This window comes from Shewanella sp. ECSMB14102 (genome assembly GCF_000813075.1).
Taxonomy (GTDB): Bacteria; Pseudomonadota; Gammaproteobacteria; order Enterobacterales; family Shewanellaceae; genus Shewanella; species Shewanella indica.
The window spans coordinates 1-115,343 of sequence record NZ_JWGX01000015.1; the positions used below are offsets into that span (position 1 = coordinate 1).

Consider the following 115,343-nt stretch of genomic DNA (forward strand, 5'->3'; position numbering starts at 1 on the left):
TTTTTTTTTAAAAATCCCCGCCTCAATGAGCGGGTATTTTGTCTTAAGGGTGAACCTTTTGCTTTTTTGACCCTCTGTTGTCTATACGCTGCGGCCTAAGTCCGCGTAATTAAGGTCAGACTGTTTCTCTGACGAGGTAAATCATGAAATTTGAATTGGATACAACTGATGGCCGCGCACGCCGGGGCCGATTGATTTTTGACCGTGGCACAGTCGAGACCCCGGCTTTTATGCCGGTTGGAACTTACGGCACTGTGAAGGGGATGACTCCGGAAGAAGTGCGCGCCACCGGAGCCGATATTCTGCTGGGGAACACTTTCCACCTCTGGCTGCGCCCAGGTGAAGAGATCATGCGTAAGCATGGTGACCTGCACGATTTCATGAACTGGCAGCGGCCGATTCTCACCGACTCGGGTGGTTTCCAGGTTTTCAGTCTAGGTGATATTCGCAAGATCACCGAAGAAGGGGTGCATTTCCGCTCGCCCATTAATGGCGAAAAGATTTTCATGGATGCCGAGAAGTCGATGCTGATCCAATATTCGCTCGGCTCGGATGTGGTGATGATTTTCGATGAGTGCACGCCGTATCCTGCCACTCACGACGAAGCCCGCAAGTCGATGCAGATGTCACTGCGCTGGGCAAAACGTTCACGGGACGAGTTCGACCGCCTGGAAAATCCCAACTCACTGTTTGGGATTATTCAGGGCAGTGTCTATGAAGATCTGCGTGATGAAAGCCTCAAGGGCTTGTTGGAAATAGGTTTTGACGGCTATGCCGTCGGCGGCTTGGCTGTAGGGGAACCCAAGGCGGACATGCACAGAGTACTGGAGCATGTTTGCCCGCAGATCCCCACAGACAAGCCTCGTTATTTGATGGGGGTAGGCAAACCGGAGGATCTGGTTGAAGGCGTGCGTCGCGGTATCGACATGTTTGACTGTGTGATGCCAACCCGTAATGCCCGCAACGGTCACTTGTTTGTCACAGAAGGTGTTATCAAGATCCGCAACGCGCGGCATCGTGACGACACATCACCGCTGGATCCGGAATGTGACTGCTATACCTGTAAGAACTACTCACGGGCATATCTGTACCATCTGGACCGCTGTAATGAAATTCTCGGGGCCCGTCTCAATACCATACATAACCTGCGTTACTACCAAAGGTTAATGGAAGGTTTGCGCGGCGCCATTGAGACAGGTACATTAGACGCCTTTGTGAAGGACTTCTATGGTCGTCAAGGCCGTGAAGTACCTGAATTGGTGGATTGATTTTATTTGCTGATAAGAAGAGAAAAATATGTTTATTTCAAATGCTTACGCTAGTGCGGCCGGTGCTCCTCAGTCTGGCGGTACCATGGAATTGGTGTTCATGCTGGTGATCTTCGGTCTGATCTTCTATTTCATGATCTTCCGTCCTCAGTCCAAGCGTGTTAAAGAGCACAAAAATCTGATGGCGTCCCTGGGTAAGGGCGACGAAGTCCTGACCAGTGGTGGCATCATAGGCAAAATCGCCAAGATCAGCGATGAGAATGATTATGTTCTGCTGAGCCTGAACGACAGCACCCAGATCACCATCAAAAAAGATTATATCGCGGCGGTATTGCCAAAAGGCTCTATCCAGTCGCTATAAGCCAAGGGGGCTGAGGCGTGTTAAATAAGTATCCTTTATGGAAGAACCTGATGGTGATCATTATCATCGCCATCGGGGCTTTCTATGCCGTGCCTAACCTTTTTGGTGAGGATCACGCGGTACAAGTGGTGGGCACCCGCGGTGCGGATGTGACTGTCACGACCCAGACACAAGTGAACGACTTGCTGCAAAGCAAGGGGATAGGTGTCAAGCGTTCCGAGTTGGAAAACGGTCAGCTACTCGTCAGAGTCAACAATGCCGAACAGCAGTTGTTGGCCAAAGAAGCGATAGCCGAAGCCTTGGGTGACAAGTTCAGCGTAGCGTTGAACCTGGCACCGGCGACACCGGCCTGGCTCGAGTCACTCGGTGGTTCACCGATGAAATTGGGTCTTGACCTACGTGGTGGTGTGCACTTCCTGATGGAAGTGGACATGGGCGAAGCCATTCGCAAGATGGAAGAAGCCAAGATCGCCGATTTCCGCAGTCAACTGCGGGAAGAGGGGATCCGCTACTCGGGTGTCAAGGCTACGGCCAAAGGCATTGAGATCAAGTTCCGTGATGCCGAGAATCTGGCTAAAGCCGAGAGTTTCCTGAAGAGTCGCTCCAACGATATGGTGTTCAGTGACGCCAGCGAGGGCAATAACTTTGCCCTGATGGCCACCATGAGCGAAGTCTACCTCAAGCAGGTGAAAGAAGACGCTCTGTCGCAGAATATCACCACTATTCGTAACCGGGTGAACGAACTTGGGGTTGCTGAACCCGTAGTACAACGTCAAGGCGCCGAGCGCATTATCGTTGAACTGCCGGGGGTACAGGATACTGCTCGCGCCAAAGAGATCCTCGGGGCGACCGCTTCCATTGAATTCCATATGGTCGATGAGAAAGCCGACATGAATGCGGCGCAATCGGGCCGGGTGCCACCCGGCTCCGAGGTGTATCCACGTCGTGAAGGGGGTATTGCGGTATTGAAGAAAGAAGTGATGCTGACCGGTGATCATATTACCGGCGCTCAGCCAAGCTTCGATCAATACAGCCGGCCTCAGGTGAGTATCAGCCTGGACGCCAAGGGCGGGAATATCTTCTCCAACGTGACCAAAGACAACATCGGCAAGCCGATGGCGACCTTGTTTATCGAGTATAAGGACAGCGGTAAGCGTAACCCTGATGGCAGCGTGAAGATGGATAAGATCGAGGAAGTCATCTCTGTCGCGACCATTCAAGCCCGCCTCGGCCGAAACTTTGTTATCACGGGTCTGTCTCATGGCGAAGCCCAGAACCTGGCGTTGCTGCTGCGCGCCGGTGCGCTGATTGCACCTGTATCCATAGTGGAAGAACGTACCATAGGCCCAAGCCTGGGTGCCGAAAACATTGAAAACGGGATGCAGGCAATGCTCTGGGGTATGGCTGTGGTATTGATCTTTATGCTGATCTACTACCGTGCCTTTGGTGTTATTGCCAACCTGGCGCTGTGTGCCAACCTGATCATGGTGGTGGGTGTGATGTCGATGATCCCGGGCGCAGTACTGACGCTGCCGGGTATCGCCGGTATGGTGCTGACAGTGGGTATGGCGGTGGATGGTAACGTGCTTATCTACGAGCGTATCCGTGAAGAGCTTCGCGCTGGTCGCAGTGTTCAGCAGGCTATTCATGAAGGTTATGGCAACGCGTTCTCCACCATTGCCGATGCCAACATTACCACCTTCATCACCGCACTTATCCTGTTCGCAGTGGGCAGCGGCGCCATTAAAGGCTTCGCCGTGACCCTGATGATAGGTATCGCGACATCCATGTTTACCGCTATTGTCGGTACCCGGGCGGTTGTAAACGCCATGTGGGGCGGCAAGCGCGTGAAGAAACTGTCGATCTGAGGAAGCTGATTATGTTGCAGATTTTATCAATTAAAGGCTCTATCAACTTCCTGCGTCATGCTCTGCCTATCAGTATTATGTCGGCAGTGTTGGTCGTAGCTTCTCTGACTTCCCTGGCAACCAAGGGGATCAATTGGGGGCTGGATTTTACCGGTGGCACCTCTGTCATCATGGAATTTAGCAAACCCGCTAACCTGGACGAGCTGCGTCTTGCCCTCGATACCGAACCGACCTCGGGTGCCGTGGTGCAAAACTTCGGCTCCAGTCGTGATGTGGTAGTGCGCCTGCAGGTGCGCGAAGACATCAAGAGCGACCTTCAGGTTAAGGAAGTTTTTGCCGCTGCTGCCAAGCAAGACCCGGCAGTGCAGCAAAAGAGCGTAGAATTTGTCGGCCCTCAGGTCGGTAAGGAATTGGCAGAGCAGGGTGGCCTGGCGGTACTGGTTGCGCTGATCTGTATTCTTATCTACGTCTCTTTCCGGTTTGAATGGCGTCTGGCTATGGGTTCGGTCGCCGCATTGGCGCACGACGTGATAGTGACGCTGGGGGTGTTTTCCTTCCTGCAGTTGGAGTTCGACCTGACGGTACTGGCAGGTTTGCTGACCGTGGTGGGGTACTCGCTCAACGATACTATCGTGGTGTTTGACCGTATTCGTGAGAACTTCCTCAAGATGCGTAAGGCAACACCCGTGGAAGTGGTGAATACCTCAATCACCCAGACCATGAGCCGTACCATTATCACTACCGGAACCACGCTTATTACTGTGGTAGCGCTGTTTCTCAAGGGGGGCACCCTGATCCACGGCTTTGCCACGGCATTGCTGATGGGGATTTTGGTGGGTACTTACTCCTCCATCTATGTGGCGAGCTTCCTGGCCATTAAACTTGGGATCAACCGCGAACATATGATGCCGGTAGAAGTGGAGAAGGAAGGCGCCGATCAGCCTTCCATTATGCCCTGATAAACCGGGTAGAAAATAGCCACCTGCGGGTGGCTTTTTTGTGTCTGAGCATTACGGAGATAGCTCCGAGTTGGAATAAAACCTGAGTTTATGGCTCAAATATGCGCTTTTGTTATCAAAAGGTAAATTCACTTAATGCTGTCACTCGACAGTCCAGGCGTTTATCAGTAGCATGGGCTGCGGATCCTTCCACAGGATCCATTCCTTAATTTCTCTGCCGTGGCAGAGCCTAAAGTTGTAGGAAGAAACATGGAAGAACGAAAAGTCATGGTAGCCGGTGGTAATCTGCTGCAGGCCCATACCTGGAAGGGAATGCTGGAAACCTCAGGATTGAGGGTTGAGCTGCGCGGTGAAGCTCTGCTGGGCGGCGTGGGAGAGTTGCCGGTTGATATGCAAACCGTAGAGCTGTGGGTCCCGGAATCTCAGCGGGAGCAAGCACAATCACAATTGGCTAGTCTCGATGCCGATAGGCCTCAGTGGCAGTGCCTGCAATGTCATGAGTTCAACGACGCCAGTTTTGAACTTTGCTGGCAGTGTAGCGCCGAACGCAGCGAGTGCCATAATTAAGCTATCGATGGCAGGGCCCGGAGGTGACAAATGACAAATAGCCTTGATTTTACGGCCTTGGTTGAACAGGCCAGGGATCTGGTTCGAGAGTTAAGCATAGAAGAGTATCAGCATGATGATCGCTGGCAGCTCATTGATGTACGAGAAGATCATGAGTGGCTAAAAGATCGCCTGCCGCTGGCCAAGCATCTGTCCCGAGGCATACTGGAGCGGGATATTGGTAAGCGATTCCCGGACAAGTCAGCGGCGCTGCTACTCTACAGCGCCGGTGGGCAACGCGCTATACTGGCAGCATTGAGTTTGCAACGCTTGGGGTACCGGAATGTGGCTGCCCTTGACGGTGGTTATCGCGCCTGGTGTGCCCACGAACTGCCTTTGGTACAGGATTAATGCAGTATTTTCCTCTTTTTGTTGACACCTCACGCATAAGAGTGCTGTTGGTCGGTGGTGGTGAAGTGGCCAGCCGTAAACTGGATCTTTTGGCCAGAACTCAAGCTGAAATTCACCTTGTGGCGCCCAAGGTGAACGCCGAGGTGGAAGCCTATGCCGCCAGCGGCCGGATTTGGCTGTCTCGCCGGGGCGTGGAAGATCGGGATCTTGCCGAGCGAGAGCTGGTTTATCTGGCTACAGCTGATAGTAATCTGAACCAAACACTGGCGTCCAAGGCGCGCGAGCTTGGTGCATGGGTCAATGTGGTTGATACCCCATCCGAGTGTGATTTTATCACGCCCTCCATCGTTGATAGAGGACGGCTGGTAATGGCCATCAGTACCGCCGGTGCCGCGCCTGTGTTTGCGAGAGACTTGAGAGCTAAACTTGAAACTCTGCTGCCGCCAAGCCTCAGCTCTTTGCTGGATTTTATTGCCGATCACAGAGAGGAAGTGCAGCAGCGCTTGCCTTCGGTGGATGCCAGGCGGCGCTTCTGGGAGCATTTTTTTAAGCTCAATGGTGACAGGTTTGATGCCAGCACCCGGGAGAATTTTGAGCTGAGTTTTGTCTCAGGCGAGGCGCAGGGAGAGTTATTGCTGCTGGCAGATGATTGCCATCTGCAGTTGTTGCCGCTGGCCGCGATGCCGATGCTGCAGCGGATAGACAGCCTGATAACAGATGGCGCCCCAACGGCTGAGTTACTGGAGCTTATCCGCCGGGACGCGTCACGCACAGCCCCCATGGCCGACAGTGCCCTGTTGGCATCCTATCAAGCCGGCATGCGGATGCTGCGTCTGGCCGACGCAAACGAAGTCGCCAGGCTCAAAGCGGCGTTCCCATTCGCCAAACATTTGCGCCCCGGCGCTATTTAAACCCTTTATTTCCTTATTGAGGCTGCATCTGCCTCCTATCACAGAGAAATTATCATGGCCTTGAAGGCGAGTATTTTTAAAGTTCAGCTCAGTATTGCTGATATGGACCGGCATTATTATCAGGATCATCAGCTGACCATTGCCCAACATCCGTCGGAAACCGACGAGCGTATGATGGTGCGTCTGTTGGCTTTTGCGCTCAACGCTTCTGACAGTTTGGCCTTCAGCAAGGGTTTATGTGTTGATGATGAACCCGAACTTTGGGATCGCGAGCTTAACGGTGATATTCGTTTGTGGGTCGAGTTTGGCCAGAGCGATGAAAAATGGCTGCGCAAGGCTAGCGGCCGTGCCGACGAAGTGCAGCTGTTTGCTTATGGTGGCCGCAGCGTGCCGGTATGGTGGCAACAGAATCAACATGCCTTTAACCGTTATGCCAACCTTAAGGTGTGGGAGATACCCGAAGAGCAGGTGAAGGAGATGGCGCAGTTGGTCAGCCGTTCAATGAAACTGGGCTGCAATATCAGCGACGGGATTATTTATCTGAGCAGCGACAGTGCCAGCGTGATGGTAGAACCTAAAGTGTTGAAGCCCTTGGCATTGTGATTGGCTCGGTTGCTGCGAATCGTTTTACATAACAAGAGCCGCCTCAAAAGGGCGGCTCTTGGTTTATGCAACGTTTTACCTCCAGAGCTTAACCTTCTTCTGGGAGTATTTCATCGACCTCGTTGCGGCCCTTGGTCTTTATTATCACCAGGGCGGTTATCAGCAGAGTCACCACTATGCCGCTGATGGTGGATACTGTCATTGGCAGACCTGCGCCCAGGGTACTGGAGTTGAGCAGGAAGCTTATCACCACTGTGGTCATAAACATCGCCGGAATGGTACAGATCCAGTGCAGCTTGTTGTGGCGTAGCAGGTAGGCTGAAGCTGTCCATAGCATCATCACTGCAGTGGCTTGGTTGGCGACCCCGAAGTAGCGCCAAATGACACCGAAGTCCACTTGGGTCAGTATGGCCCCGATGATGAACAGCGGAATTGCCAACATCAGTCGCTTGGGCATCTCAGTCTGAGGCATATTGAAGTACTCAGATAAGATCAGCCGGGCGGAGCGGAAGGCGGTATCGCCGGAGGTGATAGGCAGAATGATTACCCCAAGCACCGCCATGAAGCCACCGACTGCACCGAGAAGGCCGGTTGAGGCGCTGTAAACCACGTTGGCAGGGTTGCCGTCCATGCCGGCTTTCAGTCCCTCGACACCGTCGAAGAAAGACAGAGCCACGGCACACCAGATAAGGGCAATGATACCTTCGCCTATCATGGCACCGTAGAACACGAAGCGGCCATTGGATTCATTTTCAACACAGCGTGCCATCAGTGGGGACTGCGTCGCATGGAAACCTGACACGGCACCACAGGCGATGGTGATGAAGAGCGCTGGCCACAACGGGGCATTGTCAGGGTTCAGGTTCTGCAGAAAGTCACCGGCTTCAAAGCCCGGCAACAGAGTATGTTCACTGGACAGGATTATGGCTATGGTCAAACCGATAGACATGAACAGCAGTAAGGCGCCGAAGAAGGGATAGAGGCGACCTATAATTTTGTCTACCGGCACTATGGTGGCAATCAGGTAGTAAACGAAGATAATGCCGACAAACAGACCGACGCTGCCGCCGGTAAGCTTACCGAGCAAGCCGGCAGGAGCCGAGATAAATACCACACCTACCAACAACAGCAGTATGATGGCGAAGATGTTCATAAAGTTCTTGGCGCCTTTACCAAGGTACTTACCCGCCAGGTTAGGCACTGACTGACCGCCGTTACGTACCGACAGCATGCCGGAGAAGTAGTCGTGCACCGCACCGGCAAAGATACAGCCGATAACAATCCACAACATGGCCGCCGGGCCGTATAGCGCCCCCAGAATAGGACCGAAAATAGGCCCCACGCCGGCAATATTTAACAATTGGATAAGGTAGACCTTGCCCTTGGACATGGGCACATAGTCAACACCGTCTGTTTGGGCGTAGGCGGGTGTTTGTCTTTTATTGTTGATCCCGAATATTTTTTCTACAAAAGTACCGTAGATGAAGTAGCCGCCAATCAATAGACCGACACACAGCAAAAACCACATCATAGTTGTAATCTCCCCGATTTGAGTTGACGCAATTGTAAACACTTTGGTTACAAGGCCCAGCGGGAACTGGGTCAGCGGTCAAAAGTCGGGGGTGAGCGGTTATCTAGGCCGCTGAGCGGTTGTTAGCTTGTGCTTTACTGATAACCAAACAGCTGCTTCAGTGGCTTGAGAAAGCGCCTAGATACCGGGATCTTGGCGCCGCTGCGAGTGGTGACTTCGGCGCCTGTTTCCAGCAGTTCTATTTCGGCAATGGCCTTGGGGGCCACCAGATACTGGCGATGACATCTGAGCAGCGGGGTTTTTTCTTCCAGCAGTTTCAGTGTTAACTGGGTATGAACCTTTTCTCTGGCGGTCGCAACATGCACTCCACCGAGATCGCTGAAGACAAACTCTACCTCAGTGACCGGGATCACCTTGAGACGGTTGCCGCTGAAACAAGGAAGGTGTTCCAGTTGTTGCGGTGCTATGGCTGACAGCGACTGAGGTCTGAGATCCCGGCGCAGCTTATCCAGGGTCTGACTGAGGCGCTTCTCATCCAAGGGTTTGAGCAGATAGTCGAAGGCATGGTTATCGAAGGCCTTGACGGCAAATTCATCGTAGGCAGTAACAAATACCACTCTGGGCATATTGTCGGGATCCAGCATGGCGATAAGCTCCATGCCACTGATCCTCGGCATTTGAATATCCAGGAACAGTAACTGAGGCTTGAGCTTGGCTATCGCCTGCATGGCCTCAATGGCGTTGCCACATTGACCGAGAATTTCAATGTCGCCGGCCTGAAGCAGCAGCTCGGCCAACTCTTCGCGGGCAAAAGGTTCGTCATCGACAATAAGACAAGTGATCACAGGGCTGTTTCCGTTATAGGTAGATGTATGCTGACTCTAGTGTAACTGTCACGTTGGTATTCGACACTGACGCCATAATCGGGGCCGAAGAGATTTTGTATTCTTTTATGCACCAGATTCATCCCCAGGCCATCGGATTCTTCGGCGGGTTGATAAAGCCCTGCATTGTCGGTGACTTCCAGTATGAGTCTGTCATCTGTGCGGCGGCCTTCTACCTGAATACGGCCAGTGTCTATCAGATGCGAAGTGCCATGTTTGACAGCATTTTCTATGATGGGCTGCAGGGTAAAGGCCGGTACTCTGATGGTCAGCAGAGATTCGGGTATGGCGATATCTACCTCGAGCTTATCAATGAAGCGGGCTTTTTCTATGGTGAGATAGGCTTCGATATGCTCGAGTTCATCTCCCAGGGTCACCAGGCCGGCAGTACGCTTGAGGTTAATCCGTAAAAACTGACTCAGCTGTTGTAGCAAGGTTCTGGCCATGGGCGGATCGCGACGTATGATGGCACCTATGGTATTGAGCGCGTTGAACAGAAAATGTGGGTTAACCTGAGCCTGCAACAGTTTGAGTTCCGCCTGGGTGAGCAGGTTTTGTTGCTGCTCGAAACGGCCGTAGAGAATCTGGTTCGACAGCAGGCGGGCGATCCCTTCTCCCAAGGTGCGGTTGATGTTGAGAAACAGCTTATTCTTGGGTTCATACAGTTTAATGGTGCCTATGACCTCGTTGTCACTGCGAAGTGGGATCACCAAACTGGAACCCAGTTTACAGTTGGGGGAAATGGAACAGGCATAGGGAACTTCCACCCCATCGGCAAACATAACCTTGTTCTGGTGTATGGCATCTAGGGTTATTTGGGACGATATCAAGGTGCCGGGCAAGTGGTGGTCGGCACCTATGCCGATAAAGGCCAGGAGTTTTTCCCTGTCCGTGATGGCCACTGCGCCGACATTGGTTTCCTCTATGACTATCTTGGCAACCTGAGTACTGGTTTCCTCGTTGAAGCCGGAGCTCAAGAGCCCCACACTGCGTTCGGCAATTTTCAGCGCCTTGGTGGAAAAGCTGGAGGAGAGCTTATCGAACATGGTTTTTTGATCCCGTACCATGCTCATAAACAGGGCCGCACCTATGGAGTTGACCAGCAACATGGGCGGAGCTATTTGACGCACCAGCCCCCAAGCTTCATCAAAGGGTTCAGCCAGCAGCAAGATAATGCTCATCTGCATCATCTCGGCATAAAAGGTGATAAGACACACCAGAATGGGATTGAATACCAACTCGGCCTTGCCTTGACGGCGCAGATAATAGCTGAACATCCCGGCCGATAAACCTTCCAAGGTAGTGGAAACCGCGCAGGCCAGATCGGTGAATCCACCGAGACTGTATCTGTGTAAGCCGCCGGTCAAGCCGACCAGCAAACCCGTCGTTGGGCCACCGAGCAGGCCACCGAGTACTGCACCCATGGCGCGGGTATTGGCGATAGCGCCATGGGTTTGCTCACCGAAATAGGTTGCCATGATGCAAAAGCCGGAAAACACCAGATAGAGAAAGATCTTATGGGGCAGGCGGGTCGATGCTTCGGTAAACAACTTGAACAAAGGGGTCTTGCTGACCAGATAAACGATCACCAAATACAGGCTCATCTGCTGTGTCAGCAATAGAATAAGGGACATGACAACTCCTCTTGCACAAGCAAACAACCGCCAAAACGACAAACAAGTTGCGTTAAATCAGGGAATACTGCAGCAAAATCCGTTAAAAATCGACTGCGACTCATAGTTTTGTGGAGGATACATGAATTCGTCGGTACATGGCCATCAGGTGTTGCAGTTGTTGCTGGAACAAACCGCTCCCATTAAACGGGACAATCTCAAGGCATTGATGCAGGAGCGTTTCGGTAGAGACGCCCGCTATCATACCTGCAGCGCCGAGGGAATGGACGCAGAGGCTTTGCTCAACTTTCTGGCCGCCAAGGGTAAATTTATCGAATCATCTCAGGGGCTGAGCACCCTTGAGAGCAAAATTTGTCGTCACTGAGTTTCATTCGCCTGATCTTTGGCAATCATTTCGGCTTGGGCTTTGTCGCTCAGACTGTGAAAGTTACGAATGAAGATACGCAGCAGTTTGGACTTGGCAATACCAGTCTTGCGGGCAATGTTGTCCAGTTGACTAATGCTGGCTTCAGTCAGGGTAAAAGTGGCATGGCGATAGAGACGGGTTGATTTTTTATCCAGTCCCGTTCGTGATTTGGCCAAAGAGCTCCCGCCTAAGCGACTGGGTTTTCCATGGGCGTAGTTATTGGCATCTTCGATGAAATCGTCGACAGAGACCTTTTTGGCCTTGGGTTTGATCTTGTGACGTTTGAGATCAGTTAAGCTCATAAGAGTTTTCCGGCGGGATGGATAACAGCTCGTCGGCAATATTGCGTATCTCCTCGGCGGCTTTTCCATCGGGCTCAATTTCGATGACCGAGGAGCCTTTTTCTTCACTGTCATCATAGATATTGCGGCTAAAAGTGACCGAGTCCAGCGCCCTCAGACCGAACGACTTTACTACATCTTTCGCTTCCAGAATGCGTTTGAACTGTGAAGGCAGCGCCGGACATTGAGTCAACACTATTGTTGCCACCATCTTGGGGTTGACCATCTTACAGGTGCTGAGCATATCTTCCATATGGGGCAAGGTTTTTAAATCACGCCGCTTGGGTCTCAAAGGGATCACCACATAACTGGCCACCGACATGGCGGCCCGCATTGCCAGGTTATCCTGGCCCCCGCAGTCGACTATCACATAGTCGAAGCGTTCATCCAGGCTCAGGAGATCGTTACGGATCTTGCCGTAGAGCTGGATACAGTTGATCGCAGGCAGGGAAGGGTCATTGTTGCGGGCCTGGATCCAGTCGGATGTGGTGCGCTGGGGGTCACAGTCGACCATTAACACGTTGGCCCGATATTTCTGGGTAATGTGTACAGCCAGATTTTGGGCCAGACAGCTCTTGCCACTACCCCCTTTCTCTCCGCCTACGAGCAGTATCATGGATTTTCTCCCCGTGTCCTTGGTACTTAAGTTGATGTAAAGTATAGAACACCCCGGATACTACGTCGGGGTCTAGATAAGTTGCATGGCGATGTGAAAACGCTTTGGGTTGATTTCGCTGCAACGGCACACCTGTCCCTTGATGGTATTTTGTGAATCGGTTCCTGCATGGAAGGTTACAGATACCAGTTCTCCCAAGGTAAAGGGCTGATGGTATTCAAACAGAACTCCCCGTCTGGACAGATCGATACAGATGCCATCGTCATTGAGTTCATCACCCGCTTTATTTATCCAATGAAGCCTGATCCGCTCCGCCTCCAGATCGACCCGCAATGATCTGCGTCTTTCGATAAAGTCATCCAGATTTTCATCCATGGCAGTCCCCTTAAGTTCAATGGATAGTAGGCCGTTATCCCATATTTACTAGGTTTGAGTCTCTCGAGGCTGTGGATGCGGAAACGGCTCTGGACATGTGTCCTGACAACTCTGATTTAGCGTATTTGCACCATACATTTTCATTATCGATGTGAGAATCAAACCCTATGTAAATGGGGTAAGTGTTTTAAAAATAGCATAGATTTGTCGATAGCTAGGGTCAGTTCTAAAGAGCAGATAAAAAAGAACCCGGCGTCTGCCGGGTTCCAGTTAGTTGTCATACTCTTGATTCTTGGGGTAGGGCATTTTTAACTGTCCCCAGCGGATCACTATCACGGTTGCGGCAAGTACTAAGGTTGAGATTGAAATGGCCACTATGCGCCAGTCTTCCATCGATTTCATGTCCAGGATGAGATAACGGGCCAAAGCTACTATTGCGATATAGAGTGGCATACGCACAGGTAACTTGCCGGATTCGGCATAATTGGCCACCATAGCCAGCACTTCCAGATAAATAAATAGCAGCAGTAGATCGGCAAGGGCCACAGCGCCCATTTTGAAGATATGCACTATCTCCTGGCCAATGGCGACGACTGTGGCAATGGCAATAACAAACAAGACCAGATGTTCGACGGCTTTAAGGCTCTTAGAGCCGTATTGGCGATACAGTTCCATGAAAACTCCCTGAAATCATTTCCTAAATAGTATCAGTAAATTTCCAGTTCGCCGCGAAATCTGTGTGATAGCTTTCACAGAACCTTTAACCGGGGCGGCCATCCAACCTCGCTCGGCAAAGAATTGGCGCGTAAAGCACTATAAAAGTGGTAAATGCCAATAGCCAGCAGAGAATCGCGCCCATTAGTAAGATTTGACTTAGCTGAGGCACAATGGCTGCCGCGACCCTCAAGGCTGCAGCCAGTAACATTAAGCCAAAGGCGGGGATCATAGGCCAGGCAATCTGCAATGGTCTGCCGGAATGCCCCAGAGATACCCTTGCCATCATAGCCAAGATCATTCCACCCATACCGCCAACGGTCAGAGCATGAAACCCCAACATCATCTGGCCGCTGACACCAATAATCAGCAGTCCTATCGGAATACACAGGTAACTTAAATGCAGTGACCATAGCAGTGGTACCTTGAGGCTGGCATGCCAGCCCCAGCGTGCCCAGCGCAACAACAGTACTGTGCCAGCCAGCAAGGCCAATGTTTGTGTCAACCAGGAATAGGGTAAAAACAAGCTGATCAGCATGAGAATCAAAGAAGCGAAGCTAAGTGCCTCGAGTACAGGGCTTGGCGCCCCGCGCTTGAAATCTGTGGCGCGTTCGGTAAAGAAGGGGATCACCCTGCCGCCGAGCAGGGCCACCAGAATAACGATCAACAAGGCTGCGGCCTGCAGTGCCTTTTGTGCCAACCCTGGCTGTTCAAGGCCGAGATAAGAGAGGACGTTGGCGCCGAAGAGCAACAGCAGCAGCGGCACAAACACCAGGTTACGCCACTGTTTGACTCGAATAACGGCTAAACCGAGTAGTAGCGCCGTGATCGGGAAGAAGGCCAGATCCAGCAGCATGACCCAGGTAAAAGGAATTGTGTCGGCATCGAGCAAGAGTAGTCTGGGAGCCAGCCATAGACACCAGAGCAGCAGTAAAGGCCAGCCTCTTATGCCGGGGATCCCTGTCCAGTTTTGAACTGCTGTTAACAAAAAGCCCGCGATAACAGCGCCGGTGAAACCGAATAACATTTCGTGACCATGCCACCACAGAGGATTGGCGTGGAACGTCAGTTGGGTTTGACCACTGAGCAAGGCTCCCCAAAGCAAGAGCGACAACAAGCCGAACAGGCTGGCACCGAGAAAAAAAGGCCTGAAGCCCAAACGAAAGAGCGCCAGTGGAAACTGCTTGTTGGCCGGTTCATCGATGTTGAGGATGCTGCCTCGGATGTTGCGAGTGCCGGATTTGCTCATAGTCTTGCCTCAAATACCCAAACAAAATACTCGGGTATTTTAAGGCGTAATGTAAATGCATGTAAATACATCCAAAGAGTTATCTGCTTGAAGGGTAGGGGGAAGATACTCATCCTTGGTTATTTCGGCTTGGCTCGTCCAACGCCTTATTGATTAATCCCGGTTTGAGCAAATCTTGATTGCATCAAGCAAGGGGCGAATGGACTGAGGTTGGCTTCACTTTCGCGGCACCCAGGTATAAAAAAAACCGCCATAAGGCGGTTTTCTCTATTTAATTAAGCACCTTGCTTAATAACTTACTTCAGAGCGTCGCTCAACAGAGGACGGAAGCGTTTGACCAGCAGGCTGGTGGCTTTAGGCGCACCGGCAACTATGTGGCCGGAGAGCAGGTAGTTGTGACCGCCACTGAAGTCGGTAACTGTACCACCGGCTTCACGAACAATCAGATCGCCGGCGGCGATATCCCAAGGCTTGAGGCCCAGTTCGAAGAAGGCGTCTACACGACCGGCGGCTACATAAGCCAGATCCAGAGCGGCAGAGCCGGCGCGGCGTAAGTCGGCACTCAGAGAGAAAGCTTCGCCAAACAGTTTCATATAAGTTTCGGTGTGCTGACGGGCCTTGAAAGGGAATCCAGTGGCAACCAGGCTTCCACCCAGATCGTTGACATTGTTTACTCGCAGACGGAAATCATTCAGCTTGGCCCCTTTACCGCGGACGGCGCTAAACAGTTCGTCGCGAACGGGATCATAAACAACGGCAACTTCAGTTTTGCCCTTGTACTGCATGGCGATAGAAACGGCGAAGTGAGGTACACCATTAACAAAGTTATTGGTGCCGTCCAGAGGATCAACAATCCACAGATAATCTTGGTTGGTGCCGCGGTTTTCGCCATTTTCCTCACCCACTATACTGTGGTCTGGATAGGACTTGCGGATCTGATAGATAATTGCTGCTTCTGCTTCCTTGTCTACACTGGTCACAAAATCGTTGACACCTTTGGCATCGACTTCAATACGGTCGAGTTCGGTGTAGGCACGCATAATAGTTTGGCCCGCAGCGCGAGCAGCGCGCACGGCAATAGTCAGCATCGGATGCATTGCAATCCCCTGGATGTTAAAGAACGGACAAAAATTCGGCGCAGATTATACCCTAGTTGACGCCGATATCAAATGGCGATTTTTCTATAAGCAAAAAAATATGCCTGTGGTACCATCCGCCTCCTGATTTTTTATTTTTGAAGTTGTTCCATGCTCTCCAATATTCGTGTCGTCCTGGTAGGTACCACGCATCCCGGCAATATAGGTTCTGTGGCCAGGGCCATGAAAACAATGGGATTATCCAACCTTTATCTAGCGGAGCCAAAAGCTGAACCAGACGGTCAGTCCATAGCGCTTGCCGCCGGCGCCTCTGATATTCTCAAACATCTGGTCAAAGTCGACAGCCTGGAAGAGGCAATTAAAGACTGCAGTCTGGTGATTGCCACCAGTGCCCGCAGTCGCACACTCGACTGGCCCGTGCTTGAACCCCGTGAGGCGGGCAGCAAATTGGCGCTTGAAAGTTGCCAGGGGCCTGTCGCTATTGTCTTTGGCCGTGAAAGCCATGGCTTGAGCAACGAAGAGTTGCAAAAATGCCACTATCATGTGTGTATCCCCGCCAACCCGGAATACAGCTCACTCAACCTGGCTCAGGCGGTGCAGCTTATCTGCTATGAAACGCGGGTGGCCTGGTTGGAGAAACATCAACAAGCCGAGCAGGAGCTGGTCGAGTATCCCAGCAGTGAAGATCATGAGCGCTTTTTTGAACATCTGGAACGGACACTGCAAAAAACCGGCTTTATCATTAAGAATCATCCGGGACAGGTGATGATTAAGCTGAGGCGCCTGTTTACCCGGGCCAGAATCGAAACGCAGGAGATGAATATACTGCGCGGGATCCTGACATCGGTAGAAAAAAAGGTCGACAGTAAAGAAGAGTAATCCGAGGAATCAAGATGGGTGTGATAGCCAGACTGAAAGAGGACATAGGATCCATTTATCACAGGGATCCTGCGGCGCGGGGCACATTGGAGATATTGCTCAACTATCCGGGAATGCAGGCCATTTGGCTGCATCGTATCAGCCATAAACTGTGGAAGGCCAATTGGTGTTTTCTGGCGCGCTGTCTGTCTACTTTTTCCCGTTGGCTTACCGGGGTGGAAATACACCCGGGCGCAACCATAGGTAGGCGATTTTTTATTGACCATGGCATGGGAGTCGTGATTGGCGAAACAGCCGAAATTGGTGATGACTGCACTCTTTATCACGGGGTGACTCTGGGGGGCACCACCTGGCAAGCCGGCAAACGTCATCCGACCTTGGGCAATAACGTGGTTATAGGCGCAGGAGCCAAGGTGCTAGGCCCCATTACTATGCATGATGGGGCTCGTGTTGGTTCCAACTCTGTGGTGGTTAAAGACGTGCCCAAGGACACTACTGTTGTGGGCATTCCTGGCCGGGCCGTCACTGTTGCATCGGCTCAATCCAAGGAAACCAGTGCCCGCCGCAGTGCCATGGCCAAGAAGTACGGTTTTGATGCCTACGCCGTTTCTCCCGATAATCCAGACCCTGTTGCCAATGCCATAGGCCAGATGCTGGATCATATGCATTTGATGGACTCCAAAGTACAGGAAGTTTGTCAGGCGGTTCAGAAAATGGGCGGCAGTGTCTGTACTGAACGTCTGCCTGAGTTGGATGTGGGCGAGTTCAGTGATGCCGAAACTGCTGCGGCACAAAAGCGTCAACAGTCAATGGATGAGTTTGATCCCATTATCTGATACTCGATGACCATTTTATCGGCTTTTGCCATTGAATAATCGTGGCGAAAAAGGTTAAATACCCCACCAAGCAGACAGGGTATTCAACCTGATTTATGAACCACAATACCCGAGTAAACAAGTAGGATTTATACTTGACTAAATTGCTCGGGTATGTTGAAATTCCCACATACCTGTTTGGGAGCCGTGGTCGTTTTATGAAACTTACATCTAAGGGTCGCTACGCAGTGACAGCCATGCTGGACGTGGCCATACATTCGGCGCAGGGGCCGGTACCGCTGGCAGATATTTCCGAGCGCCAGGGGATTTCCCTTTCTTATCTAGAACAACTCTTTGCCAAACTGAGAAAGCAGGGCTTGGTTGCCAGTGTGCGCGGTCCCGGTGGTGGTTATCGCCTCGGACTGGAAGCCAATGACATCTCGGTGGGCATGGTGGTACATGCGGTAGATGAATCTGTCGATGCCACCCGCTGTCAAGGCCAGGGGAATTGCCAAAGTGGCACCCGCTGTCTGACGCATTCGCTCTGGGGTGACCTGAGCAAACAGATTTCTGACTTTTTAAATGGCATCAGCCTTGCTGCACTGATGCAGAAACGAGATGTACAGTTTATCTCGGTAAAGCAAGACAAGATGCAGCAGGAGCAGAGAGTCAGCGCTTGAGCTGATCCTCTGTTGGATATAAAAACGAATAATGTACGTTGTATGTAGCCTCGGCCGAGACTGCGAAGTACGGAGTGTGTAATGAAGCTTCCTATCTATTTGGATTATGCCGCAACAACGCCTGTAGACCCCCGGGTTGCAGACAAAATGGTACAGTACATGACAATGGACGGTGTATTCGGTAACCCCGCATCCCGTTCACACCGCTACGGCTGGCAGGCCGAAGAAGCAGTGGATATCGCCCGTAACCAAGTCGCGGAGTTGATCAATGCCGATCCCCGTGAAATTGTGTTTACTTCAGGTGCCACCGAATCTGACAACCTGGCTATCAAAGGTGTTGCCCACTTCTACCAGAAGAAGGGTAAACACATCATCACCAGCAAGACTGAGCACAAGGCAGTACTGGATACTTGTCGTCAGTTGGAGCGTGAAGGTTTCGAGGTCACTTATCTGGAGCCTGCAGCCAACGGCATTATTCCCATGGAGCGCCTGGAAGCGGCCATGCGTGACGACACCATTCTTGTCAGCATCATGCATGTCAACAACGAGATTGGTGTGATCCACGATATCGATGCCATCGGCGAACTGTGCCGTAGCAAAGGCATCATCTTCCATGTGGATGCTGCCCAGAGTGCCGGTAAACTGCCTATCGATATTCAAAAGACCAAGGTCGACCTCATGTCTATCTCGGGTCACAAGATGTATGGCCCCAAAGGCATAGGTGCCCTGTATGTGCGCCGTAAGCCTCGTATTCGTCTGGAAGCACAGATGCACGGCGGTGGTCATGAGCGTGGTATGCGCAGCGGCACCCTGGCGACTCACCAAATTGTGGGTATGGGCGAAGCGGCAGCCATTGCCAAAGCTGATATGGAAAAAGATAACGAACGTATTCGCTATCTGCGCGACAAGCTGTGGAATGGTATCAAAGATATTGAAGAAACCTATCTCAATGGTGATATGGAGCAGCGTGCCTGTGGCAGCTTGAACGTCAGCTTTAACTATGTGGAAGGCGAGTCGCTGATGATGGCGCTCAAGGACTTGGCCGTATCTTCCGGCTCGGCCTGTACTTCTGCCAGTCTTGAACCCAGCTATGTGCTGCGTGCCCTGGGACTGAATGACGAGATGGCGCACAGCTCAATCCGTTTCTCCATCGGTCGTTTCACTTCTGAAGAAGAGATCGATTACGCAATCGAAACCATTAGAAACTCTATTGGCAAACTGAGAGAAATGTCACCACTTTGGGAAATGTTCAAAGATGGTGTGGACCTCAACCAGGTGCAGTGGGCACACCACTGATCCCCGCGGATAGATGAATTTGGAGCAGTATCATGGCTTACAGTGAAAAAGTGATAGATCATTACGAGAACCCGCGTAACGTAGGTTCTTTCGACAAGAACGACCCATCCGTAGTAACAGGTATGGTGGGTGCGCCCGCCTGTGGTGACGTGATGAAGCTGCAGCTCAAGATTGATGAACAGGGCATTATTGAAGATGCTCGCTTCAAGACTTATGGCTGTGGCAGCGCCATCGCATCAAGCTCTTTGGTGACTGAATGGGTTAAAGGCAAGTCCATTGAGGAAGCGGCCGCCATCAAGAACACGGATATTGCAGAAGAGTTGGCTCTGCCACCTGTGAAGATCCACTGTTCGATTCTGGCCGAAGACGCCATCAAGGCGGCTCTGGAAGAGTACAAGTCCAAGCAAGCTAAATAACGCCAGGAGTTAAGATGGCTATTACTATGACGCCTGCCGCCGCCGAGCGTGTCCGTGCCTTCCTCAGCAACAGAGGAAAAGGTATAGGTTTGCGTTTGGGGCTCAAAACTTCAGGCTGCAGCGGGATGGCTTACGTTCTGGAATTTGTCGACGAACTCAATGAAGATGATGAGGTATACAACATAGATGGTGTTAACATCATCATAGATGCCAAGAGCTTCATCTATCTTCAGGGGATCGAGCTGGACTTTGTCAAGGAAGGACTCAACGAAGGCTTTAAATTCAATAACCCTAACGCCAAAGGTGAGTGTGGTTGCGGTGAGAGCTTCACGGTTTGAGTTCCACCGCCGCCTGAGAGTATATGAATTATTTCGAGCTGTTTGATTTAACTCCCTCCTTTGATGTGGACACCGCCGAGCTGGCCAGTCGCTATCGCGATTTGCAGCGGGCGGTGCATCCCGACAAGTTTGCCAACGCCAGTGAACAGCAAAAGCTGTTGGCCATTTCCCGCACCGCCCAGATCAACGACGCCTTTCAGACCCTGAAAGATCCTATCCGTCGAGCCGAACATATGTTGGCGCTCAAAGGTGTAGATATCAGTCACGAAACCACTACGGTTAAAGACACCGCCTTTTTGATGCAGCAGATGGAATGGCGTGAAGCGCTGGAGGAAATTGGTCAGGGCGCTGATGCCCAGAGTGATATTGATGAACTCGATGCTTCATTCGCGGCTTATCGTAAGCAGGTGACTGAGCTGCTGCGCAACCAACTTCACAGTTCCACAGAGGCCGATGCAATTGCCGCGGCAGATCAAGTCCGTAAGTTGAAGTTTATGGCAAAATTGCAGGATGAACTGCAGCGGGCCCAGGATGCGCTGTTCGACTGAATTCGCTTTCGGCCTTAAAGCATATTCCTACGGTTGGCTCAATTTCTGATTGAGCCAACTTTTTAAACACAAGATGGAAGACTATGGCACTTTTGCAGATTGCTGAACCCGGCCAAATGGCCGCTCCTCATCAACACAGATTAGCCGCCGGGATAGACTTGGGTACCACCAACTCCCTGGTTGCTGCGGTTCGCAGCGGCGAGACCAGTACACTGGCCGACGAGCAAGGTCGGCATTCATTGCCATCTGTGGTGCACTATGGCGAGCAGGGCGTCCGAGTAGGTCACGATGCCCTGGCCGATTCGGCCAAGGATCCTGAAAACACCATAGTGTCGGTGAAGCGCTTCATGGGCCGTTCTTTGGCCGATGTACAAAGCGGTGAGCAAGCTTTCCCCTATCATTTTGAGGCCAGTGAAAACGGCCTGCCATTGTTTGTCACCCGCACAGGTAAAATAAATCCGGTTCAGGTGTCTGCCGAGGTATTGCGCCCCTTGATTGCCCGCGCCGAGTCCACTCTGGGGGGACCATTGGAAGGCGTGGTTATCACAGTGCCTGCTTATTTTGATGATGCCCAGCGTCAGGGAACCAAAGATGCGGCAGCCTTGCTTGGCATCAAGGTGTTACGCTTGCTCAATGAGCCGACGGCGGCCGCCATCGCCTATGGCCTGGACTCGGGGCAGGAAGGGGTTATTGCTGTTTATGACTTGGGCGGCGGCACCTTTGATATTTCTATTTTGCGTCTCAACCGCGGCGTATTTGAAGTCTTGGCGACCGGCGGCGACTCGCGTCTGGGTGGTGATGACTTTGATGAACTGCTGCAAGGCTTACTGCGTGAACGCATGGCGCTGGAGTCGCTTTCCAGCCAGGAAGCGCGGCAGTTGCTGATGGAAGCCCGGCGGGTAAAAGAAGCGCTGACCGATAGCGACAGCACTATTGCTAAGCTGACACTGCAAGACGGCAGTGAGCGTGAAGCCGAAGTGAGTCGCAGTGAGTTTGACCAGTTGATAAACACGCTGGTGAAGAAAACCATTCAAGGTTGCCGCAAGGCTTTGCGTGACGCCGGAGTGGATGCCGACGAGGTGCTGGAAACCGTGATGGTTGGTGGCTCTACCCGGGTGCCGCTGGTGCGGGAAATGGTCGGTGACTTCTTTGGTAAGACGCCGCTGACGTCTATTGACCCGGATCGCGTGGTCGCCATAGGCGCTGCGGTACAGGCCGATATTCTGGTGGGTAACAAGCCTGACTCGGATCTCTTGCTGCTGGATGTGATCCCGCTGTCGCTCGGCATTGAAACCATGGGCGGTTTGGTGGAGAAAGTGATCCCGCGTAACACCACCATTCCGGTGGCCAGAGCCCAGGAATTTACCACCTTTAAAGACGGTCAGAGCGCCATGGCGTTTCATGTGGTGCAAGGTGAACGTGAGCTGGTGGCCGATTGCCGCTCTCTGGCACGCTTTACTCTCAAGGGCATTCCACCATTGGCCGCTGGCGCGGCGCATATTCGGGTGACCTTCCAGGTCGATGCCGATGGTTTACTCAGCGTCACTGCCATGGAGAAGTCTACCGGGGTGCAGTCCAGCATCCAGGTTAAGCCTTCCTTCGGCCTGAGTGATACTGAAATTGCCGGAATGCTTAAAGACTCGATGCAGAATGCCAAAGAGGATATTGAGCTGAGAATGCTCACAGAGCAGCGAGTGGAAGCGGCCAGAGTGCTGGAATCGCTGCACTCGGCGCTGGCTAAAGATGGCGAACTTCTCAGCCAGGAGGAACGTGCTCTGGTTGACAGCGCTATGGCTGACTTGAATGAAACTGCCGCCAATGGTGATGTTGATGCCATCAAAGCGGCGATAGAAGCGGTGGATGCGCAGACCCAGGAGTTTGCCGCCAGACGCATGGACAATTCGATTCGGACCGCACTGAAGGGTCAGTCGGTCGATAACATATAGGTGAGACTATGCCACAGATAGTATTTTTGCCCCATGAAGAACTGTGTCCAGAGGGCGCAGTGGTTGAGGCAGAGGTGGGTGAATCCATTTTGGATGTCGCGCTGAAAAACGGCATCAACATAGAGCATGCCTGTGAGAAATCCTGTGCCTGTACCACCTGCCATGTGATAGTGCGTGAAGGTTTCGATGATCTCGAGCCCAGCGATGATCTGGAAGACGACATGCTGGACAAGGCCTGGGGCCTGGAGCCCGAAAGCCGTCTGTCTTGTCAGGCCAAGGTGGTTGAAACCGATATGGTGGTCGAAATCCCTAAATACACAGTCAACATGGTCAGTGAGGGCTAAGGAAGGTCCCAACAAGTCCTTGTGGCCTTCTCTTTTGTAGAGAGTGGCTTGCACAGCAATTGGCGTTCAAGGCATCTTCCCTAAGTGCTGACATCTTTTGAGAACCGGCCCCAAGTGGCCGGTTTTTTATTGCTATGCTTGGCATGCAGAGATTGATTTCCAATACGGCAGGCGTATGATGCGCTGTCTTTTTCACTCTTCGGGATACTGACCGGGATGCAGATTGCAATTTTGTCACAGAACAAAACCTTATATTCCACGCGCCGTTTGGTGGAGGCTGCCCAAGAACGGGGTTATCAGGTGCAGGTGATCAATCCGCTGGAATGCTACATGAATATCAGCATGCAGCAGTCCAGTATCCATATCGGGGGCGTTGAATTGCCGTCCTTCGATGCGGTGATCCCGAGGATAGGCGCCGGCATTACCTTCTACGGTACGGCTGTAGTGCGTCAGTTCGAAATGATGTCGACCTATACACTCAATAGTTCCATGGGGATCTCTCGCTCGAGGGATAAGCTGCGCTCCATGCAGTTACTGTCCCGCAAAGGCATAGGGCTGCCGGTGACAGGTTTTGCCAATAAGCCCAGTGATATTCCGGACCTTATTGATATGGTCGGTGGCGCGCCCTTGGTGATTAAACTCTTGGAAGGTACTCAAGGTATAGGGGTGGTACTGGCCGAAACCCGCAAGGCCGCCGAGAGCGTGATTGAGGCCTTTATGGGCCTTAAGGCCAACATCATGGTGCAGGAATATATCAAAGAGGCTCAAGGAGCCGATATCCGCTGTTTTGTACTCGGCGATAAGGTAATTGCTGCCATGAAACGCCAGGCTCTGCCGGGAGAGTTTCGCTCCAACCTGCACAGGGGCGGCACGGCAACCTTGGTGAAGTTATCCCCTGAGGAGCGTTCAATCGCGGTGCGCGCCGCCAAAACCATGGGGCTGAATGTCGCAGGCGTGGATATTTTGCGTTCCAACCACGGCCCCGTGGTGATGGAGGTCAATTCATCCCCTGGACTCGAAGGGATTGAAGCCGCTACCGGCAAAGATGTTGCCGCCGCCATCATAGAGTTTATTGCCAAGCAGAAGCGTAAGAGTAAGGCGCCCAGTGAAGCCTGATTTCACCGATGGAAAGTATTAATCAAAGCTATAAAGCCTTCTTCTGCGGCGCTATACTCAAAGTCAGTACTTACCAGAAGCAGGAGTAACCATGGGGCTCAAGTGGATAGATTCATTGGACTTGGCTTTGGAGCTGCTGGAAGCGCATCCTGATGTGGATCCACAGCAACTGCATTTTCCTGAACTTTACGAGTGGATATTGGCGTTGGAAGCCTTCGATGATGATCCCAAACGCTGCAGTGAGAAAATTCTCGAAGCCGTGCAGCAATGCTGGATAGAGGAAAAGTAACACTCTCTGGCGGAAAACAGATCTCGGTCAAATTATCACCATCACGAGTCATCTATAGTTATTTGGTTAATAAATTGTTGATCCCTGTTTTTCCGGAGATGAGTCATGACACGTATTTTCGCCTGTAGTTTTGGATTATTTGCCCCGGCCGTGCTGGCACATTCGGGGCACGGTGGCATAGGTTTTTTTCATCATTTCCCGCCGTTTATGCCTTTGTTGCTGTTGCTTATTGGTCTCGGCGCCGGCTATTTGTGGCTCAAGCATAGGCACTGAGCCGAGAATCGCCTGGCTTGTATCACAGCTTTTACTGAAGGGCTGACCAGATAAGATTAGGATTTGACGCGATTATTTCGTATAATCCGCGCGAATTTTTAAACTCGCTGATTAAGGAATCTAGTCATGGCGATCGAACGTACTTTTTCTATCATTAAGCCTGATGCGGTAGCCAAGAACCACATCGGTGCTATCTACAACCGTTTTGAAACTGCCGGCCTGAAAATTGTTGCCGCCAAAATGGTTCACCTGACCAAAGAACAAGCCGAAGGTTTCTACGCTGAGCACAGCGAGCGTCCTTTCTTTGGTGCTCTGGTTTCTTTCATGACTTCTGGTCCTATCATGGTTCAGGTTCTGGAAGGTGAAAACGCCGTTCTGGCCAACCGCGAAATCATGGGTGCGACCAACCCAGCTGAAGCCGCCCGTGGTACCCTGCGCGCGGACTTCGCTGACAGCATCGATGAGAACGCTGTTCACGGTTCTGACGCGCTGGCTTCAGCCGAGCGTGAAATCGCTTACTTCTTTGCTGCCGATGAGCTGTGTCCTCGCACGCGTTAATTAACAGCAAATAGACAAAAGGGAGCCAATTGGCTCCCTTTTTGTTTGATTTTTGTATGAATTGAAAATGCGATCTATATCGCATTTTTTATTAAAAGCGTCGCTCTAACAACAGGTTAAAAAATAATCTTTGTAACAGGTTTGTATCGATACAAAATGATGCAAATTCCCGGAACCCGGCATGGATTCGGTAAAAATATCATTAGATCTTAATTGATAAGATGCTCGTGTTTTACAAATTAAACCAAGTATAAACAAATTGTTATCATTTAAGTGATTGATAATGTTGCTGTTATTGGTATGTTTCTCGTTTGGGGGGCTGAGTATTACATAGAATAAGAACACGGTGTTCCCTCCCTGCCACCGTGCTTTGTAAAAGGAATGAGAATATGTCAACGCAGACTGCTGTCGCTAAGGCTATCCGCTTTAGTCTGTTTGCTTTTGTTTCCACATCAATCCCTACAATGGCTTACGCCGCCGATGAGGCTCAGGCCACTGAACAAGTTGAACGTATCGAAGTCACGGGTTCCCGTATTAAACGCACCGATATGGAGAATGCCTCCCCTATAGTAGTAATGAGCGCTGCTGATATTGAAAAAGGTGGCTTCAACTCGGTTCAGGATGTGCTGGGTAACCTGTCACAAAACTCCGGCGGTTCCATGACCCAGCAGGAAGTCCATGGTTTTACCCCTGCCGCATCATCGGTCAACCTGCGTGGCGTGGGGGCCGGTCGGGTATTGACCCTGATCAACGGTAAGCGGGTGCCCAAGTATCCGTTTGGTGCCGGTGGTACCGACAGCTTCGTGGATACTGCCAATATCCCACTGGGCGCGATTGAGCGTATCGAAATCCTGACTACGGGTGCTTCGGCGATTTATGGCTCAGATGCCATGGGTGGGGTTATCAACATCATTCTTAAGAAAGATGTTGAACAGACCACCTTCAAGTATCGTTTCTCCGATACGGATGAAGGTGGCCTGCGTAACAACCAGTTCTCCTTTATGACAGGTGTCAGCAGTGATACGGCTAACCTGACTTTCTTTGCCGAATATGAAGACAGAACCGCGCTGAAAGGAACAGATCGTGCTGATGGTACGGATATTGTTGATGGTGCCTACTACTCTGGTTACAGCTCCTACGGCGCCAACCTGGTGCAGGATCTTGGCAACAACAAAACTGCACTGGAAAAGACCTTGTCACCGGCCGAGTGTGAGGCCCGTGGTTATGTGGTGATGGAAAATGGTCGCTGTGGTTTCGACCGCTCCAAGCAGCGGGATTTCCTGCCGGAGCAGAAGCGTTACTCCACCATGATCAACCTCACCAAGGAGCTGAATGCGGATCATCAGCTGTATTCCCGCATCGATTACACTCATTCCTCGACCTTTACCGAGATTGAGTCTGCGACAGTGGGCAATGACTTCATGTTCAATGTGGCCGGCGACAGTGTAACCATTGCCAATAAAGACAAGGGTATGTCCCAGACCTTCAATAAGGACACCGCATTCGGCGGTGACTTTGCCAATGCTGCAGATGGCGACTACTTCTACACTCGCCGCATGAGCGAGCTGGGGCCACGTACCTCTGACTTTGAAACCAATAATTTCTCTTTCATCATAGGTGCCAAAGGCTTTTTGACCGATAGTATCGAGTATGATACTTCCTGGTCTATTGCGCGTCAGACAGTGGAATCCCGCAGCTCAGGCTCGCCGACTCATCAGGCTATGTTTGACTATCTGACCTCAGGCGAAAACGGCAAGTCTTTGATGGATGTGATCTCTCCTGAAGATGCGGCGCTGCTGAACTACGAAGGTAACAAGAAGGGACAATCTACTCTGTCCAGCTTTAGTGCCGGCATCAATGGCGATGCGTTCGAACTGGCCGGTGGCACAGCCGCTTATGCTGTGGGCCTTGAGTACAGCAAGGAGTGGTTCTACGATAAATCTGACAGCTTTACCTCCAACGGTGGCGTTATAGGCAAGGGGGGCAGCAGCGCCGAAGGTGAACGTGAGCAGTATGCTGCCTATGCCGAGCTGGCTTTGCCACTCTTGGATCAGTTGACCATGACATTGGCCGGACGTTATGACTACTATGATGATGAGTCTGATGTTGGTGGCCAGTTTACTCCGCAAGTGTCACTGGAGTACCGTCCTATCGATAGCCTGATGCTGCGTGCTTTGTATGCCGAGACTTTCCGTGCCCCGGATATGCAGCGTTTGTTTGGCGATCCCACCACTGGCTACAGCCAAGTTGTCGATACTCCGCGCTGCGAAGCTTATGATGAATGTGGCAAGATTGAGTCTTTACCTATAACTATCGGTGCCAACCCAGAATTGGAAGCCGAAGAGGGTAAAAACTACAACCTGGGTCTGGTTTGGGACTACGAAGGTTTCAATTTGACGGTAGACTACTGGATGGTTGAAATCGACAATCTGGTGAATGACCCAAGTGCACAATACATTTTGGATCACGCCGATGCCTTTGCCGATAAAATTATTCGCGACAGTGAAGGTAAGTTGCTTCGGGTAAACACACTGGCGATGAATATGTCTTCCCGTGAGACTGCCGGTATCGACTTCTCTCTGGGCTATCGCTATGAAACCGAGAGCTATGGTGAATTCAGCAGCCGCCTGGAAGGGACTTACCTGACCCGTTGGAATGAGCAGTTGACTCCGGATTCCGAAGAGCTGGATCTTATCGATGGTGAAGGCTCTGCGCCTCAGCTGCGTGCCAACCTGAACCTGGGCTGGTCTTATAACGACTTCTCCACCAACATTCTGTTCAAGTATATTGACAGCATGAACGGTGAGCAGATGGACCGCTTTGTGGAAAATGGCTTAGATAGCGAGTACTCAGTGAAAGTTGACAGTCATGTGGAAGTCAACCTGGCTGCCAGTTACTTTATCTATGACAATCTCAAGGTTTCGGCAGGTATCAACAACCTGTTTGATTCAGGCCCAGAGATTGATGAGACTCAGGTGAGCTGGCCTCATTACCCAAGAGCTTATTATAACGTTATCGGACGTGAATATTATGCAGGGGTAGAGTTTACTTTCTAATCATATTTAAATTTAAAAACCGGCTTAGTTTAAGCCGGTTTTTTTATGCCTGTTATTAGTAAATAAGGACTACATTCGATACGTTTTAATTCACATGTTGTTTTGTTGTTATCTTTTTTCTCTTGGCGATTAATTTGTTATTTTTGTTTGTTGTGCCAGATTGTTTCATTGGTGCAATATTTTTAACTATTTAAACACCTAGGTATCAATATGTTTCAGCTTGGCCTTTTGGTGGCTATCTTGCTGATTTTCATTGGTTAAATTTAATGCTGTTGAATACCTGTGTAATTATTTGTATCAATTTGTTGTTGCCTAGTTGTTTTGGTGGTTTTTAATATTGACCAAATTGTTTTATTTGTGGAATATCGTCGTAAGCATTGCAATATGCTTGCAAATTTTAAAACAAAAATAATCAGATATTTCTCACAAAAGAAACATCAGGGAGACAAGTATGAGTTCCATCAGTTTAACTGCAAAGGCAGTTCGTCGCGGTTTACTTGCTGCGGCAGTTACGGGAATTGCATTCAGCGGATATGCCACTGCTGAGGAAGCAAAAGAAGGCAAAGTTGAGCGGATCGAGGTAACAGGTTCACGTATCAAGCAAGTGGATATGGAAACGGCTTCACCTGTGACTGTTATCACTGCAGCCGATCTTAAGGTTACCGGGGAAACTTCGGTTGCCGATGTATTGAATAACTCCAGCATTAACAGTTTTGGTTCCTGGCGGGGTATGTCCGGTTATGGTGCCGGAGCCAGTGCCACCAGTGATGTAAACCTGCGTGGTCTGGGGTCTCAGGCAACGCTTATTCTGCTCGATGGTCGTCGCATGCCGGGTACCAGCTCAAGCTCAGGAACCGTTGCCGATACTTCCAGCATTCCCATGGCGATTGTTGAGCGAATCGAAATTCTGCGTGATGGTGCCTCGGCGGTTTACGGCTCAGATGCGGTTGCCGGGGTAATTAACATTATTACCAAGAAAGATTTTGAAGGAGTCGAGCTGAACTACACAGGCGAATCTCCGGATGTGGAAGGCGGTGATTCTTCACGCTTTTCCGTGGCCGCCGGTTTTAGCACAGATAAGGGCAATATCACCCTGACGTTCGAGCATTATGATGCCACTTCTGTTTATGATCGCCACATATGGGACGAAGGCGGTGCCGACTGGTTCTTGAATAACGGCAGCTCTTACAGCCCTTCACCCAGCGGTTACTACAATACCGGTGTCTTGAATGAGAAGGGAGAGGAGATATATGACTTTTACTATAACGCCGATACCTGCAACCAGACTGATGCAACCCAGGAAGCCGCTTCACGCTGCCTGTATGATCCAGGCTCTGTGACCAAATTGTTTGGGAATGTGAACCGCAACAGTATTCTGTCTAACTTTAGCTATCAGCTGACTGATGATATTCAGTTCCGTGGCCGCGCTTCTGCCAGCCTGAGTGAGACTAATACCCGTTATGCGGGGACTCCGGTTTCAACTAATCAGCCGGTAATGGATGCTGATAATCCGCTGAATCCTATCGATAAAGATCTTACTCTTTATATGAGATCAGCACAGATTGGTCCGCGGGATACCACCACTGAAACCAACTCAATCGACTTCCTGGCTGGGCTGGTAGGTTATTGGGATGTGGGCAGTGGCATCGACTGGGAAATTAATGCCCAGCATACCCGCTCAACCACTGACTCATTCAACTACAACCTGATCAACGATAATATCGTTCAGGATCTGATCGATTCGGGTGATTACGACATCTTCAATACCACAGGTATGAGTTATGAGGATTGGAATGCGCAGATGACCGATCTCTATGGTCAAGCGGCCCACACAGGTGTGTATCAGGCGCAATTCAACAGCACCCAATTTGATGGTTTGTTGTCCGGCATGTTGTATGAAGGCAATGGCGTTACTTTGGCCGCGGTTGTCGGTGCCGAGTATGAAATGATTGAGTTCGTACAGCTGAGTGATCCGCAATCAGCCGCCGGTATTATCTCAGGTGGTTCAGGTGGTGACGATGTTGATGCAACCCGGGATCGTAGCTCAGGCTACGTAGAGCTGCAATCTTCATTGCCGTACAATATCGACTTGTCAGCCGCGCTGCGTTATGAGCGTTACGAGCAGGAGGGCAACATAGCTTCTGGCCATGTATCTTCTACTTTTGATTCAGTCGTACCTAAGCTTTCTGCCAGCTGGCGTCCGGTTGATTCCCTGTTGCTGCGCGCCAGTTGGGGTGAATCTTTCCGTGCCCCGAATATGGGCGAAATGTTTGCCGGTGAAGCATTGAGCTTTGAATATGCGCTCGATTCTTTATGGTGTGCCGATAATTCAGATGAAAACTATTGTGCCAATAACCAACAGCATAAAACTTTCTACGGCGGTAACCCCAACCTGGATGCAGAAGAAGGTGAATCCCTGACTCTGGGCTTTGTCTGGAACGTGACCGATGATTGGAGTATTGAGACTTCATATTATGACATCAGCTACGACAACAAGATTGAAGTGGTCGATGTTGACGATTTGATTCGTGAAGAAATTGCCAATGGTGGTTCTCAGTACATAGTTCGTGGCAGTGATGGCAAGATTGAGACCATTCACAGCCAGTATCGTAACCTGAGTGCCCTGGAAACCTCCGGCTTTGACTTTGTCACCAGCTACAACCAGGAAACTGATTTCGGTGATTTCCGTCTGAAGCTGGAAATGACCCATGTGTTGGATTACAAGACCAAGGCCGACGCTGAGTCTGACTTCTTCGATGAAGCCGGTCTACAGGATCTTCCTCAGTGGCGTGGCAGTGCATCGGTTAACTGGACCCGTGATAACTGGAGTGCTGCCTGGACGACCTACTACATAGGCAGTCAGGATTCAGGAGCTGATATCTATAAGAATGATGACTTGATTGATGTTTCCAGCTACTTCAAGCACAACGTTCAGCTAACTTATGCTCACAACTGGAATGGTTCTGTCACCCTGGGGGTTAATAACCTGTTCGATGAAGAAGCGCCAACCTGGTATAGCTACGATGGTTATCGTGATGTCAACACAGGGCTGTACGACGTACTGGGCCGCACTTGGTTTGTGACCATTAATCAGAAGTTCTGATAAAACGCCGATCCTCCCTTACGGCTTAGCCCCGTCATTTTGGCGGGGCTTTTTTATTAGCTTTTAAACGCCAAAACATAACCTCAAACAAAAAAGCAACCTCTGGGGTTGCCTTTACTGCTTAACTGACTAGTGATTCAAGCGCAACTCTTGCCGGTGTTCATGTTTATATTGCTCATGGCAACGTTCACAGCGCTGCTCGGTCGGATCTTTAACGAGTCGATGTGGCTCGATTTCTGCTTCACAGTCTGCGCAAAGACCATAAAGTCCTAAATCCAGTTGGCACAACGCGGCATCCAGTCGCAACAGTCTGTGGTAGAGGGGATGTTTGCAAAGATCGGCTTGAGTCATGGTTTCAATCAGATCACTGAGTGACATCTGGGGATCCCAGTGGGGTCCGAGCACCATTATCTCTTTCCTGAGATCGATTTCTAACGCCGACAATGCTTGTCTGATATGGGAGCTGCTCACTGATAATAGCCTGTAAAGATTGAGTCTACGGTCATTTAGTCTAAACAGCCGGGTCAATGTCACTATGATGAAGATCAAATCTGGGTGACATTTTCTGTCGTTAAGGCGTTAATTTGTCAGAATTGCTCAGATCTTGTCATTTATTTCGCGATAAGCCTGACTGAGCGTGGCCACTATGTCATCGGTTTGCTTGTGTACTCTGAGTTCTCTGAACAGGGCATCGGCCTGAGGGTATTGGCGATTGAGGTAGCTGAACCACTGTTTTATTCGCGCCGGGTAATAGCAACTCTTGCGGCCGTTGAGTTCTTTCTGGCTGTAACTCATCAAAAGCGCCAGGGTTTGCTGCCAGCTATATTGCTCGGCATTGTTCTTGATGTGATCCGCCAAATTGGGTAGAGAGATGGCGCCGCGGCCCACCATGATACTGTCGCAACCCGTTACTTCCATGCAGCGAAGGGCGTCTTCCCGGTCCCAAATCTCGCCGTTGGCGATCACGGGAATGGCCAATTTTTTACGGATCTCAGTGATATATTCCCAATAGGCCGGTGGACGATAACCGTCTTTTTTACTGCGGGCATGGACGGCCAACTCAGTGGCGCCGGCTTCATAAATCGCCTGCGCGTTTTCCATAAACAGGCTCTTGTCTTCAAACCCCAGGCGAATTTTGGCGGTCACCGCATGCGGTTCAGGAACTGCTTGACGCATGGCTTTGACTATCTTGTGGATTTGCTCCGGATACTGCAGCAATACGGCGCCGCCCTTGCTGCGGTTAACCATCTTGGCCGGGCAACCAAAGTTGGCGTCTACCCCTTGGGAGCCGAGTTCTATAGCCCGCAAGGCGTTTTCGGCCATCCAACCGGGTTCCTGCCCTAAAAGTTGTACTCTGACCGGCGTACCGCTGAGGGTCATGCCGCCTTGCAGCAGCTCGGGGCAGAGACGATAGAAGACTTTTTCGGGTAATAGTTGATCCACCACACGTACAAACTCGGTGACCATCAGATCATAAGGATTTATTGCAGAGAGCAGTTCCCGCATCAGATTGTCAACAACCCCCTCCATAGGGGCGAGAATAATACGCACGTGTTTAAGGCCTGGCTGAAATAGAAAGTGGCGCATTCTACCTTAAATCCCATCCGGCACCAATCGACAGCTTAAAAGGCACAGGCTTATTTTAGATATGTAACTGTTAACAGCTTGATCTTATCTGCATTTGCTATTTTACTCATGGTTCCCTACATGGGGTTTTGGATAAAAACTGTGATCCGCGGTTGAAAATGTGAAATAGATTCTGCTGTCCCCGGGTCTGATATTGCAAGCCGGCAATTGAGGTCGGTTACTCGTAACAACTCTATGAGCAAAGGCAGGAAAGACAATGAAGACAGTCAAGACAACTACAGTAGCAGCCGCTTTGGGCATGGTTATCGCCGGCAGCGCCGTCGCCGCAGAAGCTAATGCCAACCCATTCGGGTTTCAGACTATGGAAGCCGGTTATCAATTGGTTGGTAATGAAGGCAAGTGCGGCGAAGGTAAATGTGGTGATAAGAAAGTCAAAGAAACCGAGCAAAAAAGCCGTGAGGGCAAATGCGGCGAAGGTAAATGTGGTGAAGGGATGAATAAGGCTGCCGAGGGCAAGTGTGGAGAGGGAGTGAATAAGGCCGCAGAGGGTAAGTGTGGCGAAGGCAAGTGCGGTGAAGGCATGATGCACTCAGCCGAAGGCAAAGCCAAAGCCGAAGAGAATAAAGCCAAGGCAGAAGCTAACAAAGTCAAGGAAGGCAAGTGTGGTAGTAACCACTGAAGTTGAATAGTGCAGGGCGCTTTGCGCCCTGTCTGAAACCACAAGGCGGTAATTATTTATGAATAACAGTGTCGGTTTGGGGCTTAGGCGGGAGATGTTGGCTGAGTTTTGTCAGGCAGCTCCTAAAGAGGCCGACTTCTTTGAAGTGGCACCGGAAAACTGGATGCGTCTTGGCGGTAAGTTTGGCAAGCAGTTTCGACAATTGACCGAAAGGCATTCATTTTATTGCCATGGGCTCAGTCTTTCCATCGGTAGCCCGGATCCGCTGGACCTGGTGTTTATCAAGGAGATTAAGCGTTTCCTCGATTTGCATCAGATAGATGTTTATTCAGAGCACTTAAGTTATTGCTCCGCCGATGGGCATATGTACGATCTTATGCCAATCCCTTTTACCTACGAAGCAGTGCGGCATGTCAGTGCCAGGGTTAAACAGGTTGAAGCGATTCTGGAGCGGCCACTTATTCTGGAGAACGTGTCCTTTTATGCTGCGCCTGGCGCCGAGATGACCGAGCAAGAGTTTGTCTGCGCCGTGCTGGAAGAGGCTGATTGTCGTCTGCTACTTGATGTCAATAACATCTATGTCAACTCGGTTAATCATGGTTATGATCCCAAGGCTTTTCTGGCAGCTATGCCCAGTGAGCGCATCGCTTACCTGCATATCGCAGGTCATTATCAGCAGGATGAGGATCTGATTATCGATACCCATGGCGCCGATATTATCAATCCTGTCTGGCAACTACTGGCAGAGTGTTATCGATTGCACGGGGTACATCCTACCTTGCTGGAGCGGGACTTTAATATCCCTGAAACCCGAGTCTTGTGTCAGGAGTTGAAGCAGATAGGCTCGCTACAAGGGCAGGCCTTGGATGCTTTTGCACAAGAGAGGAGAGCTTAATGGCCCTGGCTCAATTACAACGGGCTTTTGTGGCCTATTTGCGGCAGGAAGATATGCCTTTGCCGGCCGGCACCGACGAACGACACATGCAGGTATATCGCGAGCTTTTGTTCAATAATGTCAACGGCTTTGTCTCCAATGCTTATCCGGTTCTCAAGTCGCTGCACACTGAAGCGCAGTGGTTGGCGTTGGTAAAGGATTTTTTTGCCCGTCATGAATGTCAAAGCCCGCTATTTATCGATATTGCCGCCGAGTTTCTCGACTATCTGTGTCGGGAACAGGCAAGTGCGTTGGATGCAATGCCTTTTATGCTGGAATTGGCACACTATGAACTCTTGGAACTGCAGGTATCCGTGGCCGAAGATGATTCAGCGCCTTGGCTCAAACAGGCTGACATTCAGGCGTTGGAGCAACTGGCTGCAAAACTGCAATTGGCCGCCACCGCCAAAGTGGCGCAATATCAGTTCGAAGTTGACAGAATTAGTCCAGATTTTCGCCCAAATACAGTATCGCCCCTGCCGGTATTTTTCTGCGTTTATCGTGACCTGGAAGAGGAAGTATGCTTTTTAAGGCTCAATCCGATGACGGCGCAGCTGCTGGCAAAATTGCAACAAACGCCATTGAGCTTTACCCGGTTACTTGCTTGGCTTACAGAGACATTTCCCTCATTTTCAGAGCAGCAGCTTTGTCAGGGCGCGGCCACAACTTTGGCTGAGTTGGCGGCGCTGGGTATTGTTCGCAAACAGCCTGCAGCCGCGATCCCGACCACAACTTTTTGTAAGGCATGAGTTTATTTTAGTTGTACCTGCCTTTTGCTGACATTGATGCCTGAAAGCGACATTAATACAAGGGATTGGCTAATCCCATTGAAAAAACATGGTTTTTATCGGCGTGATAAAGGGCTAGAATAGCCGGGTTTTGTGACTGAGGTCACTCCCACACTAGCCCTGGAAGTAGAGGAGCTGTCATGAGTCAGCCGTTTAAAGACCCATTCAATATTTTGTATTTTCTTGGTTTTATTCTGGTAATGCTGTTACCTACATTGCCGGCCAGCCTGTCTTGGCTGAAACACGCGGGATTGATCTGAAGCAGCAAAATACCATTTTTGCTACAATAGCCACCCTCAGCGGTGGCTTTTGTTTAGGGAAGGTGCGAACAGGTCCCATGTGTGCTCTGCGTCGGCTTACGGGCTTGGATGCAAGGCGTGGTTCGCCGCAAATGGCCCTAGTCCTTTGCAAGAAGCACAACACAGCAGGCAGGCCTGTAAGCCACGCCCTTCGGGGCTTTCACAGCAACCGGCTTTCTGCGTTATCCGACTTCGACAGGCCCCGGCATGTCTTCAGTCAGATGCCTTGAACGCCAATTGCTGTGCAAGCCAGAGCGCCACGAGGACTTATTCGCACCTTCCTAGGCGCGACCGATTTTCCAAAGGAAAGCGGATGGTTATCAAAAGAGGCTTCTTTTTAATTTTCGGGATCCTGAGTCTGGGCATGGGGTTGCTTGGCATCGTCTTACCTGTGTTGCCGACAGTTCCCTTTATTTTATTGGCCGCCTTCTGTTTCGCTCGTTCCAGTGAACGGCTACATGATTGGTTGCACAGCCATCCTTGGTTCGCCCAGCCTCTTGCCGATTGGCATTCCCGCAAAGCGATGCGTAAGGGATTAAAGCGAAAAGCCTTTTTGATCAGTGGTGCCAGTTTTGCCCTTAGTATTGCCTTGGTACCGCTTTGGTGGGTGAAACTCTTGCTGGCGGTATGTTGTATTAGTCTGTTGTTGTTCCTGTGGCAAATTCCTGAACTGGAAGACAGTGAGTGATCCTGTAGACAAAAATGTCGGCTCGTCGTGCTTTTGTCACTCAGTTGGGGTAGCCTTGGCGCGCCTTGAAACCACCAGGGAAATTTAATGAGTTTCAATATTTTGCTTGTTGATGATAATAACATCAGCCAACAGGCTTTGGCGGAATTGTTCCGGAGCCAAGGTTGGCGCTGTACGCTGGCGGCCAACGGTATGCAGGGGTTAGCTTGTGCCGAACGGCAAAGTTTCGATGCAGTGATCAGCGGATTTTTCATGCCTTTGCTTGACGGGCCGCATTTCATCCCGCTGCTCAGACAACTGGAAGGCTATGGCAGTTTGCCCATAGTAGTGCTCAGTACTCACACTCGAGAGGAAGTCGCTGCCAGTATGGATATGTCCCAGGTTAATGGCTTTTGGAGAAAACCATTGAACTGTGACACAAAGCAACAACTCCTGGATCACTTATCGACAGAGATTGTTGCATGGCGGATTAAAGCGGCTTAAGCTTTAGCCGGATTTTTGAAATGCAGTCCACCTCAGTGTGGACTTTTTTGTTGTAAAGAGCCGGGCCCAGTGTCTGGAAACGAAGTATTGAGACTATGGCAATGAACTCCGACAGCTTAAGCCTGATTAAGCAAAGCATTAAAACCATTCCGGATTATCCAAAAGCCGGGATCCTATTCCGTGATGTGACCAGTTTGCTCGAAGACCCGGTCGCCTATCAGTTAAGTATTCGCTTACTAGTGGATCATTATAAAGATCATGGTTTTACCAAGGTTGTCGGTACCGAAGCCCGAGGTTTTCTCTTTGGGGCTCCGCTGGCGCTGGAACTGGGATTGGGCTTTGTTCCTGTGCGTAAGCCTGGCAAATTGCCAAGAGAAACCATAGCCGAGAGCTATGAGTTGGAATATGGTCACGACACCTTGGAAATGCATGTTGATGCCATAGTGCCGGGTGACAAGGTATTGGTTATTGACGACCTGCTGGCAACCGGCGGCACCATTGAAGCCACGGTTAAGCTTATCCGTCGTTTGGGAGGCGAGGCCAAACATGCAGCGTTTATCATTTCTCTGCCTGATCTGGGTGGTGAACAACGCCTGACCGAACATGGGCTTGAGTTAGTCAAACTGTGCGAGTTTGAAGGCGAATAAAAGCTCATCCCTGCCGCTTTGCGGGTCATCTCGGTAGCATGAAGTTATACCTCATGTTATTGTTTTACGATCCGCGGAGCTTGCTCCCGCAAAGATATTTTTATGGATTTTGGGGAGTTTCATGTCCTATCAGGTACTAGCCAGGAAATGGCGGCCTGCCAGTTTTGATCAGGTAGTCGGCCAATCACATGTATTGCATGCATTGACCAATGCCCTGGGTCAGCAACGACTGCACCATGCTTATCTGTTTACCGGTACCCGCGGCGTCGGCAAGACCAGTTTGGCGCGCCTGTTCGCTAAAGGGCTCAACTGTGAAACCGGGATCACCGCCAAGCCATGTGGCCAATGCAGTGCCTGTCAGGAAATTGCCCAGGGGCGTTTTGTCGACCTTATTGAAGTCGATGCCGCTTCCCGTACCAAGGTAGATGATACTCGCGAACTGCTTGACAATGTTCAGTATCGCCCGACCCGGGGGCGGTTCAAGGTTTACCTGATAGACGAAGTGCACATGCTGTCCCGCAGCAGTTTTAATGCACTGCTCAAAACACTGGAAGAGCCCCCAGAGCACGTCAAATTCCTGCTGGCCACCACAGATCCGCAAAAGCTGCCGGTGACAGTGCTGTCCCGCTGCCTGCAATTCAACCTGAAGAGCCTGGATCAGACTGAGATGGCCGGCCAGTTGCAGCATATTTTGCAAAGCGAAGGCCTCAAGTTTGAAACCTCTGCGCTGACGCTTTTGGCGCGAGCCGCCAACGGCAGTATGCGTGACGCCCTGAGTCTGACCGATCAGGCCATCGCCTTTGGGGCCGGGCAAGTGATGCTGGAGCAGGTTCAAACCATGCTCGGCGCCATAGATGAGCGCCAGGTGCTGGCGCTGTTTGATGCGCTCCTTACAGGTGATATCGCCAAAATGATGCAGGAGGTGGCCAAGGTGCTGGCATTTGGCGCCGATGCCGCCGAAGTGCTACGTAGCCTGCTGGAGCTCTTGCATCAGATAACCCTGAGCCAGTTTGCGCCGGCGGCGGCTAATCTGTCGCTGTTTGGTCCTCAAATTACCCATTATGCTGAAAACCTCGCCCCCGAGCAGGTGCAGCTCTATTACCAGTTGCTGCTCAGTGGTCGCAAGGAGCTGCCTTATGCGCCGGACCCTAAGTCAGGGCTGGAGATGGCGTTACTCAGAGCCGTTGCCTTTGTGCCGGAAACGCCGCCCAAACGCTGGCAAAGGGGGGAAGTCGCCGATCTATCTGCCTTGGATAACAGCAATAGTGCAGCTGCAGTTGCAAGGGCGCCGAATCAAACTGTGGCAAGCAGTAACGCCGATGAGATAAAGCCTCAAGCCGCCTCTGCTCAATCTGTTACCAGCCATGCTGTCGAAGCGCAAGTCGAGAAGCCGCAAGCTGCCAAGATGCCAACACAGGTAAGCTCGGTGGCTGAGACGCAGCAGAGTGGCGTTGACTCGCAGACGGCTGCCGATAAGGGCGAAGATGCGGGTGAGCAGGCGTTATTGGCCGAACAAGCGCTGCTGTTATCCCAGGCCGGTAGCATGGGGTTTCGGAGTGAGGTCTCTGTGCCTTTGCAAGCTTCCCCTTCACAGATGAATTCGTCTGAAACAGCTGTGGTTGAAGCAAATGCGGCAGTTGAGTCAGTTAAAGTGATCGAGTCTCTGCCGGCAGAGCAAACGACTGCAGTTCAGCCTCACCAGCCTGTTTCACAAGCTGAAACCTCGGCTATTAACGATGAGCAGCAGTCCCAGGATGACTTCTACGCTGCCATGAGCTATTCACAACAAGGTGAAGCGCAGGATAGCAGCCTGGATTTTTATCAGCAGCAGATGTCGATGGACGGTCAGATGCCATCCGCTGCCGACAAGAGTGCCTCCGAAGTATCGCTGCCAAGTAAGCCATCAAGCGAGTCAGTGCCTGCCGATGCCAACATAGAATCTGCCAGCGATGACATCTTGGGTGATGATCTGCTCGATCAGGTGCTTGCCACCCGGGATTTGCTGCTCAGCGATATAGAGGCGGCCAGCCCCAAGGACGGTGAAGAAAAAAAGCCTTTGCCGGAGCGCCGCAGCGCGGCCGCAGCTCCTGAGTCCGATGCTGTAGCGGCCACTCAGCCTGAAGCGGCAGCAGAATCAGAAAACAACCCTGAGCGGCATAATGGTCTTGAGCTGAGCAATAGCCCTGAGCCGAAAAACAGCCTTGAGCCAGAAAACAGCCCGGGGCCCTCCGGAGCAGAACCGCAAACTCCTGTCGCCGGGGAAATGCCTTTCGGATCTGGCCCAAGTCATGTTGCGGCGCTCAAGGAAGACAGGCCACCATGGGAAGATGCTCCAGAGGGGGCGATTGCAGCGGGTCGCGAGATGATGGAACGCAGTGAAACGGTTCAAAATGCGGCTTTCCCACAAGCCGAACCTGAGTCTGTGCCTGAACCTGAGCCACAGAATACTGCGCCGCAGACAGTACAGGACGCTGTACCACAGACGATAGATGAGCCGGTACAAGAGCCTGCCAAAGCGATTGGGCAGCAGCCAAGTCTAAATATAGTGGCAAATGCCGAGGCTAAGCCCGCATCCGAACCGGGCTTAGCACCTCACCCAGGGGCCGCGGATGTCTTTGCCCATGCTCTGCCCAGCGGTCATCCACAGGATCTCTATTGGTATAAATTGATGTCCGCGCTGGATATAGGCGGCCGGGTACGGCAACTGGCGGTGAACTCAGTCTGTGAACGGATAGCTGAACCGCTACCTTTGTTACTCAAGCCGGATCAGAAACACTTGGCGGCAGATTCGGCCATCAAACAGCTCGAAGAGGCGCTTTCCAAACTGTTTGGGAAACCTTGCCGCACCGAGATTGTCGTAGGAGTAGATGACCAACGGGAAACGCCGTTGGAAATTCGTCATCGTTTTCATCAGGAACTCCTGAGCGGAGCTCATGCTTCATTGATGAATGATGAAAATATTCAATGGCTTGTTAGTCATATGGGGGCCGAACTGGATCAGGATACTCTCGGCTACCCCCCTGAGCTGCTCAGTCAAAGGGCTAATTTGATTGCAGACAAGGCGCCCTAGGGCCGGTGGATGTTACCCGCTTCATAAGATTGCCGTTCAATGCGACTCTTGGATTGCCAAGCGGGTTTATTTCAGTAAGATTAGCCAACTTTGACCTGTTACTCACAACTTGAATTGAAGAGATAAAGCTATGTTTGGAAAAGGCGGTATGGGCAACCTGATGAAGCAAGCCCAGATGATGCAAGAAAAAATGGCCAAAATGCAGGAAGAGATCGCCCGCATGGAAGTCACAGGTGAGTCAGGCGCAGGCTTGGTGAAAGTCACCATGACCGGCAGCCACAATGTTCGCAAAGTCGAGATAGATCCCAGCCTGCTGGAAGACGACAAAGAGATGCTGGAAGATCTGATCGCCGCGGCCTGCAACGATGCAGCCCGTCGTGTTGAAGAAAACCAAAAGTCCAAGATGGCCGAAGTGACAGGTGGCATGCAGCTGCCTCCTGGCATGAAGATGCCATTCTGAGTCGGAATAACAGATGAAATTCAGCCCATTGGTTGATGAATTGATCCAGTCGCTGCGCTGTCTGCCCGGTGTCGGCCCTAAATCGGCACAGCGGATGGCGTTTCAACTGCTTGAGCGCGAGCGTAAAGCCGGACTCAAGTTGGCTGAAGCATTGGAGCGGGCCATGAAAGAGGTGGGGCATTGTCAGTCGTGCCGCACCTTCACTGAGGAAACGCTTTGTCCCATCTGCGCCAGTCCGCGGCGCGGCAATGCCGATACCATCTGCGTGGTTGAAACGCCGGCCGATGTATTGGCTATTGAAGCCGGTGGGCATTTCAGTGGCCGCTATTTTGTATTGCTGGGGCATCTATCACCGCTCGATGGTGTCGGACCCGAAGAGTTGGGACTGGCGCTACTGGAAGAGCATCTTGCCAAAGGTGAGATTGCCGAACTTATCCTGGCCACTAACCCGACAGTGGAAGGTGATGCTACCGCGCATTTTATTGCCGATATCGCCCATCGCTACCAGGTCAAGGTGAGCCGTATCGCTCATGGAGTCCCGGTAGGCGGTGAGCTGGAATATGTCGACAGCACCACTCTGGCATTGTCGTTCAATGGGCGATTGCCGCTCTGAAGTTTGCTTTAATGAGCCTTCTGTGAATATACCGGCCCCGCTTATGCGGGGCTATTTTTTGCCTGCAGAGCGTTGAATAAGTAGCGGCGGGCGTAATGTTTCGGCGTGATATTGGCCAAGGTACGAAATTCACGGGTCATATGTGCCTGATCGGCGAAGCCAAAGTCGGCTGCCAGTTCGGCCAGTGATGTTGATGGTGCCAGCCGGAGTTGTTCCATTGCCTGCTTGACCCGAATAACGCGTTGATAATATTTAGGGGTCATCCCCATCCAGCTCTGGAAGTGGCGTTCTATTTGACGTAATCCCAAAGTGGTTTCTTTGGCATGCTTGTGGTGTGTATGCCGGAGGATTTCCTTGACCCTTTGATGGCTTTCACTACGGCTGACGATATGTTGCCGAGTAAATTGATACATGGTGCGGATGCGGGGATAGTGGCCACTGCAGGCACAGAGCTGCAAATATAGTGGGCTAAGCAGAGTATGGATATCAGTTTCCCGCTCACTACGGACAGGGTTGTCGAAGCGTTTTCCCAGGCATTGATAGCCCATAGCTGGATGAAAGCGGATGCCTGCCATTTGGGTCCCCGGCGGCATGATGATGTTTTGGGAAGTCTGGCTAGTAGGCAACAAAATAATCCCCGGAGGATGCCATATCCCATCAAAAAACACCTCTGGGCCAAAATTGAACAGGATACCGCTGCCGGCGTCGCCCAGCAGTAATCGAACAATCGGCTCCCTATGCCCTGTCGATACGCCAACAGACCATATAGCTTGAATATCTGCTGCGATATTGCCTTTGGGGGAAAATAGTTTTAAGTCCATACGCAACCTGAATCACTTGGGCTGGTAATTGCCGACCTCGGGTTTAAATACTTTAACGATACGGTTCCAACTATTGATGGCATTGATGGCTATGGTCAAATCTGTCATCGCCTGAGGGCCGAAACAATCCAGTACCTGTTGGTACTCTTTATCGCTGACACCCAAACCTGCGGTCAGTTGCTCGGCCCAACCGAGGGCAATACCTTCCGCAGTGCTGTAAATAGGCATGTCCCGCCAGGCATTGAGACCAAAAATTCGTTCGGCTTTTTCACCATACTTCAGCGCGTCTTTACTGTGCATGTCAATACAAAAGGCGCATTGATTAATCTGTGAGACTCTGAGTTTGACCAGTTCCCAGATGGTTATAGACATGGTCTTCGATGAACTGAATTGGTGGTGGAAGTAGCGTTCCTGTTGGTATAGAAGTTCCAAGGCTTGTGGCGCAGCATTAGCATAGTTGAGTCGTTTCATCATGATATCTCCTGAGAGGGGTTTCCAGACGATAACCGGACAAAGCGGACAAAGATTGCATATTTTCGACACAGATGGAAAACGGCAATCGGCGCTGGACTATTTTCAGAGCTCACTTCGGGCTATTTTTTCTGCGGCTGTTATCGGTCTGTGTCATCCCGCCCTTGAATTTGAAAATCGCATCCCCATTTAATTAAACAACTCAAGTTGGTTTAACCTATTGCGATAAACAAGGGAAGCTATTCATGTCACATCAAGAAACTCATGGTTTTCAAACTGAAGTCAAACAACTTTTGCATTTGATGATCCACTCTTTGTACTCCAACAAGGAGATTTTCTTGCGTGAATTGGTATCCAATGCCGCCGATGCCGCCGACAAACTGCGTTATCTGGCGCTTACCAACGACGCGCTTTATGAAGGTGATGGCGAGCTCAGGGTACGTATCAGTACCGATAAGGAAAAGGGCACTATTACCATTGAAGACAATGGTATAGGTATGACCCGTGACGGCGTTATCGAGCATTTGGGTACCATTGCCAAGTCAGGCACGTCAGAATTCTTCAAAAACCTCTCCGGCGATGCCGCCAAAGACTCGCAGTTGATTGGCCAGTTCGGTGTGGGTTTCTACTCGGCCTTTATTGTGGCCGACAAGGTAACAGTGAGAACCCGCGCCGCCGGTCACAAGGCCGATGAGGGCGTGCAGTGGCAGTCTGCCGGTGAAGGCGACTTTACCGTTGAAAACATAGTTAAAGATAGCCGCGGTACCGAGATTACTTTGCATCTGCGCGAAGAGGAAAAAGAGTTTGCCGATGACTGGCGTTTGCGCTCTATCATCACCAAGTACTCAGATCATATCTCCATTCCGGTAGAGATGTGGCAGGAAGGTTCGCCCGAGTCCGAAGGCCCGGATGGTGAAAAAATTCCGGCGACTGAAGGTCAATGGCAAGTGATGAACAAGGCCACCGCGCTTTGGACCCGCAACAAGTCTGAGATTTCCGATGAAGAATATCGGGAGTTTTACAAGCATATCTCCCATGACTTCAGCGATCCTCTGCTGTGGAGTCACAACCGGGTTGAAGGTAAGCAGGAATACACCAGCTTGCTGTACATTCCTTCCAAGGCGCCTTGGGACCTTTGGAACCGGGATCGCAAGCAGGGTCTGCAACTCTTTGTTCAGCGCGTATTTATCATGGATGACGCCGAGCAGTTTATGCCTTCTTACCTGCGTTTCGTCAAAGGTCTTATCGACTCCAACGATCTGCCGCTGAACGTCTCCCGGGAGATACTGCAGGACAACAAGGTGACCCAAGCCATGCGCACGGCCATTACCAAGCGGGTGCTGGGCATGTTGGAGAAACTGGCTAAAGACGACAGCGACAAGTACCAGCAGTTCTGGGCTGAGTTCGGCCAGGTACTGAAAGAGGGCCCGGCAGAGGATTGGAGCAACCGCGAGCGTGTGGCCGGCTTGCTGCGTTTTGCCTCGACCCACAATGACACTGCGGCGCAAACTGTATCGCTGGATGATTACATCGGCCGCATGAAGGAAGGTCAGAGCAAGATTTACTATATTGTTGCCGACAGCTATGAGGCGGCGGCCCACAGTCCGCATCTGGAGCTGCTGCGTAAGAAGGGCATCGAAGTGCTGTTGATGTCTGACCGTATCGACGAGTGGCTCATCAACCACCTGACAGAGTACAAGGAAAAGGCGCTGCACTCTGTGACTCGCGGTGAGCTGGATCTCGGTGAGCTGGAAGATGAGAATGAAAAGGCCGAACAGGAAAAACTGGCGGCCGAATCCGAGTCTTTGCTCAAGCGTATCAAAGAGGCGCTGGGTGATAAGGTCAAGGATGTACGGGTGACCACGCGTTTGACCGACACTCCAGCCTGTGTGGTGGCCGGTGAAGGCGAGATGTCGAGCCAGATGATCAAGCTGATGCAGGCCGCCGGCCAACAGGTGCCGGAAGTCAAACCAACATTTGAGCTGAACCCGACGCACCCGCTGGTGGCCAGACTCAATGACGAGACGGATGAAAGCCGCTTTACTGACTGGAGTAACCTGTTGTTGCAACAGGCAATGCTGTCAGAAAAGGGCAGCCTGGCTGACCCATCTGAGTTTATCCGCTTGATGAACCAGATGTTGCTTGCCAACCTTAAGTAAGCCAATCAAAAAAGGGCCTTTATGGCCCTTTTTTACTCGGGTATAGCCCGACCATCCAACAAGGATTGCTATGGAAACACGTATCGAACTGACCCGCGACAACATTCAACAGGTGGTGGAAGCCTCGAAACAACAGTTGGTCGCGTTGGTCTTCTGGGCGCAGCAAAGCCCGGAGAGTCTGGGGCTACTCGGCACCATGGAAACATTGGCAAACCGTTATCAGGGGCAACTGCTGCTGGCGGCCGTCAACTGCGAAACTGAAATGGAAATCGCCTCCTATTTCCAGATCCAGAGCTTGCCGACCACTTTGTTGCTCAGTCAGGGCCAGCCGGTTGATGGCTTTGCCGGGGTGCAGGACGAGTCGCAAATTCAGGTCATGCTGGATAAACATCTGCCTGCCGCCTGGGAGCTGAAACTTGCTGACGCCAGAGAATTACTCGCCGGAGGCGATGCCGCCGCAGCCCTGGTGTTGCTGAAGGAAGCCTATGGCGAGCACAATGGCGCCGAGGTGGCTTTGCCTTATGCTGATGCATGCCTGTTAAGCGGTGATATTGCCGCTGCCAAAAGCCTGCTTGCCGGCATCAAGCTTGAAGATCAGGATGCTTATTACGCCAGTTTGCAGGCCAAACTCAAGTTGGCGGAAGAGGCGGCTGATACGCCGGAAATCCGTTCTTTACAACAAGCGCTCGAAGCAGCTCCGGGAGACCTGGGTTTACTTGGCAAGCTGGCAACGGCACTGCATCAGGCGCACAGGGATGAAGAGGCCCTGGAGTTGCTTTTTGCCCAACTGCAGCAAGATCTCAACGCCGGTAATGGTGAATTGAAACAGCAGTTTCTGACGATACTTTCAGCCCTTGGTCAGGGGAATACACTGGCGAGCAGCTATCGTCGCAAGCTTTATAGTTTACTCTACTGATAGAGTTAAGCTTGGCAGGCCAAGCCTCTGCCTGAGCGGTTTTGACCGCTTTTAACAGGTCAGAGCTGTCAGGTTTTTTTGGCGTTTCTGTGGCTAAAGTCGAAGCCAAAGGCCTTCTCATGGGCGGCCAGATGTGCGAAGATCGCCGCCCTAACAAGAATATCAATGCGAAAAGAGGACTCTTGATATGCGCATTATCCTATTGGGCGCCCCTGGTGCCGGTAAAGGTACCCAGGCTCAGTTCATCATGGAAAAGTATGGCATTCCACAGATCTCAACCGGCGATATGCTGCGTGCAGCCGTAAAGGCCGGTACGCCTTTGGGACTGGAAGCCAAGAAGGTGATGGACGCCGGACAATTGGTTTCAGATGAGCTGATCATAGGTCTGGTTAAAGAGCGCATTACTCAGGACGACTGCGCCAAGGGATTCCTGCTGGATGGTTTCCCACGCACTATTCCACAAGCTGATGCCATGGTGGCTAACGGTATCCATGTTGATCATGTGATTGAGATTGATGTACCGGACGAAGAAATCGTTAAACGTATGAGCGGTCGCCGGGTGCATCCTGGTTCTGGCCGGGTTTACCATGTGGTCTTCAATCCGCCAAAAGAAGACGGCAAGGATGATGTAACAGGTGAAGAACTGGTTATCCGCCCGGATGATGAAGAGAGCACAGTACGCAAGCGCCTGGGCATCTATCACGAACAGACCATGCCGCTGGTGGATTACTATGGTGCCATGGCGGCCAAGGGTGATACCAAGTACAGTAAATTCGACGGTACCCAAAGCGTTGCTTCCGTCAGCGAAGCCATTGTGAAGGCGCTGGGCTGATTAATTATCAGAACCGGTTCTCATAATCGAAAAAAGCCCGCAATTGCGGGCTTTTTTTATGGTTTTAGCGGTGTTAACTTGGCGCCATCTCTCTCGGAACAGGAATAATACAGTGCAGGATACCCGTCCTCCATTCGGTGTGCTTTTGGTTAACTTGGGTACTCCCGCTGCGCCAACCAAAGCGGCAGTACGTACTTTTTTGAAACAGTTCCTCAGCGATCAACGTGTGGTGGATCTGTCCCCCTGGCTGTGGCAACCCCTGTTACAAGGTATTATTCTCAATACCCGTCCGGCGAAAGTCGCCAAGTTGTATCAATCTATTTGGCAGGCGGAAGGATCACCTTTAATGGTGGTCAGTAAACAGCAGAGACAAGCTCTGGCAGATTTGCTTCGGGAGCAAGTTGGCTGTCATATTCCTGTTGAGCTGGGGATGAGTTATGGCAGTCCGTCCTTGAGTGATGGCCTGACGGCGCTGAAAAATGCCGGAGTTGACAGGGTGCTGGTGTTGCCTCTTTATCCTCAATATTCCTGCTCCACTGTGGCCAGTGTGTTTGATGGTGTTGCCGCGGCGTTGAAAATGGAGCGTAATCTGCCTGAGCTGAGGTTTGTGCGCGATTACCACGACAAGCCAGGTTATATTCAGGCCCTGGCCGATAGTGTTCGTACCCATTGGCAGCGAGAAGGGCGGGGACAAAGGCTGCTGATGTCGTTTCATGGGGTGCCCGAGCGTTACATTAAGGAGGGGGATCCTTATCGCAGTCAATGTGAAACCACGGCTAAGTTGTTGGCCACCGAGCTTGGCCTGGGGCAAGGTGAATGGCAGCTGTGCTTCCAATCCCGTTTTGGCAAGGAGCCTTGGCTAACGCCCTATACCGATGAGCTGCTCGAATCTTTGCCGGGACAGGGGGTTCATTCGGTCGATATCATGAGTCCCGCCTTTGCCGCCGACTGCCTGGAAACACTGGAAGAGATAGCTCAAGGAGGCCGCGAAAGCTTTCTTGAAGCCGGTGGGAAACAATATCAATTTATCCCTTGTCTCAATGCGCAATCGGCTCATATGTGTTTTTTGGCCGAGTTGGTGAAGTTTCACACTGAAAATTGGTATCAAGCCCGTTAGCGTACACTGGTGTGGCGGTGGATTTGTGATAGAATCTGCCGCCATTTAAAGTGGTCGCTGGCAGCTCCGTCAGCCTGACTTAAGATCATTATCAGGAAAGTGTACCCAAACGGTACACTACTCAGGGACGATGAAAATGAGAGCCCAATATGAAATTTCCCGGTCAGCGTAAATCCAAACACTATTTTCCGGTCAAAACCCGTGATCCTTTGCTGGCGCAGTTGACTCAGCAGCCACAACCTTTCAGTACCTGGATTTCAGGTATAGATCAAACTTTGGTGGATATCGAAGCCAAGGTCGAAGATGAACTGCTGCAGCGTTACAACTTACCCAAAGGCAACTCGACTCTGATTGATGATGCCAGTGCCCACCAGCTGTATCATGAGCTCAAAAGCCGTGAGTTGGTCAGCGATGAGTTTGCCGGCGGCACTATCGGTAATACCATTCACAACTACTCAATTCTGGCCGATGACAGATCTGTGCTCTTTGGTGTGATGAGTAAGCATATTGAAGTAGGTAGTTATGCCTACCGCTATTTGTGCAACACTTCGTCCAAGGTGGATCTTAACTACTTACAGCCGGTTGAAGGTCCGATAGGTCGCTGCTTTACCCTGATCTCCGATGACGGTGAGCGTACTTTTGCCATCAGCAAGGGCTCAATGGACAAGTTAAGCCCGGAGTTTATCGATAAAGAAGTGATCCAGGGCAGTTCTGCTTTGGTGTTGACCGCTTATCTGATGCGGGCCAGTGATGGCGATCAGATAGGTGAAGCGGCGCTGACAGCCATTCGCTACGCCCAGGAAGCCGAAGTACCTGTGGTACTGACCTTGGGAACCCGTTTCCTGATTGCTGAAGATCCCAAATGGTGGCAGGATTTTATTCGCCAACATGTGACTGTGTTGGCAATGAATGAAGATGAAGGTGAGGCGTTGACCGGATTTGCCGATCCTTTACTGGCCAGTGAAGCGGCACTTGAATGGTGTGACATGGTGTTGACGACTGCGGGTGCTTCGGGACTTTACACCGCAGGTTATACAGATGACGCCGAGAAACGCGAAACGGCTCATACTCTGCTGCCCGGCGCTATTCCTGAATTCAATCGTTATGAGTTCTCCCGTCCGAAATTGAAAAATGATTGTGATAAACCCATCAAGGTATATGCCCATATTTCGCCTTACATGGGCGGGCCGGAGAAAATTCACAATACCAACGGCGCCGGTGATGGTGCTCTGTCTGCACTCCTGCATGACTTGGCAGCCAATACTTTCCACAAGACCAATGTACCGGGCTCCAGTAAGCATAAGCGCGATGGCTTGTGTTATTCCTCATTTTCACAGATCTGTAAGTATGCCAACCGGGTCGCTTATGAAGTGTTGGCTCAGCATAGTCCGCGCCTATCAAGGGGGTTACCCGAGCGGGAAGATAGCCTGGAAGAAGCCTACTGGGAGCGTTAAGTTTGGCTCCGCTTATCTCGATGGGTTAAATCAAATCCGTTAATATAGAAGAGGGCGTCCGAATGGACGCCCTCTTTGAATTTTGCTTTCAGCGAATTCAGCTTACTCCTTACATGGGAGTATGGTGTTCCTTATGGAAGCTGACATTGGTTTTACCGGCTTTTGGGTCGTTGAAGGTTTCTTCATTGAACTCATTTTCCGACTTGGCGATCACCACGGTTGCGACAGTATCACCTGTGACGTTCACCGCGGTGCGGACCATATCCAGCAATCTATCGACCCCGATAATCAGTGCGATACCATCTACCGGCAAGCCCACTTGATTGAGCACCATGGCCAGCATCACCAGACCCACTCCCGGTACCCCGGCTGTGCCGATAGAGGCCAGGGTGGCCGTGACAACCACGGTAATATAGTCGGTAATCGTTAGGTCGATACCGTAAACCTGAGCGATAAATACCGTTGCCACCCCCTGCATGATGGCTGTGCCATCCATATTGATGGTAGCGCCCAAGGGTAAGGTGAACGAGGCTATCTTGTTATCGACGCCCAGGCGATGCTCAGCCGTCTCGATAGTGACCGGCAGAGTGGCGTTGGAACTGGCAGTACTGAAGGCAAACAGCTGCACGTCGCGCATCTTACGGATAAAGGTGAACGGATTCAGTCCTGACAGCAGATTGAGCAGAATAGGATAAGTGACAAAAGCATGGACCAGCAGTACACCCAGTACCACAAAGAAGTAAGCGACCACACTACCGAAAGTTTCTACGCCGAGTGTCAGTGCCAGTTTACCCATAAGGGCAAATACCCCGTAAGGCGCTAGATGCATGATTAGGGTCACCACTTTCATGATGACTTCATTGAGGTCTTCAAACAGCGCCGCAACCCGCTTGCCTTTGTCGCCCACATGAGAGATGGCAAAACCAAAGATCACCGCAAAGATAATGATCTGCAGCATATTGCCTTCGCTCATCGCCTGCATCGGGTTGGTGGGTACTATGTTAATCAATACTTCCGCCAGGCTGGGAGCATCTTTGGCTTCAAAACTGTTGCCTGCGGTAGACATGCTGCTGTGGCCGGGATGGATCATCACTGCCGCCATAATTGACAGTGTTAGAGCTATAGCGGTGGTAAAAAGGTAGAAAGCGATGGTTTTGCCACCCAAACGCCCCAGTTTTGAGGGATCACTGAGTGAGCTGGTACCGCAAACCAGAGAAATAAAGACCAAGGGCACTACCAGCATTTTCAAGCTGGAAATGAAGATAGTACCGACGACATTAAGAAAGCCTTCGGTGATGTAATCCCGCACAAAGATGAAATAGGGATCTTGCTGGACTTGAGGTGAATCCAGCTCACCAGCGGGGAAAAAAGCTCTCAGAAGAAGACCGACAATGATACCGGCTGCCATGCCAATAAGGATCTTACCTGTCAGGCCCATTTTCTTGGTTGGAGTGAATGCCATAAATTTTCCTGTTTAATTCTTGTACTTTTGTAATTTGGCGCACTAAAGCCTAGCAAGAAAGCTCTCTTGAGGAAATGGGATGCTGGTTAAATATTGATATTGATAATTGCCAGTTACGCTCACATGTTGAGGAAATGTTTACTGAAAATTATACAATGTTGCTCTATAAGTAATACAGATGAATACAATTTGTGATTATTGAGTAATGGGGAGTCTGACAATGAAGTCAGCGTTTAAGTTTTGCTTCACTCTAATATGTAGTTTTCTTTTATTTGCCTGTGGTGGGGGTGGCAGTATTTCCGACGGTGGAGATGGCACAACGCCGACTCTGCCTACAGATACTTATACCATCAGTCTCAAGTTAACCGATGCCAATGGTGAGCCTTTATCGGAAGTCTCCAATGCCGTACCGGGGAAATTGGTTGCTACGTTGAGCAAAAACGCTGTGCCATTCCAGGGCGGAAGAATTGTCTTCTCCGTTGAAGGTCAAGGTGTATTGGCTTCCGACAGTGGGGTTTCGGATGCACAAGGTGTGGTGCGAATAGATCTCTTGCCCGGCGATAAGTTGGGTTCGGGGACTGTAACAGCCCGGTATACTCCTGGCAGTGGCGATGGTGCTGAAGCTCAAGTCTCATTCAATACCAAAGGTGATGGTGGCGCCGATACCGGGGGAGCTCAGATATCCTTGGTGCTTGTTGCTAATCCTGACAGTACAACCCCTTTGGAAGCGATCACCTCATTAACGCCGGGCTATTTGGTGGCCAATGTCACCGGGATTTCCAAACAGACCATTGTCAAGTTTACCAGTGACAGGGGCGAAATCCCCATAGATACGGCGGCCACAGATAATGGTAAGGCCTATGTTCAGATCTTGGCCGGTACTCAGCCTGGAGCCGGGATTGCAACCGCGACTTTACTGTCCGGTGAAGAGACATCCCTGGTATTTAAAGTCGGTGCAACCAATGTGTTTATGGGCAGCGGCTCGCCATTTCAGGATGGGGTGGCAGCTGTGGCACCAGCCGTTGTCTCTGCTGGTGGTACAGCGAGTGTCAGCGTGACATTGCAGGATGATAACGGTAATCCTTTTGTCGAGCCTGCCGAAGTTATGTTTACTTCAGTCTGTGCCGGTAAAACGCCTTTGGAAGCGGAAATCAGTTCACCTGTTATTGCAGTTAATGGTGTCGCTACCAGCACTTATCTCGCCAAAGGCTGTGTCGGTGATGATACTATCAATATCAGTGCTAATGTCGGAGGCAAATCACTGACGGCCAAAGCTGTGGTCAATGTGTTACCGGCGAGTGTGGGCAGTATCTTTTTCATGGATGCGACTCCGCAAACTATCCGCTTAAAAGGCACGGGTGGTGCGGAATCGTCAACTGTTAGATTTAAAGTGCTGGATAAGAACAACAATCCTGTAAGTAATCAAAGAGTTAATTTTTCCCTCAATACAGACGTCGGTGGTATAGAGATAGATCCTGTTTTCGCGACGACTAATGCACAAGGGATAGCCCAAACTGTGATTAATTCAGGAACCGTATCGACTTCAGTCAGGGTAACCGCTGAAGTGGATGGCAGTTTGCCATTGATTTCGTCCCAGTCCAGCCAATTGGTGATTTCGACCGGCCTTCCGGATCAGGATTCCTTCTCTCTTTCTGCTGATAACTATAACCCGGAAGGTTGGAATTATGATGGCGTTGAAGTCAAAGTGACTGCCAGGTTGGCAGATGCTTTCAACAACCCGGTTCCGGATGGCACTGCAGTTAGCTTTACCACAGAAGGTGGCGTCATTGAGTCTTCATGCACAACAGCAGCCGGTGCTTGTACCGTGACCTGGACCAGTCAAAACCCTCGCCCTACAGGCAACACCCTTGGGGGGGGAGAACAACCCTCCCTGGATAACCTTGGTCAACCCTATGGCGGACGGGTAACTATTTTGGCCACGGCAATTGGAGAAGAGTCGTTCCCGGATCTCAATGGTAATGGACGATTCGACCTTGATGAATGGGACGACTTCAAGAGTAAACCAGATGTTTCCGGCCGTCCCTTTGATTTATCGGAAGCCTTCGTCGACCATAATGAAGATGATATGTATGACAGAGCGCTAACCGGTGGAGAGTTAGAGACTTTTGTGGACTTTAATAATAGCGGTAGCTTTGATGGGGCGGATGGCGTCTATAACGGTAGTCTTTGCCGGCTTGATGACAGTAATAATCCTCACGAAGGGTGCTCAGCAACCGACAAGTCGCTCAATGTCAGGGCTTCTATTGTATTGGTGATGTCGGGTAGTGACCCGGTTGCTTCAACTCCTGAAATTACGGATAGCTGTACTGATGATAAGAACCAAGTGGATGTTTGTGACGGCCTCAATGACAACCAGACCTTGGATATCATAGGTAAATCCGTTGGTGCGGTATCAATCATTGTCGGGGATCTTCATAATCAACCCTTGCCATCCGGGACGAGTATCACTTTCAGCACCTCAGCAGGTAGTTTGGCGAGTAAGGGTAACTTTACTGTACTCTCAACCAATCAAAATAGCGCATTGGAGTATAGTGTGATGGTGAAAGGTGCCGACCAAGCCGATGCCGGAAGTCTGCTGATTGAAATCACCACCCCTAATGGAGTCTCTACCATCCTGCCCAGTATTCCCGTGGTTATTCATTAAGGGAACAGATAACTCTCTGATAAGCGACCCAAGTGCCTGATGGAAAAATCAGGCACTTTTTTTGAATTCATCGTGGAACTCCGGCCTGCAATCTACCAAGAATTATGGGGGATCAATTTTAATATCTCGGTTTTAATCTCTTTGTTTTGTCCCTTTGTTTTGTCTCTTGGTTTTGTTACTGTTCCGGCCCATTGTTGAGCCACTAAAGTTCGTGGACTACTGAATTTTCAAACCTTCAGATATTTAAGGGAATAAAAATGAGTGTTTCGATGTATCGCAATATGATTTGGTTGGTCGTAGAAAGCACAGATCTGGATGGAATCGTTGACCAGCTGAAGGGGGAGGCGGATATCAGGTCCATCAGCGATTTTGGTTCTGCAGGCGATCTGAAGCTTATCTGGAAAACTTCACATCTGGTTGTCGCGGATCTTGATGGGCTTATCTACCTTGGTGGTTGGGGCTTGCCGTTTCGCCAGTATGGCCTCAGGGACAGTATGGAAATGCTGGATGAATGCCTACGCAACCTTTCAGAATTCGCCGCTAGGTTAAGCCAGAGATTTGGAAAAACTTATGGCTTCGGTGACCATCAGGGAGGTATATACAATTTTTGGTTTATGGCGGAAGACGGTCAGGTAACAAGAAAATATGCCGTGTATCATGACGGGCTTTATGAATATGACCAAAGCTACATCTCGGCGGGTGAACCCACGGAGGCAGAGGTACAAGCCGCTAAACGTTGTTATATTAATGGTTTGTCTACAGGGGGATGTTATCCGGATGACGCGAACGTTCGGGAAATTGCCACCAATTGGGTGCTTGATCCGCAGCAGTTTTCGCAACGGTTGATCAGAGCAAAGTTGATTGAGTGGAGCCTGAGAAAGCCCGTGGTATGAGAAGGTGAAATATAAGCAGTGGGCAATCCAGGTGTGGCTTACAGACCTGTCTACTATGTTGAGTTTCTTGCAAAGGACTAGGGCCATTTGCTGCGAACCACGCCTTGCATCCAGGCCCGTAAGCCGACGCATAGCACACATGGGACTTGTTCGCACCTTCCTTAGATGAGTGCACTTGCAGTAAACATGTTTATTTTTAGAAGAGTAAAGAGTTTATTGCCTGTGTTCATTTAAGCGGCAGTTTTCAAGTCAACCCAGAGCGGCAAGATAGAGATCAAGGACTTTCCGTAGATGCGCCCTTGAATGCCACCGATATGATAGTGGGGCTGCTCAAAAGTGTACGGGGGCGGGAAAACGGCATGCAGGGCGTGACTCGGCACCGCCCTCAATAAATGTTCAGTTGCAAGCTTGTTTTAGTACTTGAAGTAGCCCGGTTTCAGAAGCTGCCAGCTCAGTTTGTTCGTTTAATACATCTGCCAGTATGGTGTCTGTGGTCAGCGGGTTGGCCAGCACCACCCGGAATACAGTCACGGTTTCTCTGTGATAACGGGCGGGTTGGATCCGGGTGCGGGACACAAAAGATTTGCCTTGTTCACGTTGTTTCTTCTGAATGGCACGAGTCAGGTCATCAAGAATGCCATTGATCTCTTTGACCTTTTCAAGATTACCCTGTGCCAATTGCCGGTTCAGAGCGGTTTGTGCCCAAGAGGGGCACCAACGGTAGGTGAGCAGACACAACTCGGGCGCACTCACCAGTTCAAATTCGCTGTGTTGCTCAATCAAGCCGGCAAAGAAGCGGGCCTTTTCCAGCGAATTATTGATCAGTATTTCATAGCCTTCCTTGCCGATTATCTGCATGCAGGCATGCACCAGCATGGCCATTCCGGGACGGGAACCTTCCAGAGTCTGGCTGCCCAAATCCTTGGAACCTTTACGCAAAATATATTCGGCATGATGCACAATTGCCCGCGCCAGTTCAGGCTGTTTGAACAGCACCATACCGGCACCCATAGGAACATACATCTGTTTATGGGCATCTATGGTCACTGAGTCGGCCAGTTCTATCCCTTTGAGCAGATGGCGATATTTGCTGGATAACAAGCTGGCTCCGCCCCAGGCGGCATCAACATGAAAGTGGCAATTGAGCTCGGTTGCCAACTCGGCCAGCTCAGGCAGAGGGTCTATATTACCGGTTTCTGTGGTGCCGGCGACGCCGACTATCGCCATGACTCGGATGCCCTGTTGGGCCAGCTTGGTGGCCGCCTCGCGCATGGCGTCGACATCGACCTTATTGTTGGCATCGGTCGCGATTGAAACTATGTTATCCCGGCCAATGCCCAACAGATCGGCAGCTTTGCCCAGGGAGTAATGGCCGCGCTCGGACACCAGTATCGCCAGGCTCTTCCAACCGTAGTGGCAGAGCGCCGCGCCTAAGCCTTCGCGATTGATACCGCGAAATTCACCGTCAGCCTTGAGCAGTTGGTTACGGGCAATCCACAGGGCGGTGATATTGGCCACAGTGCCGCCGGAGCAGAAGGCTCCCAGAGCATGATTGGCGCTGTGCATCCACTGGTGGTAGAAGTCGGTGGTTTGGCCATAAATGAGGTGATGCATCATCCCCAGCACCTGCCGCTCCAGGGGAGTGAAGGCCTTGGAGGTTTCGATTTTGACCAGATTCTGATTCAGGCCCACCATCATTTTCGACAAGGGCAATACGAAGTAGGGCAGCGCCGATGTCATATGGCCGATAAAGCTGGGGGCGGCGGTGTGTACTGAATGCGCCACCAAATTCTGCATCATCTCTTCAGAGTAGTCAGAAACAAATCTGGGTTGACGCGGGATTTCAAAGGCCTGGAAATCCTTTTCGATTTCACTCAGGGGCTTTTCCAGCGCGGCAATATTTTGGGTCAGGAAACCGGCGAGATCTTCAGACAATGCCTGCTCTATGCGGCTCAGGGTCGATTCCGGTGCTTCGGGCACGGTAAAGATACGCATCAGAGAGTTTTCTGAGGCGGTGGCCTGGCGTTGTTTGCTGGCGGTCATGGGGCTTTGGTCTCACACTGTATCTGCCTGTGTCTGCACAGGTCTTGAAATGGCAGCTCACTTTACTGCAAGGATTGCGGTCAGACAAGTTGAAACTGAAGCGAAAAAGCAGCGGGCCAAGGAGGTTGACCCGCGAAAAATCAATTGGCGTTATTCAGTTGCAGAGCCAGCAGCGCGGCGATATTGCTGGAGGTGCGCTGCAGATTGGCTCTGGCTTCGGCCAGCGCCTTGGGCAAGTCGCAGGCCGAGGGAATGATATCAAAAATGGCGCTCATTCCCTGCTCCAGCACCAGCTCTGAACCCGCGCCCAGACAGCCGGCAATACCAATCACGGGAATGTTGCGCGCCTTTGCCAGGCGCAAAACTCCCATGGGCGTCTTGCCATAGATGGTTTGTCCATCAATGCGTCCCTCGCCGGTGATAACCAGTGCGGCGCCTTCAAGTTTGGCATCAAGTCCGACAGCCTGCATGACTATGTCGATACCGGGGCGCAGCTCTGCGTCCAGAAATGCCATCACCCCAAGTCCCATGCCACCGGCGGCGCCGGCACCACTTTGCAGGCGCTTATCTTCAAAGCCGCTCTGAACCAGAATATCGGCAAAGTGGCCAAGGGCAGCGTCAAGCTCGGCGACCATTTCCTCAGTGGCTCCCTTTTGCGGCCCGAATACCGCCGAAGCGCCGCGCTCGCCACATAAAGGGTTGTCCACATCACAGGCCACTTCAAAATGGCAGTCAGTGAGCGCCGGATGCAGTTGGCTGCAGTCCAGTGTTGCCAAGGCCGCGAGTGCCGCCCCCCCCGGGCCTATCTCCAGCCCGGCACTATCCAATAGTTTAGCGCCCAGCGCCTTGGCCATACCGGCGCCGCCATCATTGGTGGCACTGCCGCCAAGGCCGATGATGAAGTGGCGAATGCCACGCTCTATGGCATCGATAATCAGCTCGCCGGTGCCGTAACTTGTGGTCAGCCTTGGATTGCGAAGCGCCGGGCTGACATGATGCAGCCCGGAGGCGGCCGCCATTTCGATAACTGCAGTTCTGGCACCATGAGTGCCTTCTGTACCCAGAATACCGTAATGGGCCTTCACAGCTTGTCCGAGTGGGCCACAGACTTCAAGCTCGACCAGGTGACCGTTGGTCGCATCGACCATAGATTGCACTGTGCCTTCGCCGCCGTCGGCCACCGGCACTTTGAGGTACTCGGCATCCGGCAGCCTGAGTTTAAAGCCTGCTTCAATTTCATTGGCTACTTCGAGGGCGCTCAGGCTTTCCTTGAAGGAATCCGGTGCTATCACTATTTTCATCTGATTTCCTGTACAACGGGCTGCCGGTGAAACCGGCAGCAGCAAGGGAAGAGTTTAGAGCAGAACCAGGCTAAGCAGCCAGACGAAGATGATGGCGGTGATCCCCTGAATTAGGGTCGCCATGGTCTGAGCCCGGTAGGCCTGGGCTACGCTCATACGGCTAAACTGAGTGACTACCCAGAAGAAGCTGTCGTTGGCGTGGGACACTGTCATGGCTCCGGCGCCTATGGCCATGACGGTCAGCACCCGGCCCATTTCGCTGCCAAGGCCGATATCACCCAACATGGGAGCCACCAGAGCCGAAGTGGCTACCAGCGCCACTGTGGAGGAGCCTTGAGCCGACTTCAGTGCCGCCGCCACCAGGAAGGGCATAAAGATACCTATACCCAGAGCCGACAGTGAAGTACCGATAAAGTCACCGATAGGCGTGGCTTTGATTACAGCGCCAAAAGCGCCGCCGGCACCGGTAATCAGCAGTATGGGGGCGGCAACGGCCAGGCCCTGTGAGATACGCTCGGAAAACTCTTTGACCTTGTTGTCGCCCTTGAGCAGCAAGAGTGACAGCCCCAAGCCTATCATCAAGGCATTGAGTGGTTGGCCGAGGAAATGGAACAGGCTGAACAGCATGCCTTCACCCATGGGCTTGGAAGGGAAGGCGGCGATAGAACCAAGGCAGATCAGCAAAATAGGAACAAAAATAGGTGAGAACGCCGCCAAGGGGCTTGGCAGCTTGCCATAAGCAGCCTTGAGTGTTTCAAATTCTTCGGCAGAAGCCTTGAGCTCTTCGGCGCCTTCGCCATCCGGCTCAGTGTTCATAAAGCGGTTGGCCCAGAGCAAACCTGCGAAGGCGGCAACGGCAGAAACCAGAATGCCTACTGCAATCACCAGCCCCAGGCTGGCTTCCAGTTGCAGGTTACCGGCGGCGGCAATCGGGCCGGGAGTAGGCGGCACAAAGGTGTGGGTAGCATAGAGGCCGGTGGCCAGGGCGACGCTCATGGCAACGCTGGAAACCTGCATTCTATTGGCCAGAGACTGTTTCAGGCTGTTGAGGATCACAAAGCCTGAGTCACAAAACACTGGGATGGAAACGATATAACCTATGATGGACATGGTCAGAGTCGGGAAGCGCTGCCCGAGCACCTTGATGACCACATCGGCCATGGTGATGGCCGCGCCGCTCTTCTCCAGCACTGTGCCTATGATAGTTCCCAGGACTATCACCAGTCCTATATAACCAAGAATACCTCCAAAACCACCACTGATGGTTTTGGCGATTTCCCCGGCGGGCAGGCCGAATCCGAAGGCGGCGATAAATGACGCCAGCAGCAGCGTCAAAAAGGGGTGTAGTTTAAATGTTGAGGTGGCGATGACAATAAAGATGATCACCGCCAATAGTACTAGTACCAGGCTCATAAGTGTCCCTTATTGGGTCGTTATTTATGTAGGGGTTGGGGCGCCGGCGCGAAGGCGGGCTGGCGATTATTATCCCAGTTGCAGCGCCGTGATGGCTTTAGGGGAAAATACGGAATTCCCCCCTGAAAGTGGTTAGTTTTTTGTGCGTATGCACAATTATTTGTGTTCCAGGCGACTGAGGACCTCTCCCAGGTAGAGTTGCAGCAATCCATCCAGGCTTTGCAGCTCTATGCCGGTGATCTCACTGATACGTTCCAGACGATACCTCAGGGTATTACGGTGAATAAACAATGCCTTGGCACATTGTTGCTGGTCACCGAAGTGTTGCAGATAGGCGCTCAGTGTACGCAGCAACAGCCCCTTTTTGTCATGCTGCTGCAGTTTGCGAAAGGGCGCTGCCAGCTCCTGACCGCGCCAGCTATTAACCAGCCCGGACAACAATACTGCCAGCGCGTGATCCTGATAGAGGTACTTGGTCTTTTCCGGCGCGCGCTTTTTCCCTAATCTCAGGGTTTCCAGCGCGGTTTGATATGAACGCCGAATACCGCCTTCACCGGGAAAAAAATGCCCCAGCGCGATTTTGAGTCGGCCTTGGGTGTCGGCCGGCAAACGGGCAAGCAGTTTCTCGATTCGCAGATCCTCAAGCGCCGGATCCCAGCTACGACCATCGAGAAAGGCGGGTTTGAGGATCACCAACTGATCCATGGCGGTCATGGCCACCAGGTTGTCCCTTTGCGGATACTCGAGTAGACGCTGGATTTCCTTGAGATCAGTGGCCTTGCTTTCGCCTTTGGCGAGTTCTATCACGGCGGCAACTCTGGGTTTTTGCAGATCTATCTGCAGCTGGGCGGCCCAGGCACAAAAATCGCTTTCGCTATAGCTGTCACGTTTCAACAGTTGCAGAATAAACTCTTCCCGCTGGCGTTTATGCCAGAGATCCAGCTCGAGGGAGTTGGCTTGCTCGACCATCATTTCGGCAGTCATTTTCAACAGCTCACCATAGTGCAGCAGCTCTGCCGGATTACCGGTAATGCCGACAACGCCGATTATCTTGCCGTGGTAGTGCAGCGGCAGGTTGATCCCGGGTTTGACGCCGTGCAGGCTGTGGCGACTGCCTTCATCTATCACCACAGTGCGGTTTTGGGCTATGGCCAGAAGGGCGCCTTCATGGACACTGTTGAGTCGCTGCTTGTCGCCGGAGCCGAGGATCACCCCTTGACTGTTCATCACATTGATATTGTGGTCGATGATATTCATGGTGCGATCCACTATCTGCTGCGCGGTCGCGGCGTCGAGAAAATACATGCGAGCCTCTAGGGTCTGTTGACCTTTCATGGTTGAATTTTGCTCGTACTAGACGCGTTTTAATCGCGACGCAAGGTATGCAGCCTAGGGGCCTAGGTAAATACCTTGCAACAAAGAGTAAAGCGCGTCTAGCCGAGCCCTTTGGGTAGCATTTGTCGTTGTTTGGTATAAAAAACGACAAAAGCTGCAAAAACCATCTTCAAGGGTCAACAGACCCTAATGTGCTAATAACTCGGCGACTCTCTGCCTGAGCCTGGGTAACAGGTTTTGCTCAAATTCCGGGTGCTGTTTAAACCAGAGGCGATTACGCGGACTCGGGTGAGGCAGCACCAGTTTTGTCGGCCACAGCGAGTCAGCTTCTGCCACGGCGGTACTGACAGGCGCCTTGGCCAGTGGACTGCCCTTGAGGTGCCAGGCCATGGCGTATTTGCCGAGGATCAGTGTCAGCTCGATATTGGGCAGGGCGGCAAAAAGCCTTGGGTGCCAGGTGGCTGAGCATTCTGGCCGCGGCGGCATATCACCCTGTTTGCGCCCCTGTTTTTCAACCGTTCCCGGATAGCAAAATCCCATGGGAATGACGGCAAACAGCCTGGGGTCATAAAACTGCTCGCGGCTCACCCCCAGCCACTGCCTTAGTCGGTCGCCGCTGGCATCGTCAAAGGGCAGGCCACGCTCATGGGTTATCCTGCCGGGCGCTTGCCCCGCGATTAAAATCCTGGCGTCAGGGTGGGCCTGCAGTATCGGCTTGGGCGGCAATGGCAGTTTATCCCGGCACAGGGTGCAGGCTCTCACCTCATCGAGTAGCGGAAAATCACTGGGCAGAGCGGCAGTTTTCATTATATTTCCTGGTTTTTGATGGATATCAGACCCTACTTAGGCTTCGAAAACTTGGCTCCGAAAATCAGGCTTCGAAAATCAGGCACCGAAAAAGTGTTGCCAGGCCTGAAAGCCTTCATACAATGTCAGCCCCAGCGCCGCCAGTATTAACACTATCCGGCTGAACTTAAAGCCGTTTTCTTTACGCTGTTGCCAATCGCTAGCACTCCAGGCGATAAGCATCGCCGGGATAGTCAGTGGCCAGATGAAATTGGCCAGCAGCAACAATAAGGAAGAGGTTGCCAGCAAGCGCCAACCGGCCTGAGGCCCGGCGACTTTGGCCGAGTTTTTCAGTTGCAGTGGCAATAACGCCAGTGCCACGGCTATCAACACCAGACCGAAGTTCATACTGAGATCGGCAACAGAGGCATGATCCCAGAGGACAAGTAACAGGGTAATGAGCGGAATGGGCAAGGCCCAATAGATATGGCTGCGGACAAACCCTGGGCGGCTATATTGGCCGTTGAAGTAAAAAACCAGCTGCAGTAGCAGGTTAACCAGAGTAAAACCACCCAGCACCAGTATGGTAAACACCCCGGCCATTAAACCCTCGGGTTGTGCGGCCATGGCCGATAGCGGAAAAAGGGCGACCAAGGCACAAGGATATTTCAACTTCATCAATAGATTCTCATCATAAAGGCTGCGCCTTACATTGGCTTAAAGGCGAAAGGCTTGCAAGTGCTTGATGGCCGTTATGGGATGGCTCTGAGACTATGAGGAAAAAAGGGGCAGTTCCGTCCGCCCAAGCTCACAAGGTAACAGGGAGGTGGGCCGGGGGAACCGGCCCACGAAAGGTAAACTAATCTGCTGTAGCTTCCTTAATTTTGAAAGGGAGTATTTTCAGCAAAGTATTCGTGACTGTCGGCGTTTTGAATCGCCTGGGCCGGGTTACTCAGGGCCAGCGATTTGGCGCCACTTTGGCCGTAGACAATGTCATCGGTTCCCGCCACCACATTGAAGTGACTCATTTCATGGACTATGGTGCCGCCCTTGGAGTCGGTGCCCGATACCGGTGCGCTCCAAAAGGCGTTACACATGTAGATCTTGTAGGGTTGAGTCGGGTAAACGTAGGCGTAATAACTCTTCTTACAGCTGCAATCGAAGGTGAGTGGCTGATTGTTCAAGGCCGAGTCTATGGCACTGAAGTTACTGCTGACGCTATTCCAGCGGCTGCTGTTGTAGCTGCCAAACCAGGTGGCATAACGCACAGAGCTTGAAGGGTTGTTGTTGCTCGCGAGGTATTGCTTGCTGTCGGCCGCCATGGTACGGGCGGCGTCCAGTCCCGCCAGAATATCGCTCTGTTGGGAATTGCTGCAACGGCCGGTAAAGCTGATACCGTCAGGCGCCGCGTTGCCATCGCCACTGCCGGGTTTACCCTTGTTGGCGCCGGACTTGAATTCACGGCCTTCCACATAGAAGCTGACCGGATCTGAATGTATCCCTTCTATCCCTAAGCGGGCCAGCTTCTTTTGTTGGCCCGGGTTGGGGGAGAAGAGTTGCAGCGAACTGACATCATAGCTTATCTCGTAGTTGCCACTGCTGCTCATGTCGTAAAGTGAGGACAACTCTACCTGATAGGACACACTCTCACCGGATTTGAGCTTGATATAGTCCTGCTTGCCGGGCTCCGGGCGTTTGAAATGGGCGCCCAGATAGTGGCGCTCAAGGCCATCGGCATTGACTTTGAACAGGGATTCTTCCACTCCATCAGCGGCTGTGTACCACTTGAGCAGTTTTACCGGCTGGTTGGCGTCATTGGTCAGGGTCACAGTGACCAACACGTTATCACTGGCCTTATAGCTCTGCTGGCTCATCTCCAGGCTGGCACGAATGCCATCGGCCAGCACGCTGGTACTGGAAAGGGCCGCGAGCAAGGCTATTCCTTGTAGTGTATGAGTGATTCTCATGCCATTGTCCTCAGGTCATATAATCTTAATTGTTATATTTGTTACAAAAATGTAACGCTTGCAGTGTAAGCTGCAAAAAGGGCCGCCGGCAAGAGGAATTTTACCGAATGCTTGTTGGTTTGAGGTGAAGGCGGGAAGAGATAAAAAAGCCCGCGAAAGCGGGCTTTTGAACGTTAAGAGTGAGAATTACAGACGGTAGTTGACGCTCAACATGATCAGGTGAGCCGTGTAGTCATGGCTGTTGTCACCAAAGCTGACCAGGTTCCAGATACCATCCGGGGCGATATCGTTACCTGCGTCGTTGTCCTCGTATTTCTCCATCTTGTAGTCAAGACGCAGCGCCATTTTCTCAGTAGCCTGATACTGGGCATAGAGGTTGACGTTGTGCACTTTGGCATAGTAATCGCCATAGTCGCCTGTGATGCCTTGGCGTACCTGAGTGCTGGAATCCGAGTCAGAGTAGGTGTAATCCAGCCCCAGACGCAGTTTCTTCTCCAGCAGGTTGTCGTAGGCCAAACCGGCCCCTATGACATCTACCTTGTCTTCCACGGTTCCTGTCCAGGTGACAGTGCTGAAGTTGCTGCTGCCGGCCTGATCTGAGTCTATGGTCTGATGGTTGTAGAAGGCGCTCAGGCTGAGATCGTCTGTCAGCAAATAGCTGATACTGGCGTCATAGCTGAGGTCTTTGGATTCAGTCAGACCGATAACCGTGTTGTTGTAGTCATCCAGCGCATAGCGGGCACCGAAATCCAGGGTCAGGGTGTCGGTAGGGCTGTGAGTTACCCTGGCTTCAACCTGAGTGCGCTTGCGGTCGGCCAGATTGTACTTGCGCAGCAACTTGTTGGACTCGGAAGAGGTCCACTCAGATGCTTCGTACTCTGAGCCATCGCGCTTGCCATAGCTGCCCTTGATCCACATATTCCAGTGTTCAAAGCTGTTGAGACTGAAACGGGCCCAAACGCTGTTCTCGTCGGTGATTTCCCTGTCCTGATAGCTGCGTTCATCACGACGGTAGTCATAACCTGCGTCCAACTTCATGCCGTTGGCAATCCGGTAATCCATGGCCAACTTGGCCTTGTGACTGGTGTTGTCATAAGGGGTGTTGTAGGCCACACGACCACTGACGTTATTGATACTGATCTGGGTCCATTCCTGGATCTGGGTCTGGTTGTCCCTGTCATAGTAATCATAACTGCCGCTGATCCGCAGATTGCGGGTGGCGCGTTTGACCGCCTTGAGGTTCATCCCCAGGATATCGACCTTGCCGTCCAGGGATTCCTGCGGCAATTGATAGCCGTAACCCGAGGTGATAAAGGCTTCATCCTGGGTCATCTGTCCGGCAAACAAACGGCCGCTGACCACGGCGCCCTTCTGGGAAAATTGGCCGCTCAAGGTCACAGTGTGGGACTCGTTATCCGGATCCAGGCTCATATAGCCCGCCCTTTGGGCACCAAAGGTTGGGTTGAAGGCGTTGTCGAATCTCAAGGTCTGGATATCATTCTTGAAGAATGAACCATTGTAGTTGAGTGCGGTAAACCAGTTGTCACCCTTGAGTTTGATCCCGGCCTCGACGGTATCTGTGGTGTAATCCACAGGCTCGGCCAGCATCATTGACTGGTTGAAGAAGCTGCCGGACGCAGTTTTCAGGCCGGTCTTTTCTTCGCGCATATAGGTGACATAGGTGCTCCACAGCTCCTCACCCTGATATTCAAGACCCAGGCCTGCGCGCTTGCGCTTGAGCGACAGCTCCAGTGGGCTCAGGCTGTCATACAGCATGGGCATTTCGCTGCTGCCACCGGCTGTCTGCCAGTTGGCCGGCAGTGTCAGGTTGCCGCTGCCTGCTCCCAGATAAGGGCTCATGGCTGAGTCTGTTTTATAGGTGTGGATCTGACGGTAGTTCAGGTTGATGTTGTACTGCCCGAGTTTACCGGCATTGATATCGACCCGGCCGTTTTCCATCCCCAGGTTATCGGCTTCGATACTGGCTCGATAGCCGTTTTCACCGCGATAGCTCAGGTCAGCGTCCACCTTGCCGGCAAAGTCATCTTCGGCGGCAAAGGCGTTGGCAGAACGGATATCGTCAGAGTCGTTATAGCCAACTCCGGCGCCAATAGTGCCGGATACACCGGTTTCACTGACGCAACCCTTACAGCTCCAGGCCGAGAATTTAACCTTTTCGGTATTGGCATTGGCCAGGTCATAACCGTCGGCGGCCATCGCCAGGCTGGCAGGAGCCAGCAGAGCCAGGGTGATCAAATTAAGTTTGAATTTCATCTTCCCGCCTCCTTAGCGTTGGAACAACTTGCCGGATGGATGGTTGGAACCATGGATCTGGCTGTGACAGTTCAGGCAACTGCGACCACCGGTAAAGGCGTTGTCGTTGACCTGAGAACCCATGCCTGTGTTACCCAGATAGGCACGGCTGGCGTGACCATCGCTGGCGTGACACTGTTGACACAGTTGCGGCGCACGGGTCTTCAGCATGCCATCGTTAACACTGCCGTGTGGGTTGTGGCAAGTGACACAATTCTCAGTGACGGGTGCATGCTCCCAGAGTTTTGGGCCGCGCTTCTCCGCATGGCAACTGTAACAAGTGTCATTGACTGATGCCTTGTTCAGATCGGCGTCTGTGGTGCTACCGTGAGGATTGTGACAGTCGCTGCACACCATCTGTGCCCACTTCAGCGGATGGCTGGAACGCTTGTTCATATCAGCCTTTTGCTTGGTGTGACAGCTGGTACAGACTTCCATCTCAGTGTTCTTGGAGAGCACTGGGTCTTTGGCGGTATGCACGCTGTGGCAAGAAGCACAGGCGACATCGGCATTGTCATGGTGACCGCCGTTCCAGGACATACGCTTGTCATCCTGGTGACAGGAAAGACAGACGCTGTTCTGCTTGTCGGCCGCCAGGGTTGAACCCTTACCGAAGGTAATCATGGGTTCGTTACCGCCACGGTTGTGTTTGCCCATAGGGCCGTGACAGGCTTCGCACTGAAGTCCGGCCATAGGACTCTTGCTGGAGTCGATGGCGCCGTGAACCCCTTTGAACAGGTCCATGACTTTCTCTGACTTCTTGTGGCACATCAGACAGGAGTCGGCACCCTTGGGAGAGTAGCTGCCTTCGGCAAACTTCTGATCCAAGGTAGCTTCCACTTCTTCCGGGCTCATTTTGGCGTCCCACTTGGAGGCGTGAGCCACCTGGGTGATACCAAAAGATAACACTGCCGTCGCCAGCAGGGCGCTTAGCAGTGTTGGTATATTTTTGCTGATTCTCATATTAGGCATCCTTAATTTGTCCAAACCCTTGAAAGACGGGGGAGGGGACTCCCCCGGCCTGGGCAAATTACATCTTCACCTGAGTGTGATCTGCGGCGGTTGGCTTGTGGCAGTAGAAACAGGTTTCCAGCTGCGCAGCCTGGTTGGCAGCGGTGTAATCACCATCTACCACAGCGCCGTAGGCTTCCAGTTGCTCCTTGGTGTGTACCATGTAGTCGCCACCGACAGTGTGACAAGAAGTACAGGTAGCTGTGATAGGCGTGGTGTACATTTCTTTTGCGGTTGCCAGAGCGCCTTTGTTCTTGAAGGCGTCAAGATTCAGGTCGTTGTGACAGGCTGAACAGTTGCCACCGATCAGGCCGTGAGCCTTTTCAATGTGGGTCTTGTGCAGTTTCATCTCCAATGCGCCTTTGTTGGCACCGCTGGCGTATGTACCATCAGGAGTATGACAGGCCACACAGCCATCAACACCGACGGTGAGCTTACCGTTTACTTCGCGGCCCAGCTGTTCTGTCATTACAAAGCCTGAGTGGTGGCCTTTGTGCAGTTCGAAGGTGTCACTGTGACAGCCTTCACAGGTAGCGAAGTCCACTGAGTCGATATGACGGTGACTAGGTGCATCACCTGACTTGGTACCGAAGGCCAGTTGAGCTTTCATGCTGGTAGTGGTAACACCATCGGCGCAGGCGATGAGCTCGCTGCCTTGGCTGCACATTTCCAGACCGATAAAGCTGAAGGCGGTATCGGCATCACCGGCACCGAAAGGCAGGTCCTGAACGGTGAATTGCAGCTTGCCGTCAACCAGGGTCACGGCATCTTGCAGCTGGCCGTCTTTAACCAGATCTTTGGCGACCTTGGCTTTACCGCTTCCAGGGCTTTTGTTGTAGCCCATGACAGGGAAGTTAGGGCCCACGTTGGTGATGGTTTCCAGACGCTTGATCTTGGCAAGTTCCTTGTTGGCATCCAGCGCATTGCCGGCCTTGTCCAACAGGGTCACAGTCAGAGTGGCACTGTTGTCGGCGCTGCCGGTCAGTTCGGCGGCCAGACCGCGCTGAGCGATAACGGCGCGCTTATCAGCGGTTACACCTGTGTGCAGCTCTTCTGTCCACTTGCTGTTGTGACAGGCGATACAGTTGGAGTTGTCGGTTTGTTGGCTGTGGCCTTGGCCTGCAGCAAAATCTATGTTGCTGTGGCAGCTACCGCAACTTGCAGCAGTAGGCACTTTGGACCAGTTGCCCCAATCGGGCGTCAGCTCGACATTGGTGTCGTTGTGACAGGATTGGCAGCTGTTAAGCGCATCCAGCCCCAGGTCCTTGTGCTTGGCGTGAATAAGGGCATTGAACTCTTTTCCTTCACCAACCCGACCAGGAGTGTGGCAAGTGGCGCAATAGTTGACGTCAGGATAGGCACCTTTATGTTTGACGTCGGCCAAGTCACCGTGACAGGTATTACAGCTATCAGTACTCACCAGCATGCGGCTGTATGCGGCAGCACCTGAGTTGGCACTGAAGTCGACGAAGGCGTTGCTGTTGGGGATCAGAGTGCCGTCAGGCAGTGGTGTGTTGTAAGCGCGCAGCAGTACCCGCTGGGCCAGCTCAGGGTTGAAGCTGATGCTATCTTTACTCAGTTCATTGAGTGTCTTGCTGAAGGTGTAGCTGTAGCTACCGTTTTTGTGGTCAACGAAAGTACCTGCGCAGCTGCTGCTTACAGTGCAGTCTTCGTTGCCGAAATACTGCCACTGAGAGGCGTTACCGGCACCGGTTGCGCCTTCCGGCAGCAACTGAGCGGCGGCGAAGCGGAACTTCTGCAGGCCAACTACCGGCATATCGTCTTCGTTGGTCACGGTAAATTCAACCGTTGGGATACCGTCTTTGACAACGGCCTGCTCAAAGCTGAAATGCAGTGCTTTGATTTCGCCAGCCGGCTCGCCGCCTGGGTTACCTGGATTACCATCGTTGCCATCATCGCCACCACAGCCACCTAAGGCCAGAGTAGCTGCACTGGCTGCCAGCAGCAGTGCGATTCTGGTTTTTTGTGCGTTCATCATCTTGTTCCCTGCAATAGTGGAAGTATCTGGTTTAGGGAGTGGTTGATTTGAGTCAACCAAATTGATTATGTAATTGGCCCTTAACCCGATACCGGAAATAGGATTTCCCCTTGAAAAGGCTAACTCAAGCAGGGCCGAAAAGCTGCATAACTGGTGTTAATGTGTGACTTGGATCTTTCTATTTATAAAGAGGTATTTGAGCTGGTAGGAAAAACTTAATCTCGATCAAAAAAACGCTGTTTTTTAATTCGATTTTAACAATTTGGCAGATAAAAAAAGAGAGGCCGCAGCCTCTCTTTAGGGTTAAGTTTTAGTGGCTGAAGCCCCAGTTGGAGTGAGCTTCCAACAGCTGGGAGTCTGTATGACAGGTAGAACAGGCTTCTTGGCCTTTCTGGGCGTCATAATCACTTGCAGCTACACCGTGGCCTGTACCTATCACACCACCATTGGTCACTATGTGGTTGATAGTGGTATCACTCAGGCCGTATGGCGGCTGGTGACAGCTGGCGCAGGCGGCAGTCTGTGGTGATACCAGAGTCTGTTCTGTGCCATCGTCAGTCTTGCCGAAGGCAACCGGAGCGGCATCGGCGGCAATTTTCTTCAGTGAGAAGCCGTCTTTACCGTGACAGGTCTGACAGTCTGTCTTCTTGAAGAAGCCGTTGTCTGAGCTGTCATACAGGTAGTGCTTGGAGTGCACTATGTACGCCAGGTTGGATGAGCCGTCACCCTTCTTGTCGCGGGTTCCGTTATGGCAGGAGGCACAACCGTCGATGTCGTTGGAGAAACGGTGCTTGATGGCAGTAGTGTGACACTGCTGACAAGCTGTCATTTCGGCATGTTGCACCCTTGGGGTATCGTTGACTTTGCTGCCATCCAGATTGAAGTAAACCGTGTCAGATGGCACGTAAGGGCCGGAGTTAGGGATAACACCGTCTGCGATTGGCTCGCAGTCGGCTACAGCGCCTTTGCCATCGAAGCAGACATGCAGCTGGCTGCTCAAGGCCACTTTGACCTCAGGTGTACCCATGACTTCGGCTACTTTAAAGTCGCCATCGCTGAAGGTGACATCTATGCTGCCGTCGGCGCCTGCACTGAAATAGCGATAGCCAACTTTTTGGTAATTAACCAGGAAGTCGTCTTTGACCACGCCGTTGAAGACGATGGCGCTGGTGTCACCACCATATTTATATGGGCTGGAGTCAATCTGCGCCAGCGTCACATTGGTGTCGCCGTGTTTGACCGTCATATTGGCCGTGATTGTCTTGCTGGCCTCATCATAGGTCATGCTATTGAAAATGACGCGGGTCTTGGCGGCCTGGGCACTGTCGTTGTTGCTGTAGTGAGCGCGCTCGGCACCACGGGCACCATCAGGATCATTGTGGCAGGAGACACAGTTCAGTTTGTCTTCTTTAATCTGGTTGTTTTCTGCATCCCAGTGCCAGGAAGGCACGGCATATGGGCTGTTGTGACAGTTCAGACAGGTTGCGGAATCCTTGTCGGCTTTCCAGGCATCGGCCATCGCCAGGTTTTCATCTGGTTGGTGGCAGGTCTGACAGTTGCTGGCTGATTGCGGGAAAATACCGTTGTAGAAGGCATGACTGTGCACTTCGTGTGCCATGCCTTTGATGGAGCCATCGAGTTTGTGGCTGCCGATCACTTGGCCATTTTCGTCCTTGTCATCCTTCATGTAGCTGTTGTAGTCGGTGTGACAGAAGGTACAGCTTTCCAGAGTGACGTGTTTGCCGCCGTGCATAGCCAGTGCGCCATCATGACCGGGTCTGTGACAGCTTTGGCAGGTTTCATCGGCGATAATCGGCTTGGGTTTGGCCTGAGTAGTATCGGAAGAGGGTTGCCAGTAGAAGAAACTGTTGTTAACCAGGTTAACGTTGGCTGCATTGGCTGTCTTGATGCCAAGATAAATACCGTTGACCATGTCGGCCTTGTAGTCGTATTTACCCAGAGTATCTATGGCTTTGTTCAGTTTCAGTGTGTAGGTGCCGTCCTGATTGTCGGTCAGACAATCTTCACAGTTTTTACCCTGGAAGTAGGAAGAGCCAGTGTAGAAGCCATCACCTTTGTCTTTGTTAAAGTAGCTCAGCCAGATTTCTCTCGCTTGGCCTTCTTTATCGGTCAGACCTTCAATCTCATCTTCGCTGCCGACACGGCCGAAGGAGACTGCACCTATGTCAGTGTTTTTCAGACCAAAGACGGCGGCGCCGTTGGCATCAGACAAGCTGAAGTTGATTGTCAGGAAGCCGTTAGTGTCTACAGACGCGGAATTAATCTTGGATTTCAGCGTGTTGACTTTGCTTATAGGTGTGCCGACAGGACCTGGCTTACCTGGTTCGCCATCTGAACCGTCGCTGCCACAACCGGCCAGCATCAGAGACAGCAAACCGGCACCCAACATCGCTTTCGTCGCGGCATTGAAATTAAACCGTTTCATCATGATATTTCCCTGCAAGTGATTTTAATCATCACTAACCAGAGGTTAAATAAGAATAAATCTCATCAACCATGGAAAGTGTGTGGAATTATTTTTCCAAGGCCAAGGCTACCCAAGTGGTGGGGATTAATCAGTCACTTTAGATGGGTTATGTGATTAAGATCCGACTATTTCTTTAGGGGTATACCGCTAGATCAAAAAAAGTTAATCCTGATCAAAAAAACGTGTTTTTTGAAAGAGTTTTTAACGAATTTTGCTGCATAAAAAAGGGAGGCAAAAGCCTCCCTTTGGTAGCAATGTTGAGTTTAATTGCCGTGTGCGTTCATCAGCTGAGCCGGGGTGTGACAGGTGGCACAGGCCTCTTTGGCACGGTTACGGACATCGGCTTCATCCATGCCATCCAGAATACCGCCGTTGGCCTGAATATGCGATTTGGCGGCATCACTCAGGTACTGTTGGTGGCAGCTCAAACAGGAGCCGGCATCTGAGGAAACCCAGATATCCGCGCCGCCATTGCTGATGTCACCATAACGCCAGACGCGATCCGGTGACCTACCCAGAGTGATACCTGTGACGCTGCCGGAAGACTCGGCATGACAGGTGGCACAATCGGTTTTCAGCACAGTGCCGGACTTAAGCCCTGCATACTTGAGGAAGTGGCCCTCACGCTCGTGTGCCTTCCAGGCGAAGCTTGAAGGGATTTTTCCGCCGGGATAATCGGCGTCATTACGCAGTGTCTTATCCGGTGTATGACAGGTCTGGCAGTTGACGCCATTGTCATAGTGATGGATCTCCTTGCCATGACAACTCTGACACTTGGTCGGATCTATGATGGCGCGGCGGGCCATGGCATCCATACTGCTGTCGACACCATTGTTACCCCAGACAAAGCGGTAGGGCTCCTGCTGGATAGCCACAGAGCGAACTCCATCGGTTGCGCAGTCCGTCAGTTGAATATCGGCAACACCATAACCGCCGTTATTGAAGCAGGCTTCCAGTGCCGACCAGATTTCAAAGCTCTTGCCATCCGGGCTTGCCGGCATATCAAACGCCGGAGTCAGAGTATAGCTCTTGCTGGTGGCGTCAAAGCTGCCTTCACTGAGACGAATACGGCGCTGGCTGTAGGAGGCTTCGTTATAGGCAGGGTAGTCCTTGTCTATATCCCAGCCGACTATCATACGGCTGCTCTGATCGATAAAGCTTTGCTCCATGGCGTTACCGTCTTTATCCAACACCTGCACTTTAAAGGTCATCTTGCCGGCGTTGCTGCTGACCTCCAACACCTTGACGCTCAGCTCTGCCGCCAGAGTGTAAGCTTGCATCACATCACCGTGGCGTTTGGCTGCGCTGCCGGTACCGTGATAGGTATTGTCAGTGTTGTGGCAAGCCATACAATCAGTGCTGGAGTGGTGGGATGAAGGTTTTTCCGTGTGACAGGCGACACAGGCAGTATTGCTTTTCTCGGCCTTGAATAGGTCGGCATTGGCCGGAGCGCCACTGCCTTCCTGGTGACAGACGCTACAGTCTGAAGCCGGTTTACGGGGGAAGCCGACCACACCATAGTCGTGGACGCTGCCGCCATAACCGACAATCTTGTATGGCGCCGGCACTTCGTTGCCGTCGGCATCATAGGTGTGACGTTCTGCGCCGCGGTGAATGGCGTGGATCAAATAGGTGAACTCCACGCTGTTACCCGACTCAGGATCTCCTGAGGTCGCAGTATGGCAGGAGGCGCAGTTTTCCAGCGCTATCCGCCGTCCGCCGTGCAGCTCCAGGCTGTCCGGTTGGTGACAGGTGTAACAGGCATCTATGGTGACTACATTGCGGGTCTGAATGCCTTCTGTCTTGCCGCTGGACGGTTGCCAATCATAATGGGCATTGGCGGTAATTTGAGGTAGTTTCAGTTCCAGCGTGGCCCTTTGAGTGGCATCGGCATCATAAGCTATGGCCAGCGGCTCTGTGACTTCGGCAATATTGACCTGATAACTATAGCTATAACTGCCGTCACCATTGTCGACCAGGCAGGTCTCGCAGGCGCTGGCGGCTTCGACTCCAGCCTGATACTGAGGCGATGGACTGAGGTTGTCCACCCCATCGGGAACCGATGATGGTTGTTTGAGGCTATTGATATAGGCTTGCCATTGGAATCCCCAGTCGGCTTCTCTGGCTTCTTCGCCTTCACCTATGGTTTCGGTCACATGTGTCAGCTGAGCGATACCAAATCTGAGGTCATAGTCTTTGTTCAGACCCAGCACTGCCACACCATTGGCGTTGGTCAACATAAAGTCGACCGTGACCTTACCTGCTTCCACTTTGGCGTCGGTAAACTTGACCTTGAGTGTCGGAGTGGCATCGATATTCACTCCGATCACGCCGTCCTTACCGTCTTCGCCATCCTTGCCGTCACTGCCACATGCCATCAGCGTCAGCGACATCAGAGTGGCCAATGCCAGGCGGGTATGCCCTTTAACCAGTCTTGAGCTTTTCATCATTATTTCCCTGCATTGCTTTGATTGCACGACTGAGCCAGTGTTTAAATACCGGCTCTTTCCTGTTATTGCCGCCCTTAAAGGGCGGCTTATTGTTGTTACTGAGCGATAGGATGCACCTTGGTGACATCGGCCAGGCCACCCTGCCCATGACAGGTGACGCAGCTTTCCGTTCCTGCCTTGGCATCGGCTTCAGCGCCTTGGAACACGGCCCCTTGTTGTGTCATATGGTTGCGGGCACCATCGCTCTGGTGGCAGTTACTGCAGATTGCCGCCGTGGGGCTGGTGAAGCTGCCGTCATTCAGGCTCAAGGGTTGCACCGCCGATTTGAGCGGCAGCGCCATACTCAGCACGCCATTTTCATCTTTGCTGTGGCAGTGAGCACAGTTGCCTATGTTCCCCGGGAACTGCAGCGTCTCGAATCCTTCGTAGCGTGCCGAGTGCAACGCATGGATCAGCTGTTTGAAGTCGGCGCTGCTCGCTGATGGATTGGCAGCAGTGGCATCGGCTTGCATATTGGGGTTGTGGCACAGCTGACACTGACCGGCCAAGTCGTTGCGAGCACCGTGGAAGTTCAATTGCTGATCGCCATGACAGCTGCCACAGGTTTCGTTGCTGACCACCTGGCGTCTCCCGGCCGTAGTGAGCCCGGCCATGTTGAATGACTGGTGGCTCGACTTGATAACCAGCACACTGGCGGCGTTGTCACTGCAGTCGACCAGCATGCCTTGGCTGGCACAGACGCGACCCTGAATCGCCAGGGTACCTGCATCGGCTTCACTGCCGGCGGGAATGGTCAGTCCATCCAACTGATACTGATAGACACCATTCCCGCCGGACAGCGGCGCCACTTCATGTACCCTAATTGAACGGGCAGAGCGGGTGGCGTAATCAAAGCTGGTGCCCCAGTTGGCATAGACTCTGAGATCGCTGACAAACACCTGTTTTTCGGCGCTGTCGTTATAGGCTGCACCTGTCTGCGGGTTACTCAGCTTGAGCGAGAAGCTCAAACTGGTGCCGCTGACACTGGCGTTGGTGACCTCGGCCTTGAATTGCCCAAGGGCCACCAGGTTCTCCTGATTGGCGTGGACTTCACGGGTCCAATCCGGATTGTGGCAGGCGACACAATTGCTGTTATCCGCTTGCGCCGGGTGACCTTCGCCTTTGACGAAGTCGATATCGTTATGACAGCTGCCACAGGACTCCATAGTTGGCACCCGGAACCAGTTGTGTTGTTCGCTGAGGGTTTCGTCCTCTTTATGACAGGTCTGACAGTCAGACAAGGGTTTGGGGAATCCGGCCAGGTGCTTGGCATGGATCATTTGCGGGAAGATGTTTTCCGGATTGCTAACCCGAGTGGCATTGTGGCAGGTGACACAGGTTTCCACCTGGTTATAGTTACCGCCGTGAAACGCCAGGTCATTGTGACAGCTGTTACAGGTGTCGATGGAGACAATGTTGCGGCTGTAGGCCGGAGCACCCGCAGGTGGCTGCCAGTCGTAATGGTCATTGGTTACCGGCAATGCGGTGCCATCTGCCAGCGTATCACCACCGAGTTTGATCACTACTCTGTGAGTGGCGCCGGTGATTTCAGCTATCTCATTCATACCGTCGAAAGGGGCACTGAAACTGTAGGAGTAGTTGCCATTTTTATGGTCAACATAGGTGCCAGGACAGCTGCTGGAGCAGGTCTCTGAAGTGAAATACTGCCACTCACTGCTGTTGCCGGCCCCACTGCTGCCTTCCGGCAACAACTGCGCGGCAATGAAGCGTCCTGAGGGGATACCTACTACCGGCTCATCATCCTGATTGGTGACCCGGTAATCTACCCGGGTAATGCCCTCTTCTAGGGCCGTTTCCTTGACCTCAATATTGAGCTTACTGATATTCATTGCCGGTTCGCCGCCCGGTTCGCCGGGGGTTCCCGGGTTGCCATCATCACCACCGCAACCTGAGAGAGCCAACATGGCGGTCAGCAGGGGCGCGCCTAGGTAAAACAGGGGAGTTTTTGGGGTGTATTCCTTTGACATCGCTCTTCGCCTCTTGCTCTTATAGGGAGTAACTCAGTGTCAGCCCCAGATAGTGGGCGTTATAGTCCTGGCCAAGATCTCCAAAGCTGAGTACGTTGGGGATGCTATCCGGGGTTAATCCCTGATTGAGCCAGTCACTGTCCTGATAGTGTTCAAACAACCAATCCAGCCTCAATGCCATCTTGTCGCTGAAGTGATACTTGGCAAAGGCGTTGAAGGTATGGCGACGTGAATAGTAATCGCCGTAATCCAGAGTGAGCCCCTGGCTGACATCCGTCTCGCTTTCGCCTTTTGAATATTGCCAGTCGAAGCCCAGATCCAGTTGTTTATCCAGCAATTCGTTATAGTAGATGCCGAACCCGGCGACTGTGCTGCTGTCGCTGGCACGGCTGTACCAACCGCTGGGGCCAAAAGAGGCTGAGCCGGTTTGATCTGTATCCTGCCAGTCCTGATTGAGCCAGGCATTGAGGCCAAACTGGGCTGAGAATTGATAGTTGCCACTGAGGCCGTAGCCCCAACTGCTGACTTCATCCAGGCCGATAAGCGTCTCATCGTAGTCTTGCTGCTTATGATTCAGCGCCAGGCTGAACGACAGGGCATCGCTGAAGCGGTAATCGTTTTGCAGTCGCAACAGGGTTTGTTTTCTATCCGCCAGCCAATACTGACGCATCCAAGGATTATTGGGGCTTTGGCTCAGCTCGGATGTCTGATAACTGCCGCCACTGCGCTCACTGAGTTCACCTTTGAACCACAACTGCCAATCGCGGCTGGCACGCAGGTTCAGCTTGGCAAACACGCTGGATTGGAACAGGGATTCGCGCGCCAGATCGCTATAGCTGTGGTGCTCATACTCGTAACCTGCGTCAAGAGACAGGGCGCGGGTAAAACGGTAGTTGAAGGCGATATCGGCTCTTTGGCGGGTGTGGTCATAGGCCGCGGGCGTGGCGCTGCCCTGGTGCCAGCTGTCACTGCTCACCTGCGGCCACTCTTTAAGTTGTGTCTTGTTTTCCCGGTCGCGATAGTCATAACCACCGCGAACAGACAAGCCTCTGCTGAGGCGAGCGGCATACTTGAGTTTGAGTTCCAGCACATCGACCTGCATGTCGCCATCGATTGCGGGCAACTGAGGTGAAGGACCATTGATGGTGGCCGGTAACAGCGCCTGATCCTGAGTCATGCGGGTGAATGCCGTGTGCATCAATATTTGATGTCCGGCCTCGGATAACTGCAGATCGGCGCCGACTCTCAATGCCTTGTTATCCGGATTGTCGGCGAGTTGGCCATTATAGGCGGCCCCGAATGTGGGAAAGAAGGCGTTTTCCCAATAGAGTGCCTGATAGTCGTTACTGTATTGGCTCAGGGTCGAATTGAATCCGGCCAGCCAGCCCTTTCCTTTGAAATAGAGTTTGGCTTCAAGCTCGTCGGTACTGTCATCCACTCGGGTGGCCAATGCCATGGAGTTGGTAAGAAAGTTGCCGTTGGTTTGGCGGGTGCCATCGCGTTGCTCGTGACGGTAATTGAGCCCCGCCTTATAAAAGCTGCCCAGGTAATGGGCATCCAGCGTGAAGCGATCCCGCTTCATTTCCAGTCGCTGGCTTGTCAGGCTGTCATAAAGCCCAGGCATTTGCGAAGTGAGGGCTGCTGCTTGCCAGTTGTCCGGCAACATCAGTCTGTTGTCCTGATTGATATAGGGGCTCATGCCATTGTCCGGGCCGAAGTTGGCCAAGGCGCGATAACCAAGACGGATATCAAATTGGCCGGGTCTTCCCATGCTCAGGCTGGCGCTGCCGGTGTCGTAGCCCAGTTTGTCGGCTTCAATGTGAGTGCGGTAACCCCGCTCACCATAAAAGACGACATCGCCGCCAAGGTGCCCGGTGGCGCCATCGGCATCTGTGCCACTAGTATTGGCAAACACAGCATTGTCGCCGTCATTGTAGGCCACACCGGCTTCAAGTGTGCCGCGGCTTTCCTGTGGCAACTTGCACTGGCCGCAACTCCACTTGTCCTGTTTGAGCTCGGTGCGATTGACCTGTTGCAGCGAATAGCCACCGGCCCAGGCAGGCTGCATCACGCAGGCTATGGTGAGCGCCAGCAGTGACAGTTTCATCTGTGTCTGTTTCTCGATAACCATACTCAGCTCCTTATCGCTGCAAGAGTTTGCCGGATGGATGGTTGGAACCATGCACCTGGGTGTGGCAGTTCAGGCAGGAGTTGCCGGCGTTATAGGCGTTGGGCATCAAGCCGGTTTGCTCATTGGCCGGGAAGTAGGCTCTGGCTGCATGGCCGTCGGAGGCATGGCACTGCTGACACAACTGAGGCGGTTTGGCCAGCAGCATGGCTTCGTTGACGCTGCCATGAGGGTTGTGACAGCTGGCGCAGTTGTCTGTAACCGGAGCGTGTTCCCACAGCTTGGGCCCACGCTTCTCGGCGTGGCAGCTGTAACAGTTTTCGTTGACCGTCATCTGTTTCAAGCTGGCATCCCCCAAGCTGCCGTGAGGATTGTGGCAGTCGCTGCAGACCATCTGCTCTGTGCGTATCGGATGAGCGGAGCGTTTGTGAATGTCGGCACGTTGCTCTGAGTGACAACTGCTGCAAACGGCGACTTCGGTTTCACGGCTCTGGATGGGATCCTGGCCTGTGTGCACTTGGTGACAGCTGGCACAGGAGACTCCGGCGGTGTCGTGGTGGCTGGCACTCCAGCCCAGGCGTTGTTCATCCTGGTGGCAACTGAGGCAGACGCTGTTCTGTTTGTCGGTCGGTACCGGCGAGTCGGCACCAAAGGTGATCATCGGCTCCTTACCACCGCGGTTGTGTTTTCCCATGGGGCCGTGGCAGGCTTCGCATTGCAGATCGGCCATCGGAGATTGAGCAACATTGGGGTTGCCGTGGACACCATCAAAAAGCGCCATCACTTTCTGGTTCTTTTTGTGGCACATCAGGCAGCTGTCAGCACCCTTGGGAGAATATTTTCCTTCAGCAAACTTGGCATCCAGAATGGCTTCAACCTCGGTCGGATCCTTGTCGTCCCATGGGGTGGCTTCGGCCACAAAGGCCAACAAAAACAATAAGGGGAGAGCGCAACCCAACCCCCAAAGGTTTGGTTTACTCGAGTTATCCATTTTCATCATTCCATCCTGAGCGCGTTCATTGCCGATTTATAGTTATTGGGCATGCTTCAGTAATTTACTGAATTGCTAATGTTAAAGAATAGAGCAAAAAAATGACAAGGCGATAACTTTTTAATGATGCTTATGTATAAAGAAGGCTGATTTAAAAAAGAAAACAACAAAGTGTGATCTGCACCACATTTTGTTGTGCCGCTCTTTAAGCTGAAATTGGGATCTGAAGCAGAAAAATACCGGATTCAGTTTCGGTTATTTGCGCTTAAGCGGTTTATTCCCGAGCGCTTTTGTCTCATAATAGCCAACACAATTGAAAACTATTATCGTTACCAGTTGAAAAGCTTGATCCAGATAAAGTTCTTATTTGACGGTTTCAGGTAAAATCGAATCATTACCCGCATGCTTGCATGCTGTTTTCAGTGGTAGAGGCAATGAAGTTAAGTGAATTGAAACCCGGTGATCGCGCCATGATTTCCGAAGTTGGCCATCTGGATCTGCCTGCAGTGGTCAAACGCAAGCTCCTGTCCATGGGGATCACTCCAAATACCCGTTTTTCTTTGATCCGTCGAGCTCCCATGGGATCCGGGTTGGAATTGGACATCCGCGGCAGTAAGTTGTGCATGCGTCAGGATCTGGCACAGATTATAGAGGTGGAAAAGGCCAATGACTAAGCAGTTTCATTGTGTCACTGTCGGCAACCCCAATGCCGGTAAGTCGACATTGTTCAATGCCCTGACAGGTGCCAATCAACAGGTGGGTAACTGGTCCGGGGTGACAGTTGAAAAGAAAACCGGTCACTTTTCGCTAAACGGTGATGATGTCTTTCTCACTGATTTACCCGGCATTTACGATCTTCTTCCCGCTGGCAACAACTGTGATTGCTCGCTGGATGAGCAGATTGCCCAGCAGTATCTGGCCAGCCAGAAAGTCGATGGCATCATCAATCTGGTAGATGCCACCAATATCGAACGTCACCTGTATCTGACAGTGCAGCTGCGTGAACTTGGCATACCCATGGTTGTGGTACTCAATAAAATGGATGCGGCGGTCAAGCGCGGCATTCGGGTCGATACCCAAGCCATGAGTCGAGAATTGGGTTGCCCTGTGATAGGCGTGACTTCTAGAGAAGCCCAAGACGTCGAGCGGGTCAAGGAACAGGTGATAGCACTGCTGGAAGGGCGGGTTTCAGAGTCGCCTTTGATGCTGCAGTATGATGCCACTATTGAAACCGGCGTCACTGCCATTATGGGCAGTGACGCTCAACTGAGTCGTGGCCGAGCCTTGGCTATGTTGGCTAATGGTCTGGGTTGTGGTTCCTGTCAAAACAATTTACTCGATGAACAAGTCTCCAGAGTGACAGATCAATTGACACTCGAAGGCAAAGATATAGAGATCATGGTCGCCACAACACGTTTTGACTTTGTCGAGCGCGTTTACAAGGGTTCTGTCAATGCCGACGGTCAACTGACCTTGAGTGACAGACTTGATAAGTTGGTATTGCATCCTGTATTGGGTATCCCGGTATTTTTGCTGGTGATGTACCTGATGTTCATGTTTGCCATCAACGTGGGCAGTGCCTTTATCGACTTCTTCGATATCAGTGCCGGTGCACTGTTTGTTGATCATTTCGGGGCCTTGCTGACCAACATAGGTGCTCCTGCCTGGTTGGTGACTCTGCTGGCCGGTGGTATAGGTCAGGGTATTCAGACGGTATCGACCTTTATTCCGGTTATCGCGGCGCTGTTTTTGGCTTTATCTGTGTTGGAAGGCTCCGGCTATATGGCCCGTGCCGCTTTTGTGGTTGACGGTTTGATGCGTCGCATCGGCCTGCCCGGCAAGGCTTTTGTGCCCATGATTGTTGGTTTCGGCTGCTCTGTGCCTGCCATCATGGCGACCCGCACCCTGGGTAGTGAACGTGAACGTATCGTCACGGGTATGATGGCGCCCTTTATGTCCTGTGGTGCCAGATTGCCGGTATACGCCTTGTTTGCGGCGGCTTTTTTCCCTGACTCAGGTCAGAACCTGGTGTTCGGTCTCTATCTTATAGGTATTTTGGCGGCGATAGGCACAGGCCTACTGTTGCGTAATACCTTGCTGCCAGGGAACAGTAGTGCCGTGGTGATGGAGCTGCCAAGCTATGAAATGCCCAAGCTAAAAGCTGTGGCTTCCCGCACAGGTAAGCGTACCAAGAGCTTTATTCTCGGCGCCGGCAAGACCATTGTGGTCGTAGTAACACTGCTTAACTTTATCAATGCCATAGGCGTTGACGGCAGCTTCGGCCATGAAGACAGCCAGGAATCGCTGCTCAGTGTCGCCAGTCAAAAAATCACCCCGGTGTTTTCACCTATGGGGATAGAGGAAGACAACTGGCCGGCCACGGTTGGGATAGTGACAGGGATCTTCGCCAAAGAAGCGGTAGTGGGTACGCTCAATAGCTTGTATAGCACGGCTGATGGCGGTGATGGTGAGCTTACTCCTTTGATGGACAGCTTCTCCGAGGCGCTGGCGACCATTCCGGCCAATCTGTTCGGCATAGTGATGGAAGATCCGCTCAAGTTGTCTGTGGGCCATGTTGAAGATAAAAACCTGGCTGCCGAAGAGCAGGGGGTTGATCAGTCAACATTCGGGGCGTTGCAGGCAGGGTTCAGCGGACAATTGGCGGCCTTCTCCTATCTGCTGTTTATTTTGCTCTATACCCCTTGTGTGGCCGCTATGGGCGCACTGGTGAATGAGTTTGGCAGTCGTTGGGCTACTTTCGCGGCTACTTGGACCTTTGCACTGGCTTACGGCAGTGCCACTGTGGTCTATCAAGGTGCGACGTTTGCCGAGCATCCATTGCAGTCCAGCGCTTGGATTAGCTTCTTTGTTCTTGCCCTGATTGGTTTCTATATGTGGCTGAAGCGCAAAGGCCGCAAGACCCAAGAGATTATTCCGGGTATCAAGATAGTGACTGAGTAAAGTCACAAGCAAGAAAGCAGCCTTTGAGGCTGCTTTTTTGATCACGGCGCCGGGTTTGACGAAGTGCGCCGCAGTTTTTATTCTAGAAGGATTGTAACCGGGCATGATCTGTAGGATCATGCCTCTTTTCGTTAGACTGCCATTGTTCGCAAAGAGGAATTTCATGAGTCATGTGGACACCGAAGTACGTCCAAGTAACTTCATTCGCAATATCATAGATGAAGATTTGGCGAGCGGTAAGCACACCAATGTGCACACCCGTTTCCCACCAGAGCCTAATGGCTTCCTGCACATAGGTCATGCTAAATCTATCTGTTTGAATTTCGGTATTGCCAGGGATTATCAGGGCCAGTGTAATCTGCGCTTTGACGATACCAATCCGGAAAAGGAAAATATCGACTATGTGAATTCCATTAAAGCGGACGTGCAATGGCTGGGCTTCCAGTGGGCAGGTGATATCCATTACTCGTCAGACTACTTTGATAACCTCTACGGCTATGCCGTTGAGTTGATCAAAAAAGGTCTGGCTTATGTGTGTTTTCTCAATGGCGAGCAGATGCGCGAGTATCGCGGCACTTTGAAAGAGCCGGGCAAGAATAGCCCTTATCGTGACACCGGCGTTGAAGAAAACCTGGCGCTGTTTGAAAAGATGCGCGCCGGTGAGTTTAAAGAAGGCGAATGTTCACTGCGGGCCAAGATAGACATGGCATCACCTTTCATGTGTATGCGCGACCCGGTGATCTACCGAATTAAGTTCGCTCATCACCATCAGACGGGTGATAAGTGGTGCATCTATCCCATGTACGACTTTACCCACTGTATTTCTGATGCGCTGGAAAATATCACTCACAGCCTTTGTACGCTGGAGTTCCAGGATAACCGTCGCCTCTATGACTGGGTGTTGGATAATCTGGATGATTTCAAGATCCCCAACCGTACCCGTCAGTATGAGTTTTCACGCCTGAATCTGGAATATACCCTGATGTCCAAGCGTAAGCTCAACGAGCTGGTGGTGCGTCAGTTGGTTAATGGCTGGGATGATCCCCGCATGCCGACTATCGCCGGTCTGCGCCGCCGTGGTTACACCCCAGCCTCCATCCGTGAGTTCTGTGATCGCATCGGCGTGACCAAACAGGATAACCTGGTGGAAGTGGGCATGCTCGAAGCCTGTATCCGTGAAGAGCTAAACGACAATGCCCCAAGAGCCATGGCGGTTATCGACCCGGTTAAGGTGATCATTGAGAACTATCCAGAAGGGCAGTTGGAGCATGTTAGTGCGCCGGTGCATCCCAATAAGGAAGAACTGGGTAATCGTGAGCTGGCCTTTGGCCGTGAACTTTATATCGATGCGGCCGACTTCCGTGAAGAAGCCAACAAGCACTACAAGCGTCTGGTGATGGGCAAAGAGGTGCGTCTGCGCAACGCCTATGTGATTAAAGCCGAGCGTTGCGACAAGGACGCTGACGGTAAGATCACCACCATATACTGCAGTTATGACCCTGAGACTCTGGGTAAAAACCCTGCCGATGGCCGCAAGGTTAAGGGCGTGATCCACTGGGTCGAAGCCAGCAGCGCTGTACCTGCCGAGTTCCGTCTCTATGATCGCTTGTTCGTTGACGCTAATCCGGCCGCGGCAGAAACGGTGGATGAAGTACTGAACCCGGAATCTTTGGTGGTTAAGCATGGTCTGGTTGAAGCCGGTCTGGTGCAAGCAGAGGCCGAAAAGGCCTATCAGTTTGAGCGTGAAGGTTACTTCTGCGCCGACAGCAAGGACTCAAGTCCAGATAAGCTGGTATTTAACCGCACTGTGGCATTAAGAGATTCATTCGCTTAATACTTCGAGGATACAGATAGAAAAGGCGCTCATTGAGCGCCTTTTTCATGTCAGCCGCGTTTACTATTGCAGTATTGGGCCGAGTCCCATGCTCCAGAGGATCACACTGCCGGCCATCAGCGCCACCAGGAGCACCAAGCCTGCGGTGACAACAGAGCTGGCATAGATAAAGCCTTTTTCTTCGGGAATGTTCATTATGATAGGGACCCCGGTATACAGCAGGTATACGGAGTAGCTAAGACCTATCAACCCTATCACCATAATAAACCAGAGTTCAGGGTAAAGCGCCGCCAGCCCCACCATAAACAGCGGCGTGGCGGTATAGGAAGCCAGTTCCAGACACTGGGTAAAGTCCGGGTGGGCATCAAAGGTTTGGCCCATCCAATAGGCCAGGTAGGCGAGGGCAAATACGCCGAATACCAGGCTACAGTACATACCGGCACACATAAAGAAGCCGCTTTGTGCCGTTAGAAAAAGAGGTTCGCCGGCACCGGGATTCCAGCCGATGTGCACAGCGGCGATATAACTGCAGATAGAAGGGATGAGCGCAATGAGTAGCAGGTGACTGAGACAACTTTTCAATGCCTCATGGTTTTGTTCTATGGTTTGCCATTCCTGTTTAGGATGGGTATATAACCCCATTAAGTGATTCAATACCATTATAATTATCCTTATTCCGCTTTGACTTTTGCTCGTCAAACTGCAGACGAGCGTTTTACCGCTCTGAGTCTATTTATTGAACAAAAACGGCGGGGCGTCAAGTTTGCGCGCCGAGAGGCTGTGGGCATAGCATTGGCTTGCTGGTAGACTTGGCGACCTTGAAAACTCTTGTGGAAGCTTGACCTCAATGCAGCAGTTACTCGCCCCTGTAAAAGAATTCCTGGCCTGTGAAACCCCGGACAGCTGGATAGCAGCTGCCAAAGAGGAGCATAGACTGGCCGAATTGCTGATAGATCATTGTAATTGTGAGCTTAAGGCGGCGCAGACGGCGATGTTTTTGGTACGCAAGTATGCGGTGGACAAGCAAAGTGGCGAGCAGTTGCTCACCTGGGCCAAGCCCTACGAAGAGTTTGTTTATCGAAACGACAGGGATATGGCGGCATTTCTGGCCAGAGAAGTGAAGAAGAACGAGTTGATTGGTGAGTTGACACCCAGGGCGGGGTTCACCCATGGCCCTGAACTTATCGCCAAGATGATCCGCCTTATCAAAGAGGAGTTTCATCACTTTGAACAGGTGCTGGAGCTGATGTTGGCGCGCAATATCCCATACAGCAACATCCGTGCCGGCCGTTATGCCAAGGGGATGATGAAGCATGTTCGCACCCATGAGCCAGCGACTCTGATAGATAAACTCATAGTGGGCGCCTTTATCGAGGCCCGCTCCTGTGAACGTTTTGCCAAGCTGGCACCCTGGCTTGATGATGAGCTTAAACGTTTTTACATTTCGCTGCTGCGTTCTGAAGCGCGTCACTATCAGGATTATCTTTCATTGGCCGAGGCGATTGCCGGCGAGGATATCAGCGCCAGAGTGGCTTATTTTGCCGAGGTGGAAGCCGAGCTTATTCTAGCGTCGGATGATGAATTCAGGTTTCACAGCGGCGCGCCGCTTTAAACTACTCGATGTTGCGCCAATACTAGGTAAATGCAGATGCCGACAGGGTCGGCAGCTGAGACTGATTGGATGGGTTTTATCGGTTACCAGGGCAGGCCAGATTCAATGCGGGCCGACACAGCCACACAGATAAAACTGGGGCTGAATGAGCTCAACTAAAGTCGGCTCTGTTGGCTTTTCTCTATAAAAGGCAGGCTGGTCAGTTCTATGTTCTCGGCACTGATACTCAAGACACTTCCCTGCTCATACCAGTCTCCCACCACCAAGCGCTGCTTATTAGCCACTAATTGATGGATATCCGGTCTATGGGTGTGACCGTGGATCATCAACTCGGCGCCGGTACTGGCAAACAGTTCATCCACAGCACGCGGCTCAACATCCATTATCTCAATACTCTTAAGCTGATTCTGCATCTGGCTGTTTTGCCTGAGCTTGGCGGCAATATTGCTGCGGGTCTTTTTCGGCAGATGGCGGTATATCCAGCGGGGCAATGCCATATTGCGAAAACGGCGAAAACGCTGGTAGGCCTTGTCCAGAGTGCAGAGGCTGTCGCCATGCAGCAGCACTGTCTTGTGGCCATAGAGCTCCAGTCGATACACTTCGGGCAGTAAGGTCATCCCCGCTTTGGCGGCGTATTCTTTCCCCAGCATAAAGTCGCGGTTGCCGTGGATAAAGTATACCGGCAGGGTGCGGCTGACTTCATAGAGACGCTCGGCCAGCGCCAGGGCAAAGGGCTCAGCCAAATCATCACTGACCCAAACCTCAAACAGATCCCCCAAAATATAGAGGGCGTCGACCTGTTCAAGACAGGTATCGAGGAAGTGATAGAAGGCGTTGAGGATATCTTGGCGATCGGCACTTAGGTGCAGATCGCCGATAAAGAGAGTGCGCATTCAGAAGTTATCAGTCAGCTATGGTCACTTTCTCGATGATCACGGCTTCCAGAGGCACATCCTGGTGCATGCCGCGGTTGCCAGTGCTTACGCCTTTGATGGCATTAACCACGTCCATACCTTCTACCACCTCACCGAATACACAGTAACCCCAGCCTTGGATTGACTCGTTTTTGAAATCCAGGAAGGTGTTGTCGTTGACGTTGATAAAGAACTGCGCGGTGGCGGAGTGAGGATCAGAGGTGCGGGCCATGGCTATGGTTCCTGTCTTGTTTGACAGACCGTTGTTGGCTTCGTTACGCACAGGGGCATTGGTAGGTTTCTGTGACATCTGCTCGGTAAAGCCGCCACCCTGAACCATAAAACCATCGATAACGCGGTGGAATATAGTGCCATCATAGAAGCCTTCCTGGGCGTACTTGATAAAGTTGGCCGCAGTCAGAGGGGCTTTTTCACTATCCAGCGCCAGTTTGATGTCGCCGTGGTTGGTGTGCAATGTAATCATGATCGGATCCTCAGGATAAATTTTGTTGGCGGATTCTAACTTATCCGACTCCGGCTATAAAGGGCAGTATTCAAGAGCTTGTGGCAATGTTAAACTGCCAGATTCGTTTTACCCACTAATCCTATATTGTTGAAGAGAAAGTCAATGTTGAAGATATACAACAGTCTGAGCCGCCAAAAAGAGGAATTTAAACCGATTAACCCAGGTAAAGTGGGTATGTATGTATGTGGTGTCACCATATACGACTTGTGTCATATCGGTCATGGCCGGACCTTTGTTTCCTTTGACATGATAGTACGCTACCTGCGTTACGCAGGTTACCAGGTTAACTTCCTGCGCAATATTACAGATGTGGATGACAAAATCATCAAGCGCGCCAATGAAAATGGCGAGAGCTGCGATAGCCTCACCGAGCGTCTCATCGGCCAGATGCACCAAGATTTTGATGCCCTGAATATGCTGCGCCCCGATATGGAGCCAAGGGCGACTCTGCATATTGCCGAGATTATCGAAATGGTGGAGGCGCTGATCGCCCGTGGTCATGCCTATGTAGCCGATGATGGCGATGTACTTTTCAGCGTTGCTTCTTTCCCTGAATACGGCAAGCTTTCCGGGCAGAACCTGGAGCAGTTGCAGGCCGGTGCCCGGGTCGAAGTGGACGAACATAAGCGCGATCCTATGGACTTTGTGTTGTGGAAGATGTCCAAGCCTGGCGAACCCACTTGGGATTCACCTTGGGGCCCGGGTCGTCCCGGTTGGCACATTGAGTGCTCTGCCATGAACAGCAAACACCTGGGATTGCATTTCGATATCCATGGCGGCGGCAGCGATCTGCAGTTCCCGCATCATGAAAATGAAATCGCCCAGTCTTGCTGCGCCCATGACACGCCGTATGTGAACTACTGGATGCATACCGGCATGGTGATGGTCGATAAAGAGAAGATGTCCAAGTCGCTGGGTAACTTCTTCACCATTCGCGATGTGCTGGCACATTATGATGCCGAAACTGTGCGCTACTTCCTGTTGTCCGGCCACTACCGCAGTCAACTGAACTATTCGGAAGACAACCTCAAACAGGCCAGAGCTGCGCTTGAGCGAATTTACACAGCGCTCAAAGATCTTGACCTGAGTGTTACAGCCGCGCCTGCCGAAGAGTACGTTGAGCGCTTCAAGGCGGCGATGGATGATGACTTCAACACCCCCGAAGCCTACTCTGTGCTGTTTGAGATGGTGCGTGAAATCAACCGCCTCAAGGGCGTGGATATGGCGGCCGCCTCGGCCCTTGGCGTGTCACTGAAACAACTGGCCGATGTTTTGGGAATTGTCAGCTCTACACCTGAAGCCTTCTTCAAAGGCGATGGCAGCGACGATGAAGTGGCTGAGATCGAAGCGCTTATTGCCGAGCGTAACCGTGCCCGTGCCGAAAAGGATTGGCCTGCTGCCGACGTTGCCCGCAACAGATTGAATGAGCTGGGGGTGGTGCTGGAAGATGGCCCACAAGGAACCAGCTGGCGCAAGAAGTAATCCTTCTTTGCCAATAATCGAAACGAAAACGCCGGCTGTTGAAGCCGGCGTTTTTTATCGCTTGAAATTGAAACCAAACTGAGGTTGGTTTCAATCTACCCTTAGTCGTGATATTGCTCCGCGGCAAATAGGGTGTTTTCCAGCAAGCTGGCTATGGTCATTGGACCCACGCCACCGGGAACAGGGGTGATGTGGCTGGCGCGCTCACAGGCAATATCAAAGTCAACATCGCCCACCAAACGGCCGCTGTCTAGACGGTTAATGCCCACGTCTATGACTATGGCGCCTGGTTTGATCCAGCTACCGGGGATAAAGCCGGGTTTGCCGACGGCAACCACCAGAAGATCGGCGCGGCTGACCTTATCCTCGAGATCTTTGGTGAATCTGTGACAAGTAGTTGTGGTGCAGCCGGCCAGCAGCAGCTCCAGAGTCATGGGACGGCCCACGATATTGGAGGCGCCAACCACAACCGCATCCAGTCCATAGGTATCGATACCGGTAGACTTGATAAGAGTCATGATCCCCATAGGAGTGCAGGAGCGCAGTACCGGGATCCGTTGAGCCAAACGGCCGACATTATAAGGATGGAAACCGTCGACATCTTTGTCGGGACGGATCCGCTCAATGACCTTGGATTCTTTAATATGTTCTGGCAGCGGCAGCTGCACCAGAATGCCATCTATGGCGGCATCTTCATTGAGCGAGTCTATCAGGGCCAGCAGTTCTTCTTCACTGGTGGACTCAGGCAGATCATAGGAGCGGGAGATGAACCCCACTTCTTCGCAGGCTTTACGCTTACTGCCGACATAAACCTGAGAGGCAGGATCAGCACCCACCAGAATAACAGCCAAGCCTGGGATACGTTGTCCCGCTGCTTGACGTGCAGCGACTTTTTGCTTTAGCTGTTGTCTTATGGATTGCGCAATCGCTTTGCCATCTATTAGTTGGGCTGTCATGGGTGTAGGATATCCTTTGTATGGCGCGATGATGTTGAAAACGGCGCCATTTTACCAGTGAGGCTTGGGAGTGTCATGGACAAACAGGGTCCAGAACACAGAATTTCGTTAAAGCAGCACGTAATTTCGCCAAGCAGATAAAGTGCTTAAAAAAATCGTTGACGCTTGTCGGGTGAGGGGCTAAGATGCGCTCCGTTCTCGAGGCGAGCCGGTTGTAACCGCGCTTGGAGAAAATTTTCGGTGATTAGCGCAGCCTGGTAGCGCATCTGCTTTGGGAGCAGAGGGTCAGAGGTTCGAATCCTCTATCACCGACCAGATTTCAAGGGCAGTGTGGATAGCATTGTCAGTACCGCTTAGGATGCAAATTGAATTTGCAGGTCCTGCGCCCGTAGCTCAGTTGGATAGAGCATCCGCCTTCTAAGCGGATGGTCGCAGGTTCGAATCCTGCCGGGCGTACCACTTTCGGTGGTGATTGTAGCTCAGTTGGTAGAGCCCTGGATTGTGATTCCAGTTGTCGTGGGTTCGAGCCCCATCAGTCACCCCACTCTTTATTAAAAAAAGCGACCTTAGGTCGCTTTTTTTATGCCCTTTTCTGTGGCATTGAGGCTCGACTCCACTAAGAACGGTCGATATAATGCTGCGTCTTGATAACAATCAACAATGTGCGACCGGTGCCAGAATTCACTTCTGATGGGCATTTAAGTCAAGTTAAAGATCAAGAAACGAATACCTGAATAGTTGAAACAATCGGCTATTGCAAAGGACGTTAGACACATTTCGAGGTAAAACAATGCAAGTTTCTGTTGAAACAACCCAAGGCCTGGAGCGTCGCCTGACCATCTCTGTTCCTGCAGAGCAGATCGAAAAACTGGTTAAAGACAGCCTGCAACGCGAAGCCAAGCGTGCCCGTATCCCAGGCTTCCGTCCAGGTAAAGTCCCAGCAAGCGTGATTGAAAAGCGTTACGGCAAAGCGATTCGCCAAGACATTACCGGTGAAGTAATGCAGCGCAACTTCATTGAGGCCATCATTGCCGAGAAGTTGAACCCTGCCGGTGCTCCTACCTTTACCCCAGGTGCCACTGACGCCGAAAAGTTTGAGTTCACCGCGACCTTTGAAATTTATCCAGAAGTTGAAATCAAAGGCTTGGACGGTATCGAAGTTGAGCAGCCTGTTGCCGAAGTACAACAAGCCGACGTTGATAACATGATCGAAACCCTGCGCAAGCAACACGCGACTTACGAAGCGGTTGAGCGCGCTGCCGAAGACGGTGACAAAGTGGTTATCAACTTTGTTGGTAGCGTTGACGGTGAAGAGTTTGAAGGCGGCAAGGCCGAAGACTTTGAACTGCAATTGGGCAGCGGTCGCATGATCCCTGGTTTTGAAGAAGGCGTTAAAGGCCACAAAGCCGGTGAAGAGTTCGACATCGACGTGACTTTCCCTGAGGAATACCACGCTGAAAACCTGAAAGGCAAAGCCGCCAAGTTCGCTATCACAGTGAAAGAAGTCAAGGGCGCCAACCTGCCTGAAGTTAACGACGAGTTCGCCAAGCTGTTCGGTATCACCGATGGTGGCATCGACGCTCTGAAAGCTGAGATCAGCAAGAACATGGGCCGCGAGCTGGAACAAGCTCTGAAAGCCAATGTGAAAGAACAAGTTCTTGAAGGCCTGCTGGCTGCCAATGAAATCGAACTGCCAAAAGCGCTGATCGACGGTGAAGTTGACGTTCTGCGTCGCCAGGCCATGCAGCGTTTCGGTGGTCAAGGTGCCAACATGCCTGAACTGCCTGCCGAGTTGTTCACTGAACAAGCCGAGCGCCGTGTTAAAGTCGGTCTGCTGCTTGGCGAAGTGATCAAGTCCAATGAGCTGAAAGCTGAAGAAGAGCGTGTACAGGCGTTGATCGCTTCCATGGCTTCTGCCTACGAAGATCCAAAAGAAGTGATTGAATACTACAACGGTAACGAAGAGTTGATGCAGAACATGCGCAACCTGGCTCTGGAAGAGCAAGCTGTTGAAGCGGTTCTGAAATCAGCCAAAGTGACTAAGAAAGATGTCGCTTTTGAAGAATTTATGAACAAGGCTACCGGCCGCGCATAACCTAAGCTTGACTTGCTTGGTTGTTCGCCATTTATAATGGCTCGTATGAGGTCCCTCATGCGGGCCGTTTTTTATTTAGGGAAAGTTAATGATGCATAACGCGCCAGAATCAGTACTTAATGCACTCGTTCCTATGGTGGTTGAGCAAACCGCCAAGGGAGAACGCTCTTACGATATCTATTCACGTTTGTTGAAAGAGCGGGTGATCTTCCTGGTTGGTCAGGTTGAAGAGCACATGGCCAACTTGATCGTGGCACAGTTGCTGTTTTTGGAATCAGAAAACCCGGATAAAGAGATCTCTCTTTATATCAACTCACCAGGCGGCTCTGTCACTGCTGGTATGGCTATTTATGACACCATGCAGTTTATTAAGCCGGATGTCAGCACTGTATGTATCGGGCAAGCGGCCAGTATGGGCGCCTTCCTGTTGGCCGGTGGTGCCAAGGGTAAGCGTCACTGTTTGCCGAACTCGCGGGTGATGATCCATCAGCCTTTGGGTGGTTTCCAGGGCCAGGCATCGGATATCGCTATCCATGCCCAAGAGATCCTGGGGATTAAACAGAAGCTGAACCAGATGTTGGCCGAGCACACAGGCCAACCACTGGAAATCATCGAGCGGGATACTGACCGAGATAACTTTATGAGTGCTTCTCAAGCCATGGAATACGGTTTGGTGGATTCGGTTCTGACCAAACGTTAAAGCTGATTTTTGCTTATGGCTGGGCTATGCTCAGATTGAAGACGCTTAAGTGTATGGCAGTAGAGCAGACTGCAAAAGAGGTAGAGTAATGGGTGACAACAAAGGCAACGGTGATAGCGGCAAATTGCTGTATTGCTCTTTCTGCGGAAAAAGCCAGCATGAAGTTCGCAAGCTGATCGCCGGGCCATCTGTATATGTATGCGACGAATGTGTCGAACTGTGTAACGACATCATTCGCGAAGAGATAAAAGAGATTTCGCCCAATCGGGATCAGGACAAACTGCCGACTCCCCATGAACTGCGCGCTCATCTGGATGATTATGTTATCGGTCAGGAGCAGGCCAAGAAGGTGTTGTCTGTTGCGGTTTATAACCACTACAAACGCCTGAAAAACAGCGCCCCCAAAGATGGTGTGGAGCTTGGCAAGAGTAATATTCTGCTTATCGGTCCAACCGGTAGCGGTAAAACCTTGCTGGCAGAGACCCTGGCGCGGTTCCTGAATGTGCCTTTTACCATGGCGGATGCCACCACATTGACTGAAGCCGGTTATGTGGGGGAAGACGTTGAAAATATCATTCAGAAGTTGCTGCAGAAGTGCGACTATGATGTTGACAAGGCACAGCGTGGTATTGTCTATATCGATGAGATTGACAAAATCAGCCGTAAGTCAGATAACCCTTCCATCACCCGAGACGTGTCCGGTGAAGGGGTGCAGCAGGCACTGCTGAAACTGATTGAAGGCACTGTTGCCGCGGTACCTCCTCAGGGCGGTCGTAAACACCCGCAACAGGAGTTCCTGCAGGTTGATACCTCCAAGATACTCTTTATTTGTGGTGGTGCCTTTGCAGGCCTTGAGAAGGTGATTGAGCAGCGCTCCCATGTGGGTAGTGGCATAGGTTTTGGCGCTCAGGTTAAAGGTCAGGCTGAAAAGGCCACCATCACAGATACTTTGTTGCAGGTTGAGCCGGAAGACTTGGTCAAGTATGGCCTTATTCCTGAGTTTATCGGGCGTTTACCTGTGGTTGCGACCTTGGGTGAACTGGACGAAGCGGCTCTGGTGCAGATCCTGTCCGAGCCCAAAAACGCCATCACCAAGCAGTTTGCCACTTTGTTCGAGATGGAAAATGTCGAACTTGAGTTTCGCGATGACGCTCTCAAGGCGATAGCACAAAAAGCCATGTCCCGTAAGACAGGGGCCCGTGGTTTGCGCTCCATCGTTGAAGCGATACTGCTTGATACCATGTATGACCTGCCGTCCATGGATAATGTGGTCAAGGTGGTTATCGATGAGTCTGTGGTGAAAGGTGAGTCAGCGCCTATTCTTATCTACGAGAATAATGACTCCCAGGCTGCTGCCGGTGACCAATAACTGAGCAATAAGCTATCAGGTTGAAAATTAAGGAGTCCACTGGGGCTCCTTTTTTTATCTTTACCATTGAAAGCCGGGAAAGCGTCCCAATATACTCAATGTAATCTTTAACTGAAACGGAATCGAACTATGACCCTAGAGCGTGAAGCGCGAATCGAATTGCCCGTGCTGCCACTGAGAGACGTGGTGGTCTATCCCCATATGGTAATTCCGTTATTCGTAGGACGTGAAAAGTCCATCCGTTGTTTGGAAACTGCCATGGCGCAGGATAAACAGATCATTCTTGTGGCGCAGCGGGATGCGGATCTGGACGAGCCTGGCATAGACGATATTTTCGACGTAGGTACAGTCGCTTCCATTTTGCAGCTGCTGAAGCTGCCTGATGGCACTGTCAAGGTATTGGTCGAAGGCGGTAAGCGCGCCCGCATAGAACGTTATACCCAGGAAGAAGAGTTCTTTGTTGCCACCGCACACTACCTGGAGTCAGAAGCGCTGGACGACAAGGAAGAAGAGGTGCTGGTACGCAGCGCAATCAGTCAGTTTGAAGGCTATATCAAGCTGAACAAGAAAATTCCTCCCGAAGTGCTCACCTCACTCTCAGGTATCGAAGAGGCCGACAGACTGGCCGATACCATGGCGGCGCATATGCCGCTCAAGCTGGCAGACAAACAGTCTGTACTTGAGATGGTCAAGGTCGGTGAGCGGCTTGAATATCTGATGGCCATGATGGAAGCGGAAATCGACCTGCTGCAGGTAGAAAAACGTATCCGCTCTCGGGTCAAGAAACAGATGGAAAAGAGCCAGCGTGAGTATTATCTCAACGAGCAGATGAAGGCTATTCAGAAGGAACTTGGCGATCTTGATGAGGGCCATGACGAATTTGAAAGCCTGGGCCGCAAGATTGAAGAAGCTGGCATGCCGGAAGAGGCCAAAGAGAAGGCTTCTGCCGAGCTTAACAAGCTGAGAATGATGTCTCCGATGTCGGCTGAAGCCACAGTGGTACGCAGCTATGTTGACTGGATGACTTCAGTGCCCTGGAAACAGCGCTCCAAGATTAAGCGTGACCTTTCCAAGGCCGAACAGGTGCTGGATACAGATCACTATGGTCTGGAGAAGGTTAAAGAGCGGATCCTCGAGTATCTGGCGGTACAGAGCCGGGTGAAACAGCTCAAGGGCCCTATCCTGTGTCTGGTTGGCCCGCCGGGGGTAGGTAAGACATCTCTGGGGCAATCTATTGCCAAAGCAACCGGCCGTAAGTATGTGCGGGTGGCATTGGGCGGCGTGCGTGATGAAGCGGAAATCCGTGGTCACCGCCGTACCTATATAGGTTCTATGCCGGGCAAGATTATCCAGAAGATGGCCAAAGTCGGGGTGAAGAACCCACTGTTCCTGCTCGATGAAATCGACAAGATGAGTTCGGACATGCGTGGCGATCCGGCCTCGGCTCTGCTGGAGGTGTTGGATCCAGAGCAGAACGCGACCTTTAACGATCACTACTTGGAAGTGGATTACGATCTGTCCGACGTGATGTTTGTGGCCACCTCCAACTCGATGAATATTCCTGGCCCCTTGCTGGACCGGATGGAAGTCATCCGTCTTAGCGGTTACACCGAAGATGAGAAACTCAATATTGCCAAGCAGCACTTGCTGCCGAAGCAGATTGAACGTAACGGCCTGAAGAAGACTGAAATCACTGTCGATGACAGCGCCATTCTCGGGGTGATCCGTTATTACACCCGTGAAGCCGGGGTGCGGGCACTGGAGCGTGAGTTGTCAAAGATCTGCCGTAAAGTGGTGAAGCAGATCATGCTGGAGAAAGACACCAAGCATGTGGATGTCAATCAGGACAACCTCAAGTCTTTCCTCGGGGTACAGCGTTTTGACTATGGCAAAGCAGAATCCAAGAACCAGATTGGCCAGGTGACAGGTTTGGCCTGGACCGAAGTGGGCGGCGACTTGCTGACCATCGAAGCCACCTCAGTGGCCGGTAAGGGCAAACTCACCTATACAGGTTCGCTGGGTGATGTGATGCAGGAGTCTATCCAGGCCGCTATGACTGTGGTTCGGGCGCGCGCCGAGCAGTTGGGGATCAACCCTGACTTTTACGAGAAGCGTGATATCCATGTGCACGTACCCGAAGGGGCAACCCCGAAAGATGGTCCATCTGCCGGTGCCGCTATGTGTACTGCCTTGGTTTCCAGCCTGACAGGTAACCCGGTCAAGGGTGAAGTCGCCATGACAGGTGAAATTACCCTGAGAGGTGAAGTACTGCCAATCGGTGGCCTGAAAGAGAAACTGCTGGCGGCCCACCGAGGTGGTATTAAACTGGTATTGATACCCAAGGAGAACGAACGGGATCTGGAAGAAATTCCGGCTAACGTAGTGGCAGACTTGGATATTCGTCCGGTTCGTTGGATAGACGAAGTGCTGCAATTGGCGCTTGAGCGACCAGTCGAAGGCTTTGAAGTGGTAAAAAATTTGGGCTAACGCAAGAAAATGTCCTATGCCACTAAAAAAAATGAAAAAAGGGGCTTAACAAAACCCAGACCTGTGGTAGCCTAGGTCTGTGGAGAGCCAGTTGTGCCAAGCCCTTGGGGCAACTGGCTTTGAGCTGTATCCAATTTAAATTCTTTGGTTTTCCAACTGAGCTTGAACTTTGGTATCAAGCTTGTTATAAAAGCCTCCGCAGACCGCTCTAGAGAAGGATTTGGTTGCGGCGCGAAAACTACATTCAAGGGGATGACATGAACAAATCTGAACTAATCGAGAAAATCGCTTCTGGTGCTGACATTTCTAAAGCCGCTGCCGGCCGCGCACTGGACTCTTTCATCGCAGCTGTGACTGATGGTCTGAAAGAAGGCGACAAAATTTCTCTTGTTGGTTTCGGTACTTTTGAAGTGCGTGAGCGCGCTGAGCGCACTGGTCGTAACCCACAGACCGGGAAAGAGATCAAAATCGCTGCAGCTAAAATCCCTGCATTCAAGGCAGGTAAAGCTCTGAAAGACGCTGTTAACTAATTAACATCGTAGCCTTTGTAGGCTTTCGTAAAGATTAAGCACTGCCAGGCAGTGCTTTTTACGGATTGAGAAACGCCGGATTAGCCGACGTTTCGGAGTGTGAGGATAGGCTGAAGTAGCGTCTGCAGACTCCATTCATGTTACAGATAGGCGCATCCCACAAGAGATGCGCCTTTTTTTTACTATTAATCGCTAAGCGAGACGTCTGATGTTAGAGAAGATTCGCGAAGGGTCACAGGGCGTAATAGCCAAAGCTATTTTGGTGCTGGTGATACTTTCCTTTGCATTTGCTGGTGTAAGCAGTTACCTGGGTTCCTCCTCAGTGGCTCCGGCCGCCACAGTCAATGGTGAAGAGATTTCCACAACCGAACTGGACCAGGCCTATCAAAGCGAGCGTGCCCGTCTGGAACAACAGTTGGGTGAGATGTTTGACGCCCTGGCGGCCAATGATGCTTACTTGGCCAGTATCAAGCAAGGCGTGCTTGAACGTCTGGTAGCGCAAAAGCTGCTGGATCAAGCCGCCGCTGAAATGGGCTTGCGAGTGTCCAATGCTCAAATTGCAGAAGCCATTAGACAAGAGCCGGCCTTCCAGACTGAAGGCAAGTTTGACAATGATCGCTTCGAAGCCATTCTGCGCCAACTGGGCTATCAACAAGCGACTTTCCGTGAAAGTATGCGGGTGGATATGACTCGTCGTCAGCTGATCAGTGCCTTGATTGGCAGCGAGTTTGTTCTCAACGGTGAAGCCGAAGCTCTGGCTAAGCTGCAGGGACAAACCCGTGATATTCGCTATCTCCTGGTTGACGCTGAGCCTTTCCTGGACCAAGCGACAGTGACCGAAGAGGAAGTTAAATCATTCTACGACACCAATCCGGCCCAATTTGAACGTCCGGAAATGATCAGCCTGGAATATGTTGAGCTTGATGCCAAAGATTTGGCCGATAGCATTCAGGTCAGTGATGAGCAAGCCAAGACTTACTATGATGAGCATCAGAATCAATATCAGACAGCCGAAAAGCGTCTGGCAGCCCATATTCTGATCGATGCCTCGACCGACAACGCCGAAGCCAAGGCTGAGGATCTTCACAAGCAACTGGAAAACGGCGCTGATTTTGCTGCGCTGGCCAAGTCAGACTCTCAGGATACCCTGAGCGGTGAGAAGGGCGGGGAATTGGGTTGGTTTGAGCCTGGTGTGATGGATCCTGCTTTTGATGACGCCCTGTTTGCACTGAGCAAGGGTGATGTCTCCAAAGTGGTCAAGACGCCTTTCGGTTTCCATATCATCAAGCTGCTGGATATCCAGAGCGGTCAGACTGCACCTTTCGCCGAAGTGAAAGACAAGATAGTCGCGCAGCTCAAGCAAGATGAAGCAGTCAGCCAATTCTATGGTCTGCAGCAGAAATTGGCCGATACCAGCTATGAAATCCCTGATAACCTGCAAGAAGCGGCCAAGGCTGTTGGTGCAGAGATCAAGACTACCCGACTGTTCGGCCGTGACAACGCGCCAGCACCTTTCGATAAGCCGGAACTGTCCAAAGCCGCCTTCTCCAGTGATGTACTGGGAGGTATGAACAGTGAGCTGCTGGAAGTGGAGCGCAACCGTGTCGTGGTTATCCGCGTTAAGGAACATCAGCAAGCCGGCACACTTGAGTTCGCCGAGGTTAAGCCTGCCATTGAAGTACGTCTCAAGCAGCAAAAAGCCAATGAGATTGCTCGTGACAAGGCGCAGGAATACATGGTCAAGCTCAAAGAAGGTAATGCTGATATCGCGCTGCAGAGCCATGCCAACTTAGGACGTTTCACCCAGGATGTAGATTCGGCTTTGGTGAGCAAGGCATTCCAGATGGCCAAGGCCAAAGAGGGTTTGAGCGTTGATACTGTGTCGCTGGCGACCGGTTATGCCGTGGTGGTACTGGATGCCATTCATGATGCAGAAAGTGCACCGGCCGATCAGGTTGCGGCCATCAAGCAAGGTCTTAACAGTCAGTACGGTGAGAATGACTATCGCGCCGTTATCAATATGTTGAAGGCCAAAGCTGAAATTGTTTACCCTGAAAGCGATGAGTAAATAACTTCAATGATTTAGCGTAGAAGCCGGTCCAAATGACCGGCTTCTTTATGTCTGGCATTTATCTCCTAGGGTTACCATGAAGCGAGAGTTCCACGAGGACTTATTCGCCCCCCCCTAAACCCCGGGACAGTATTGGCCCGCTCCTGAAATATGTTCTGTAATGATGGCGGTGGCACCACCTCTTTGGGCACTGAGAAGCACAGGCCGTGGGCTTGATGGACCATGATAGGGATCTTGTCCCAGGAGCACTACTTTGACTTCTGATAATGGCGTATAACGCAGAGCGTTGAAGGTGTTAGTTTTGGGAGGGTTGATGACCTTTCCCCGGGCACGCTCGGCGTTGATATAGGCCAGCGTCTCTTGAAAATAGGTTTGTTGTTTTTTAGGGCCCACTACTTTGGCCCAATAGATATCCGTATATATAACAAAAAAAACAGCGCCTTGCGGCGCTGCTCATTGATTATTCGTCAACACCCAGCATTACGCTGCTGGCTTTGATCAGTGCGTATGCACTGTCACCTACTTTAAGCCCCAAACGCTCACAGGAGGCTTTGGTGACCACAGAGGTTAGCTCAACACCCGGAGCCAGTTCAATGGTGACTTCGTTGTTTACAGAGCCTTCTTCGATGGCTTTGATGGTACCGCCAAGACAGTTGCGTGCACTGATTTTCATGGTTTTCTCCTGGAAGAATAATTAGCAAGGTAAAGAGTATAAACTCAATCGTCCTCGAGATGGATGCCTAAGCGACAAATTTGGGCTCCAAGCGCTGATTCTGCAACCATAGGTAAAATGCCCACAGTCGATTCATCGCCTGAAAGCTTATAATTTACCCTTTACTTGTGGTGGTAAAAGAAAACGCCGCTTGATAGCGGCGTTTTTCGGTCAGCGTTATTGTTTCAATTTAGAGTTCAATCACGTCAAACTCAACGGCTGGATTAACGTCGGCATCATAGTCTATGCCTTCGATACCAAAGCCAAACAGCTTAAGGAATTCGGCCTTGTACTCACGGTAATCGGTCAGCTCACTGAGGTTTTCTGTGGTGATTTGTGGCCAGAGATCACGGCAATGCTGCTGGATGTCTTCTCTCAGTTCCCAATCGTCCAGGCGCAGGCGGTTGGCATCATCTACTTCTGGTTTACTGCCATCTGCCTTGTAAAGGCGCTCACTGAACATACGGTAAATCTGTTCCATGCAGCCTTCATGCAGGCCTTCTTCGCGCATCTTCTTGAATACCATGGCGATATACAGTGGCATTACCGGAATAGCCGAACTGGCCTGAGTGATCACACTCTTGAGCACAGCGACATTGGCGCTGCCACCCTTGGCGGCCAGTCTTTGGTTTAGCTCACTGGCGGCGCGGTCGAGATCCATCTTGGCTTTACCCAGAGCGCCGTGCCAGTAGATAGGCCAGGTCAGCTCTGTACCTATATAGCTGTAAGCAACTGTTTTGCAGCCATCAGCCAGCACACCGGCCTTGTCGAGGGCATCTACCCACAGTTCCCAATCCTGCCCCCCCATCACAGTAACAGTGTCGTTGATTTCCTGCTCTGTGGCCGGCTCAACCGAGGCTTCAATGATGGTGTCTTTGTTGGTATCTACCGCGGTAGAGCGATATGACTCGCCGATAGGCTTGAGGGCCGAGCGGATCACTTCTCCGCTGTCAGGCAGTTTACGCACGGGTGAGGCCAGTGAATAAACTATCATGTCTATCTGGCCCAGATCGGCCTTGATTAGCTCAATTACCTTGGCTTTGGCTTCATGGCTGAAGGCATCACAGTTGATGCTTTTGGAATACAGGCCTTCAGCCTTGGCAAACTTGTCAAACGCCGCCGAGTTGTACCAACCGGCTGTGCCGGGTTTGGTCTCAGTGCCGGGTTTCTCAAAAAAGACCCCGATAGTGGCAGCGTCGGAACCAAAGGCGGCGGCAATACGGGAGGAGAGACCATAACCACTGGAAGAACCTACCACCAGTACTTTCTTGGGGCCATTGGCTATCTTGCCTTTGGCCTTGGTGGTGTTGATCTGTTCCAGCACGTTGGCTTCACAGCCCAGAGGGTGAGTAGTGGTACAAATGAAACCACGAATTTTAGGTTTAATAATCATGTCTTAGCTTCTTCTTCCGAAAACTGTCATTAGGATAAGTATTTCAACTTGAATTGGTACTGATTTTTTCAAAAAGCCTGCCAACAGGGTAGTGGTTGGAGCAGTTTGACTTATTCTCAACGCTTGCGGGTCAATTGTGCCTGCTCCTGCAACAATCTTTGGGTGTATTCGTGTTGCGGATCATTGAACAGGGTCTCGGTGGCGGCCTTTTCCACCATTACGCCCTTGTGTAGCACCATGATCTTGTCGCTGACATGACGAATAACATTGAGATTGTGGGACACAAATATATAGGAAAGCCCCATCTCTTTTTGCAGCTTGAGCAGCAGGTTGAGGATCTGGGCCCGCACCGAGAGATCCAGGGCTGTCAGAGCTTCATCGGCGATAATGATCCTTGGGTTGAGCATCAAGGCTCTAGCCACCGCCACCCGCTGCTTCTGGCCTTCGGAAATCATGTGGGGGTAAAACTCCACATGTTCCGGCAGCAAGCCCACTTTACGTAAAGTCTCAACCACCTGCTCGCTACGGGCATGGGCCGACAGCCGGGTATTGAACCTCAGCGGCTCATTGAGCAGTTCCCCTATGGTTAGCCTTGGGTTGAGTGAGGTGTTGGGATCCTGGAATATCATCCGGATAAGTCTGCAGCGGTGTTTCAGATCATGGCTGTCGAGAGGCTCGCCATTGAACAGAATTTCTCCGCCGCTGCGATACTCGGCGCCGACCAAAATGCGGGCCAAAGTACTCTTGCCTGAGCCGGCTTCACCGGCAATAGCCAGGGTTTCGCCACTGTTGAGTTCGAAAGAAATGGGCGCCAAGGCCTCAGTATATTGGCGGCGAAAGCCCTTGTAACCGCTGAAATAGCGTTTGCTCAGGTCCGTGACTTTAAGCAAGGGAGTCGTCATCAATAGGCTCACTCTGGTAGGGGAAATGGCAGGCGTAGTATCTGTCTTTATGATGGCTCAGCTGCGGTTGCACCACACATTGTTTACGGGCTTCCGGACAGCGAGGCCCCAGGCGACAGCCTATCGGCAGATGTTGCAGCGCCGGTACCGAGCCCGGCAGAGTCGGCATCAGTGTTTTGTGGGCTGCAGGACCGGAGTAGTCCGGCATATTGTCCAACATCGCCTTGGTATAGGGATGATAAGGCTGTTCAAGTAGCTCTGCGGTAGGTCCGGATTCCATCACCTGGCCGCTGTAGAGCACTGTTAGCCGGTTACACCAGTTCGACAGTGTGTCCAACTCGTGGCTGATCAGCAAGATGGCGACGTTCTGCAACTGATTGAGCTGGGTCAACAGGCGGAATATCTGCGCCTGGGTACTGGGTTCCATCGAAGCCGTGGGTTCATCGGCAATTAACAGCTTGGGACGGTTGGCCAGCGCCATGGCGATCATCACTTTCTGGCATTCACCTTCGGAGAGCTCCCAGGCATAGCTGCCCAGCACCCGCCGCGGTTCCTTGACTCCCACCTTGTGCAGCCATTTCTGGGCAGTGAGGCGTCGCTCTTTACCGCGGCGAAAGAAAGGTATCTGCCTATTTAACGGCATGGCTTCAATCAATTGGCTGCCCACAGTGAGTGCCGGGTCAAAGCTGCCGGAGGGGTCCTGAAATATCATCGACATATCAGAGCCCATAAGGCTGCGCCGCTCCGACTGGGTCATCTCCATCAGGTTGCGGCCATCCCACATCATGCGATCGGCGGTGACAGTCCAGTTGGGGCCGGGGATCCCGAGAATGGCCCGTGCCATAAGAGAACGGCCCGAGCCGGATTCACCGACCAGACCATGGATTTCACCGGCATTGACCGTCAGGCTGACTTTTTCCAGCGCCTTGACTCGTCCCTGAGGCGTGTCCAGTTCTATGGTGAGATTTCGTATATCGAGTAACGGCATAATCAGTTTCTGATGGGCGCAAGCGCCGATCTCAGTCCATCGCCAACCAGGTTGACGGCCAACACACTCAACAGGATAGCGGCTCCCGGAATGGTCACAGTCCAGGGGGCGGTCAGCAGATTATCCAGTCCCTGGAATACCATGGCGCCCCATTCGGATTTGGGTGCCTGGGCGCCGAGGTTGAGAAATCCCAGCGCGGCGATATCCAAAATGGCCGCTGAAATTGCCAGCGTTGTTTGAATAATCACAGTCTCCCAGACATTGGGCATAATCACAAACCAGAATATCTGTAGACCGTTTGCGCCATCCAACTTGGCGGCGGTGACATACTCTTTTTGTAACTCTTCATGCACGGCCTGATGTATGGCGCGCACAAACTGAGGGGTGAGTGCGATACCCACGGCCCAGAATACGTTCATCAGCCCGGGGCCCATTACCGCGACCACCAGAATAGCCATCAAGAGTGATGGAATCGACAGCAAGGCATCAAGTAGGTGCCCTAGGATACTGGACTTGAGGCCGCGCATCATCCCCGAGAATGAACCTATGATAAATCCGACCAGGAGCGCGGTGGCGACAATTGCCAGTGCCATGCCGAAGGTATAGCTGGTGCCGTGTAGCAGGCGGGAAAAGATATCCCGGCCGAGATCATCTGTACCGAGAAAGTGCTCAACCGTGCCGAGATCGTCCCAGGATGGCGGTAGTAACAGGGCATTGGGATCTTGAAAATCGGCCGGGTAGGGGGCCATCATGGGCCCGAACATTGTCAGGATCAGCAGACAGAGCACGCCCCAAAGCCCGGCAAGCGCAAAAGGATTGGCGGCAAAGGTACGCCAGAGCTTGAGGCTGGGGGATGGAATATCGTCTTCCTGATAAATCTTAATTTGAGGCATAGAGTTCCTTCCTGCTGAGCGGATTGGTGGCCGTGTGCAGCACTTCAATCAAAATGCTCAGAAAGATAATCAGCAGCGCCACCGCCAGTGTGCCGCCCTGGATCACAGTGTAATCCCGCTGATAGATACCAGATACCAGCCAGGAGCCTACCCCGGGCCAACTGAAGATCACTTCCACCACTATGGCATAACTGGCAAATGGCCCCAGCATAAGTCCCAAGTGTTTGAGCAGGGGGATCAAGGCGTTGGGCAGGGCGTGGCGCAATACGATTTTACTGGTTGGCAGGCCTCTTGCTTCGGCGGCGCGGATATAGGTCTGGTTCATCACATTCATCATCGCCGAGCGGGTAATACGTACCACCACGGTAAAGGGCAACACAGACAAGGTCAGCGCCGGCAGGATTATGTGCAAGGCGGCATCCTTAAAGGCGGATAAGCGATATTGCGAGTCGGACAGCAGGGTATCTATCAGCATAAAGCCAGTCACAGGCTTTATTTCATAGAGCAGGTTTATCTGCCCTGAAATTGGCAGCCAACCCAGCCTGACCCCGAACCAAAGTGATAGGGACAGCCCGAGCCAAAATACCGGAATCGAGTAACCTGTCAGTGTTACCGCCATGATGGCATTTTGGGTCAGTTTCTGTTTACTCAGCGAGGCCAGCACTCCGAGCGGTACCCCGAAGATGATGGCAAATAAACCGGATACAGTTGCCAGCTCGAAAGAGGCCGGCAGTACCGCCAACAGCTCTTCTGCTACCGGCCTTTGAGAGGTCACAGAAATACCGAGATCGCCACTGAGTCTCTGGGTTAAATACCCCATAAACTGGGCCAAAGAGCCGCCATCGAGATGATAATCGGCGATGATTTGTGCCTCCTGGGTATCACTCGGTGCTTGGATCCCGGTCAGGGCGTAAATGCGGTCAACCGGAAACAAACTGGTGGCATAGAAGAGTACACCAATCAGCAACAGAGAGGTGGCGACAAAGAGGTTGAGTCTGCGCAATAGGTAAGCAGCCATCATTCTTGATCCTTGGCGGGCGGCATTGGGGCATCTGCTGCCGCTTTATTGCTGTGGCCTATATTGGCAAAGGCGATGCCGCCGAAAGGCGTTAGGCTGGTTTCGGTTACACTGGCATTTTTTAGCGCCATACGTTTGGCATGTGCCAGACTGACCAGCGGCATATCTTGTGCCAGAATCGCCTCGGCCTGGCGGTACAACAAACTGCGACTTTCTCTGTCTGTCACGCGTCTGGCCTGGTTGAGCAGGGCGTCAAATCTGGGGTTACACCAGCGGGAACGGTTGTTGTTGGAAGCGATGGAGCCACAACTGAGCAAGGGGGTGAAGAAGTTATCCGGATCGCTGTTGTCGGCGTTCCAGCCGATGAGTACCGAGTCATAGTCACTGCGTGCCAGTTTTTGGGTAAAGACACTCCAATCGTAGTTGACGATATTGACCTTGACACCTATGGTCGCCAAATCGGCCTGGATCAGCTCGGCGGTCTTCAGCGCATTGGGGTTGTAAATTCGTGCCACAGGCATAGCCCAGATATCCAGCTCCAGTTTATCTATGCCGGCTTCATCCAGCAGCGCCCTGGCTTTGTCCGGGGCATAGTCATAACTCTTGGCCGAGTCGGAATAAGCCCAGGATGAGGGCGGCAGTATACCGGTTGCCTCTACGGCGGTGTCCTGATAAACGGCCCTTAGCAGGTTTTGCTTGTCGATGGCGTAAGCCAACGCCCGTCTGACCCTGACATCGTTGAATGGCGGCTTTTGGGTATTGAAGGCCCAATAGGCCACGTTCATTCCGGGGCGACTCTCCAAAACCAGGTTGTCGTGCTGCTCAATCACCGGCAACTCACCGGCCTTGGGCAAGGCCGAGACGCTGCAATCGCCGGTGATCAGCTTGGCCAGGCGGGTGGTACTTCGCGGCGTGATATCGAACACCAACATTTCAGACTGCGGCATATTGCCCCAGTAACCTGGGTGGCGTCGATAACGGATATATTCATTCTTAACATACTGCACCAGCATAAAGGGGCCTGTCCCAACCGGCTGGTTATCCAATTGCTGCGGGCTGCCTTGGGCGAGAAGCTGATCGGCATATTCTTTGGAAAGGATCACCGCAAAGTCGGTGGCCAGGTTGGACAGGAATGAGGCATCGGGCTGGGTGAGTTCAAATCTGACTCTGTATTCGCTCAGTTTGCTGATGGATTTTATCAGCCCGGCAAAGCCTATACTTTGGAAAAAGGGGTAACCGCCTTGGGCCACGTCGTGGAAAGGGTGCTGTTTGTCTATGATGCGATTGAAACTGAATAGTACATCATCGGCGTTAAAAGGCCGACTGGGGTGAAAGTAGGGCTGCTCGTGAAACCGGGTACCCTGGCGCAACTCAAACTCATAACTGAGCCCATCTTCGCTTATTTGCCACTCGGTTGCCAGTGCCGGGGTGATATCGCCGTTCTCGGGATCATAATCCACCAAGCGACTGTAAATCTGGTGCGAGGTGGCATCGATAGTGGTTCCTGAGGTCACCAGCTGTGGGTTGAAGGACTCGGGATTGCCCTCGGAGCAGTATACCAGGCCGGAGGGCACTTTCTGTTGACCACAGCCGCCAAGCAGCATTGTCAGAGCCAGGCCGGTCAATATGCTCCCGGTCAGCTTCAGGCGCCGGCATGAGCGGAATAATCGCCCTGCCACAAGATCTCCGTAGAGCTTGCTCCTGGAGACTTGCGCTATTGCTTCAGAGCTTCGCCCGGGGCGTAACGTCAGCAGATTCATTGCAAAATCGTTAGTTATTCAGATGTTGACCGAACATTTTAGCAGTGCAGCCGTTACCTGGGCAATCGGCTTATGCCTTATCGAGCAAATTGTATTTTTTCAGTATGCCTCTGAGCTGATGGTAGCTAAGTCCCAGTAGTTCGGCGGTTTTCTTTTGATTGAACTGGCTGGCACTGAGCGCACGTTGAATCAGGTCGGTCTCGAAGTCTTCACAGCACTGTTTGAAGTCCACCGGGAACTGTATCTGGTTTGCCGAAGGTTCCGAGCTATCGTTTGTCGCTGCGGCGGCACTGCCGTTAAGGACTTCATTGCCAACTTCAGCGGTCACCAGCTGGCGACTATGGGTCTTGACCCGCTTGGTGGGCCGGTAGGGCGAGGCAAAAGGGTCGAGCACTATGTTCTCAATCGGTTCGGGGTTATGACCATGGCGATAGACGCTGCGCTCTATGGCATTTTTCAGCTCCCGAATATTACCCGGCCAGCTGTGATCCATCATGGTCGCCACGGCTGCGGCGGCAAAACCGGTAAACAGCTCCAGCTTGAGCTGACGCGCCATCCCCACGGCAAAGTATTCGGCCAATGGCAGAATATCTTCCCGGCGGCAGCGCAGCGGCGGCAGGGTGATCACATCGAACGCCAAACGGTCGAGCAGATCGGCTCGAAACTCGCCGGCTTCCGCCAGACTGGGTAAGTCTTCATTGGCGGCGCAGATTAGGCGGACATCGGCATTGAGAGTCTTGCTGCCGCCCACCCTTTCATATTCGCCATATTCAATGACCCGCAGCAGCTTCTCCTGAATGAGGCCGGACGTATTGGCCAGTTCATCGAGAAACAGGGTGCCGCCGTCGGCGCGCTCGAAGCGGCCTTCATGACGCCCCTTGGCGCCGGTAAATGCGCCGGACTCATGGCCAAACAGTTCACTTTCCAGTAGATTTTCACTCAGAGAGGAACAATTGAGTTTGATAAAACTCTGATCCCAGCGCTGGGAAAGATAGTGTAGACGTTCGGCGATCAGCTCTTTACCCGTCCCCCGCTCGCCTATGATAAGCACAGGTTTGGACAGAGGTGCGATTTGGGAAACGTGCTCCAACACCTCCAACAGGGCATTGGATTGACCGATAAGATTGTCTTGTTGATAGGGATTGGCCACGATAACAGTTAGTCTTAAACGCTAATAATTGGTGAAAATCATAATATGCGGGTAGGTTAAATAAATAAAGTAAAAGTTAAGTTTTATATTATGCCATTGATATTATTGATAAATTAAAAGTTGGCACGGGATCTGTATTACAAGAGTCGAGACCCACAATAAATGTAGAGGACAGGATTATGGGAATTTTCACACGTTTTGCCGACATCATTAATGCCAACATCAGTGCCTTGCTGGACAAGGCAGAAGATCCGGAAAAAATGGTGCGCCTGATCATTCAGGAAATGGAAGATACCCTGGTTGAAGTACGTTCTACTTCGGCTAAAGTATTGGCAGAGAAGAAAGAGTTACTCCGCCGTATTGGCAAAGTGCAACTTCAGGTGCAGGATTGGCAGGAAAAGGCCGAGCTGGCACTGACCAAGGACAGGGAAGATCTGGCCAAGGCCGCGCTGGTTGAAAAGCAAAAAGCCGCAGCGCTGGCGCAAACCCTGGAGCAAGAGCTCGAGGTGGTTGAAGAGCATATCGCCCGCCTGAAAGAGGAAGTGGGTCAACTGCAGGAAAAGCTGGCCGATGCCAAGGCTCGCCAGAAGACCATCATAATGCGCAAGCAAACTGCTTCTTCACGCCTGGAAGTGAAAAAGCAGCTGGATTCCAGCAAAATCGACAATGCCATGCTCAAGTTTGAACAGTATGAGCGTCGCATCGAAGGTCTGGAGGCTGAAGTTGAGTCCTATGATCTGGGTGGCAAGAAGTCCAGTCTGGAAGAGGAATTTGCGGCACTCAAGGCCGAAGATTCTGTCAGCGCCGAGCTGGAAGCCTTGAAGGCCAAGGTGAAAGGCGATAGCGCCAAAACCAAAAAATAATACAGACTCAGAGGTGATTTATGGATATGGACTTACTGCTGGCACCCCTGATTATCTTCATGATCTTTGTGGCGCCAATCTGGTTGATTCTGCATTACCGCAGTAAACGTCAGGTGAGCCAGGGGCTTACCGAGGCAGAGTTCAAACAGCTTAACGACTTGATAGACACAGCTGACAAGATGGGCCAAAGGATTGAAACACTGGAAGCCATCCTGGATGCCGAGTCCCCGGAATGGAGGCAACGTCATGACTGAATCAGGCAAGCGTACTCTTTACCGCATTCCCCAGCAAAGGAAGATAGCCGGGGTCTGTGCCGGGGTAGCCGAGTACTTTAATCTGGAACCTTGGTTGGTTCGGGTCGCTACGGTTTCAATCCTTTTACTCGGTGGCTATGGAATGGTGATTATCACCTATCTGGTGCTGTGGATGATACTGGATGTCAAACCTTGGACAGCCAAAGACACCCATAAGGACATTGGGGTCAAGAAAAAGGTCTGGCAAGCCGGGGAACCCGCCGGGCAAGCGCTCAGAGATGTAAGCAATCGCTTTCAATCGCTGGAGCATAGGCTCAGGGCACTCGAACAACATGTCACCTCTGAGCAATTCGAGTTGAAAAGACAGTTCAACAACCTATAAATCCTTGTTCAAGGGGCGGTGCTTACCGCCCCGTTTGTTTGTATCAGGAGAATTATGGCAAGCGTCAGGCAAGAGTTCGGCAAACTCAAACACAAAACTCGTGAGTTGGCACAGCGCACCACAGACAGGCATCTTAGGTTGGCGGTTACCGGCCTTTCCGGCGCCGGCAAGACGGCCTTCATTACCGCGCTGGTGGATAGACTGTTGCGCGCAGGCACCGAGCCTGATGGCAGGGGCTTACCCCTATTTCAGGTGTGCCGCGACGGACGGTTACTCGGGGTAAGGCGGGAGCTGCAGCCGGATTTGACCATAGCCAGTTTTGATTTTGATGCGGCGATTGCCAGTTTGACCGCGGCCAGGCCCAGTTGGCCGGCATCGACCCGCAGCATCAGTGAGCTGCGGCTGACGCTCAAATATGTGCCTACCAAAGGGATGTTGGCAAAATTGGCCGACAGCGCCAAGCTGCATCTGGACATAGTCGATTATCCCGGGGAGTGGTTGCTGGATTTGCCCATGTTGAGCCAGGACTTTAACCGCTGGTCTGAAACCCGCTTTGCCCGGCAATCAACCCTGGAATCCTCGCCTCTTTACCCTAAATTTGCTGCGGCGCTGGCGACGCTGGATTTGTACGCCGATGCCGACGATCAGGCGCTGGCCGCCATTGCCGAAAGTTATCGGTTACTACTGCTGGATCTGGTGCATCAACAGGGGTTTTATCAGGCACAGCCGGGGAGAATGTTGCTGCCCGGAGAGCTGGCCGGTACGCCACTTTTGGCCTTTTTTCCCCTGTTACCTGAGCAACTCAAAGACAAGCAGCAACTGGCATCGGCCGGACGTCGCAGTAATTATCAGGTGCTCAGGCACAGATATCAGCAATATCTGGCCAAGGTGGTCAAGCCCTTCTACCAGGAGTATTTTGCCGGTTTCGATCGTCAGTTAATTCTGGTGGATTGTTTCAGCGCCCTTAATCGTGGCAAGGCGCAGTTTGAAGATATGGCCGAAGCTCTCAATGCCATCAGCGCCAGCTTCCAGTATGGGCAGTCTAATTTGCTGCGACGTTTGTTTGCTCCCCGAATAGATACTCTGCTGTTTGCCGCCAGTAAAGTCGATCAGGTGACCCGGGATCAGCAGGGCAATGTGTTGTCACTGCTCAGCGCTATGTTGGCACCCAGTCGGCAGCAGGCCGGATTTGCCGGCAGTCGGGTGGAAACCATGGCCATCAGCGCCATCAAGGCGACTCGTCACGGTATGGTCAAAGATGCAGATGGCGTGGAGGTGGAAGTGGTCTGTGGCCGGCGCATGAGCGATGGACAGAAGGTGACCCTGTATCCGGGCGAGGTGCCCAGAGCCTTGCCTGAAAAAGCGTTCTGGCAAAGGCAGGGATTTCATTTCTGTGAGTTTGCGCCGCCCGACAGCCAACCGGAACAAGGCTATGAACATATCCGGCTCGATCACCTGCTGGAGTTTCTTTTGGGCGACAAGTTGAGGTAAGTCGTGGCAAAACACAGTTCAGAAAAGCGTGTTGATAATGCTGCCGACAACGGCAGTCACGCTGATGAGGCGCAAACCACAGAGTTGGCGCCACAGAGAATTTTCAGTCATCAGCCGGAATCCGCCGCCGAATTGGCCGCGGCCAAGGATTTCCAAGGCGGTGACTTTGTTGAATACCCCACAGAAGCCGAACTGGAACAAGTGCTGAGTGCACAGCCCAAGGCGGATCAACTCATCTCCCTCAAGCCCAAACGCTGGTCCTGGTTGGCGCGTTTGGCCCTGTTGGGCGTGATGGCGGCAGTGGTGCTGCAGACACTGCTGGGTCTTATCGATGCCTGGCGCGACAGCCCTTGGCTGTTTGGTTTTTACAGCCTGGTGCTCGCTTTGGTGCTGGCCTGGGTAGGCAAGCTTTGTTTCGGGGAATGGCGCAAACTCAAACGCCTGCGCCAGGTGGAAGATACCCAGCAAACCGGGCAACGCCTGCTCGGCAGTATGCAGATGGGCGAAGCGCGCGATTTTATCTATGGTATTTGCAAGCAGATGCCCAAGGGGCCGGAGCAGGACAGGCTGCAGTCGCTGCTGAATCCGGAGCAGAATGACGCCGAGCAGTTGCAGCTGTTTGATCAGGTAGTGCTGACCGAGCGTGACAAGGTTGGCATGAAGCTGGTGCGCCGTTATGCGGCCGAATCGGCCCTATTGCTGGCGGCCAGCCCGCTGGCGGTACTGGATATGGCGCTGATCCTCTGGCGTAATCAGAAGATGATCCAGGATATTGCCCGCTGTTATGGGGTTGAACTGGGTTATTGGAGCCGTATTCGGCTGATTCGCGGGATCCTGGTCAATATTCTCTATGCCGGCACCACAGAGCTTGCCACCGACTTTGGCACCCAATTGCTGTCGGTAGAGATGTCCGGCAAGCTTTCGGCGCGGCTCGGTCAGGGACTGGGGGGCGGTTTGTTGACGGCGAGACTTGGCTATCAGGCGATGGCGCTTTGTCGGCCGCTGGCATTTTCCAGTGCCAGCAAGCCCAAACTGTCGCGGATCCATAAAGAACTGCTGTTGGAGCTAAAGGATTTTTCCGCTTCTGTGCTGGTGAGGAAACCCGAACGTAACAAAGATTTTACAACCAAGGAGTAATGATTTTTGCTTGCCGATTTGGGCAAGTCTTGCTGACTCAGTATGTTGGTGACAGGACAACTGAATCATCCCGGGCGATAAGCCGAATAACAATATAAGGGATGGTCGGACTGACATGGGGAGTTAAGCATGCAACACAAGCAGCCAAAAGCACTGCACTCAGCCACACTGGCTATTCATGGCGGCCACTCTGGCGAGCCTTCCGGGGCACTGGTATCGCCTTTATATCAGAGTGCCACCTTCTGTTTTGATACCGCCCAAAGCGGTGGTCGCCGCTTTGCCGGTGAAGAAGAGGGCTATATCTACACCCGCTTGGGTAACCCAACGGTTGCCGAGCTTGAGCGGCGTTTGGCGTTGCTTGAAGGCGCTGAAGCAGCAGCTGCTGCCGCGTCCGGCATGGGGGCGGTATCGGCGGCCTTGCTGGGATACTTGAGCTGTGGCGATCATCTGCTGGCTTCCTCGGCCGTCTATGGCTGTACTTTTTCTTTGATGACAGAGCAGTTTGCCCGCTTCGGTATTGAGGTTTCTCTGGTGGACTTTTCCGATCTCGCGGCGGTCGAGGCGGCTATTCGTCCCAACACTCGGGTGATTTTCTGTGAAACCCCGGTGAACCCGCATCTGGCCGTATATGATCTCTGTGCCATAGCCGCTATTGCCAAGCGCCATCAACTGACCAGCATAGTGGACAACACCTTTATGACCCCGCTGTTGCAGCAGCCTCTGCAGTTGGGAATCGATCTTGTGGTTCACAGCGCCACCAAGTATCTCAATGGCCATGGCGATGTTATTGCCGGTATCATCTGTGGTTCGCAAGCGGCGATAACGGCCATCAAGCAACAACAGCTAAAAGATATTGGTGCCGTGCTATCGCCTTTCGATGCCTGGTTGATTTTGCGAGGCCTGAAAACCCTCTCGGTGCGACTCGAACGTCATTGCGATAATGCCGAGCGCTTGGCGCAGTATCTCGAATCCCATCAAGCCGTGGCCAAAGTACATTATCCCGGGTTGGTTTCCCATCCGGGCCATCAGTTTATCGGCTCGCAGATGCGTAGGGCCGGTGGGGTGTTGGCGTTTGAGCTTAAGGCCGATTTGGAGCAGTCCATGGCCTTTGTCAATCGACTGAGACTGTTCAAAATTGCTGTGAGTCTGGGGGATTGTGAGTCACTTATTCAGCATCCGGCGTCCATGACCCATTCACCCTATACCCAGGAGGCGCGTATTAAAGCCGGTATAGGTGACAGTCTGCTGCGAATTTCGGCCGGGCTTGAGGATGTGGATGACCTGATAGCTGATCTGGAGCAGGCACTGACAGTGATCAGTTAAAAGAGACAAGGCGAGCATGGCTCGCCTTGTTTTTCGGGCTTTAGAGAATCAAATGCCCCAGAAGGTGTGGGCTATGATATAGAGCACCAACATACTGATGAAGTTGATGATAACACCGACTCGCATCATTTCAGATTGCTTTATGTAGCCTGAGCCATAGACTATGGCGTTGGGGGGCGTGGCCACCGGCAGCATAAAGGCGCAGGATGCCGAAATACCTATGAGCACTGACAGCATTACGGGCGATAGCCCCAATGCTTCGGCTATGGCAGCAAACACAGGTACCAGCAGAGCGGCACTGGCGGTGTTACTGGCAAACTCGGTCAGCATCACCACAAAGAAAATGACCGCGAACACGAACAGCGACATATGGGTACTGCCGAAGATGTCTGTCATCCAGTGTGCCAGAAAGACGCTGGTACCCGTGGTTTTCAGTACGGCGCTCAGGGTTAGACCGCCGCCAAACAGTATCAGTACACCCCAGTCGGTGGTTTTTTCTATCTTCTTCCAACCAACCAAGCCAAGTCCTGCCAGCAAAACCACTGCAGAAAGCGCGACTATGGTATCAAACTGGCTGATACCACCGAGCGCCTCTGATAAGGGCTTACTGAAGATCCAGCAGCAAACTGTGGCCAGGAAAATAAGCAGAGTCAGTTTTCCCTGAAAACTCAGTTTCTGATCTTCGATATCCAGTTTACATTCCACCGATAAGTCCGGTTTGAAATACAGATAGAGGGCGATCAGCATGGTTGGCAACATCAAAGCCACGGTCAAGAGGCCAAACTCCAGCCAGTCGCTGAAGCTCAAGCCGGCTTGGGCAGCGGCGATGGCGTTTGGCGGACTGCCCACCAGAGTACCTATGCCACCAATGTTGGCCGAATAAGCGATACCCAGCAACATAAAGACATAGGTGTTGTGCTGGCTCTCTCTATCCAGTTGCTGCAAAATTCCCAACGCCAGAGGCAACATCATGGCTGCGGTGGCTGTGTTGCTGATCCACATAGACAGCAACGCGGTTACCCCGAACAGCATCATACAGGCGATACTGAGTTTACCCTTGGAAGCCAGTAACACCTTTTGGGCGATAAGGGTATCGATTTTTTGATGGTGCAGGGCTGCAGCCAATACAAAACCACCAAAAAACAAATAGATAATTGGATTAGCAAAGTTGCTCATGGCAGCTTTGGTTTCAAACACACCGAAAAATACCGCCAGAACCGGAATGAGTATCGCCGTGATACTCAGATGAATGGCTTCAGTAAGCCAGAGCACAGCGGCAAATACCAAGATAGACAGACCGGTATTTACCCCGGGTTCAAAAGGTAAAAAATTGTGCAATAGAAAAAGCAGCAAGATATCTGCGGCCAAAATCAACATGTTACGTTGTTGGGTGCTCTTCTCTGTCTGCGAAGGGGGTAAGCTTTCCGTTTGTTCTAAAGACATTGTTAACTTCCTCGTCTTGTTTTTATGGCAAGCAATTTAGGGTATAGCTCACATTTGGCAAAGGGCTTTATTGGGTAACTTAACCACCTTGCCTAATACATTTGTATGAGGAATCTATCACGAAATTGGTAAATTGGAGAGCTGGATCACTTAAATTTGTCGCCTTTGGGCGTTTTTTTGTTTCAAACGGTTAGCTAAGAGGCGTTGCCTTTATATTACTGAAAGAGAATGAAAGTTTGAAACGGTGATCTGTGTCACATTAGGCTGTTGTACTAATGTCTAGTTGCAATAATTTGGCAATATCCGTGCGCTGGTCTACATTTCTTTTAGGCCAAGGAAAGGGATCTCGGCCTCAATGACCATGACAAGGAGTCTTCAATGAAAACACCATTCTATGCTTTATTACTTGCAACCAGTCTGAGTTTCCCCCTGTACGCCGGAGAGCCCACTAAAGACAAAACTTCACAAACGTCACCAGCCGGACAAGCACAGGTTCACCAAATCAATATTAATACTGCCTCGGAATCTGAGTTGCAGCTACTGAAAGGGATAGGAGAGGCCAAGGCCAAAGCGATTGTGGAATATCGCAGCAGCCAAGGAAAATTCAAATCCATTGATGAGTTGGCTCAGGTAAAGGGGATTGGGCCTAAACTGGTCGAACAGAATAAACATCTATTGGTACTTTGACCATAAGAGAAACACAAGCTTTTGTTTATCTTATGTTCACTTAAAAGCAATCGCGGCCAAACGGAGGTTATTTCCCTTGATCCAGACGAGGGCATGATGGATAATCCACGGCGTTGCAGCAAGGCTGCAAATCTGTGGTGACCCCAGGGTCCCCCCGCAATGATAACTTGTGAACCCGGCCAGGCCCGGAAGGGAGCAACCGTAGCAAGTGACTCATGTGCCGGGGTGTGGCTCTGGGGGAACCTCCAATTCCAAACCTTTTCAAATGGTTAGCTTGAGATAAACCTTGGTGGTACACAAGGTGGTCCACTTTGAGCTCGGCCAGAACATCATCCAGTCCTTATCTCTTCCAGTCCCGGCATGGTATTTGGTATGCCCGTGTAGTCGTTCCTGAAGACCGTAGAGATGCCATAGGGAAACGTGAACTCCGCAAGACACTTGCCACTAAAGACAAGCGCGAGGCTGTCCTGAGGTCTTGGGATGTGCTTAAGGCTCTGCATGCCTTGGCTAAAGGCAAAGCATCGGCGACACAATCCCCATCAGCCAGCTTGGAGTCTTCTCAAGGTCGTGCTGTGGTATCGGCCCCAGTCCCTCCTGAGATTCCCCCCGTATCCCCCCAGTTACCTAAGTTGAGCCAGATAGCGGATGAATACAGCCGGGAAAAGGTCTTGGGTGGTGCATGGTCGAAA

General features: G+C 51.9%; 102 protein-coding genes, 3 tRNA genes, 1 other RNA gene and 1 pseudogene (1 of these 107 running past the window's edge). 64 read left to right on the top strand and 43 right to left on the bottom strand.

Annotation, left to right across the window (positions count from 1 at the left end; genetic code table 11):
* Positions 1 to 143 precede the first annotated feature (143 nt).
* The 8 genes from tgt (at position 144) to RC73_RS06135 (ending at position 6,927) form a co-directional block, all read left to right on the top strand.
* A complete protein-coding gene (gene tgt, locus RC73_RS06100; protein WP_039033822.1) occupies positions 144 to 1,268 on the top strand; it encodes a tRNA guanosine(34) transglycosylase Tgt in 1,125 nt (374 codons plus the stop codon).
* Between the two features lie 28 nt (positions 1,269 to 1,296).
* On the top strand, positions 1,297 to 1,629 hold the full coding sequence (gene yajC, locus RC73_RS06105; protein WP_025011473.1) for a preprotein translocase subunit YajC: 333 nt from the start codon (positions 1,297 to 1,299) through the stop codon (positions 1,627 to 1,629).
* Between the two features lie 17 nt (positions 1,630 to 1,646).
* The gene (gene secD, locus RC73_RS06110) at positions 1,647 to 3,497 is read left to right on the top strand and encodes a protein translocase subunit SecD (protein ID WP_039033823.1); all 1,851 of its coding nucleotides are present in this window, start codon (positions 1,647 to 1,649) and stop codon (positions 3,495 to 3,497) included.
* Positions 3,498 to 3,508: 11 nt separating this feature from the next.
* Positions 3,509 to 4,456 (top strand): protein translocase subunit SecF, encoded by a 948-nt coding sequence (gene secF / locus RC73_RS06115; protein ID WP_039033824.1) that lies wholly within the window; start codon positions 3,509 to 3,511, stop codon positions 4,454 to 4,456.
* 249 nt (positions 4,457 to 4,705) lie between these two features.
* Positions 4,706 to 5,023 (top strand): putative signal transducing protein, encoded by a 318-nt coding sequence (locus RC73_RS06120; protein ID WP_039033825.1) that lies wholly within the window; start codon positions 4,706 to 4,708, stop codon positions 5,021 to 5,023.
* A gap of 30 nt (positions 5,024 to 5,053) precedes the next feature.
* Positions 5,054 to 5,413, top strand: a complete 360-nt coding sequence (locus tag RC73_RS06125) for a rhodanese-like domain-containing protein (RefSeq protein WP_039033826.1) — start codon at positions 5,054 to 5,056, stop codon at positions 5,411 to 5,413.
* Positions 5,413 to 6,324 carry a precorrin-2 dehydrogenase/sirohydrochlorin ferrochelatase family protein gene (locus RC73_RS06130; protein WP_039033827.1) on the top strand — a complete coding sequence of 304 codons (912 nt, stop codon included), beginning with the start codon at positions 5,413 to 5,415 and terminating at the stop codon, positions 6,322 to 6,324. Before RC73_RS06125 ends, RC73_RS06130 begins: the two co-directional genes overlap by 1 nt.
* Before the next feature lie 54 nt (positions 6,325 to 6,378).
* Positions 6,379 to 6,927 (top strand): YaeQ family protein, encoded by a 549-nt coding sequence (locus tag RC73_RS06135; RefSeq protein WP_039033828.1) that lies wholly within the window; start codon positions 6,379 to 6,381, stop codon positions 6,925 to 6,927.
* Between the two features lie 88 nt (positions 6,928 to 7,015).
* Here RC73_RS06135 and RC73_RS06140 read toward each other — a convergent pair whose 3' ends face one another.
* From RC73_RS06140 to RC73_RS06150, 3 genes are all read right to left on the bottom strand, one after another.
* Complete coding sequence (locus RC73_RS06140) at positions 7,016 to 8,458, bottom strand: carbon starvation CstA family protein (RefSeq protein WP_039033829.1); 1,443 nt, start codon at positions 8,456 to 8,458, stop codon at positions 7,016 to 7,018.
* Positions 8,459 to 8,592: 134 nt separating this feature from the next.
* Positions 8,593 to 9,303: a two-component system response regulator BtsR gene (gene btsR / locus RC73_RS06145; protein ID WP_039033830.1), complete on the bottom strand. Its 711-nt coding sequence runs from the start codon at positions 9,301 to 9,303 to the stop codon at positions 8,593 to 8,595.
* Positions 9,300 to 10,976 (bottom strand): sensor histidine kinase, encoded by a 1,677-nt coding sequence (locus RC73_RS06150; RefSeq protein ID WP_039033831.1) that lies wholly within the window; start codon positions 10,974 to 10,976, stop codon positions 9,300 to 9,302. Before RC73_RS06150 ends, btsR begins: the two co-directional genes overlap by 4 nt.
* 121 nt (positions 10,977 to 11,097) lie before the next feature.
* Between RC73_RS06150 and RC73_RS06155 the strand changes: the two genes are divergently transcribed.
* Complete coding sequence (locus RC73_RS06155; RefSeq protein WP_039033832.1) at positions 11,098 to 11,340, top strand: YecH family metal-binding protein; 243 nt, start codon at positions 11,098 to 11,100, stop codon at positions 11,338 to 11,340.
* Here the strand turns inward: RC73_RS06155 and RC73_RS06160 are convergent.
* From RC73_RS06160 to suhB, 6 genes are all read right to left on the bottom strand, one after another.
* Positions 11,334 to 11,684: a replication protein RepA gene (locus tag RC73_RS06160; protein ID WP_039033833.1), complete on the bottom strand. Its 351-nt coding sequence runs from the start codon at positions 11,682 to 11,684 to the stop codon at positions 11,334 to 11,336. The genes RC73_RS06155 and RC73_RS06160 overlap by 7 nt on opposite strands.
* Positions 11,671 to 12,339: an AAA family ATPase gene (locus tag RC73_RS06165; RefSeq protein ID WP_039033834.1), complete on the bottom strand. Its 669-nt coding sequence runs from the start codon at positions 12,337 to 12,339 to the stop codon at positions 11,671 to 11,673. The genes RC73_RS06160 and RC73_RS06165 overlap by 14 nt, the downstream gene beginning before the upstream one ends.
* A 72-nt stretch (positions 12,340 to 12,411) precedes the next feature.
* Positions 12,412 to 12,714 (bottom strand): PilZ domain-containing protein, encoded by a 303-nt coding sequence (locus RC73_RS06170; protein WP_039033835.1) that lies wholly within the window; start codon positions 12,712 to 12,714, stop codon positions 12,412 to 12,414.
* A gap of 270 nt (positions 12,715 to 12,984) precedes the next feature.
* Positions 12,985 to 13,389 carry a phosphate-starvation-inducible protein PsiE gene (locus RC73_RS06175; RefSeq protein WP_039033836.1) on the bottom strand — a complete coding sequence of 135 codons (405 nt, stop codon included), beginning with the start codon at positions 13,387 to 13,389 and terminating at the stop codon, positions 12,985 to 12,987.
* 85 nt (positions 13,390 to 13,474) lie between these two features.
* Positions 13,475 to 14,641 carry an NnrS family protein gene (locus tag RC73_RS06180; RefSeq protein ID WP_052248038.1) on the bottom strand — a complete coding sequence of 389 codons (1,167 nt, stop codon included), beginning with the start codon at positions 14,639 to 14,641 and terminating at the stop codon, positions 13,475 to 13,477.
* 332 nt (positions 14,642 to 14,973) lie between these two features.
* The gene (gene suhB / locus RC73_RS06185) at positions 14,974 to 15,774 is read right to left on the bottom strand and encodes an inositol-1-monophosphatase (protein WP_039033837.1); all 801 of its coding nucleotides are present in this window, start codon (positions 15,772 to 15,774) and stop codon (positions 14,974 to 14,976) included.
* Positions 15,775 to 15,924: 150 nt separating this feature from the next.
* Between suhB and trmJ the strand changes: the two genes are divergently transcribed.
* The 15 genes from trmJ (at position 15,925) to RC73_RS06255 (ending at position 31,431) form a co-directional block, all read left to right on the top strand.
* Positions 15,925 to 16,653, top strand: a complete 729-nt coding sequence (gene trmJ, locus RC73_RS06190; RefSeq protein WP_039033838.1) for a tRNA (cytosine(32)/uridine(32)-2'-O)-methyltransferase TrmJ — start codon at positions 15,925 to 15,927, stop codon at positions 16,651 to 16,653.
* A 14-nt stretch (positions 16,654 to 16,667) separates the two neighbouring features.
* Entirely contained in the window at positions 16,668 to 17,489 is an 822-nt protein-coding gene (cysE, locus tag RC73_RS06195; RefSeq protein WP_039033839.1) for a serine O-acetyltransferase, read from the top strand.
* A 197-nt stretch (positions 17,490 to 17,686) separates the two neighbouring features.
* The gene (gene iscR / locus RC73_RS06200; RefSeq protein ID WP_025011489.1) at positions 17,687 to 18,148 is read left to right on the top strand and encodes a Fe-S cluster assembly transcriptional regulator IscR; all 462 of its coding nucleotides are present in this window, start codon (positions 17,687 to 17,689) and stop codon (positions 18,146 to 18,148) included.
* Positions 18,149 to 18,229: 81 nt separating this feature from the next.
* Positions 18,230 to 19,444: an IscS subfamily cysteine desulfurase gene (locus RC73_RS06205; protein WP_039033840.1), complete on the top strand. Its 1,215-nt coding sequence runs from the start codon at positions 18,230 to 18,232 to the stop codon at positions 19,442 to 19,444.
* A gap of 32 nt (positions 19,445 to 19,476) precedes the next feature.
* On the top strand, positions 19,477 to 19,860 hold the full coding sequence (gene iscU, locus RC73_RS06210) for a Fe-S cluster assembly scaffold IscU (protein WP_039033841.1): 384 nt from the start codon (positions 19,477 to 19,479) through the stop codon (positions 19,858 to 19,860).
* 14 nt (positions 19,861 to 19,874) lie between these two features.
* A complete protein-coding gene (gene iscA / locus RC73_RS06215; protein ID WP_025011492.1) occupies positions 19,875 to 20,198 on the top strand; it encodes an iron-sulfur cluster assembly protein IscA in 324 nt (107 codons plus the stop codon).
* A 23-nt stretch (positions 20,199 to 20,221) separates the two neighbouring features.
* Complete coding sequence (hscB, locus tag RC73_RS06220; RefSeq protein ID WP_039033842.1) at positions 20,222 to 20,746, top strand: co-chaperone HscB; 525 nt, start codon at positions 20,222 to 20,224, stop codon at positions 20,744 to 20,746.
* An 83-nt stretch (positions 20,747 to 20,829) separates the two neighbouring features.
* Positions 20,830 to 22,692: a Fe-S protein assembly chaperone HscA gene (gene hscA, locus RC73_RS06225; protein ID WP_039033843.1), complete on the top strand. Its 1,863-nt coding sequence runs from the start codon at positions 20,830 to 20,832 to the stop codon at positions 22,690 to 22,692.
* 8 nt (positions 22,693 to 22,700) lie between these two features.
* Positions 22,701 to 23,036, top strand: a complete 336-nt coding sequence (gene fdx, locus RC73_RS06230) for an ISC system 2Fe-2S type ferredoxin (protein ID WP_039033844.1) — start codon at positions 22,701 to 22,703, stop codon at positions 23,034 to 23,036.
* 216 nt (positions 23,037 to 23,252) lie between these two features.
* The gene (gene rimK / locus RC73_RS06235; protein ID WP_039033845.1) at positions 23,253 to 24,152 is read left to right on the top strand and encodes a 30S ribosomal protein S6--L-glutamate ligase; all 900 of its coding nucleotides are present in this window, start codon (positions 23,253 to 23,255) and stop codon (positions 24,150 to 24,152) included.
* 91 nt (positions 24,153 to 24,243) lie between these two features.
* A complete protein-coding gene (gene iscX / locus RC73_RS06240) occupies positions 24,244 to 24,441 on the top strand; it encodes a Fe-S cluster assembly protein IscX (protein WP_039033846.1) in 198 nt (65 codons plus the stop codon).
* Positions 24,442 to 24,546: 105 nt separating this feature from the next.
* On the top strand, positions 24,547 to 24,714 hold the full coding sequence (locus RC73_RS20950; RefSeq protein WP_162835833.1) for a hypothetical protein: 168 nt from the start codon (positions 24,547 to 24,549) through the stop codon (positions 24,712 to 24,714).
* A gap of 126 nt (positions 24,715 to 24,840) precedes the next feature.
* Positions 24,841 to 25,272, top strand: a complete 432-nt coding sequence (ndk, locus tag RC73_RS06245; RefSeq protein WP_025011497.1) for a nucleoside-diphosphate kinase — start codon at positions 24,841 to 24,843, stop codon at positions 25,270 to 25,272.
* 389 nt (positions 25,273 to 25,661) lie between these two features.
* Positions 25,662 to 28,328: a TonB-dependent receptor plug domain-containing protein gene (locus RC73_RS06250; RefSeq protein WP_039033847.1), complete on the top strand. Its 2,667-nt coding sequence runs from the start codon at positions 25,662 to 25,664 to the stop codon at positions 28,326 to 28,328.
* A 451-nt stretch (positions 28,329 to 28,779) separates the two neighbouring features.
* A complete protein-coding gene (locus tag RC73_RS06255; RefSeq protein WP_039033848.1) occupies positions 28,780 to 31,431 on the top strand; it encodes a TonB-dependent receptor in 2,652 nt (883 codons plus the stop codon).
* A gap of 129 nt (positions 31,432 to 31,560) precedes the next feature.
* On the opposite strand, the gene RC73_RS06260 is transcribed toward RC73_RS06255, so the two are convergent.
* Together RC73_RS06260 and dusC are read right to left on the bottom strand one after the other, a co-directional pair.
* Positions 31,561 to 31,902 (bottom strand): TraR/DksA family transcriptional regulator, encoded by a 342-nt coding sequence (locus RC73_RS06260; RefSeq protein ID WP_039033849.1) that lies wholly within the window; start codon positions 31,900 to 31,902, stop codon positions 31,561 to 31,563.
* A 126-nt stretch (positions 31,903 to 32,028) separates the two neighbouring features.
* Positions 32,029 to 32,982, bottom strand: a complete 954-nt coding sequence (dusC, locus tag RC73_RS06265) for a tRNA dihydrouridine(16) synthase DusC (RefSeq protein WP_039033905.1) — start codon at positions 32,980 to 32,982, stop codon at positions 32,029 to 32,031.
* A 292-nt stretch (positions 32,983 to 33,274) separates the two neighbouring features.
* Between dusC and RC73_RS06270 the strand changes: the two genes are divergently transcribed.
* The 9 genes from RC73_RS06270 (at position 33,275) to recR (ending at position 41,679) form a co-directional block, all read left to right on the top strand.
* Positions 33,275 to 33,697: an HvfA family oxazolone/thioamide-modified RiPP metallophore gene (locus tag RC73_RS06270; protein ID WP_039033850.1), complete on the top strand. Its 423-nt coding sequence runs from the start codon at positions 33,275 to 33,277 to the stop codon at positions 33,695 to 33,697.
* Between the two features lie 58 nt (positions 33,698 to 33,755).
* Positions 33,756 to 34,592 carry an HvfB family MNIO-type RiPP peptide maturase gene (locus RC73_RS06275; protein WP_039033851.1) on the top strand — a complete coding sequence of 279 codons (837 nt, stop codon included), beginning with the start codon at positions 33,756 to 33,758 and terminating at the stop codon, positions 34,590 to 34,592.
* Positions 34,592 to 35,380 (top strand): HvfC family RiPP maturation protein, encoded by a 789-nt coding sequence (locus RC73_RS06280; protein WP_052248029.1) that lies wholly within the window; start codon positions 34,592 to 34,594, stop codon positions 35,378 to 35,380. The genes RC73_RS06275 and RC73_RS06280 overlap by 1 nt, the downstream gene beginning before the upstream one ends.
* Positions 35,381 to 36,031: 651 nt before the next feature.
* Positions 36,032 to 36,406 (top strand): YbaN family protein, encoded by a 375-nt coding sequence (locus RC73_RS06285; protein ID WP_039033852.1) that lies wholly within the window; start codon positions 36,032 to 36,034, stop codon positions 36,404 to 36,406.
* Between the two features lie 87 nt (positions 36,407 to 36,493).
* The gene (locus tag RC73_RS19810) at positions 36,494 to 36,889 is read left to right on the top strand and encodes a response regulator (RefSeq protein WP_052248030.1); all 396 of its coding nucleotides are present in this window, start codon (positions 36,494 to 36,496) and stop codon (positions 36,887 to 36,889) included.
* Between the two features lie 95 nt (positions 36,890 to 36,984).
* Positions 36,985 to 37,536, top strand: a complete 552-nt coding sequence (gene apt / locus RC73_RS06295; protein WP_039033853.1) for an adenine phosphoribosyltransferase — start codon at positions 36,985 to 36,987, stop codon at positions 37,534 to 37,536.
* A 121-nt stretch (positions 37,537 to 37,657) separates the two neighbouring features.
* Positions 37,658 to 40,606, top strand: a complete 2,949-nt coding sequence (gene dnaX / locus RC73_RS06300; protein WP_039033854.1) for a DNA polymerase III subunit gamma/tau — start codon at positions 37,658 to 37,660, stop codon at positions 40,604 to 40,606.
* A 130-nt stretch (positions 40,607 to 40,736) separates the two neighbouring features.
* On the top strand, positions 40,737 to 41,066 hold the full coding sequence (locus tag RC73_RS06305; protein WP_025011505.1) for a YbaB/EbfC family nucleoid-associated protein: 330 nt from the start codon (positions 40,737 to 40,739) through the stop codon (positions 41,064 to 41,066).
* Between the two features lie 13 nt (positions 41,067 to 41,079).
* The gene (gene recR / locus RC73_RS06310) at positions 41,080 to 41,679 is read left to right on the top strand and encodes a recombination mediator RecR (RefSeq protein ID WP_039033855.1); all 600 of its coding nucleotides are present in this window, start codon (positions 41,080 to 41,082) and stop codon (positions 41,677 to 41,679) included.
* A 41-nt stretch (positions 41,680 to 41,720) separates the two neighbouring features.
* On the opposite strand, the gene RC73_RS06315 is transcribed toward recR, so the two are convergent.
* Together RC73_RS06315 and RC73_RS06320 are read right to left on the bottom strand one after the other, a co-directional pair.
* Positions 41,721 to 42,500 carry an AraC family transcriptional regulator gene (locus tag RC73_RS06315; protein WP_052248031.1) on the bottom strand — a complete coding sequence of 260 codons (780 nt, stop codon included), beginning with the start codon at positions 42,498 to 42,500 and terminating at the stop codon, positions 41,721 to 41,723.
* A gap of 12 nt (positions 42,501 to 42,512) precedes the next feature.
* The gene (locus RC73_RS06320) at positions 42,513 to 42,974 is read right to left on the bottom strand and encodes a carboxymuconolactone decarboxylase family protein (RefSeq protein WP_039033857.1); all 462 of its coding nucleotides are present in this window, start codon (positions 42,972 to 42,974) and stop codon (positions 42,513 to 42,515) included.
* A gap of 242 nt (positions 42,975 to 43,216) precedes the next feature.
* Between RC73_RS06320 and htpG the strand changes: the two genes are divergently transcribed.
* The 5 genes from htpG to RC73_RS06345 all read left to right on the top strand — a co-directional run bounded on the left by htpG (position 43,217) and on the right by RC73_RS06345 (position 49,449).
* Complete coding sequence (gene htpG, locus RC73_RS06325) at positions 43,217 to 45,130, top strand: molecular chaperone HtpG (protein ID WP_039033858.1); 1,914 nt, start codon at positions 43,217 to 43,219, stop codon at positions 45,128 to 45,130.
* 70 nt (positions 45,131 to 45,200) lie between these two features.
* Positions 45,201 to 46,046, top strand: a complete 846-nt coding sequence (locus tag RC73_RS06330) for a tetratricopeptide repeat protein (RefSeq protein ID WP_039033859.1) — start codon at positions 45,201 to 45,203, stop codon at positions 46,044 to 46,046.
* Between the two features lie 187 nt (positions 46,047 to 46,233).
* Positions 46,234 to 46,878, top strand: a complete 645-nt coding sequence (gene adk, locus RC73_RS06335; RefSeq protein WP_039033860.1) for an adenylate kinase — start codon at positions 46,234 to 46,236, stop codon at positions 46,876 to 46,878.
* A gap of 112 nt (positions 46,879 to 46,990) precedes the next feature.
* Positions 46,991 to 47,995, top strand: a complete 1,005-nt coding sequence (gene hemH, locus RC73_RS06340; RefSeq protein WP_039033861.1) for a ferrochelatase — start codon at positions 46,991 to 46,993, stop codon at positions 47,993 to 47,995.
* Between the two features lie 149 nt (positions 47,996 to 48,144).
* Complete coding sequence (locus RC73_RS06345; protein ID WP_039033862.1) at positions 48,145 to 49,449, top strand: inosine/guanosine kinase; 1,305 nt, start codon at positions 48,145 to 48,147, stop codon at positions 49,447 to 49,449.
* A gap of 109 nt (positions 49,450 to 49,558) precedes the next feature.
* Here the strand turns inward: RC73_RS06345 and RC73_RS06350 are convergent, their stop codons facing one another.
* Positions 49,559 to 50,911 carry a dicarboxylate/amino acid:cation symporter gene (locus RC73_RS06350; RefSeq protein ID WP_039033863.1) on the bottom strand — a complete coding sequence of 451 codons (1,353 nt, stop codon included), beginning with the start codon at positions 50,909 to 50,911 and terminating at the stop codon, positions 49,559 to 49,561.
* Positions 50,912 to 51,131: 220 nt separating this feature from the next.
* Between RC73_RS06350 and RC73_RS06355 the strand changes: the two genes are divergently transcribed.
* Both RC73_RS06355 and RC73_RS06360 read left to right on the top strand, forming a co-directional pair.
* The gene (locus tag RC73_RS06355) at positions 51,132 to 53,576 is read left to right on the top strand and encodes an Ig-like domain-containing protein (RefSeq protein WP_039033864.1); all 2,445 of its coding nucleotides are present in this window, start codon (positions 51,132 to 51,134) and stop codon (positions 53,574 to 53,576) included.
* Positions 53,577 to 53,833: 257 nt separating this feature from the next.
* The gene (locus RC73_RS06360; RefSeq protein WP_039033865.1) at positions 53,834 to 54,469 is read left to right on the top strand and encodes a hypothetical protein; all 636 of its coding nucleotides are present in this window, start codon (positions 53,834 to 53,836) and stop codon (positions 54,467 to 54,469) included.
* Between the two features lie 396 nt (positions 54,470 to 54,865).
* Here RC73_RS06360 and panP read toward each other — a convergent pair whose 3' ends face one another.
* From panP to RC73_RS06435, 15 genes are all read right to left on the bottom strand, one after another.
* The gene (gene panP / locus RC73_RS06365) at positions 54,866 to 56,512 is read right to left on the bottom strand and encodes a pyridoxal-dependent aspartate 1-decarboxylase PanP (RefSeq protein ID WP_039033866.1); all 1,647 of its coding nucleotides are present in this window, start codon (positions 56,510 to 56,512) and stop codon (positions 54,866 to 54,868) included.
* A gap of 140 nt (positions 56,513 to 56,652) precedes the next feature.
* A complete protein-coding gene (locus tag RC73_RS06370; protein WP_039033867.1) occupies positions 56,653 to 57,813 on the bottom strand; it encodes a glycerate kinase in 1,161 nt (386 codons plus the stop codon).
* 54 nt (positions 57,814 to 57,867) lie between these two features.
* Positions 57,868 to 59,226, bottom strand: coding sequence for a GntP family permease (locus RC73_RS06375; protein ID WP_039033868.1), 1,359 nt, complete (start codon positions 59,224 to 59,226; stop codon positions 57,868 to 57,870).
* 156 nt (positions 59,227 to 59,382) lie between these two features.
* Positions 59,383 to 60,531 carry a sugar diacid recognition domain-containing protein gene (locus RC73_RS06380; protein ID WP_039033869.1) on the bottom strand — a complete coding sequence of 383 codons (1,149 nt, stop codon included), beginning with the start codon at positions 60,529 to 60,531 and terminating at the stop codon, positions 59,383 to 59,385.
* A 216-nt stretch (positions 60,532 to 60,747) separates the two neighbouring features.
* Positions 60,748 to 61,368, bottom strand: coding sequence for a uracil-DNA glycosylase family protein (locus RC73_RS06385; protein WP_039033870.1), 621 nt, complete (start codon positions 61,366 to 61,368; stop codon positions 60,748 to 60,750).
* 78 nt (positions 61,369 to 61,446) lie between these two features.
* Positions 61,447 to 62,025 carry a hypothetical protein gene (locus tag RC73_RS06390; protein ID WP_052248032.1) on the bottom strand — a complete coding sequence of 193 codons (579 nt, stop codon included), beginning with the start codon at positions 62,023 to 62,025 and terminating at the stop codon, positions 61,447 to 61,449.
* 200 nt (positions 62,026 to 62,225) lie between these two features.
* Positions 62,226 to 63,314 (bottom strand): M35 family metallo-endopeptidase, encoded by a 1,089-nt coding sequence (locus RC73_RS06395; RefSeq protein WP_039033871.1) that lies wholly within the window; start codon positions 63,312 to 63,314, stop codon positions 62,226 to 62,228.
* Positions 63,315 to 63,500: 186 nt separating this feature from the next.
* Entirely contained in the window at positions 63,501 to 65,588 is a 2,088-nt protein-coding gene (locus RC73_RS06400) for an MtrB/PioB family decaheme-associated outer membrane protein (protein ID WP_039033872.1), read from the bottom strand.
* 12 nt (positions 65,589 to 65,600) lie between these two features.
* Positions 65,601 to 66,599, bottom strand: coding sequence for a DmsE family decaheme c-type cytochrome (locus RC73_RS06405; protein ID WP_039033873.1), 999 nt, complete (start codon positions 66,597 to 66,599; stop codon positions 65,601 to 65,603).
* Between the two features lie 58 nt (positions 66,600 to 66,657).
* Positions 66,658 to 68,637, bottom strand: a complete 1,980-nt coding sequence (locus tag RC73_RS06410) for an OmcA/MtrC family decaheme c-type cytochrome (protein ID WP_039033874.1) — start codon at positions 68,635 to 68,637, stop codon at positions 66,658 to 66,660.
* Between the two features lie 310 nt (positions 68,638 to 68,947).
* Positions 68,948 to 71,086: an OmcA/MtrC family decaheme c-type cytochrome gene (locus RC73_RS06415; RefSeq protein ID WP_039033875.1), complete on the bottom strand. Its 2,139-nt coding sequence runs from the start codon at positions 71,084 to 71,086 to the stop codon at positions 68,948 to 68,950.
* Between the two features lie 302 nt (positions 71,087 to 71,388).
* Positions 71,389 to 73,575: an OmcA/MtrC family decaheme c-type cytochrome gene (locus RC73_RS06420; protein ID WP_052248033.1), complete on the bottom strand. Its 2,187-nt coding sequence runs from the start codon at positions 73,573 to 73,575 to the stop codon at positions 71,389 to 71,391.
* A gap of 95 nt (positions 73,576 to 73,670) precedes the next feature.
* A complete protein-coding gene (locus RC73_RS06425) occupies positions 73,671 to 75,602 on the bottom strand; it encodes an OmcA/MtrC family decaheme c-type cytochrome (protein ID WP_052248034.1) in 1,932 nt (643 codons plus the stop codon).
* A 19-nt stretch (positions 75,603 to 75,621) separates the two neighbouring features.
* Positions 75,622 to 77,733, bottom strand: a complete 2,112-nt coding sequence (locus RC73_RS06430; RefSeq protein ID WP_039033876.1) for an MtrB/PioB family decaheme-associated outer membrane protein — start codon at positions 77,731 to 77,733, stop codon at positions 75,622 to 75,624.
* A 10-nt stretch (positions 77,734 to 77,743) separates the two neighbouring features.
* The gene (locus RC73_RS06435; RefSeq protein ID WP_039033877.1) at positions 77,744 to 78,727 is read right to left on the bottom strand and encodes a DmsE family decaheme c-type cytochrome; all 984 of its coding nucleotides are present in this window, start codon (positions 78,725 to 78,727) and stop codon (positions 77,744 to 77,746) included.
* 428 nt (positions 78,728 to 79,155) lie between these two features.
* Here RC73_RS06435 and RC73_RS06445 point away from each other — a divergent pair, with 428 nt between their 5' ends.
* The 3 genes from RC73_RS06445 to glnS all read left to right on the top strand — a co-directional run bounded on the left by RC73_RS06445 (position 79,156) and on the right by glnS (position 83,516).
* Positions 79,156 to 79,395: a FeoA family protein gene (locus tag RC73_RS06445; protein WP_039033911.1), complete on the top strand. Its 240-nt coding sequence runs from the start codon at positions 79,156 to 79,158 to the stop codon at positions 79,393 to 79,395.
* Positions 79,388 to 81,682, top strand: coding sequence for a Fe(2+) transporter permease subunit FeoB (feoB, locus tag RC73_RS06450; RefSeq protein ID WP_039033879.1), 2,295 nt, complete (start codon positions 79,388 to 79,390; stop codon positions 81,680 to 81,682). The genes RC73_RS06445 and feoB overlap by 8 nt, the downstream gene beginning before the upstream one ends.
* Positions 81,683 to 81,845: 163 nt before the next feature.
* On the top strand, positions 81,846 to 83,516 hold the full coding sequence (gene glnS / locus RC73_RS06455; RefSeq protein WP_039033880.1) for a glutamine--tRNA ligase: 1,671 nt from the start codon (positions 81,846 to 81,848) through the stop codon (positions 83,514 to 83,516).
* A 63-nt stretch (positions 83,517 to 83,579) separates the two neighbouring features.
* Here the strand turns inward: glnS and RC73_RS06460 are convergent, their stop codons facing one another.
* A complete protein-coding gene (locus tag RC73_RS06460) occupies positions 83,580 to 84,176 on the bottom strand; it encodes a Yip1 family protein (protein ID WP_039033881.1) in 597 nt (198 codons plus the stop codon).
* A gap of 187 nt (positions 84,177 to 84,363) precedes the next feature.
* Here RC73_RS06460 and miaE point away from each other — a divergent pair, with 187 nt between their 5' ends.
* Positions 84,364 to 85,128 (top strand): tRNA isopentenyl-2-thiomethyl-A-37 hydroxylase MiaE, encoded by a 765-nt coding sequence (gene miaE, locus RC73_RS06465; protein ID WP_039033882.1) that lies wholly within the window; start codon positions 84,364 to 84,366, stop codon positions 85,126 to 85,128.
* 155 nt (positions 85,129 to 85,283) lie between these two features.
* Here miaE and RC73_RS06470 read toward each other — a convergent pair whose 3' ends face one another.
* Both RC73_RS06470 and RC73_RS06475 read right to left on the bottom strand, forming a co-directional pair.
* The gene (locus RC73_RS06470) at positions 85,284 to 86,021 is read right to left on the bottom strand and encodes a UDP-2,3-diacylglucosamine diphosphatase (RefSeq protein WP_039033883.1); all 738 of its coding nucleotides are present in this window, start codon (positions 86,019 to 86,021) and stop codon (positions 85,284 to 85,286) included.
* A 10-nt stretch (positions 86,022 to 86,031) separates the two neighbouring features.
* Positions 86,032 to 86,526, bottom strand: coding sequence for a peptidylprolyl isomerase (locus tag RC73_RS06475; protein ID WP_039033884.1), 495 nt, complete (start codon positions 86,524 to 86,526; stop codon positions 86,032 to 86,034).
* A gap of 144 nt (positions 86,527 to 86,670) precedes the next feature.
* Here RC73_RS06475 and cysS point away from each other — a divergent pair, with 144 nt between their 5' ends.
* On the top strand, positions 86,671 to 88,050 hold the full coding sequence (cysS, locus tag RC73_RS06480; protein ID WP_039033885.1) for a cysteine--tRNA ligase: 1,380 nt from the start codon (positions 86,671 to 86,673) through the stop codon (positions 88,048 to 88,050).
* Between the two features lie 101 nt (positions 88,051 to 88,151).
* Here the strand turns inward: cysS and folD are convergent, their stop codons facing one another.
* Positions 88,152 to 89,006 carry a bifunctional methylenetetrahydrofolate dehydrogenase/methenyltetrahydrofolate cyclohydrolase FolD gene (gene folD / locus RC73_RS06485; RefSeq protein WP_039033886.1) on the bottom strand — a complete coding sequence of 285 codons (855 nt, stop codon included), beginning with the start codon at positions 89,004 to 89,006 and terminating at the stop codon, positions 88,152 to 88,154.
* A gap of 238 nt (positions 89,007 to 89,244) precedes the next feature.
* On the opposite strand from folD, the gene RC73_RS06490 reads away from it, so the two are divergent.
* From RC73_RS06490 to RC73_RS06530, 9 genes are all read left to right on the top strand, one after another.
* Positions 89,245 to 89,321 (top strand) — tRNA-Pro (locus RC73_RS06490).
* 67 nt (positions 89,322 to 89,388) lie between these two features.
* A tRNA-Arg gene (locus tag RC73_RS06495) sits at positions 89,389 to 89,465 on the top strand.
* 9 nt (positions 89,466 to 89,474) lie between these two features.
* Positions 89,475 to 89,550: transfer RNA gene (locus RC73_RS06500), tRNA-His, on the top strand.
* Between the two features lie 246 nt (positions 89,551 to 89,796).
* Positions 89,797 to 91,101: a trigger factor gene (gene tig, locus RC73_RS06505; RefSeq protein WP_039033887.1), complete on the top strand. Its 1,305-nt coding sequence runs from the start codon at positions 89,797 to 89,799 to the stop codon at positions 91,099 to 91,101.
* 91 nt (positions 91,102 to 91,192) lie between these two features.
* Positions 91,193 to 91,801, top strand: coding sequence for an ATP-dependent Clp endopeptidase proteolytic subunit ClpP (clpP, locus tag RC73_RS06510; protein ID WP_039033912.1), 609 nt, complete (start codon positions 91,193 to 91,195; stop codon positions 91,799 to 91,801).
* An 88-nt stretch (positions 91,802 to 91,889) separates the two neighbouring features.
* Positions 91,890 to 93,170: an ATP-dependent protease ATP-binding subunit ClpX gene (gene clpX / locus RC73_RS06515; protein ID WP_039033888.1), complete on the top strand. Its 1,281-nt coding sequence runs from the start codon at positions 91,890 to 91,892 to the stop codon at positions 93,168 to 93,170.
* 129 nt (positions 93,171 to 93,299) lie between these two features.
* Positions 93,300 to 95,657 carry an endopeptidase La gene (gene lon / locus RC73_RS06520; RefSeq protein WP_039033889.1) on the top strand — a complete coding sequence of 786 codons (2,358 nt, stop codon included), beginning with the start codon at positions 93,300 to 93,302 and terminating at the stop codon, positions 95,655 to 95,657.
* Positions 95,658 to 95,914: 257 nt separating this feature from the next.
* Positions 95,915 to 96,187: a nucleoid-associated protein HU-beta gene (gene hupB, locus RC73_RS06525; protein ID WP_025010704.1), complete on the top strand. Its 273-nt coding sequence runs from the start codon at positions 95,915 to 95,917 to the stop codon at positions 96,185 to 96,187.
* Positions 96,188 to 96,395: 208 nt separating this feature from the next.
* Positions 96,396 to 98,255 carry a SurA N-terminal domain-containing protein gene (locus RC73_RS06530; RefSeq protein ID WP_039033890.1) on the top strand — a complete coding sequence of 620 codons (1,860 nt, stop codon included), beginning with the start codon at positions 96,396 to 96,398 and terminating at the stop codon, positions 98,253 to 98,255.
* A 117-nt stretch (positions 98,256 to 98,372) separates the two neighbouring features.
* Here the strand turns inward: RC73_RS06530 and RC73_RS20990 are convergent, their stop codons facing one another.
* The 9 genes from RC73_RS20990 to pspF all read right to left on the bottom strand — a co-directional run bounded on the left by RC73_RS20990 (position 98,373) and on the right by pspF (position 107,074).
* Entirely contained in the window at positions 98,373 to 98,651 is a 279-nt protein-coding gene (locus RC73_RS20990) for a hypothetical protein (RefSeq protein WP_052248035.1), read from the bottom strand.
* A gap of 67 nt (positions 98,652 to 98,718) precedes the next feature.
* Positions 98,719 to 98,931 (bottom strand): TOBE domain-containing protein, encoded by a 213-nt coding sequence (locus RC73_RS06540; RefSeq protein WP_025010701.1) that lies wholly within the window; start codon positions 98,929 to 98,931, stop codon positions 98,719 to 98,721.
* A gap of 229 nt (positions 98,932 to 99,160) precedes the next feature.
* Positions 99,161 to 100,363 (bottom strand): enoyl-ACP reductase FabV, encoded by a 1,203-nt coding sequence (fabV, locus tag RC73_RS06545; protein WP_039033891.1) that lies wholly within the window; start codon positions 100,361 to 100,363, stop codon positions 99,161 to 99,163.
* A 116-nt stretch (positions 100,364 to 100,479) separates the two neighbouring features.
* Complete coding sequence (locus RC73_RS06550) at positions 100,480 to 101,265, bottom strand: peptide ABC transporter ATP-binding protein (protein WP_039033892.1); 786 nt, start codon at positions 101,263 to 101,265, stop codon at positions 100,480 to 100,482.
* Complete coding sequence (locus tag RC73_RS06555; protein ID WP_039033893.1) at positions 101,246 to 102,253, bottom strand: peptide ABC transporter ATP-binding protein; 1,008 nt, start codon at positions 102,251 to 102,253, stop codon at positions 101,246 to 101,248. Before RC73_RS06555 ends, RC73_RS06550 begins: the two co-directional genes overlap by 20 nt.
* A gap of 2 nt (positions 102,254 to 102,255) precedes the next feature.
* Positions 102,256 to 103,146 (bottom strand): ABC transporter permease subunit, encoded by an 891-nt coding sequence (locus tag RC73_RS06560; RefSeq protein WP_039033894.1) that lies wholly within the window; start codon positions 103,144 to 103,146, stop codon positions 102,256 to 102,258.
* Positions 103,133 to 104,164, bottom strand: a complete 1,032-nt coding sequence (locus tag RC73_RS06565) for an ABC transporter permease (protein ID WP_039033913.1) — start codon at positions 104,162 to 104,164, stop codon at positions 103,133 to 103,135. Before RC73_RS06565 ends, RC73_RS06560 begins: the two co-directional genes overlap by 14 nt.
* On the bottom strand, positions 104,164 to 105,768 hold the full coding sequence (locus RC73_RS06570; protein ID WP_235369969.1) for an ABC transporter substrate-binding protein: 1,605 nt from the start codon (positions 105,766 to 105,768) through the stop codon (positions 104,164 to 104,166). The genes RC73_RS06565 and RC73_RS06570 overlap by 1 nt, the downstream gene beginning before the upstream one ends.
* A gap of 226 nt (positions 105,769 to 105,994) precedes the next feature.
* Positions 105,995 to 107,074, bottom strand: coding sequence for a phage shock protein operon transcriptional activator (gene pspF / locus RC73_RS06575; RefSeq protein ID WP_039033896.1), 1,080 nt, complete (start codon positions 107,072 to 107,074; stop codon positions 105,995 to 105,997).
* A 179-nt stretch (positions 107,075 to 107,253) separates the two neighbouring features.
* Here pspF and pspA point away from each other — a divergent pair, with 179 nt between their 5' ends.
* From pspA to RC73_RS06605, 6 genes are all read left to right on the top strand, one after another.
* Positions 107,254 to 107,937 carry a phage shock protein PspA gene (gene pspA / locus RC73_RS06580; RefSeq protein WP_039033897.1) on the top strand — a complete coding sequence of 228 codons (684 nt, stop codon included), beginning with the start codon at positions 107,254 to 107,256 and terminating at the stop codon, positions 107,935 to 107,937.
* Positions 107,938 to 107,957: 20 nt separating this feature from the next.
* Positions 107,958 to 108,191, top strand: coding sequence for an envelope stress response membrane protein PspB (gene pspB / locus RC73_RS06585; protein WP_025011223.1), 234 nt, complete (start codon positions 107,958 to 107,960; stop codon positions 108,189 to 108,191).
* Positions 108,184 to 108,573: an envelope stress response membrane protein PspC gene (pspC, locus tag RC73_RS06590; protein WP_039033898.1), complete on the top strand. Its 390-nt coding sequence runs from the start codon at positions 108,184 to 108,186 to the stop codon at positions 108,571 to 108,573. The genes pspB and pspC overlap by 8 nt, the downstream gene beginning before the upstream one ends.
* A 54-nt stretch (positions 108,574 to 108,627) precedes the next feature.
* On the top strand, positions 108,628 to 110,064 hold the full coding sequence (locus RC73_RS06595; protein WP_039033899.1) for a YcjX family protein: 1,437 nt from the start codon (positions 108,628 to 108,630) through the stop codon (positions 110,062 to 110,064).
* Between the two features lie 3 nt (positions 110,065 to 110,067).
* The gene (locus RC73_RS06600; protein ID WP_052248036.1) at positions 110,068 to 111,201 is read left to right on the top strand and encodes a TIGR01620 family protein; all 1,134 of its coding nucleotides are present in this window, start codon (positions 110,068 to 110,070) and stop codon (positions 111,199 to 111,201) included.
* A gap of 129 nt (positions 111,202 to 111,330) precedes the next feature.
* Positions 111,331 to 112,524: a trans-sulfuration enzyme family protein gene (locus RC73_RS06605; RefSeq protein ID WP_039033900.1), complete on the top strand. Its 1,194-nt coding sequence runs from the start codon at positions 111,331 to 111,333 to the stop codon at positions 112,522 to 112,524.
* Positions 112,525 to 112,572: 48 nt separating this feature from the next.
* On the opposite strand, the gene RC73_RS06610 is transcribed toward RC73_RS06605, so the two are convergent.
* Positions 112,573 to 113,967 carry a DASS family sodium-coupled anion symporter gene (locus RC73_RS06610; protein ID WP_039033901.1) on the bottom strand — a complete coding sequence of 465 codons (1,395 nt, stop codon included), beginning with the start codon at positions 113,965 to 113,967 and terminating at the stop codon, positions 112,573 to 112,575.
* 378 nt (positions 113,968 to 114,345) lie between these two features.
* Here RC73_RS06610 and RC73_RS06615 point away from each other — a divergent pair, with 378 nt between their 5' ends.
* The 4 genes and pseudogenes from RC73_RS06615 to RC73_RS19815 form a co-directional block, all read left to right on the top strand.
* Positions 114,346 to 114,654, top strand: coding sequence for a ComEA family DNA-binding protein (locus RC73_RS06615; RefSeq protein WP_039033902.1), 309 nt, complete (start codon positions 114,346 to 114,348; stop codon positions 114,652 to 114,654).
* A 143-nt stretch (positions 114,655 to 114,797) separates the two neighbouring features.
* Positions 114,798 to 114,894, top strand: an RNA gene (gene ffs, locus RC73_RS20055) — signal recognition particle sRNA small type.
* A 71-nt stretch (positions 114,895 to 114,965) separates the two neighbouring features.
* A pseudogene (locus RC73_RS21470) lies at positions 114,966 to 115,145 on the top strand (DUF6538 domain-containing protein); the annotation flags it as partial.
* Positions 115,146 to 115,283: 138 nt separating this feature from the next.
* Positions 115,284 to 115,343 carry the 5' end (the start) of a site-specific integrase gene (locus tag RC73_RS19815; protein ID WP_152608420.1) on the top strand. Its footprint extends 879 nt past the window's final position, so the window shows 60 of its 939 coding nt (coding positions 1–60); it begins with the start codon at positions 115,284 to 115,286; its stop codon lies off the right edge, out of view.

Bases quoted from the DNA above. Each gene is read 5' to 3' on its own strand.
- rimK (WP_039033845.1), top strand. From the start codon at position 23,253: ATGCAGATTGCAATTTTGTCACAGAACAAAACCTTATATTCCACGCGC.
- RC73_RS06355 (WP_039033864.1), top strand. From the start codon at position 51,132: ATGAAGTCAGCGTTTAAGTTTTGCTTCACTCTAATATGTAGTTTTCTT.
- cysS (WP_039033885.1), top strand. From the start codon at position 86,671: ATGTTGAAGATATACAACAGTCTGAGCCGCCAAAAAGAGGAATTTAAA.
- lon (WP_039033889.1), top strand. From the start codon at position 93,300: ATGACCCTAGAGCGTGAAGCGCGAATCGAATTGCCCGTGCTGCCACTG.
- panP (WP_039033866.1), bottom strand. From the start codon at position 56,512: ATGACCGCCAGCAAACAACGCCAGGCCACCGCCTCAGAAAACTCTCTG.
- ndk (WP_025011497.1), top strand. From the start codon at position 24,841: ATGGCGATCGAACGTACTTTTTCTATCATTAAGCCTGATGCGGTAGCC.
- tig (WP_039033887.1), top strand. From the start codon at position 89,797: ATGCAAGTTTCTGTTGAAACAACCCAAGGCCTGGAGCGTCGCCTGACC.
- RC73_RS06550 (WP_039033892.1), bottom strand. From the start codon at position 101,265: ATGACGACTCCCTTGCTTAAAGTCACGGACCTGAGCAAACGCTATTTC.
- tgt (WP_039033822.1), top strand. From the start codon at position 144: ATGAAATTTGAATTGGATACAACTGATGGCCGCGCACGCCGGGGCCGA.
- RC73_RS06255 (WP_039033848.1), top strand. From the start codon at position 28,780: ATGAGTTCCATCAGTTTAACTGCAAAGGCAGTTCGTCGCGGTTTACTT.
- RC73_RS06430 (WP_039033876.1), bottom strand. From the start codon at position 77,733: ATGGTTATCGAGAAACAGACACAGATGAAACTGTCACTGCTGGCGCTC.
- RC73_RS06165 (WP_039033834.1), bottom strand. From the start codon at position 12,339: ATGATACTGCTCGTAGGCGGAGAGAAAGGGGGTAGTGGCAAGAGCTGT.
- RC73_RS06320 (WP_039033857.1), bottom strand. From the start codon at position 42,974: ATGATGAAACGACTCAACTATGCTAATGCTGCGCCACAAGCCTTGGAA.
- RC73_RS06445 (WP_039033911.1), top strand. From the start codon at position 79,156: ATGAAGTTAAGTGAATTGAAACCCGGTGATCGCGCCATGATTTCCGAA.
- RC73_RS06250 (WP_039033847.1), top strand. From the start codon at position 25,662: ATGTCAACGCAGACTGCTGTCGCTAAGGCTATCCGCTTTAGTCTGTTT.
- RC73_RS06170 (WP_039033835.1), bottom strand. From the start codon at position 12,714: ATGGATGAAAATCTGGATGACTTTATCGAAAGACGCAGATCATTGCGG.
- pspB (WP_025011223.1), top strand. From the start codon at position 107,958: ATGGATATGGACTTACTGCTGGCACCCCTGATTATCTTCATGATCTTT.
- RC73_RS06420 (WP_052248033.1), bottom strand. From the start codon at position 73,575: ATGATGAAAAGCTCAAGACTGGTTAAAGGGCATACCCGCCTGGCATTG.
- RC73_RS06155 (WP_039033832.1), top strand. From the start codon at position 11,098: ATGAATTCGTCGGTACATGGCCATCAGGTGTTGCAGTTGTTGCTGGAA.
- RC73_RS06305 (WP_025011505.1), top strand. From the start codon at position 40,737: ATGTTTGGAAAAGGCGGTATGGGCAACCTGATGAAGCAAGCCCAGATG.
- yajC (WP_025011473.1), top strand. From the start codon at position 1,297: ATGTTTATTTCAAATGCTTACGCTAGTGCGGCCGGTGCTCCTCAGTCT.
- iscU (WP_039033841.1), top strand. From the start codon at position 19,477: ATGGCTTACAGTGAAAAAGTGATAGATCATTACGAGAACCCGCGTAAC.
- RC73_RS06470 (WP_039033883.1), bottom strand. From the start codon at position 86,021: ATGCGCACTCTCTTTATCGGCGATCTGCACCTAAGTGCCGATCGCCAA.
- RC73_RS06280 (WP_052248029.1), top strand. From the start codon at position 34,592: ATGGCCCTGGCTCAATTACAACGGGCTTTTGTGGCCTATTTGCGGCAG.
- RC73_RS06175 (WP_039033836.1), bottom strand. From the start codon at position 13,389: ATGGAACTGTATCGCCAATACGGCTCTAAGAGCCTTAAAGCCGTCGAA.
- fabV (WP_039033891.1), bottom strand. From the start codon at position 100,363: ATGATTATTAAACCTAAAATTCGTGGTTTCATTTGTACCACTACTCAC.
- apt (WP_039033853.1), top strand. From the start codon at position 36,985: ATGGCAATGAACTCCGACAGCTTAAGCCTGATTAAGCAAAGCATTAAA.
- iscR (WP_025011489.1), top strand. From the start codon at position 17,687: ATGAAACTTACATCTAAGGGTCGCTACGCAGTGACAGCCATGCTGGAC.
- clpP (WP_039033912.1), top strand. From the start codon at position 91,193: ATGCATAACGCGCCAGAATCAGTACTTAATGCACTCGTTCCTATGGTG.
- RC73_RS06160 (WP_039033833.1), bottom strand. From the start codon at position 11,684: ATGAGCTTAACTGATCTCAAACGTCACAAGATCAAACCCAAGGCCAAA.
- RC73_RS06125 (WP_039033826.1), top strand. From the start codon at position 5,054: ATGACAAATAGCCTTGATTTTACGGCCTTGGTTGAACAGGCCAGGGAT.
- RC73_RS06405 (WP_039033873.1), bottom strand. From the start codon at position 66,599: ATGCCTAATATGAGAATCAGCAAAAATATACCAACACTGCTAAGCGCC.
- dnaX (WP_039033854.1), top strand. From the start codon at position 37,658: ATGTCCTATCAGGTACTAGCCAGGAAATGGCGGCCTGCCAGTTTTGAT.
- pspC (WP_039033898.1), top strand. From the start codon at position 108,184: ATGACTGAATCAGGCAAGCGTACTCTTTACCGCATTCCCCAGCAAAGG.
- RC73_RS06130 (WP_039033827.1), top strand. From the start codon at position 5,413: ATGCAGTATTTTCCTCTTTTTGTTGACACCTCACGCATAAGAGTGCTG.
- RC73_RS06150 (WP_039033831.1), bottom strand. From the start codon at position 10,976: ATGTCCCTTATTCTATTGCTGACACAGCAGATGAGCCTGTATTTGGTG.
- pspA (WP_039033897.1), top strand. From the start codon at position 107,254: ATGGGAATTTTCACACGTTTTGCCGACATCATTAATGCCAACATCAGT.
- RC73_RS06615 (WP_039033902.1), top strand. From the start codon at position 114,346: ATGAAAACACCATTCTATGCTTTATTACTTGCAACCAGTCTGAGTTTC.
- recR (WP_039033855.1), top strand. From the start codon at position 41,080: ATGAAATTCAGCCCATTGGTTGATGAATTGATCCAGTCGCTGCGCTGT.
- hscA (WP_039033843.1), top strand. From the start codon at position 20,830: ATGGCACTTTTGCAGATTGCTGAACCCGGCCAAATGGCCGCTCCTCAT.
- iscA (WP_025011492.1), top strand. From the start codon at position 19,875: ATGGCTATTACTATGACGCCTGCCGCCGCCGAGCGTGTCCGTGCCTTC.
- RC73_RS06565 (WP_039033913.1), bottom strand. From the start codon at position 104,164: ATGGCTGCTTACCTATTGCGCAGACTCAACCTCTTTGTCGCCACCTCT.
- RC73_RS06350 (WP_039033863.1), bottom strand. From the start codon at position 50,911: ATGGCATTCACTCCAACCAAGAAAATGGGCCTGACAGGTAAGATCCTT.
- RC73_RS06380 (WP_039033869.1), bottom strand. From the start codon at position 60,531: ATGTATTTTCTCGACGCCGCGACCGCGCAGCAGATAGTGGATCGCACC.
- RC73_RS06610 (WP_039033901.1), bottom strand. From the start codon at position 113,967: ATGTCTTTAGAACAAACGGAAAGCTTACCCCCTTCGCAGACAGAGAAG.
- RC73_RS06475 (WP_039033884.1), bottom strand. From the start codon at position 86,526: ATGATTACATTGCACACCAACCACGGCGACATCAAACTGGCGCTGGAT.
- RC73_RS06140 (WP_039033829.1), bottom strand. From the start codon at position 8,458: ATGATGTGGTTTTTGCTGTGTGTCGGTCTATTGATTGGCGGCTACTTC.
- RC73_RS06120 (WP_039033825.1), top strand. From the start codon at position 4,706: ATGGAAGAACGAAAAGTCATGGTAGCCGGTGGTAATCTGCTGCAGGCC.
- miaE (WP_039033882.1), top strand. From the start codon at position 84,364: ATGCAGCAGTTACTCGCCCCTGTAAAAGAATTCCTGGCCTGTGAAACC.
- RC73_RS06425 (WP_052248034.1), bottom strand. From the start codon at position 75,602: ATGTCAAAGGAATACACCCCAAAAACTCCCCTGTTTTACCTAGGCGCG.
- RC73_RS06205 (WP_039033840.1), top strand. From the start codon at position 18,230: ATGAAGCTTCCTATCTATTTGGATTATGCCGCAACAACGCCTGTAGAC.
- hscB (WP_039033842.1), top strand. From the start codon at position 20,222: ATGAATTATTTCGAGCTGTTTGATTTAACTCCCTCCTTTGATGTGGAC.
- RC73_RS06330 (WP_039033859.1), top strand. From the start codon at position 45,201: ATGGAAACACGTATCGAACTGACCCGCGACAACATTCAACAGGTGGTG.
- RC73_RS06395 (WP_039033871.1), bottom strand. From the start codon at position 63,314: ATGAGAATCACTCATACACTACAAGGAATAGCCTTGCTCGCGGCCCTT.
- RC73_RS06400 (WP_039033872.1), bottom strand. From the start codon at position 65,588: ATGAAATTCAAACTTAATTTGATCACCCTGGCTCTGCTGGCTCCTGCC.
- trmJ (WP_039033838.1), top strand. From the start codon at position 15,925: ATGCTCTCCAATATTCGTGTCGTCCTGGTAGGTACCACGCATCCCGGC.
- RC73_RS06540 (WP_025010701.1), bottom strand. From the start codon at position 98,931: ATGAAAATCAGTGCACGCAACTGTCTTGGCGGTACCATCAAAGCCATC.
- RC73_RS06135 (WP_039033828.1), top strand. From the start codon at position 6,379: ATGGCCTTGAAGGCGAGTATTTTTAAAGTTCAGCTCAGTATTGCTGAT.
- RC73_RS06285 (WP_039033852.1), top strand. From the start codon at position 36,032: ATGGTTATCAAAAGAGGCTTCTTTTTAATTTTCGGGATCCTGAGTCTG.
- htpG (WP_039033858.1), top strand. From the start codon at position 43,217: ATGTCACATCAAGAAACTCATGGTTTTCAAACTGAAGTCAAACAACTT.
- RC73_RS06370 (WP_039033867.1), bottom strand. From the start codon at position 57,813: ATGAAAATAGTGATAGCACCGGATTCCTTCAAGGAAAGCCTGAGCGCC.
- secF (WP_039033824.1), top strand. From the start codon at position 3,509: ATGTTGCAGATTTTATCAATTAAAGGCTCTATCAACTTCCTGCGTCAT.
- RC73_RS06390 (WP_052248032.1), bottom strand. From the start codon at position 62,025: ATGAAGTTGAAATATCCTTGTGCCTTGGTCGCCCTTTTTCCGCTATCG.
- RC73_RS06375 (WP_039033868.1), bottom strand. From the start codon at position 59,226: ATGAGCCTGGTACTAGTACTATTGGCGGTGATCATCTTTATTGTCATC.
- RC73_RS06415 (WP_039033875.1), bottom strand. From the start codon at position 71,086: ATGATGAAACGGTTTAATTTCAATGCCGCGACGAAAGCGATGTTGGGT.
- RC73_RS06595 (WP_039033899.1), top strand. From the start codon at position 108,628: ATGGCAAGCGTCAGGCAAGAGTTCGGCAAACTCAAACACAAAACTCGT.
- RC73_RS06345 (WP_039033862.1), top strand. From the start codon at position 48,145: ATGAAATTTCCCGGTCAGCGTAAATCCAAACACTATTTTCCGGTCAAA.
- RC73_RS06270 (WP_039033850.1), top strand. From the start codon at position 33,275: ATGAAGACAGTCAAGACAACTACAGTAGCAGCCGCTTTGGGCATGGTT.
- RC73_RS06315 (WP_052248031.1), bottom strand. From the start codon at position 42,500: ATGGACTTAAAACTATTTTCCCCCAAAGGCAATATCGCAGCAGATATT.
- RC73_RS06360 (WP_039033865.1), top strand. From the start codon at position 53,834: ATGAGTGTTTCGATGTATCGCAATATGATTTGGTTGGTCGTAGAAAGC.
- cysE (WP_039033839.1), top strand. From the start codon at position 16,668: ATGGGTGTGATAGCCAGACTGAAAGAGGACATAGGATCCATTTATCAC.
- RC73_RS06555 (WP_039033893.1), bottom strand. From the start codon at position 102,253: ATGCCGTTACTCGATATACGAAATCTCACCATAGAACTGGACACGCCT.
- glnS (WP_039033880.1), top strand. From the start codon at position 81,846: ATGAGTCATGTGGACACCGAAGTACGTCCAAGTAACTTCATTCGCAAT.
- feoB (WP_039033879.1), top strand. From the start codon at position 79,388: ATGACTAAGCAGTTTCATTGTGTCACTGTCGGCAACCCCAATGCCGGT.
- RC73_RS06385 (WP_039033870.1), bottom strand. From the start codon at position 61,368: ATGAAAACTGCCGCTCTGCCCAGTGATTTTCCGCTACTCGATGAGGTG.
- RC73_RS06460 (WP_039033881.1), bottom strand. From the start codon at position 84,176: ATGGTATTGAATCACTTAATGGGGTTATATACCCATCCTAAACAGGAA.
- RC73_RS06560 (WP_039033894.1), bottom strand. From the start codon at position 103,146: ATGCCTCAAATTAAGATTTATCAGGAAGACGATATTCCATCCCCCAGC.
- suhB (WP_039033837.1), bottom strand. From the start codon at position 15,774: ATGCATCCGATGCTGACTATTGCCGTGCGCGCTGCTCGCGCTGCGGGC.
- iscX (WP_039033846.1), top strand. From the start codon at position 24,244: ATGGGGCTCAAGTGGATAGATTCATTGGACTTGGCTTTGGAGCTGCTG.
- RC73_RS06530 (WP_039033890.1), top strand. From the start codon at position 96,396: ATGTTAGAGAAGATTCGCGAAGGGTCACAGGGCGTAATAGCCAAAGCT.
- RC73_RS06570 (WP_235369969.1), bottom strand. From the start codon at position 105,768: ATGCTGCTTGGCGGCTGTGGTCAACAGAAAGTGCCCTCCGGCCTGGTA.
- fdx (WP_039033844.1), top strand. From the start codon at position 22,701: ATGCCACAGATAGTATTTTTGCCCCATGAAGAACTGTGTCCAGAGGGC.
- RC73_RS06275 (WP_039033851.1), top strand. From the start codon at position 33,756: ATGAATAACAGTGTCGGTTTGGGGCTTAGGCGGGAGATGTTGGCTGAG.
- RC73_RS06410 (WP_039033874.1), bottom strand. From the start codon at position 68,637: ATGATGAACGCACAAAAAACCAGAATCGCACTGCTGCTGGCAGCCAGT.
- hupB (WP_025010704.1), top strand. From the start codon at position 95,915: ATGAACAAATCTGAACTAATCGAGAAAATCGCTTCTGGTGCTGACATT.
- RC73_RS19810 (WP_052248030.1), top strand. From the start codon at position 36,494: ATGAGTTTCAATATTTTGCTTGTTGATGATAATAACATCAGCCAACAG.
- adk (WP_039033860.1), top strand. From the start codon at position 46,234: ATGCGCATTATCCTATTGGGCGCCCCTGGTGCCGGTAAAGGTACCCAG.
- RC73_RS20950 (WP_162835833.1), top strand. From the start codon at position 24,547: ATGACACGTATTTTCGCCTGTAGTTTTGGATTATTTGCCCCGGCCGTG.
- RC73_RS06435 (WP_039033877.1), bottom strand. From the start codon at position 78,727: ATGAAAATGGATAACTCGAGTAAACCAAACCTTTGGGGGTTGGGTTGC.
- RC73_RS06605 (WP_039033900.1), top strand. From the start codon at position 111,331: ATGCAACACAAGCAGCCAAAAGCACTGCACTCAGCCACACTGGCTATT.
- folD (WP_039033886.1), bottom strand. From the start codon at position 89,006: ATGACAGCCCAACTAATAGATGGCAAAGCGATTGCGCAATCCATAAGA.
- clpX (WP_039033888.1), top strand. From the start codon at position 91,890: ATGGGTGACAACAAAGGCAACGGTGATAGCGGCAAATTGCTGTATTGC.